113 protein-coding genes and 4 tRNA genes (1 of these 117 cut by a window edge) are annotated in these 112,648 nt (G+C 66.6%); 58 read left to right on the top strand and 59 right to left on the bottom strand.

Annotation, left to right across the window (positions count from 1 at the left end; all coding sequences use genetic code 11):
* Positions 1–53 precede the first annotated feature (53 nt).
* The gene (ppgK, locus tag RQG82_RS00005; protein WP_311257106.1) at positions 54–815 is read right to left on the bottom strand and encodes a polyphosphate--glucose phosphotransferase; all 762 of its coding nucleotides are present in this window, start codon (positions 813–815) and stop codon (positions 54–56) included.
* Between the two features lie 70 nt (positions 816–885).
* Between ppgK and RQG82_RS00010 the strand changes: the two genes are divergently transcribed.
* From RQG82_RS00010 to RQG82_RS00025, 4 genes are all read left to right on the top strand, one after another.
* Positions 886–1,101 (top strand): SPOR domain-containing protein, encoded by a 216-nt coding sequence (locus RQG82_RS00010; RefSeq protein WP_311257107.1) that lies wholly within the window; start codon positions 886–888, stop codon positions 1,099–1,101.
* A 2-nt stretch (positions 1,102–1,103) separates the two neighbouring features.
* Positions 1,104–2,441, top strand: coding sequence for a type I glutamate--ammonia ligase (glnA, locus tag RQG82_RS00015; RefSeq protein WP_042541155.1), 1,338 nt, complete (start codon positions 1,104–1,106; stop codon positions 2,439–2,441).
* Between the two features lie 9 nt (positions 2,442–2,450).
* Positions 2,451–5,426 (top strand): bifunctional [glutamine synthetase] adenylyltransferase/[glutamine synthetase]-adenylyl-L-tyrosine phosphorylase, encoded by a 2,976-nt coding sequence (locus RQG82_RS00020; protein WP_311257108.1) that lies wholly within the window; start codon positions 2,451–2,453, stop codon positions 5,424–5,426.
* Between the two features lie 70 nt (positions 5,427–5,496).
* Complete coding sequence (locus RQG82_RS00025) at positions 5,497–6,426, top strand: diacylglycerol kinase family protein (RefSeq protein ID WP_311257109.1); 930 nt, start codon at positions 5,497–5,499, stop codon at positions 6,424–6,426.
* Here RQG82_RS00025 and RQG82_RS00030 read toward each other — a convergent pair.
* Entirely contained in the window at positions 6,413–7,567 is a 1,155-nt protein-coding gene (locus RQG82_RS00030; RefSeq protein ID WP_311257110.1) for an AI-2E family transporter, read from the bottom strand. The genes RQG82_RS00025 and RQG82_RS00030 overlap by 14 nt on opposite strands.
* Before the next feature lie 132 nt (positions 7,568–7,699).
* On the opposite strand from RQG82_RS00030, the gene RQG82_RS00035 reads away from it, so the two are divergent.
* The gene (locus RQG82_RS00035) at positions 7,700–8,200 is read left to right on the top strand and encodes a GNAT family N-acetyltransferase (protein ID WP_311257111.1); all 501 of its coding nucleotides are present in this window, start codon (positions 7,700–7,702) and stop codon (positions 8,198–8,200) included.
* Positions 8,201–8,207: 7 nt separating this feature from the next.
* Here RQG82_RS00035 and RQG82_RS00040 read toward each other — a convergent pair whose 3' ends face one another.
* Both RQG82_RS00040 and RQG82_RS20105 read right to left on the bottom strand, forming a co-directional pair.
* Entirely contained in the window at positions 8,208–8,435 is a 228-nt protein-coding gene (locus RQG82_RS00040; RefSeq protein WP_311257112.1) for a hypothetical protein, read from the bottom strand.
* Between the two features lie 166 nt (positions 8,436–8,601).
* Positions 8,602–8,814: a DUF2283 domain-containing protein gene (locus RQG82_RS20105; RefSeq protein ID WP_396653527.1), complete on the bottom strand. Its 213-nt coding sequence runs from the start codon at positions 8,812–8,814 to the stop codon at positions 8,602–8,604.
* Positions 8,815–9,691: 877 nt separating this feature from the next.
* Between RQG82_RS20105 and RQG82_RS00045 the strand changes: the two genes are divergently transcribed.
* Entirely contained in the window at positions 9,692–10,537 is an 846-nt protein-coding gene (locus tag RQG82_RS00045) for a hypothetical protein (protein ID WP_311257113.1), read from the top strand.
* 95 nt (positions 10,538–10,632) lie between these two features.
* Here RQG82_RS00045 and glnA (RQG82_RS00050) read toward each other — a convergent pair whose 3' ends face one another.
* A complete protein-coding gene (gene glnA / locus RQG82_RS00050) occupies positions 10,633–12,057 on the bottom strand; it encodes a type I glutamate--ammonia ligase (RefSeq protein WP_311257114.1) in 1,425 nt (474 codons plus the stop codon).
* 160 nt (positions 12,058–12,217) lie between these two features.
* Between glnA (RQG82_RS00050) and RQG82_RS00055 the strand changes: the two genes are divergently transcribed.
* Positions 12,218–12,604, top strand: coding sequence for an RDD family protein (locus tag RQG82_RS00055; protein WP_311257785.1), 387 nt, complete (start codon positions 12,218–12,220; stop codon positions 12,602–12,604).
* A gap of 6 nt (positions 12,605–12,610) precedes the next feature.
* On the opposite strand, the gene RQG82_RS00060 is transcribed toward RQG82_RS00055, so the two are convergent.
* Positions 12,611–13,090 carry an ATP-dependent zinc protease gene (locus tag RQG82_RS00060; RefSeq protein ID WP_311257115.1) on the bottom strand — a complete coding sequence of 160 codons (480 nt, stop codon included), beginning with the start codon at positions 13,088–13,090 and terminating at the stop codon, positions 12,611–12,613.
* Positions 13,091–13,116: 26 nt separating this feature from the next.
* Here RQG82_RS00060 and RQG82_RS00065 point away from each other — a divergent pair, with 26 nt between their 5' ends.
* A complete protein-coding gene (locus RQG82_RS00065) occupies positions 13,117–14,304 on the top strand; it encodes a RimK family alpha-L-glutamate ligase (RefSeq protein WP_311257116.1) in 1,188 nt (395 codons plus the stop codon).
* Positions 14,305–14,367: 63 nt separating this feature from the next.
* On the opposite strand, the gene RQG82_RS00070 is transcribed toward RQG82_RS00065, so the two are convergent.
* A complete protein-coding gene (locus RQG82_RS00070) occupies positions 14,368–15,078 on the bottom strand; it encodes a DUF4191 family protein (RefSeq protein WP_311257117.1) in 711 nt (236 codons plus the stop codon).
* A 161-nt stretch (positions 15,079–15,239) separates the two neighbouring features.
* Here RQG82_RS00070 and RQG82_RS00075 point away from each other — a divergent pair, with 161 nt between their 5' ends.
* Positions 15,240–16,754 (top strand): hypothetical protein, encoded by a 1,515-nt coding sequence (locus RQG82_RS00075; RefSeq protein ID WP_311257118.1) that lies wholly within the window; start codon positions 15,240–15,242, stop codon positions 16,752–16,754.
* An 8-nt stretch (positions 16,755–16,762) separates the two neighbouring features.
* Here RQG82_RS00075 and sucB read toward each other — a convergent pair whose 3' ends face one another.
* The 3 genes from sucB to RQG82_RS00090 all read right to left on the bottom strand — a co-directional run bounded on the left by sucB (position 16,763) and on the right by RQG82_RS00090 (position 21,475).
* Positions 16,763–18,556 (bottom strand): 2-oxoglutarate dehydrogenase, E2 component, dihydrolipoamide succinyltransferase, encoded by a 1,794-nt coding sequence (gene sucB / locus RQG82_RS00080; protein ID WP_311257119.1) that lies wholly within the window; start codon positions 18,554–18,556, stop codon positions 16,763–16,765.
* Positions 18,557–18,623: 67 nt separating this feature from the next.
* Positions 18,624–19,997, bottom strand: a complete 1,374-nt coding sequence (lpdA, locus tag RQG82_RS00085; protein ID WP_311257120.1) for a dihydrolipoyl dehydrogenase — start codon at positions 19,995–19,997, stop codon at positions 18,624–18,626.
* A gap of 2 nt (positions 19,998–19,999) precedes the next feature.
* Positions 20,000–21,475, bottom strand: coding sequence for a leucyl aminopeptidase (locus RQG82_RS00090; RefSeq protein WP_311257121.1), 1,476 nt, complete (start codon positions 21,473–21,475; stop codon positions 20,000–20,002).
* A 103-nt stretch (positions 21,476–21,578) separates the two neighbouring features.
* On the opposite strand from RQG82_RS00090, the gene RQG82_RS00095 reads away from it, so the two are divergent.
* The 3 genes from RQG82_RS00095 (at position 21,579) to RQG82_RS00105 (ending at position 24,612) form a co-directional block, all read left to right on the top strand.
* A complete protein-coding gene (locus tag RQG82_RS00095) occupies positions 21,579–22,520 on the top strand; it encodes a PAC2 family protein (protein ID WP_311257122.1) in 942 nt (313 codons plus the stop codon).
* Positions 22,521–22,687: 167 nt separating this feature from the next.
* Entirely contained in the window at positions 22,688–23,920 is a 1,233-nt protein-coding gene (locus RQG82_RS00100; protein ID WP_042540194.1) for an RNA polymerase sigma factor, read from the top strand.
* The gene (locus tag RQG82_RS00105; RefSeq protein ID WP_311257786.1) at positions 23,920–24,612 is read left to right on the top strand and encodes a coenzyme F420-0:L-glutamate ligase; all 693 of its coding nucleotides are present in this window, start codon (positions 23,920–23,922) and stop codon (positions 24,610–24,612) included. The genes RQG82_RS00100 and RQG82_RS00105 overlap by 1 nt, the downstream gene beginning before the upstream one ends.
* Positions 24,613–24,689: 77 nt before the next feature.
* Here the strand turns inward: RQG82_RS00105 and RQG82_RS00110 are convergent, their stop codons facing one another.
* Positions 24,690–25,706 (bottom strand): sugar-transfer associated ATP-grasp domain-containing protein, encoded by a 1,017-nt coding sequence (locus RQG82_RS00110; protein WP_311257123.1) that lies wholly within the window; start codon positions 25,704–25,706, stop codon positions 24,690–24,692.
* 79 nt (positions 25,707–25,785) lie between these two features.
* On the opposite strand from RQG82_RS00110, the gene RQG82_RS00115 reads away from it, so the two are divergent.
* Together RQG82_RS00115 and RQG82_RS00120 are read left to right on the top strand one after the other, a co-directional pair.
* On the top strand, positions 25,786–26,493 hold the full coding sequence (locus RQG82_RS00115; RefSeq protein WP_311257124.1) for an alanine racemase C-terminal domain-containing protein: 708 nt from the start codon (positions 25,786–25,788) through the stop codon (positions 26,491–26,493).
* Complete coding sequence (locus tag RQG82_RS00120; protein ID WP_311257125.1) at positions 26,490–27,530, top strand: alanine racemase; 1,041 nt, start codon at positions 26,490–26,492, stop codon at positions 27,528–27,530. Before RQG82_RS00115 ends, RQG82_RS00120 begins: the two co-directional genes overlap by 4 nt.
* Positions 27,531–27,584: 54 nt before the next feature.
* On the opposite strand, the gene RQG82_RS00125 is transcribed toward RQG82_RS00120, so the two are convergent.
* Positions 27,585–27,797, bottom strand: coding sequence for a hypothetical protein (locus tag RQG82_RS00125; protein ID WP_042540282.1), 213 nt, complete (start codon positions 27,795–27,797; stop codon positions 27,585–27,587).
* A 181-nt stretch (positions 27,798–27,978) separates the two neighbouring features.
* Between RQG82_RS00125 and RQG82_RS00130 the strand changes: the two genes are divergently transcribed.
* On the top strand, positions 27,979–30,081 hold the full coding sequence (locus RQG82_RS00130; protein ID WP_396653528.1) for a type IIA DNA topoisomerase subunit B: 2,103 nt from the start codon (positions 27,979–27,981) through the stop codon (positions 30,079–30,081).
* Between the two features lie 3 nt (positions 30,082–30,084).
* On the opposite strand, the gene RQG82_RS00135 is transcribed toward RQG82_RS00130, so the two are convergent.
* Entirely contained in the window at positions 30,085–31,302 is a 1,218-nt protein-coding gene (locus RQG82_RS00135; protein ID WP_311257126.1) for a glycosyltransferase, read from the bottom strand.
* 32 nt (positions 31,303–31,334) lie between these two features.
* Here RQG82_RS00135 and RQG82_RS00140 point away from each other — a divergent pair, with 32 nt between their 5' ends.
* Genes RQG82_RS00140 through RQG82_RS00155 form a run of 4 tightly spaced genes read left to right on the top strand, consistent with a single transcriptional unit; the run spans position 31,335 to position 35,339 of the window.
* Complete coding sequence (locus RQG82_RS00140) at positions 31,335–32,324, top strand: NAD(P)-dependent oxidoreductase (RefSeq protein ID WP_311257127.1); 990 nt, start codon at positions 31,335–31,337, stop codon at positions 32,322–32,324.
* Positions 32,321–33,118, top strand: coding sequence for an MBL fold metallo-hydrolase (locus RQG82_RS00145; protein ID WP_311257128.1), 798 nt, complete (start codon positions 32,321–32,323; stop codon positions 33,116–33,118). Before RQG82_RS00140 ends, RQG82_RS00145 begins: the two co-directional genes overlap by 4 nt.
* Positions 33,118–34,410 (top strand): F390 synthetase-related protein, encoded by a 1,293-nt coding sequence (locus RQG82_RS00150; RefSeq protein WP_311257129.1) that lies wholly within the window; start codon positions 33,118–33,120, stop codon positions 34,408–34,410. The genes RQG82_RS00145 and RQG82_RS00150 overlap by 1 nt, the downstream gene beginning before the upstream one ends.
* The gene (locus tag RQG82_RS00155) at positions 34,404–35,339 is read left to right on the top strand and encodes a 3-oxoacyl-ACP synthase III family protein (protein WP_311257130.1); all 936 of its coding nucleotides are present in this window, start codon (positions 34,404–34,406) and stop codon (positions 35,337–35,339) included. The genes RQG82_RS00150 and RQG82_RS00155 overlap by 7 nt, the downstream gene beginning before the upstream one ends.
* A 59-nt stretch (positions 35,340–35,398) precedes the next feature.
* Here RQG82_RS00155 and RQG82_RS00160 read toward each other — a convergent pair whose 3' ends face one another.
* The gene (locus RQG82_RS00160; RefSeq protein WP_311257131.1) at positions 35,399–37,840 is read right to left on the bottom strand and encodes a DNA topoisomerase IV subunit A; all 2,442 of its coding nucleotides are present in this window, start codon (positions 37,838–37,840) and stop codon (positions 35,399–35,401) included.
* A 59-nt stretch (positions 37,841–37,899) separates the two neighbouring features.
* Between RQG82_RS00160 and RQG82_RS00165 the strand changes: the two genes are divergently transcribed.
* Positions 37,900–39,021 carry an alkaline phosphatase family protein gene (locus RQG82_RS00165; protein WP_311257132.1) on the top strand — a complete coding sequence of 374 codons (1,122 nt, stop codon included), beginning with the start codon at positions 37,900–37,902 and terminating at the stop codon, positions 39,019–39,021.
* Positions 39,022–39,050: 29 nt separating this feature from the next.
* Here RQG82_RS00165 and sepH read toward each other — a convergent pair whose 3' ends face one another.
* Entirely contained in the window at positions 39,051–40,085 is a 1,035-nt protein-coding gene (gene sepH, locus RQG82_RS00170; protein WP_311257133.1) for a septation protein SepH, read from the bottom strand.
* 196 nt (positions 40,086–40,281) lie between these two features.
* Here sepH and RQG82_RS00175 point away from each other — a divergent pair, with 196 nt between their 5' ends.
* Entirely contained in the window at positions 40,282–40,575 is a 294-nt protein-coding gene (locus tag RQG82_RS00175) for a DUF4193 domain-containing protein (RefSeq protein ID WP_042540214.1), read from the top strand.
* A gap of 69 nt (positions 40,576–40,644) precedes the next feature.
* Here RQG82_RS00175 and RQG82_RS00180 read toward each other — a convergent pair whose 3' ends face one another.
* Positions 40,645–41,109 (bottom strand): DUF3093 family protein, encoded by a 465-nt coding sequence (locus tag RQG82_RS00180; protein ID WP_311257134.1) that lies wholly within the window; start codon positions 41,107–41,109, stop codon positions 40,645–40,647.
* A 12-nt stretch (positions 41,110–41,121) separates the two neighbouring features.
* On the opposite strand from RQG82_RS00180, the gene dut reads away from it, so the two are divergent.
* The 5 genes from dut to dxs all read left to right on the top strand — a co-directional run bounded on the left by dut (position 41,122) and on the right by dxs (position 48,009).
* Positions 41,122–41,595: a dUTP diphosphatase gene (gene dut, locus RQG82_RS00185; protein WP_311257135.1), complete on the top strand. Its 474-nt coding sequence runs from the start codon at positions 41,122–41,124 to the stop codon at positions 41,593–41,595.
* Positions 41,588–42,175 carry a DUF3710 domain-containing protein gene (locus RQG82_RS00190; RefSeq protein ID WP_311257136.1) on the top strand — a complete coding sequence of 196 codons (588 nt, stop codon included), beginning with the start codon at positions 41,588–41,590 and terminating at the stop codon, positions 42,173–42,175. The genes dut and RQG82_RS00190 overlap by 8 nt, the downstream gene beginning before the upstream one ends.
* Positions 42,172–42,906: a DUF3159 domain-containing protein gene (locus RQG82_RS00195; RefSeq protein WP_311257137.1), complete on the top strand. Its 735-nt coding sequence runs from the start codon at positions 42,172–42,174 to the stop codon at positions 42,904–42,906. The genes RQG82_RS00190 and RQG82_RS00195 overlap by 4 nt, the downstream gene beginning before the upstream one ends.
* 153 nt (positions 42,907–43,059) lie before the next feature.
* Positions 43,060–45,897 (top strand): aconitate hydratase, encoded by a 2,838-nt coding sequence (locus RQG82_RS00200; protein WP_311257138.1) that lies wholly within the window; start codon positions 43,060–43,062, stop codon positions 45,895–45,897.
* A 171-nt stretch (positions 45,898–46,068) separates the two neighbouring features.
* The gene (dxs, locus tag RQG82_RS00205) at positions 46,069–48,009 is read left to right on the top strand and encodes a 1-deoxy-D-xylulose-5-phosphate synthase (RefSeq protein WP_311257139.1); all 1,941 of its coding nucleotides are present in this window, start codon (positions 46,069–46,071) and stop codon (positions 48,007–48,009) included.
* Between the two features lie 55 nt (positions 48,010–48,064).
* Here the strand turns inward: dxs and RQG82_RS00210 are convergent, their stop codons facing one another.
* From RQG82_RS00210 to RQG82_RS00220, 3 genes are all read right to left on the bottom strand, one after another.
* Positions 48,065–48,760, bottom strand: a complete 696-nt coding sequence (locus tag RQG82_RS00210) for an SPFH domain-containing protein (protein ID WP_311257140.1) — start codon at positions 48,758–48,760, stop codon at positions 48,065–48,067.
* A gap of 141 nt (positions 48,761–48,901) precedes the next feature.
* Positions 48,902–50,353, bottom strand: a complete 1,452-nt coding sequence (locus tag RQG82_RS00215; protein WP_311257141.1) for a glycerol-3-phosphate dehydrogenase/oxidase — start codon at positions 50,351–50,353, stop codon at positions 48,902–48,904.
* Positions 50,350–50,958: a helix-turn-helix domain-containing protein gene (locus tag RQG82_RS00220; RefSeq protein WP_311257142.1), complete on the bottom strand. Its 609-nt coding sequence runs from the start codon at positions 50,956–50,958 to the stop codon at positions 50,350–50,352. Before RQG82_RS00220 ends, RQG82_RS00215 begins: the two co-directional genes overlap by 4 nt.
* A gap of 20 nt (positions 50,959–50,978) precedes the next feature.
* On the opposite strand from RQG82_RS00220, the gene RQG82_RS00225 reads away from it, so the two are divergent.
* Genes RQG82_RS00225 through RQG82_RS00235 form a run of 3 tightly spaced genes read left to right on the top strand, consistent with a single transcriptional unit; the run spans position 50,979 to position 55,163 of the window.
* Positions 50,979–52,601, top strand: coding sequence for an FAD-binding oxidoreductase (locus RQG82_RS00225; protein ID WP_311257143.1), 1,623 nt, complete (start codon positions 50,979–50,981; stop codon positions 52,599–52,601).
* Between the two features lies 1 nt (position 52,602).
* Positions 52,603–53,514, top strand: a complete 912-nt coding sequence (locus tag RQG82_RS00230; RefSeq protein ID WP_311257144.1) for a YegS/Rv2252/BmrU family lipid kinase — start codon at positions 52,603–52,605, stop codon at positions 53,512–53,514.
* On the top strand, positions 53,511–55,163 hold the full coding sequence (locus RQG82_RS00235; RefSeq protein WP_311257145.1) for a GMC family oxidoreductase: 1,653 nt from the start codon (positions 53,511–53,513) through the stop codon (positions 55,161–55,163). The genes RQG82_RS00230 and RQG82_RS00235 overlap by 4 nt, the downstream gene beginning before the upstream one ends.
* 47 nt (positions 55,164–55,210) lie before the next feature.
* On the opposite strand, the gene RQG82_RS00240 is transcribed toward RQG82_RS00235, so the two are convergent.
* From RQG82_RS00240 to RQG82_RS00255, 4 genes are all read right to left on the bottom strand, one after another.
* Positions 55,211–57,370, bottom strand: a complete 2,160-nt coding sequence (locus tag RQG82_RS00240; RefSeq protein WP_311257146.1) for a 3-hydroxyacyl-CoA dehydrogenase NAD-binding domain-containing protein — start codon at positions 57,368–57,370, stop codon at positions 55,211–55,213.
* 5 nt (positions 57,371–57,375) lie between these two features.
* The gene (locus tag RQG82_RS00245; protein ID WP_311257147.1) at positions 57,376–58,581 is read right to left on the bottom strand and encodes a thiolase family protein; all 1,206 of its coding nucleotides are present in this window, start codon (positions 58,579–58,581) and stop codon (positions 57,376–57,378) included.
* A 73-nt stretch (positions 58,582–58,654) separates the two neighbouring features.
* Positions 58,655–59,848, bottom strand: coding sequence for an HRDC domain-containing protein (locus RQG82_RS00250; protein WP_311257148.1), 1,194 nt, complete (start codon positions 59,846–59,848; stop codon positions 58,655–58,657).
* A complete protein-coding gene (locus RQG82_RS00255; protein WP_311257149.1) occupies positions 59,841–60,422 on the bottom strand; it encodes a DUF3000 domain-containing protein in 582 nt (193 codons plus the stop codon). The genes RQG82_RS00250 and RQG82_RS00255 overlap by 8 nt, the downstream gene beginning before the upstream one ends.
* A 25-nt stretch (positions 60,423–60,447) precedes the next feature.
* Here RQG82_RS00255 and RQG82_RS00260 point away from each other — a divergent pair, with 25 nt between their 5' ends.
* The gene (locus RQG82_RS00260; RefSeq protein WP_311257150.1) at positions 60,448–61,602 is read left to right on the top strand and encodes an alpha/beta fold hydrolase; all 1,155 of its coding nucleotides are present in this window, start codon (positions 60,448–60,450) and stop codon (positions 61,600–61,602) included.
* Here the strand turns inward: RQG82_RS00260 and RQG82_RS00265 are convergent.
* Both RQG82_RS00265 and RQG82_RS00270 read right to left on the bottom strand, forming a co-directional pair.
* Positions 61,586–62,017, bottom strand: a complete 432-nt coding sequence (locus tag RQG82_RS00265) for a SufE family protein (RefSeq protein WP_311257151.1) — start codon at positions 62,015–62,017, stop codon at positions 61,586–61,588. The genes RQG82_RS00260 and RQG82_RS00265 overlap by 17 nt on opposite strands.
* A 19-nt stretch (positions 62,018–62,036) precedes the next feature.
* Positions 62,037–62,930 (bottom strand): sulfurtransferase, encoded by an 894-nt coding sequence (locus tag RQG82_RS00270; protein ID WP_311257152.1) that lies wholly within the window; start codon positions 62,928–62,930, stop codon positions 62,037–62,039.
* A gap of 146 nt (positions 62,931–63,076) precedes the next feature.
* Here RQG82_RS00270 and zapE point away from each other — a divergent pair, with 146 nt between their 5' ends.
* From zapE to RQG82_RS00285, 3 genes are all read left to right on the top strand, one after another.
* Positions 63,077–64,129, top strand: coding sequence for a cell division protein ZapE (gene zapE, locus RQG82_RS00275; protein WP_311257153.1), 1,053 nt, complete (start codon positions 63,077–63,079; stop codon positions 64,127–64,129).
* Between the two features lie 115 nt (positions 64,130–64,244).
* Complete coding sequence (locus RQG82_RS00280; protein WP_290160611.1) at positions 64,245–65,483, top strand: ammonium transporter; 1,239 nt, start codon at positions 64,245–64,247, stop codon at positions 65,481–65,483.
* A gap of 20 nt (positions 65,484–65,503) precedes the next feature.
* Positions 65,504–66,082, top strand: a complete 579-nt coding sequence (locus RQG82_RS00285; protein WP_311257154.1) for a type II toxin-antitoxin system PemK/MazF family toxin — start codon at positions 65,504–65,506, stop codon at positions 66,080–66,082.
* Here RQG82_RS00285 and RQG82_RS00290 read toward each other — a convergent pair.
* Positions 66,028–66,726, bottom strand: coding sequence for a Pr6Pr family membrane protein (locus RQG82_RS00290; RefSeq protein WP_311257155.1), 699 nt, complete (start codon positions 66,724–66,726; stop codon positions 66,028–66,030). The genes RQG82_RS00285 and RQG82_RS00290 overlap by 55 nt on opposite strands.
* 96 nt (positions 66,727–66,822) lie before the next feature.
* Between RQG82_RS00290 and RQG82_RS00295 the strand changes: the two genes are divergently transcribed.
* Positions 66,823–67,206 carry an SPW repeat protein gene (locus RQG82_RS00295; protein WP_311257156.1) on the top strand — a complete coding sequence of 128 codons (384 nt, stop codon included), beginning with the start codon at positions 66,823–66,825 and terminating at the stop codon, positions 67,204–67,206.
* 49 nt (positions 67,207–67,255) lie between these two features.
* Here the strand turns inward: RQG82_RS00295 and RQG82_RS00300 are convergent, their stop codons facing one another.
* Positions 67,256–67,678 (bottom strand): GIY-YIG nuclease family protein, encoded by a 423-nt coding sequence (locus RQG82_RS00300; RefSeq protein WP_311257157.1) that lies wholly within the window; start codon positions 67,676–67,678, stop codon positions 67,256–67,258.
* Between the two features lie 29 nt (positions 67,679–67,707).
* Positions 67,708–68,160, bottom strand: a complete 453-nt coding sequence (locus RQG82_RS00305) for a hypothetical protein (RefSeq protein WP_311257158.1) — start codon at positions 68,158–68,160, stop codon at positions 67,708–67,710.
* Between the two features lie 132 nt (positions 68,161–68,292).
* Here RQG82_RS00305 and RQG82_RS00310 point away from each other — a divergent pair, with 132 nt between their 5' ends.
* A complete protein-coding gene (locus tag RQG82_RS00310) occupies positions 68,293–68,748 on the top strand; it encodes a sigma-70 family RNA polymerase sigma factor (RefSeq protein WP_311257159.1) in 456 nt (151 codons plus the stop codon).
* 86 nt (positions 68,749–68,834) lie between these two features.
* On the top strand, positions 68,835–69,218 hold the full coding sequence (locus RQG82_RS00315) for a nuclear transport factor 2 family protein (protein WP_311257160.1): 384 nt from the start codon (positions 68,835–68,837) through the stop codon (positions 69,216–69,218).
* 49 nt (positions 69,219–69,267) lie between these two features.
* Here the strand turns inward: RQG82_RS00315 and RQG82_RS00320 are convergent, their stop codons facing one another.
* From RQG82_RS00320 to RQG82_RS00350, 7 genes are all read right to left on the bottom strand, one after another.
* Positions 69,268–70,071: an ABC transporter ATP-binding protein gene (locus RQG82_RS00320; RefSeq protein ID WP_311257161.1), complete on the bottom strand. Its 804-nt coding sequence runs from the start codon at positions 70,069–70,071 to the stop codon at positions 69,268–69,270.
* Positions 70,068–71,135 carry an iron chelate uptake ABC transporter family permease subunit gene (locus RQG82_RS00325; RefSeq protein WP_311257162.1) on the bottom strand — a complete coding sequence of 356 codons (1,068 nt, stop codon included), beginning with the start codon at positions 71,133–71,135 and terminating at the stop codon, positions 70,068–70,070. Before RQG82_RS00325 ends, RQG82_RS00320 begins: the two co-directional genes overlap by 4 nt.
* On the bottom strand, positions 71,132–72,160 hold the full coding sequence (locus tag RQG82_RS00330; protein ID WP_311257163.1) for an iron chelate uptake ABC transporter family permease subunit: 1,029 nt from the start codon (positions 72,158–72,160) through the stop codon (positions 71,132–71,134). The genes RQG82_RS00325 and RQG82_RS00330 overlap by 4 nt, the downstream gene beginning before the upstream one ends.
* Positions 72,161–72,170: 10 nt before the next feature.
* The gene (locus RQG82_RS00335; RefSeq protein WP_311257164.1) at positions 72,171–73,061 is read right to left on the bottom strand and encodes a siderophore-interacting protein; all 891 of its coding nucleotides are present in this window, start codon (positions 73,059–73,061) and stop codon (positions 72,171–72,173) included.
* Complete coding sequence (locus tag RQG82_RS00340) at positions 73,058–74,023, bottom strand: ABC transporter substrate-binding protein (protein ID WP_311257165.1); 966 nt, start codon at positions 74,021–74,023, stop codon at positions 73,058–73,060. The genes RQG82_RS00335 and RQG82_RS00340 overlap by 4 nt, the downstream gene beginning before the upstream one ends.
* A 110-nt stretch (positions 74,024–74,133) precedes the next feature.
* Positions 74,134–74,922, bottom strand: a complete 789-nt coding sequence (locus tag RQG82_RS00345) for an AraC family transcriptional regulator (RefSeq protein WP_311257166.1) — start codon at positions 74,920–74,922, stop codon at positions 74,134–74,136.
* 133 nt (positions 74,923–75,055) lie between these two features.
* Positions 75,056–75,131, bottom strand: a tRNA-Val gene (locus RQG82_RS00350).
* 152 nt (positions 75,132–75,283) lie between these two features.
* Here RQG82_RS00350 and RQG82_RS00355 point away from each other — a divergent pair.
* The 4 genes from RQG82_RS00355 to RQG82_RS00370 all read left to right on the top strand — a co-directional run bounded on the left by RQG82_RS00355 (position 75,284) and on the right by RQG82_RS00370 (position 76,609).
* Positions 75,284–75,356: transfer RNA gene (locus RQG82_RS00355), tRNA-Gly, on the top strand.
* 53 nt (positions 75,357–75,409) lie between these two features.
* Positions 75,410–75,480, top strand: a tRNA-Cys gene (locus tag RQG82_RS00360).
* A 23-nt stretch (positions 75,481–75,503) separates the two neighbouring features.
* A tRNA-Val gene (locus RQG82_RS00365) sits at positions 75,504–75,575 on the top strand.
* A gap of 161 nt (positions 75,576–75,736) precedes the next feature.
* Positions 75,737–76,609, top strand: coding sequence for a hypothetical protein (locus tag RQG82_RS00370; RefSeq protein ID WP_311257167.1), 873 nt, complete (start codon positions 75,737–75,739; stop codon positions 76,607–76,609).
* 57 nt (positions 76,610–76,666) lie between these two features.
* Here RQG82_RS00370 and RQG82_RS00375 read toward each other — a convergent pair whose 3' ends face one another.
* Positions 76,667–77,323: a hypothetical protein gene (locus RQG82_RS00375; RefSeq protein ID WP_311257168.1), complete on the bottom strand. Its 657-nt coding sequence runs from the start codon at positions 77,321–77,323 to the stop codon at positions 76,667–76,669.
* Positions 77,324–78,451: 1,128 nt separating this feature from the next.
* Between RQG82_RS00375 and RQG82_RS00380 the strand changes: the two genes are divergently transcribed.
* From RQG82_RS00380 to RQG82_RS00390, 3 genes are all read left to right on the top strand, one after another.
* A complete protein-coding gene (locus RQG82_RS00380; RefSeq protein ID WP_311257169.1) occupies positions 78,452–79,129 on the top strand; it encodes a DUF6766 family protein in 678 nt (225 codons plus the stop codon).
* Between the two features lie 146 nt (positions 79,130–79,275).
* On the top strand, positions 79,276–79,608 hold the full coding sequence (locus RQG82_RS00385; protein WP_311257170.1) for an ATP-dependent DNA ligase: 333 nt from the start codon (positions 79,276–79,278) through the stop codon (positions 79,606–79,608).
* Positions 79,608–79,883, top strand: a complete 276-nt coding sequence (locus RQG82_RS00390) for a hypothetical protein (RefSeq protein ID WP_311257171.1) — start codon at positions 79,608–79,610, stop codon at positions 79,881–79,883. Before RQG82_RS00385 ends, RQG82_RS00390 begins: the two co-directional genes overlap by 1 nt.
* A gap of 13 nt (positions 79,884–79,896) precedes the next feature.
* Here the strand turns inward: RQG82_RS00390 and RQG82_RS00395 are convergent, their stop codons facing one another.
* From RQG82_RS00395 to RQG82_RS00425, 7 genes are all read right to left on the bottom strand, one after another.
* Positions 79,897–80,214 carry a hypothetical protein gene (locus tag RQG82_RS00395; RefSeq protein ID WP_311257172.1) on the bottom strand — a complete coding sequence of 106 codons (318 nt, stop codon included), beginning with the start codon at positions 80,212–80,214 and terminating at the stop codon, positions 79,897–79,899.
* 228 nt (positions 80,215–80,442) lie between these two features.
* Complete coding sequence (locus RQG82_RS00400; RefSeq protein ID WP_311257173.1) at positions 80,443–80,967, bottom strand: hypothetical protein; 525 nt, start codon at positions 80,965–80,967, stop codon at positions 80,443–80,445.
* A gap of 191 nt (positions 80,968–81,158) precedes the next feature.
* The gene (locus RQG82_RS00405) at positions 81,159–81,440 is read right to left on the bottom strand and encodes a hypothetical protein (RefSeq protein WP_311257174.1); all 282 of its coding nucleotides are present in this window, start codon (positions 81,438–81,440) and stop codon (positions 81,159–81,161) included.
* A gap of 82 nt (positions 81,441–81,522) precedes the next feature.
* The gene (locus tag RQG82_RS00410) at positions 81,523–83,799 is read right to left on the bottom strand and encodes a tape measure protein (protein WP_311257175.1); all 2,277 of its coding nucleotides are present in this window, start codon (positions 83,797–83,799) and stop codon (positions 81,523–81,525) included.
* 340 nt (positions 83,800–84,139) lie between these two features.
* Positions 84,140–84,301, bottom strand: a complete 162-nt coding sequence (locus tag RQG82_RS00415) for a hypothetical protein (protein WP_311257176.1) — start codon at positions 84,299–84,301, stop codon at positions 84,140–84,142.
* A gap of 96 nt (positions 84,302–84,397) precedes the next feature.
* Complete coding sequence (locus RQG82_RS00420; RefSeq protein ID WP_311257177.1) at positions 84,398–84,691, bottom strand: hypothetical protein; 294 nt, start codon at positions 84,689–84,691, stop codon at positions 84,398–84,400.
* Positions 84,692–84,829: 138 nt separating this feature from the next.
* Positions 84,830–85,168 carry a terminase gene (locus tag RQG82_RS00425; RefSeq protein ID WP_311257178.1) on the bottom strand — a complete coding sequence of 113 codons (339 nt, stop codon included), beginning with the start codon at positions 85,166–85,168 and terminating at the stop codon, positions 84,830–84,832.
* A 179-nt stretch (positions 85,169–85,347) separates the two neighbouring features.
* Here RQG82_RS00425 and RQG82_RS00430 point away from each other — a divergent pair, with 179 nt between their 5' ends.
* The gene (locus tag RQG82_RS00430) at positions 85,348–85,779 is read left to right on the top strand and encodes a hypothetical protein (RefSeq protein WP_311257179.1); all 432 of its coding nucleotides are present in this window, start codon (positions 85,348–85,350) and stop codon (positions 85,777–85,779) included.
* A gap of 34 nt (positions 85,780–85,813) precedes the next feature.
* Here RQG82_RS00430 and RQG82_RS00435 read toward each other — a convergent pair whose 3' ends face one another.
* The 13 genes from RQG82_RS00435 to RQG82_RS00485 all read right to left on the bottom strand — a co-directional run bounded on the left by RQG82_RS00435 (position 85,814) and on the right by RQG82_RS00485 (position 94,624).
* The gene (locus RQG82_RS00435) at positions 85,814–86,380 is read right to left on the bottom strand and encodes a hypothetical protein (RefSeq protein WP_311257180.1); all 567 of its coding nucleotides are present in this window, start codon (positions 86,378–86,380) and stop codon (positions 85,814–85,816) included.
* Positions 86,381–86,392: 12 nt separating this feature from the next.
* Positions 86,393–86,614: a hypothetical protein gene (locus RQG82_RS00440; RefSeq protein ID WP_311257181.1), complete on the bottom strand. Its 222-nt coding sequence runs from the start codon at positions 86,612–86,614 to the stop codon at positions 86,393–86,395.
* On the bottom strand, positions 86,611–86,736 hold the full coding sequence (locus RQG82_RS00445) for a hypothetical protein (protein ID WP_311257182.1): 126 nt from the start codon (positions 86,734–86,736) through the stop codon (positions 86,611–86,613). Before RQG82_RS00445 ends, RQG82_RS00440 begins: the two co-directional genes overlap by 4 nt.
* Positions 86,737–86,889: 153 nt before the next feature.
* On the bottom strand, positions 86,890–87,939 hold the full coding sequence (locus RQG82_RS00450; RefSeq protein ID WP_311257183.1) for an AAA family ATPase: 1,050 nt from the start codon (positions 87,937–87,939) through the stop codon (positions 86,890–86,892).
* Positions 87,923–88,360 (bottom strand): hypothetical protein, encoded by a 438-nt coding sequence (locus RQG82_RS00455; protein ID WP_311257184.1) that lies wholly within the window; start codon positions 88,358–88,360, stop codon positions 87,923–87,925. The genes RQG82_RS00450 and RQG82_RS00455 overlap by 17 nt, the downstream gene beginning before the upstream one ends.
* Entirely contained in the window at positions 88,357–88,542 is a 186-nt protein-coding gene (locus RQG82_RS00460) for a helix-turn-helix domain-containing protein (protein WP_311257185.1), read from the bottom strand. Before RQG82_RS00460 ends, RQG82_RS00455 begins: the two co-directional genes overlap by 4 nt.
* Before the next feature lie 484 nt (positions 88,543–89,026).
* A complete protein-coding gene (locus RQG82_RS20110) occupies positions 89,027–89,488 on the bottom strand; it encodes an ImmA/IrrE family metallo-endopeptidase (protein ID WP_396653530.1) in 462 nt (153 codons plus the stop codon).
* Positions 89,436–89,777 carry a DUF3039 domain-containing protein gene (locus tag RQG82_RS20115; protein ID WP_396653531.1) on the bottom strand — a complete coding sequence of 114 codons (342 nt, stop codon included), beginning with the start codon at positions 89,775–89,777 and terminating at the stop codon, positions 89,436–89,438. The genes RQG82_RS20110 and RQG82_RS20115 overlap by 53 nt, the downstream gene beginning before the upstream one ends.
* Entirely contained in the window at positions 89,774–90,934 is a 1,161-nt protein-coding gene (locus RQG82_RS00465; protein ID WP_311257186.1) for a site-specific integrase, read from the bottom strand. Before RQG82_RS00465 ends, RQG82_RS20115 begins: the two co-directional genes overlap by 4 nt.
* A 249-nt stretch (positions 90,935–91,183) precedes the next feature.
* Positions 91,184–91,573: a hypothetical protein gene (locus RQG82_RS00470; RefSeq protein WP_311257187.1), complete on the bottom strand. Its 390-nt coding sequence runs from the start codon at positions 91,571–91,573 to the stop codon at positions 91,184–91,186.
* 218 nt (positions 91,574–91,791) lie between these two features.
* Entirely contained in the window at positions 91,792–93,141 is a 1,350-nt protein-coding gene (locus RQG82_RS00475) for a deoxyribodipyrimidine photo-lyase (RefSeq protein WP_311257188.1), read from the bottom strand.
* 50 nt (positions 93,142–93,191) lie between these two features.
* The gene (locus RQG82_RS00480; RefSeq protein WP_311257189.1) at positions 93,192–93,611 is read right to left on the bottom strand and encodes a hypothetical protein; all 420 of its coding nucleotides are present in this window, start codon (positions 93,609–93,611) and stop codon (positions 93,192–93,194) included.
* 62 nt (positions 93,612–93,673) lie between these two features.
* Positions 93,674–94,624 (bottom strand): alpha/beta hydrolase, encoded by a 951-nt coding sequence (locus RQG82_RS00485; RefSeq protein ID WP_311257190.1) that lies wholly within the window; start codon positions 94,622–94,624, stop codon positions 93,674–93,676.
* A gap of 177 nt (positions 94,625–94,801) precedes the next feature.
* Between RQG82_RS00485 and RQG82_RS00490 the strand changes: the two genes are divergently transcribed.
* From RQG82_RS00490 to RQG82_RS00510, 5 genes are read left to right on the top strand one after another with little or no spacing between them, the layout of a single operon-like run.
* Positions 94,802–95,959: a histidine kinase gene (locus RQG82_RS00490; RefSeq protein WP_311257191.1), complete on the top strand. Its 1,158-nt coding sequence runs from the start codon at positions 94,802–94,804 to the stop codon at positions 95,957–95,959.
* Positions 95,956–96,627 carry a response regulator transcription factor gene (locus RQG82_RS00495; protein ID WP_311257788.1) on the top strand — a complete coding sequence of 224 codons (672 nt, stop codon included), beginning with the start codon at positions 95,956–95,958 and terminating at the stop codon, positions 96,625–96,627. The genes RQG82_RS00490 and RQG82_RS00495 overlap by 4 nt, the downstream gene beginning before the upstream one ends.
* A 44-nt stretch (positions 96,628–96,671) precedes the next feature.
* Positions 96,672–97,031, top strand: a complete 360-nt coding sequence (locus tag RQG82_RS00500; protein ID WP_311257192.1) for a YnfA family protein — start codon at positions 96,672–96,674, stop codon at positions 97,029–97,031.
* A gap of 45 nt (positions 97,032–97,076) precedes the next feature.
* Positions 97,077–99,077 carry a threonine--tRNA ligase gene (thrS, locus tag RQG82_RS00505; RefSeq protein ID WP_311257193.1) on the top strand — a complete coding sequence of 667 codons (2,001 nt, stop codon included), beginning with the start codon at positions 97,077–97,079 and terminating at the stop codon, positions 99,075–99,077.
* The gene (locus RQG82_RS00510; protein ID WP_311257194.1) at positions 99,074–99,622 is read left to right on the top strand and encodes an HIT domain-containing protein; all 549 of its coding nucleotides are present in this window, start codon (positions 99,074–99,076) and stop codon (positions 99,620–99,622) included. The genes thrS and RQG82_RS00510 overlap by 4 nt, the downstream gene beginning before the upstream one ends.
* Before the next feature lie 6 nt (positions 99,623–99,628).
* Here RQG82_RS00510 and pdxY read toward each other — a convergent pair whose 3' ends face one another.
* Complete coding sequence (gene pdxY / locus RQG82_RS00515) at positions 99,629–100,480, bottom strand: pyridoxal kinase PdxY (protein WP_311257195.1); 852 nt, start codon at positions 100,478–100,480, stop codon at positions 99,629–99,631.
* Positions 100,481–100,526: 46 nt separating this feature from the next.
* Entirely contained in the window at positions 100,527–101,834 is a 1,308-nt protein-coding gene (locus RQG82_RS00520) for an aminotransferase class I/II-fold pyridoxal phosphate-dependent enzyme (protein ID WP_311257196.1), read from the bottom strand.
* Between the two features lie 112 nt (positions 101,835–101,946).
* On the opposite strand from RQG82_RS00520, the gene pdxS reads away from it, so the two are divergent.
* The 5 genes from pdxS (at position 101,947) to RQG82_RS00545 (ending at position 108,978) form a co-directional block, all read left to right on the top strand.
* Entirely contained in the window at positions 101,947–102,840 is an 894-nt protein-coding gene (pdxS, locus tag RQG82_RS00525; RefSeq protein ID WP_311257197.1) for a pyridoxal 5'-phosphate synthase lyase subunit PdxS, read from the top strand.
* Entirely contained in the window at positions 102,830–103,432 is a 603-nt protein-coding gene (gene pdxT, locus RQG82_RS00530) for a pyridoxal 5'-phosphate synthase glutaminase subunit PdxT (protein WP_311257198.1), read from the top strand. Before pdxS ends, pdxT begins: the two co-directional genes overlap by 11 nt.
* 74 nt (positions 103,433–103,506) lie before the next feature.
* A complete protein-coding gene (locus RQG82_RS00535) occupies positions 103,507–104,970 on the top strand; it encodes a DUF3375 domain-containing protein (RefSeq protein ID WP_311257199.1) in 1,464 nt (487 codons plus the stop codon).
* Entirely contained in the window at positions 104,963–105,622 is a 660-nt protein-coding gene (locus tag RQG82_RS00540; RefSeq protein ID WP_311257200.1) for a DUF4194 domain-containing protein, read from the top strand. Before RQG82_RS00535 ends, RQG82_RS00540 begins: the two co-directional genes overlap by 8 nt.
* Entirely contained in the window at positions 105,619–108,978 is a 3,360-nt protein-coding gene (locus RQG82_RS00545) for an SbcC/MukB-like Walker B domain-containing protein (protein ID WP_311257789.1), read from the top strand. Before RQG82_RS00540 ends, RQG82_RS00545 begins: the two co-directional genes overlap by 4 nt.
* Positions 108,979–108,994: 16 nt before the next feature.
* On the opposite strand, the gene RQG82_RS00550 is transcribed toward RQG82_RS00545, so the two are convergent.
* Positions 108,995–110,374, bottom strand: coding sequence for an aminotransferase class V-fold PLP-dependent enzyme (locus RQG82_RS00550; protein ID WP_311257201.1), 1,380 nt, complete (start codon positions 110,372–110,374; stop codon positions 108,995–108,997).
* A gap of 157 nt (positions 110,375–110,531) precedes the next feature.
* Between RQG82_RS00550 and RQG82_RS00555 the strand changes: the two genes are divergently transcribed.
* The 4 genes in view from RQG82_RS00555 to ruvB are tightly spaced (at most 45 nt apart) and all read left to right on the top strand, a layout consistent with a single transcriptional unit that may run on beyond the window.
* Positions 110,532–111,293, top strand: coding sequence for a YebC/PmpR family DNA-binding transcriptional regulator (locus RQG82_RS00555; protein ID WP_311257790.1), 762 nt, complete (start codon positions 110,532–110,534; stop codon positions 111,291–111,293).
* Positions 111,294–111,338: 45 nt separating this feature from the next.
* Positions 111,339–111,923: a crossover junction endodeoxyribonuclease RuvC gene (ruvC, locus tag RQG82_RS00560; protein WP_311257202.1), complete on the top strand. Its 585-nt coding sequence runs from the start codon at positions 111,339–111,341 to the stop codon at positions 111,921–111,923.
* Between the two features lie 9 nt (positions 111,924–111,932).
* Complete coding sequence (gene ruvA / locus RQG82_RS00565) at positions 111,933–112,538, top strand: Holliday junction branch migration protein RuvA (RefSeq protein WP_311257203.1); 606 nt, start codon at positions 111,933–111,935, stop codon at positions 112,536–112,538.
* Positions 112,531–112,648, top strand: the beginning of a protein-coding gene (gene ruvB / locus RQG82_RS00570; protein WP_311257204.1) for a Holliday junction branch migration DNA helicase RuvB. It continues 908 nt past the right edge of the window; 118 of the gene's 1,026 nt are visible here — the first part of the coding sequence; it begins with the start codon at positions 112,531–112,533; its stop codon lies beyond the right edge, outside the window. The genes ruvA and ruvB overlap by 8 nt, the downstream gene beginning before the upstream one ends.

Raw genomic sequence — 112,648 nt, forward strand, 5'->3', positions numbered from 1 at the left:
CCGAGGCCCCGCCGGACCGGGGGGGCCTTCTGCTCTCGATGGTCGCGGAGGGGTCAGTCGCCGGCGAGGGAGGCCGCGCCGATGATGCCCGAGTTGTTGCGGTGGATCGCCGGGACGATCGGGGTCTTGAGGTCGAGCAGCGGGAGGAAGTCTCCGGCGTTCTTCGACACGCCGCCGCCGACCACGAACAGGTCGGGGCTGAAGAGGAACTCGATGTGCGAGTAGAACTTCTGCAGTCGCTCGGCCCACTCGGGCCAGCTGAGACCCTCACGCTCGCGCGCGGAGGTCGCGGCATAGGTCTCGACGGACTCGTACTCGCCGAAGTTCAGGTGACCGAGCTCGGTGTTCGGCAGCAGCACGCCGTCGTAGAGGAAGGCCGATCCGATGCCGGTGCCGAGTGTGGTGAGCAGCGTGAAGCCACGCACGTCGCGGGCCGCACCGTGGCGGGCTTCGGCGACTCCGGCAGCGTCGGCGTCGTTCACGAACACGATGTTGCGTCCGAGACCGTCGCGGAAGAACTTCTCCGCGTCGAAGTCGATCCACTCCTTCGAGACGTTGGCGGCCGAGAGGGTCTTGCCGCGCTTGACGATCGCGGGGAACGCGACGCCGAGCGGCAGTGCCGTGTCCTGCACGTCGAGGGTCTTCACGTCGAGGGTCTTCAACACGGTCCGCACCGCCTCGAGGACATCCTGGGGGGATGCGCCCTTGGGAGTGGGCACGCGCACCCTGTCCGAGGCCATGATGCCGTGCTCCAGGTCGACGAGACCTGCCTTGATACCCGTGCCGCCGATGTCGACGCCGATCGCTTTTGCCATGGTCGATAGCTTAGCGACCGACGTCAGCGCCGATAGGATCGATGACACCACGTGAAGAAGGGGATCGGCCATGTCGAACGGCGATAAGAAGTACTGGTACAACCTGGAGACCGGTCAGGTGGAGTTCGGCATGATCTCCGCATCGGCCGACCGCGTCGGCCCCTTCGACACCGAGGCCGAGGCATCTCGGGCTCCCGAGAAGCTCAAAGAGCGCTCGCGCGCCTGGGCCGACGAGGAAGCCGCCGAGAGCGGCTGGGACGCCGGCACCGGCAAGGGCGCTGAGTGACCGTGGACAAGCAGAGAGATTTCGTCCTCCGGACGATCGAAGAGCGCGGCGTCAAGTTCGTCCGCCTGTGGTTCACCGATGTCATCGGCACGCTCAAGTCCGTCGCCATCGCGCCGGCCGAGGTCGAGGGCGCGTTCGCCGAGGGGATCGGGTTCGACGGCTCTGCCATCGAGGGCCTGACCCGCAGCTACGAGTCCGACCTTCTCGCACAGCCCGACCCCACCACGTTCCAGACCCTGCCGTGGCGCGGCGAGATCGACCCCACCGCGCGCATGTTCTGCGACATCACCACGCCCGACGGCCGGCCGGCCGTGTCCGACCCGCGGCACGTGCTCAAGCGCACGCTCGCGAAGGCCGCCGATGCCGGGTTCACCTTCTACACGCATCCCGAGATCGAGTTCTACCTGCTCAAGTCGTCGTCGTTCGGTCCTGAGGGCCCGGTGCCGGTGGACTCTGCGGGCTACTTCGACAACGTCCCCGGCGGCACGGCTCACGACTTCCGCCGCCGGTCGGTGCGGATGCTCGAAGACCTCGGCATCTCGGTTGAGTTCAGCCACCACGAGGGCGGGCCGGGGCAGAACGAGATCGATCTCCGCTACGCGGACGCGCTGACGATGGCCGACAACGTGATGACGTTCCGTACGGTCATCAAAGAGGTCGCGATCGAGCAGGGCGTCTACGCGACGTTCATGCCGAAGCCCCTGAGCGGCCACCCCGGAAGCGGCATGCACACGCACATGTCGCTCTTCGAGGGGGAGCGCAACGCGTTCTACGAAGAGGGCGCCAAATACCAGCTGTCCAAGACCGGTCGCCACTTCATCGCCGGACTCCTGCGGCACGCCAACGAGATGGCGGCGGTGACCAATCAGTTCGTCAACTCGTACAAGCGTCTCTGGGGAGGCGACGAGGCTCCGAGCTTCGTCACGTGGGGCCACAACAACCGCTCCGCGCTCGTTCGGGTGCCGATGTACAAGCCCAACAAGGGCGGATCGTCGCGCGTCGAATACCGCGCGCTCGACTCTGCAGCGAACCCCTACCTCGCCTACGCGCTCATGCTCGCAGCGGGTCTCAAGGGCATCGAAGAGGAGTACGAGCTGCCGCCGGAGGCCGAAGACAACGTGTGGTCGCTCAGCGATGCCGAGCGTCGTGCACTGGGATACTCAGCGCTGCCTGCGAGCCTCGACCATGCACTCGAATACATGGAGAGCTCCGAGCTGGTGGCCGAGACCCTCGGTGAGTCGGTCTTCAACTACGTGCTTCTGAACAAGCGCAAGGAGTGGGAGGCCTACCGTGGCCAGGTCACGCCGCTGGAGCTGAAGAACAACCTCGAGCTGCTCTGAGCGTCGCCCATGGCCCGTTCGGACGACTCCGTCTCTCTCTCCGCGCTGGCCAGGCTCGGGTTCGCCGAGCTCAGCGAGGCGGCGGCGAATCTCACCGAGCTCGCGACGCTGATCGGCGTCGAACGGTCTCTTCTGCTCAGTGAGGCCGATGCTGCTGATCCCGATGCGGCGGTCGAGGGGATGCTGCGCGTGGCGCGACGCGATGCCGCACCGATCGCGGCTCTGTTCGCCGACGAGCGGGCTCGCAGACGCGCGTGGAGGGTGTTCGGGGCGTCTCAGGGCTTCGCCGACTTCTTCCTGAGGCATCCGACCGAGGTGTCGGTGCTGGCCGATCGATCGACGGGGCTGCCGTCGGCAGACGAGCTGCGTGAGCGCATGCTCGACGCGGTCGGTGCGCGAGACGGCTTCGCCGAGTCGGGCGACGACAGCGCGGTGGTCACGCTGCGCGTGGCCTACCGACGCAACCTCGCACTGATCGCCGCGGTCGATCTGACCGCGCACAACCCGGTGCGGATCGTCGCCGACGTCGCCGCGGCGCTGGCTGATATCGCCGGTGCTGCACTGGAGGCGTCGCTGGCAATCGCCCGTCGGCGGCTGGTCGACTCGATGAGCCGCGACCAGGTCGCTGCCACTCAGCTCGCGATCATCGGCATGGGCAAAGCGGGCGCACGCGAGCTGAACTACGTCAGCGACGTCGACGTGATCTTCGTCGGGGGAACAGCAGACGAAGACGTCGTCTCGGAATCTCGGGCGATCGACATCGCGACGCGCCTCGCGAGGGAGACGATGCGCGGACTGAGCGGCATCGAGGTCGAACCGCCGCTCTGGGAGGTCGACGCGGCGCTCCGTCCAGAGGGCAAGCAGGGCGCGCTGGTGCGATCGCTCGGCTCGCACCTGGCTTACTACGACCGCTGGGCCAAGAGCTGGGAGTTCCAGGCGCTGCTGAAGGCACGACCTCTGGCGGGCGATCCTCAGCTCGGCGCCGAGTACATCGCCGCGGTGCAGCCCAAGGTCTTCTCCAGCGCCGCACGGGAGAACTTCGTCGACAGCGTGCAGCGCATGCGCGAGCGGGTCATGGAGCACATCGACCCCGAGGATGCGCCGTACCAGCTCAAACTGGGCTCTGGCGGCCTGCGTGACATCGAGTTCACCGTGCAGCTCCTGCAGCTCGTGCACGGCCTCACCGACCCGCGTCTGCGCACGCACGGCACGCTGGAGAGCCTCGACGCGCTCGTCGCGGGCGGCTACATCGGGCGGGCCGAGGCTGCGTCGTTCGCGGACGACTACTGCGTGCTGCGGCTGATGGAGCACAGGCTGCAGCTCAGGGAGCTCAGCCGCACCCATCTGATGCCCCGGACGCCCGCCGGCCTTCGGGTGCTGGCTCGCAGCACGGGCCTCGGCGAATCCGGAGAGGCGATCTGGGCTCGATGGGAGAGCGTCCGGCGCGAGGTGCGCGACATCCACACCCGGCTGTTCTACCGTCCCCTTCTGAGCGCCGTGGCGTCACTGCCCGAAGAGGAACGCACACTCTCGACCGCGCAGGCGCACGACCGGCTCATGGCGATCGGCTTCCGCGATCCGGCAGGTGCTCTGCGGCACATCGGCGCTCTCACGACGGGGTTGAGCCGCAAAACGACCATCCAGCGGCATCTCATGCCGGTAATGGTGCGGTGGTTCGCCGACGGCAGCGATCCGGACTATGCCCTGATCGCTTTCCGTCGCATCAGCGAGCGACTCGGCGACACCCCCTGGTTCCTGCGGATGCTGCGGGATTCGTCCGGTGCCGCTGAGAGCCTCACGAGGCTGCTGTCGTCGTCACGCTATGTCGGCGAGCTCATGGAATGGATCCCCGAGTCCGTCGCCTGGCTCGACAGCAGCGAGCTGCTGCGTCCCCGCAGCGGTGCCGCGCTCGACGAGGAGGCCAGGGCCATCCAGACGCGCCACAAGAACGTGGGTGATGCACTGCAGGCCGTCCGAGCGCTCCGGCGTCGGGAACTTCTGCGCACGGCGATGGGCGGCGTCCTCGACGTGCTCTCGATCGAGCAGATCGCGACGTCGCTGACCGAGATCACCGACGCGACGATCCAGGCGGCGCTGCGCGCGGTTCGACGTGAGATCGTGCCCGCCGACGATGAGGCGCTCGACTTCGCGGTGATCGGCATGGGGCGTTTCGGGGGAGCGGAGCTGGGTTTCGGCTCTGACGCCGACATCCTCTACGTTTACGACGCGAACGGCGTCGATCCTCAGCGTGCGCAGTCGCTCGCCACGAGGATCGTCGCAGGACTCCGGGAGCACCTGACCGATCATCGGGTGCCGCTCGACCTCGATGCCGACCTCCGACCGGAGGGACGTAACGGCCCTGTGGTGCGGTCGATCGAGGCGTATGCCGAGTACTACCGACGCTGGTCGCTGTCGTGGGAGGCGCAGGCGCTGCTCCGGGCACGAGGGGTCGCGGGCAGCACCACTCTCATCGCGAAGTTCACCGCCCTCGCCGACAGCATCCGGTATCCCGCAGAGGTCGATCTGCAGGGCACCCGCGAGATCAAGCGGATCAAGGCTCGTGTCGAGGGGGAGCGGCTGCCGCAGGGGGTGGATCCGCGTCGTCATCTGAAGCTCGGACCTGGCACGCTCAGCGATGTCGAGTGGCTGGTGCAGCTTCTGCAGCTGCAGCACGCCCACGACGTGCCCGAACTGCAGACCACGTCTACGCTCACTGCCCTCGGGGCTGCCGTCGACGCGGGATTCGTGCCCGCCGATGCCGCCGATCTCCTCCGCGCCGCGTGGTTGCTGTCGAGCCGTCTGCGCTCCGCGATCACCCTGTACACGGGCAAGACGAGCGACGTGCTGCCGACGGATCCGCGCGACCTCGACGCGATCGGCCGGCTGCTCGGATACCCCGACCGCTCAGCGAGCGTGCTCGACGATGACTACCTCGGCGTGACCCGGCGTGCGCGCAGGGCCTTCGAGCAGCTCTTCTACGGGTAGGCGCACACACGTCGCGTCAAGGGCATGCGCGTCATTTGCCTTTTCAGCGCCGGTCGCACAGGCTGAGCGCATGACGATCTCGAAGCTCGGTATTATCTGGAACCCGTCGAAGGTTGACGGGGATTCGCTGCGCGAAGCCGTTGCCGCGACCTTCGTCTCCGACGGAGTCGAGACGCCCGTCGCGTGGTGGGAGACCAGCATCGAGGACCCGGGCCGCGGCATGGCCGCAGAGGCCGTGGCCGCAGACTGCGACCTGGTGATCGCCGTCGGTGGAGACGGTACGGTGCGGGCGGTCGCGGAATCGTTGGCGGGCACGGATTCCGCGCTCGGCATCGTGCCGCAGGGCACCGGCAACCTGCTCGCTCGCAATCTCGAGATCCCCTTGAACGACATCCCCGCCGCACTGGAGCGGGTCCGCGACGGCGAGCCGCAGCGGATCGACGTGGGCTGGGTCGACCACGACGGCACCGAGCATGCGTTCGTGGTGATGGTCGGCTTCGGCATCGACGCTCAGATGCTGGTGGAGACCGACGAGGACCTGAAGAACCGTGCCGGATGGATCGCATACGTGGAGGCGATGGGGCGTGCCCTGGCCGGCACCGAAATGACCGACATCACCCTCACGCTCGATGATCAGGAGCCGCAGGGCCTTCGCGGTCACACGATGCTGATCGGCAACTGCGGCATGGTGCAGGGCGGCATCCGCCTCCTGCCGGACGCCGTGCTCGATGACGGGCTGCTCGACATGCTGCTCGTGAGCGCCGATGGGCCGCTGCAGTGGCTCGACACCGTCCGCGCCTTCGTCTGGGAGAACGGCATCCGCCGCATGATGGGCAATGTCGATACCGCCGTGAGTACGGACTCGACGACCCACATTTCAGCCGAACGCATCCGGGTCGAGCTCGCGTCGCCGCAGACGTTCGAGATCGATGGCGAAGAGGTCGGAGCGGTCTCCGACTTCACTGTGCGGGTTCAGCCCTCCGCGCTCACCGTTCGCTGAGCGTTCCCGGCGGGACGACCTTGCTGTCCTGCGTCGGGAAGACGACCTTCTGAACGATGATGATGATGCTGGCGGCGACCGGGATCGCGACGAGAGCGCCGAGGATGCCACCGAGCGCGCCGCCGGCGATGGCCGCGATCACGACGAGGGAACCGGGAACGGCGACCGCCTTGTTCATGATTCGCGGTGACAGGACATATGCCTCGATCTGCATGTAGACGAGGTAGTAGCCGAACGCGATGAGTGCGGTGACCGGGCTGACGATGAGGCAGATCAGCGCGTTGATGATCGATGCGCTGAGGGTTCCGACGAGCGGGATCATCGATCCGATGAAGGCGATCAGCGCGAGCAGGGCCGGCACGGGCGCGCCGATGATGCTCAGCACGATCAGGCTCAGGACGCCGTTGATCAGCGCGAGGCTCGCCTGTCCCATCACGTAGCGACCGACTGCGCCGGAGACGTCCTCGAGGAGTCCTCCGAAGGTGTCCCGCTGGTACATCGGGACGAAGCGCACCGCTACGCGCTTCATGCTGCGCAGTGAGGCCATGAAGTACAGGGTCAGGATGAGCACGATCGTGACGCCGGTGAAGCCTCCGGCGATGCCCGCGCCGACCGCGAAGACTCCTCCGCTGATGTTCAGGATGTTGCCCGGATCCTGCACGAAGCTCAGCACGCCCTGCGCCGCGTCATCGAAGGTTGAGCCGAACTGCTCGCTCACGTCCTTGAACCACGCGCTGGCCATGAAGTCCTCGACCATCTGCGGGCCGTCATTGATCAGGTTGGTCACCTGTTCGATGAGGAGCGGCACGATGGCCAGGATGATCCCGGCGAAGACGAGGACCACGGCGGAGACGACGATCGCGACCGCGGCGGGGCGCGGGAGCTTGCGCTCGATGAACGCGACGATCGGGTCGAGGCCGAGCGCGAGGAAGATCGCGACCCCGATGTAGACCAGCACCGTCGCGAGCTGATTGATGATCCCGCCGAGCATCAGTGCGACGAGCACGCCCAGCGCGCCGAGCAGGCCGAACGTGAAGGGGTTGATCCGGGCGATGGCCGCGGCGGCGGTCTTGGGCTGCGCCGGGGGAGTCTCCGAAGTATGGACCTTCTTCGGCTGCAGACTGTCGTTCTTGCGGCGCATGATGGCCCCTCACTGTGTTCATTCGGACCCCTCAGTTGACCAGTCGTGGCTGTCGAAAGCAAGCGCGACACGGACGCGCCGATTGTGGTGTATAGCGGGGCGAATGTCGGATGCCCGTGCGATCGTTCACGCATGGATGCGCTCATACTCAGACCCTGGTCGGCGGGCGATCTCGAGCTGCTGCGTCTGGCGAACACGCCGGAGATGACGGCTCACCTCAACGGCGTCGAGAGCGAGCAGCAGCTGCTCGATCGCAATGCCCGCTACCTGCGGCTGTGGGAGGCGGGAGAGGCCAGGATGTTCGTGATCCAGGACGACGATCGACGTTCGCTGGGTTCCATCGGGTTCTGGAACGTCGAGTGGCGCGACGAGCCTGCGCTCGAGGCGGGGTGGTTCGTGGTCCCTGACGCGCAGGGGAAAGGCGTGGCTTCCCTAGCCCTCGGGCTGCTGATCGACGATGCGAGAGAGCACCGTGGTGGACGCAGGTTCCTGACGGCATTCCCGTCGACGCAGAACGCGGGGTCAAACGGCGTATGCCGTCGAAACGGGTTCGAGATGGTCGGCACCGTCACCGATACGTTCCGCGGTGCGGACCTGACGATGAACGAGTGGGTGCTGGATCTCGCCGACTGAGTGCGCGCTACTCAGGCTTCTCGCCCTTCTCGCCCTTCCACGACGATTCGAACCCTGCGCTGAACGCGACGCCCAACGCCAGTCCCAACGCAACCCCGACGCCGACGTTGTCGAACAGCAGCGTGCCTGCCCCCGCACCGATCGGAAGACCGATCGCCATACCGAGGGCGATGCCGACACCCGGCTTCTTCATCGAGTTCTCGGGTGATTCGGAGTTCTCGTCGGATTCGGTCATGTGAAGGACGATACGTAAACGGAGGAGCACCCGCATCCCCCGCAAGACGGACATGGCGCAGTTCGTGGCGAAGCAGGAAGACGAGATCGCCCCCGAGCCAGAGCTCGGGCGCGTTCTCGAAGCTTTTGCGGATCAGACGCCGAAGCGGTCGGGTGGTCGCCGGCGTCTAAGACTCGTGATCGGTAGCGGGTGGCTCCAGAAGAGTCGCCTCGCTTAAAGCTGCAGGGCGCAGAAGAGTCTTGGCTGCAAGTACTTCGATACCGATGAGTCTTCCCTCTCGGTCAAAGTCGAGAATGATCTCGCCTCGACCGTCAGGCTTGGCGATCTCCGCGATCTGGCGATCTGACTCCCCGGGTTTGGGGTCGTAACGAATATTCATCTTCCCCCTCCACTTCCGCCGCCGCCCGAGCGAGTAACCGTGATGATCGCACCGCCTTGTCTGTCTACTTCAACGACGCGCCGTCCACCGATGGCCGCGCCCATCTCGAGACCTGCCCTGCGCCAGAGCTTGATCGTGCGCATGGAGCGCCGCACGCGCTTAGTTGCTTGGCGATAGTCGAGCTCGCTCACTCTCGTTCCTCCGGATCCGCATCAGGGGCAGCGTACGTCGCCCCGCAGACTCTGCAGACGGCCTCTCCTCTGTCACTCACTACCCACGTGACGACCACGGCGGTCTCGCCGCACACGGAGCACGGACGTCGACGACCGGCCCGTTCGGCCGGAGTGATCCTGTAGAGCTGCGTGAGCTTGCGGACGAGGCAGCTTCTGGTCGTGGCTACGCGCCGAGCTACGTCCATGCTTCGCATTCGCTGGGTTCCATCGGGTTCTGGAACGTCGAGTGGCGTGGCGAGCCGGCGTTGGAGACGGGGTGGTTCGTCCTTCCGGAGGCGCAGGGGGAGAGGCGTGGCATCGAGCTCTCGGGCTGCTGCTCGACGATGCGCGGCAGCACTGCGCCGAGCGGCAGTTCCTGACAGCACTCCCGCCCGTCGAGAACGCGGGCTCGAACGAGGTCTGTCGACGCGCGGGATTCGAGATGGTCGGCACTGTCACCCCTGGAGTTGCGTGGTGCGCCCCTGACGATGAACGAGCCGGTGTTGGACCTCACCGACTGAGTGCGCGGGCGGTCCCATACTCCTCTCGTCCGACCCGCTTGACGCGACTTGGTCCGGAGAGGACCATTGGCCTTCACAGCCAAGATGTTCGGGTGGACAAGGGTCTGGGGGCCTCGTCGCTTGGCGCCTCAGCGAGGAGCGATCATGGGTGGCAAGCACACCACGGATGTGGTCAACAGCGTCATGGACGACGAGATCATCGATCGGATACCGATTCCGAAATCGGAGGAAGCGCGCGAGAAGCTGGGATTCGAGGACACCGTCGCGTGGCTTCGCGACGACGCGAAGACCCAGTCCCCTGCCAGCCTGCTCGGACGTGTCTATTACAAGTTCGATGGTGACGAGGAACTCCGAAGCCACGCGTACAGCATGGAGCTCGAAATCGATCCCGAGTCCGTTCTCAAGAAGCCAGTCACACGCCAAGAACTCCTCGTCAATCATGAGACTGCCGCCGACGCAGGGTTCCTCTCGTTCGTGTCGGCGAAGGTGGGCGCGACAGAGATGCTCGAGATGAGGGTCGTCGACAACGCCGCTGCATCGGCGAAGGTGGTCGGGCAGCAATGGATGGGCGAACTCGACGAGTGGTTCAGGCGCCAGAAGGAGCAGCCGATCGCGGGCGGGCGGAAGAAGCTCCTGTTCTGCGCCGTTGTCACCGGGGTGGTGCAGAAGTACGTCTCCACGAAGCGTTTCAGCGAGTTCGAAGCGTCAGGCAAAGGCGGTGGATACGGTGTGAATGTGGGAGGGCGGCTTTACGTGAGTTCGTCAGGATTCGAGCTGGACATCGTGCATGGCCTGTCGTTGCAGGACCTACTTCCGTTCATCCAGTCCGCCGACGATGTGGACGAGCACGCAGTCGAACAGGCGAGGAAGGCAGCGGAAGGCAGTACGGATCTCGACGACGATCTGAAGGACTTCGGCGTCACCCCAGGCCCGATCATCTCCAGGAAGTTCGAGGAAGAGGTCCTGGCCGCGCCCCGTTTCGAATTCTGACATCGGACGATCGCAGGAGGTTCTCCCGCACAACACGAAAGAGCCCTCCACCGGGTGACCGGGGAGGGCTCTCTCGTGCGTGTCGTTCGTGCGGATCAGACGCCGAAGTACAGCTCGTACTCGAACGGGTGGGGGCGCTGAGCCATCGGGAGGATCTCGTTCTCGTACTTGTACGAGATCCAGGTCTCGATGAGCTCCTCGGTGAACACGCCGCCCTCGAGGAGGAACTGGTGGTCCGCCTTCAGAGCGTCGAGCGAGTCCAGCAGGGAGTTCGGGACCTGGGGGATGTTCTTGGCCTCCTCGGGGGGAAGCTCGTAGAGGTCCTTGTCGACGGGCTCGTGCGGCTCGATGCGGTTCTTGATGCCGTCGAGTCCTGCCATGAGCTGCGCCGCGAACGCGAGGTACGGGTTGCCCGACGCGTCGGGAGCGCGGAACTCGATGCGCTTGGCCTTCGGGTTGGAGCCCGTGATCGGGATGCGGATGGCAGCCGAGCGGTTTCCTGCCGAGTAGACCAGGTTGACCGGAGCCTCGAAGCCCTTGACCAGACGGTGGTAGCTGTTCAGAGTCGGGTTCGTGAACGCGAGCACAGCCGGAGCGTGTGCGAGAAGTCCGCCGATGTACCAGCGGGCGACGTCGCTGAGCTGGCCGTAGCCTGCCTCGTCGTAGAACAGCGGCTTGCCGTCGTTCCAGAGCGACTGGTGCGTGTGCATGCCCGAGCCGTTGTCGCCGTAGAGCGGCTTCGGCATGAAGGTGGCGACTTTGCCCCACTCTTCGGCGGTGTTCTTGACGATGTACTTGAACTTCAGGATGTCGTCCGCCGAGTGCACCATGGTGTCGAAGCGGTAGTTGATCTCCTGCTGGCCGGCGGTGCCGACCTCGTGGTGCGAGCGCTCGAGGATGAACCCGGCGTCGATCAGCTTCAGGGTGATGTCGTCGCGCAGGTCAGCGGTCTTGTCGACCGGGCTGACGGGGAAGTAGCCACCCTTGTACGGGGTCTTGTTGGCGAGGTTTCCGCCCTCTTCCTCACGACCGGTGTTCCATGCGGCCTCTTCGGAGTCGACCTTGTAGAAGCTCTCGCCGGCGGTGACCGAGTAGCGCACGTCGTCGAAGATGTAGAACTCGGCCTCGGGGGCGAAGAACGCGGTGTCGGCGATGCCGGTCGAGGCGAGGTACTTCTCGGCCTTCTTGGCGACCTGGCGCGGGTCCTTCGAGTAGATCTCTCCCGTGCGCGGGTTGTAGATGTCGAAGATCATCACGAGGGTGCTCGCCTCGCGGAAGGGGTCCATGTACGCCGTGGTGACATCGGGGATCAGCTGCATGTCGGACTCGTGGATGCTGGCGAAGCCGCGGATCGAGGAGCCGTCGAACAGCTGCCCGTCCACGAAGAAGTCCTCGTCGACAGTGGCCGCAGGGATGTTGAAGTGCTGCTGCACACCAGGGAGATCAGTGAATCGGATGTCAAGGAACTTGACGTCGTTCTCCTTGATGAAGGTCAGCACCTCGGACGAATCTTTGAACATGTACGACTCCTGGATTGCGGATCGATGGCTTCACGGCCATTGTGCACAGTACGTGCGGGGCGTTACCCCACGGTATCCGCTTTGTTTCCGGCATGTTACGCGCCGGTAGGCTGGTTACGTGACGGATGCTGTGAACACGTACCCCGGAGAACGACTCGGAATGCCGCAGACGGGGACGGGCAGCATCGCCCGCCCTGGACGGCGGATCGGGGCTCTCCTCATCGACTACGTCGCTGCGACGATCATCGCCACCGGCTTCCTCGGGTACGACCAGTTCGCACTGCCCGCAGAGGCCGGCCTGACGATGTTCGCGCCGATGGGCGTATTCGCCCTGCTGCAGATCCTCTTCATCCCGACCGCGGGCGGCAGCCCGGGGCACCGCATCCTCGGCATGCGCGTCGTGCGCCTCGGCGGGGGTTGGGTGGGGGTGTGGCGACCGATCGTGCGCACGCTGCTCATCGTCGTCGTCATCCCTGCGGTCATCTGGGATGCCGACCAGCGCGGTATTCACGACAAGCTGACGGGACTCGTTCTCATCCGCGCCTGACGCGGCTCACTCCTTGCCGCGATTGCGTCGTCGCGCTTCGCGCGGTGCGCGACCTCCGAGGAACGAGCGTGCGGGGTCTACGACGTAGCCCTGTCGCAGCGCCTCGCGTCCGATGAGCATCCGGAATCCCATCTCATCTCGGTTGCTCAGCGTCACCTCGGCCAGCACCTCTCGGTCGTGCAGACGAATGAGCATCTCGACGACGAGTCGCTGCTGTGCATGGCCGGAAGAGCTGCGAATGGCACGGCGATCATGCACCGGGGATTCGACGATCACGGCATCCTCTTGGCTGTCCTGCCAAGGCTTCACCCGGAAGCGAACCCACGACACGCCGTCGCGCTCGAACTCCTGGATCTGAAATGCGTGCAGCGAAGAGGTCCGAGCGCCCGTGTCGATCTTGGCTTTGAGCCAGTCCACTCCGAGATCGGGCAGGCTCACCCATTCTCGCCACCCGATAAGGGTGTTTGAATGGGATGACTTACTCACCCCACCATCCTGGCAGGAAATCCTCCGTGAAGATCGCAGTGCTCTCTCGCGCGCCGCAGGCGTACTCCACCCAAAGGCTGCGCGCCGCCGCGCTCCAGCGGGGTCACAACGTCAAGGTGCTGAACACGCTCCGCTTCGCGATCGATCTCACGGCCGACGAGCCCGACCTGCATTACCGCGGTCGTCAGCTCAGCGACTACGACGCGATCCTGCCCCGTATCGGCAACTCGATCACCTACTTCGGCACTGCCGTCGTGCGCCAGTTCGAGCAGATGGACGTGTACACGCCGAATACGGCGAACGGGATCTCGAGTGCGCGCGACAAGCTCCGCGCGAACCAGATCCTCTCGCGGCACAACATCGCGATGCCGCCGACGGCCTTCGTGCGCAATCGGGCCGACGTGCGGCCGGCCATCGAAAGGGTTGGCGGTGCTCCCGTCGTCATCAAGCTCCTCGAGGGCACGCAGGGGATCGGCGTCATCCTCGCGCCCCAGGTGAAGGTGGCCGAGGCGATCATCGAGACCCTCCACTCGACCAACCAGAACGTGCTCATCCAGAAGTTCATCTCCGAGAGCCGTGGTCGGGACATCCGCGCACTCGTGGTGGGCGACCGGGTGGTGGCGGCGATGCGACGATCGGCAGCCGGAGACGAGTTCCGCTCCAACGTGCATCGCGGCGGCTCTGTCGAAGCGGTGGAGCTCGACCCCATCTACGAACGCGCGGCTGTTCGCTCGGCCCAGATCATGGGCCTGCGCGTCGCCGGAGTCGACATGCTCGAGGGCGACGAGGGCCCGCTGGTCATGGAGGTCAACTCCTCGCCAGGGCTGCAGGGAATCGAGACGGCCACCAAGCTCGACGTCGCCGGGGCGATCATCGACTACATCGCAGGGCAGGTGGCGTTCCCCGAGATCGATGTGCGCCAGCGCCTGACGGTCTCGACGGGCTACGGCGTCGCCGAGCTGATGGTGCACGGCGCTGTCGACCTCGTCGGCAAGACGCTCGGCGAGGCCGGGCTCTGGGAGCGCGACATCACCGTGCTCACGCTGCACCGCGGGGTCTCCGTCATCCCGAACCCACGCAAGCACGTCGTGCTCGAGGCAGAGGATCGGCTCTTCTGCTTCGGCAAGCTCGACGAGATGCGATCCATGGTGCCCGAGCGCCGACGTCGCCGCGCCAAGGTCCGCCGCCTCCCGCGTCAGCCGCTCTCGGAGTGAAACCAAGAAGCGCGGCCGCCTCTCGAGAGAGGTGGCCGCGCTTCTTCGTATATGGGCGTCAGGTCAACGCGGGCGCTGCGCCCTGACCTTGGTCGGGTCGATGCCCTTGGGGATCGGCAGCGAGGAGATCGACTGCGACACCGACTCGATGCGTCGGATGACGGCGCCCATGGTGGCCTTGTCGATGACCTTCGGAAGCTTCTTGATCGTCTTGGCGAGATCGGCGATCGCGACGTCGTCATCGCCGTGGCCGACGTAGAGCACGGTGACGGGCACGCCGTGGGCGACGCGGGCGGCCTTGCTGCGCTCGTCGTTGACGAGACGGCTCAGGCGTCCGCGTGAGCCCTCTCCGACGACGACGACACCGCCGCGTCCGACCGTGCGGTAGACGGCGTCCTGGGTCTTCGGGTTGATCCCCACCGGGGTCTCGGAACCCTGCCAGTTGCGCCCGAGGCTGGTGCTGAGCACGTGGCCTGTGGCACCGGGCATTCCGTCGATCTTCTGGTACATCGCCGAGGTGGACAGACGCGTCATCAGGAACATCGCGCCGAGCAGACCGAGCATCAGACCCGAGATGCCCCAGAGGATGAGCGTCCACACCTGGAACGGGGGGATCAGGTAGCCGACGATGACGCCGAGGAGCACACCGATGACCAGCAGCGCGATCTGAGCCCAAGGCAGCCAGGGGTAGATCTCCCTCGTGAACTTGAAGAGGGACTTGATCTGGGAGAAGAATCCCGGACGCTTCTCGGGCGCGGACGTGCGGTTTGCCATGTGCATAAGAATACCGACTCCGGAGCACGCTCATGGCGTCGTTCGCGTCAGGCGGATTCCGGGTCCTCATCTTCCTCTGCACCGGTCACCGATCCTCACGGATGCGTCCACATCGCGGTTCCCTTCCACACCCGATCCGTGCGATGCGCTGACATGGGCTGATGGCAGACACAGAAGCGCGACCGCGAGAGGCGGTGCTCGTCCCCGGTGCGCATCGCGTGATCAGGAGGATCGACGCGGGTGAAGGACCGTATGCGGGAACGCTGGTCACCCGAGGCGGGTCGGTGGCGGTGCAGGTCGACTCGTCGTCGATCAGCGGGTGGGTGGGGTGGGAGCACGCCGGCGACGATCATGTCGCAGGGCCGCTCGACGTCGTGAGGCGATCCGACGGGCATGACGTACTTCTGCCGTGGTGCACCGAGCGGGTCTCCTCGTTCATCGGACGTCGGGCCGCAGCCGACGCAGCGCTCGCCTCCGGAGAGATGACCACTCTTGTGGCCAGCATCCTGCGCGGCATGGGCGAGCTTGCGAGAGCGGCGGATCACGAAGCGACCGGCGAGTGGTGGCTCACCGACGACGGGCGACCGACGTTCGTGTTCGGTTCCGGCGAGACTGCGCGAGCGGCGGCGGCCGCTCTCGTGGCTCGGCTGCGGAAGGACTGCGCCGACCGCTCGCTCGCTCGTCTGCTCGCCGCGATCGAGGAGGGGCTGGGTGCAGACACCGCAAGACCGGGGATGCCGGCCCGGCAGCTCGAGCGGTGGGAGGCGGAGCTGTTCGACACGGCGGCTTCGAAACCGCTGAGGCGAGATGTGCATGCGCCCGAACTCGCAAGGGACGCGGATGCGGCGAGGCACGCGGTCGTCGCACGGCCCGACCAGCGGCGCCAGCTGAGAAGCCGCGCGTCGCTGCCGCGGCAGAGCAGCGGAGTCGGGGCGCTGTCGTCGCGCATCGTCGTTGCGATCGGGCATCGCGTCAGCGCGTGGCGAGCAGCGGTCGCCCTCGGGCTCGAGCACCGACCCTGGCGCCGTGCTGACGGAGGGTCCGTCCGTCGTGGCGAGCTCGCAGACGTGGGCACCGCAGCGAGCGGACGCACTCCCGTGAGACGCGGTCGGCGAACGATCGTCGCCGCGGTGGCGGCTGCCGTGGTGCTCGTAGGCGGACTGCTCTGGCCCGGCGGAGCGACGGGAGAGCCGGACGGCGGCGGCGCCAAGGCCGTCCCGAAGAGCACTCCGCGCGCGACGGAGGTCGACCGCGTCCCGTCCGCTTCGTCGCCGACGTCTTCTCCGTCAGCTCCAGCGCCGGATGCGGCGCCGTCACCTGTGCCGTCGGCGGAGGGATCGCCGAGCGACGGATCCGACCCGGTGGATCCCGTCGAGGCGGCGCGGATGCTGATCAGCGCGATCGGCATCTGCGGCGAGCACGACGACAAGGTCTGCGACGGTGCTGTCGCTCAAGGCTCTGTCGGTGTCGTGGATGCGCTGGGCGGCGACAGCGAGGGGGCGTTGCAGCTCGAACCGGTGGATGAGTATGGAGATGTCGCGGTGATCCGGGTGTCCTCGTCAGAGGGCGGCGATGCTGCGGCGCCGGGAGGCGGGGAGCGGATGGTCGTGCTCGTCCGGATCGCAGAGAAATGGCTGGTCCGCGACGTGTACGACGTCGCGGACCAGCCAGGATGATGCTGTGGTCAGGCTCCGAGCTGAGCGGCGAACTGCGCCGACTCGAGGCGGGCCTTCACTGCGCCGAGGAAGCGGGCGGCGTCAGCTCCGTCGATGATGCGGTGGTCGTACGAGAGCGCGAGGTACACGTACGAGCGCACGGCGATGGCGTCCGAGCCGCCGACCTTGACCAGACCGGGGCGCTTGACCACCGTTCCGGTGCCGAGGATGGCCGACTGGGGGAGGAACACGACCGGAGTGTCGAACAGTGCACCACGCGAACCGGTGTTGGTCAGCGTGAACGTGCCACCGGCGAGCTCATCGGGCTTCAGCTTGTTGTCCCGCGTGCGAGCCGCGAGGTCGGCGATCTCATGCGCGATCTCGGCGATGTTCTTCGAAGCCGCGTCGCGCAGCACCGGAGTGAGCAGGCCGCGCTCGGTGTCCACGGCGATGGACACGTTCTCGGACGCAGGGTAGACGATCTGCTCGCCGTCGACCGTGGCGTTCACGATCGGGAAGGCGCGCAGCGCCTCCGCGGTGGCCAGGGCGAAGAACGGCAGGAACGACAGCTTGTCGCCCGTCTTCTCGAGGAACGAGGCCTTGACGCTGTCGCGGTACTCCGCAAGAGCGGTCACATCGACCTCGACGACCGTCGTGAGCTGAGCCGTCTGCTGCATCGACTCGACCGCACGCTTGGCGAGAACCTTGCGCAGGCGCGACATCGGCTGGGTGGTGCCGCGCAGCGGCGAGACCTCGAGCGGAGCGGGGGCAGCAGGAGCGGGAGCAGCAGCAGCGGCCGGTGCCGACGATGCGCTCTCGGCGGCCTTGAGGACGTCTTCCTTGCGGATGCGTCCTCCGACACCGGTGCCGGTGACGCTGGCGAGGTCGACGCCCTGCTGCGATGCCAGACGGCGCACGAGCGGGGTCACGTACAGGTTGTCGCTCTCGGTCGGGAGCGACAGCTTCTGCTCGGCCGGAGCCGAAGCGGCCGCGGCACCGCCGGTGGCCTGCTCCGGAGCCGCCTGTGCGGGGGCCGCCACGGGCGCCTCAGCGGCAGGCCGCTCTGCGGGCTTGTCGACGGGTGCCTCCGAGACGGATTCCTTCGCCTCAGGCGCTTCCGCAGGAGCCGGGGCAGCGGGCGCCTCGGCTGCGGCAGGCGCGGGTGCCTCTGCCGGTGCGGCCGCGGGGGCTGCTCCGGAGCCGACGCGGGCGAGCACAGCGCCCACCTCGACGGTCTCGTCTTCGGCTGCCACGATCTCCTGCAGCACGCCGGCGACGGGTGACGGGATCTCGGTGTCGACCTTGTCGGTCGAGATCTCGAGAAGAGCCTCGTCGACCTCGACGGTGTCGCCGATCTGCTTGAGCCAGCGCGTCACGGTGCCTTCGGTGACGCTCTCGCCGAGTTCGGGGAGAACGATGTCGGTGGCGTCGCCTGCGGGTGCGGCTGCGGGAGCCGCCTCGGCGGCGGCGGGCGCGGCAGCTTCGGGCTGTGCGGGAGCCTCGGCCTGCGGCGCGGCCGGCTCGACCGTCTCTTCTGCGGCGGGAGCAGCGGCCGCAGGAGCGTCCTCCGCCGGAGCAGCTGCGCTGCCGTCGCCGATGCGCGCGAGCAGCGCGCCGACCTCGATGGTCTCGTCCTCGGCGACGAGGATCTCCTCGATCACACCGGTGACAGGCGAGGGGATCTCGGTGTCGACCTTGTCGGTCGAGATCTCGAGCAGGCCCTCATCCGCCTGAACTGTGTCTCCCACCTGCTTGAGCCAGCGGGTGACGGTGCCCTCTGTGACGCTCTCGCCGAGAGGGGGGAGGACGACGGATGTGCTCATGACTGAGTCTCCTTCAGGAAGTTAAATGACGCGTGTCTAGCTTAGTGAACTGTTCACCGGTTGGTGTTCAGAGGGCGTGCAGCGGCTTTCCGGCCAGGGCGAGGAAGGCTTCTCCGAGTGCCTCGCTCTGCGTGGGATGCGCGTGGATCAGCGGAGCGATGTCCTCGGGGTGGGCTTCCCACGCGACGGCCAGCTGGCCCTCGGTGATGAGCTCGCCCACACGGTCGCCGAGCAGGTGGACGCCGATGACGGGGCCGTCTTTGAGCCGGACGACCTTCACGAGCCCGCCGGTGCCGATGATCTCGCTCTTGCCGTTCCCGGCGAGGTTGTACTCGTAGGCCACCACGGCATCGGCGCCGTGCTCGACGACGGCCGCTTCCTCCGTGACGCCGACGGAGGCGACCTCGGGGCTCGAGTAGGTGACCTTCGGGATCTGGATATCGGGGACGTTCGCGGGTGTGAGCCCGGCGATGCGTTCTGCGACCGCGATGCCCTGCTGGAATCCGCGGTGCGCGAGCTGCAGGCCGGGCGTGATGTCGCCGACGGCCCAGAGCCCGGGAACGCCGGTTCGGAGATCATCATCGACCGTGACGAAGCCGCGGTCGAGCGTGACCCCCGCCTCTTCGAAGCCGAGGTCGGCCGTGACGGGTCCGCGACCGACGGCGACGAGCAGGTAGTCCGCAGTGAACTCCTTGCCGTCTTCGAGCGTGACGGTGACCGAGCTGTCATCCTGAGCCGCGCTCTGGAAGCGGACGCCGAGGGAGTACTGGATTCCGCGGCGCCGGAATGCTCGCTCGAGACCCTTGCTCATCGCGATGTCCTCGTTCGGGACGAGATGCGGCAGCGCCTCGATGATCGTGACCTCGGTGCCGAACGAGCGCCACACGCTGGCGAACTCGACGCCGATGACGCCACCGCCGAGAACCAGCACGCGCTCGGGGATCACATCGAGCGACAGCGCCTGCTCGCTGGTGAGGATCCGGCCGCCGATCTCGAGTCCGGGAAGAGTCCGGCTGTACGAGCCTGTGGCGAGGACCACGTCTGTGCCGACGTACACGTCGTCGCCCACGCTCACCGAGCGGTCAGGGTTGAGGCGGCCGAAGCCCGCGACGGTGGTGATGCCTCGCGCCTTCACCAGGCCCTCGAGGCCCTTGTACTTCTTCGCGACGATTCCCTCGCGGTAAGCGCGGACACCAGCGGGATCGATGCCCTCCAGAGTCGCCGAGATGCCGACGTGCGCGGCATCTCGCACGTGCTCCGCGACCTCTGCCGCGTGCAGCAGAGCCTTCGTCGGGATGCAGCCGCGGTGCAGGCACGTGCCGCCGACCTTGTCCTTCTCGATGAGCGCGACGGATTTGCCGAGCTCGCTCGCACGCAGAGCCGCGGCGTATCCGCCGCTGCCTCCGCCCAGGACGACGATGTCGAAGGTGTGCGTGGTCATGGTCATGCCTCCTTGTGGGATGCTTCGGCGAACGCGATGATCGATCGGACCATCGCTCCTGTGGGGCCCTTGTCGGTGAAGCCGTACGGCGCACCGTTGTGCTCGCCGGAGCCGGCGATGTCGAGATGCACCCAGGGAATGCGGGGTGCATCCTTCTCGTCGGAGACTCGGCCGACGAAGCGGCGCAGGAAGAGCCCTGCGTACGAGGCCCCGCCCATGCGATCGCTCATGTTGGCGTTCTGCATGTCGGCGATGGGGGAGTCGAGTGAGTCCTCCATGTAAGCCGGGAGCGGCATGTGCCACGCCAGTTCGTCGGCGGCGTCGGTCGCGGCGAGGAACTCGGCGACCGCGTCGTCGTCACCGAACACGCCGGTGTGACGGTGGCCCAGGGCCATCACGATCGCGCCGGTGAGAGTCGCGACGTCGATGATGACGTCGGGGTTCTCGCGGCTGGCGGCCACGAGGCCGTCGGCCATGACCAGGCGGCCCTCGGCATCCGTGTTCGGAACCTCGACGGTCGTGCCGTCGAGGATGCGGATGACGTCGCCCGGACGCAGAGCCCGGCCCGACGGCATGTTGTCGGTGATGCAGAGCCAGGCGGTGACGTGCACGGGCAGGCCGAGGGCGGCGATCGCGCGCAGCGCGGCGACACTCGTCGCGGCGCCCGCCATGTCGAACTTCATGCCGACCATCGAGGCGGCCGGCTTGAGCGAGAGTCCGCCGGTGTCGAACGTGATGCCCTTGCCGACGAGGGCGATGTGGCGTGAGGCGTTCGCAGGTGCGTAGTCGAGTCGCACGAGGCGGGGCGGCCTGTCGGAGCCCTGACCGACGCCGAGGATGCCGCCGAAGCCCTGCTCGGCGAGGGCGTTCTCGACGAGGATCTCGACGGTGACGTCTGCGAGGCCTTCGACGCTGTCTGCCGCGCTCTGAGCGAGCTGGGCCGGGCTCTGCCATTCGGCGGGCACGAACACGAGGTCCTTGATCAGGGCCACTGCCTCACCGACGGCGATCGACCTCGAGAGAGCGGTGTCGTCGAGGTCTGCATGCAGCACGACCGACGACGCGCGGCTCTTGCCCGGGTCCTTGCGGTAGCCGTCGAAGCGGTAGCCGCCGAGCACTGCGCCGTCTGCCGCGGCGGCCGCGAAGCCTTCGAGGCCGGGGGCCAAGGCCACGGACACCGTCTCGAAGCCGGTCAACGAGCGGAGCGCGGCGCCCACGGCGTTGCGCACGCCCTGGGCGTCCGGCGTGCGCCCGACACCGACGACGGCGAACGGCAGCGTCGTGACCTCGGGTGCGTAAGCCCGGGTGAAGGCTGACGCCGAACCTGTGAAGCCGATGCCCTGCAGCGATTCGGCGAGTCCGGGGTAGCCGTTCAACGACTCCGTCGAGTCCGAGATCTCGGGGATGACGAGCACTGCGGCGTCTGCAGCGCTTCCGGGGAACTGATCTGAGGTGCGCGAGAGCGCGGGAAGCGTCATGACTCCATCCTAGGTTGGTCCCGCGTCCGGTCGCCGAGCGGGTGTTCGCTCTCAGCTTGAAGGTCACCGCCCGGCCGTCCGACGCTGCTCGTAGCATTGACTCATGCCCTTCTCCGGAGAGATCCATGAACGTGTAGCGAACGCGCCGGTCGTGCCGCGCGGACTGCCCCTTGTCCTGCTCCTCACCGGATTCACCGACGCGGGCAACGCGGTCTCGGGGCTCATCGAGCACCTCCGAGAGACGACATCTCCTCAGCCGATCGTGGTCTTCGACAATGACGTGCTGCTCGACTACCGCGCGCGTCGCCCGGTGATCTCCTTCGATCAGGACCACCTGACCGAGTTCCGCCCCGCACGGCTCGAACTGTCGCTCGCGACGGATGCCCTGGGTCAGAGGTTCCTCCTCCTCGCCGGTTACGAGCCGGACTTCGCATGGAACGAGTTCGCGCGCACCGTGCTCGAACTCGCCGACGAGTTCGAGGTGTCAGGGCTTAACTGGGTGCACTCGATCGCGATGCCTGTTCCGCACACCCGCCCCATCGGCACGACGGTGAGCGGCAACAGACGCGAGCTCACGGTCGCGCACTCTGTCTGGCGTCCGCGCACCCAGGTGCCGGCGACCGCAGGTCACCTCCTCGAGTTCCGCTTCGCCGAGCACGGCGATCGCGTCGTCGGCTTCGTGCTGCTGGTGCCGCACTATCTCGCCGAGACCGAGAACCCCGACGCCGTGATCGCGGCGGCAGAGAAGCTGATGGCGGCGACCGGCCTGGTGATCCTGCTCGACGAGGTGCAGGAGCGTCGCGAGGACTACCTCACCCGGGTCGACGATCAGGTGCTCGGCAACGACGAGCTGCAGCAGATGGTGCAGGGACTCGAGCGCCGTTACGACGCCTACATGGCCGGTCGCGACCCCGAGGACGGGTCGTACGACGAGGGCGGCTTCAACGAGCGCGACCTGCCGAGCGCTGACGAGCTGGCCGCAGAGCTCGAGCGCTATCTCGCCTCACGCCCCAGCGGCGACGAGGACAAGCCGGGGCGCGGCTGACATCTCAGGCGCGAACTTCGACGGATTGCACCTGCATGCCCACACGTGTGCGATACTAGGACTCTGACCCGTTGTCAATCGATCTTTCCGGAGATTGGACTTGACAAGGGTCTTACTAGTGTCCGAAATGCTCCGGGGCCTTCGAGCGGCCCCGTGAAAGGCGAAACGTGACTCCTGCCACGACGAAGAAGACCCGGACGAAGAAGACCGCCGACGCTCCCGAGGTCGACGCTCCCGTCGAGGAGGCGGCTGAGAAGCCGGCCCCCAAGACGGCAGCGCAGCGGGCCGCCGCTAAGCGCGCGCCCGCGAAGAAGAAGAAGGCCGAAGACATCGTCGAAGACGACGAGACTCCTCCCGCCGCAGAGCCCGACGAGGACGACGAGGACTCGAAGCCCAAGTTCACCGAGCCTCTGCCGACCGGTGCCATCGTCATCTCGTCGAACGACGACGAAGACGTGCCCGTCTACTCGACGCAGATCACCGGCGCGACCGCCGACCCTGTCAAGGACTACCTGAAGCAGATCGGAAAGGTCGCCCTGCTGAACGCGGCCGAAGAGGTCGAGCTCGCGATGCGCATCGAGGCCGGCCTGTTCGCCGAGGAGAAGCTCTCCACGATGACGGCCGCCGAGAAGGCCAGCCAGCTCGGACTCGACCTGCAGTGGGTCGCCCGTGACGGCCAGCGCGCGAAGAGCCACCTGCTCGGTGCGAACCTGCGTCTCGTCGTCTCTCTCGCCAAGCGCTACACCGGTCGCGGCATGCAGTTCCTGGATCTGATCCAGGAGGGCAACCTCGGTCTGATCCGCGCGGTCGAGAAGTTCGACTACACCAAGGGCTTCAAGTTCTCGACGTATGCCACCTGGTGGATCCGTCAGGCGATCACCCGCGCCATGGCCGACCAGGCCCGCACCATCCGCATCCCGGTGCACATGGTCGAGGTCATCAACAAGCTGGCCCGTGTGCAGCGCCAGATGCTGCAGGACCTGGGTCGCGAACCCACGCCTGAAGAGCTCAGCCGGGAGCTGGACATGACGCCCGAGAAGGTCGTCGAGGTCCAGAAGTACGGTCGCGAGCCGATCTCCCTGCACACTCCGCTCGGTGAAGACGGCGACAGCGAGTTCGGTGACCTCATCGAGGACACCGAGGCCGTGGTCCCGGCCGACGCCGTGGGCTTCACGATGCTGCAGCGTCAGCTCGAGCAGCTGCTCGACTCGCTGTCCGAGCGCGAGGCCGGAGTCATCCGGATGCGCTTCGGACTCGGCGACGGACAGCCCAAGACACTCGACCAGATCGGTGACACGTTCGGCGTGACGCGTGAGCGCATCCGCCAGATCGAGTCGAAGACGATGGCGAAGCTGCGCCACCCGAGCCGCTCGCAGTCGCTGCGGGACTACCTCGAGTGATGCAGGCGAACGAGGGCAAAGCGCTCGAGGCGAGCGTCGACGGCAAGAGCTACGCGCGCATCCCGCTGCGGACGCGCGTCGTCATGCCGAATGACGACCTCGATTCGGTCGTCATGGAGTATGCGAAGGATGCGGTGCAGCCGGGCGACCTGCTGTTCGTGACCGAAAAGATCGTCGCGATCACGCAGGGCCGGTCTTACCGGCTCGACGAGATCTCGCCGCGGCCTCTCGCGCGCTTCCTCTCGCGATACGTCGTGCGCACCTCCTACGGCATCGGCCTCGGAATGCCCGAGACCATGGAGATGGCGCTGCGCGAGTGCGGCACCCTGAGGATCCTGTTCGCGGCCGGCGTCTCGGTCATCACCAAGGCCTTCGGCCGCCGTGGCGACTTCTATCGCATCGCCGGCGACAAGGCGCGCGCGATCGACGGTCCGACGAAGAACACGATCCCGCCGTACAACCAGGCGGTCGTGCTCGGCCCGAAGAACCCGCGCGAGGTCGCCGCGCGTCTGAAGAAGATGCTCGGCGGAGACCTCGAGGTGGCTGTCGTCGACATCAACGACATCGGCGGCAACATCCTCGGTTCGACGCTCGACAAGTCGGGCGAGCGTCGGCTCGTCCAGATCCTCGGCGACAATCCGCTCGGACAGGCGACGCAGTCGACGCCCATGGGCATCGTCCGCGAGGTCTGACCGCGCCGCGACTCACCCGTCACAGCAAGAAGGCCCGGATGCTCAGCATCCGGGCCTTCTTCGTGTCTGTCGCGCGGTCAGAAGCCGATCGCGGCCTGGTAGTGCGGCTTGTGTCCGGTGCGGATCCCGGTGACGCTCGGCTTGTTCTCGTAGACGCCGGCGCCCCAGTTGCCCTCGACCAGAACAGGACCGTCGGGGGTGACGACGACATCCCAGCCGACGTACTGGACCTGCGGCACGACGCGAGCCACCTGATCCACGAACTCGCGGACCTCATCCATCATGGGCAGCTGGAAGTCGGCGATCGGGAAGCCGGAGTCCGGGTGCGTGACGTGCACGTGACCGTGCGAGTCGTATCCGGAGCCCACCGAGTGACCGCTCTCGTCGAGCATCGTGTAGAAGCCGCCGAAGCTCATCTGGTCGCTCACCGCGCCGCGTCCGAACTTCTGAGCCATCGCGAGGATGTGCGTCTTCTCGCCATCGAAGAAGGCGGTGATGCGCGTGGTGTTGACGGTGCCGGGGCAGACGGCAGCGAGGTCGGCGTGCTGGCGGATGACCTCTTCGACGAGAACCTGCTTCTTCGAGAGGAGCTCGGCGTGGAACGCGTCCCAATCGGTGACATCGGCGGCGTGATAGCGGTGCACGCCGGTGCCTGCCTGCCCGTGCGTCTCTTTGACGACGATCGTGCCCTGGCGCTCGGTGAAGTCACGCAGCTCGTCGGCGTTGCCCTCGGTGATGAGCATCCACTCGCGCTTGAGGAAGGCGTCGAAGACGGCGTTGAACTCCGCCTTGTCGTGGAAGAGGTGACGATAGTCCGGGTGGTCGTACTTCTGCGAGATCTCGTTCGACACCGGGTGGGTCATGAACGTGTCGCGCTCCGCCTTGGTGAGGATCGCGAAGTCGTAGTCGATGTAGTCCTGGAACCCGACGTTGTGACGCCCGGCAGACCACAGCATGTCGACGACCACGAGCGGCACGGCCTTGCCATGCTGAGATGACGCCTCTTTCGCCCGCTCGATGACCGAGGCGACGTCGATGCGGCGGGCACGCGCCAGCAGATAGCGGACGCGGGGCACGGGGGAAAAGCGTGACATGGATCTCCAAGGTCGGGGTCCCCTCCAGTCTACGGTGGGGGCGCAGGGCATCCTGAGAAGGCGGAGCTAGGCTGGAAACGTGTGTGAGAAGACATCGAGCTCCCGCCCGCGCGCGATGATCTCGCGGTCGGCGCTGGCGGCCGCATCCGCTGCCGCCGTCGCCGCCGGGGGTCGCGTGGCCGACCTTCGCCGAGATGCCTGGGGGCACGGAGTGCTCGCTGTCGCACACGCCGTCGTCGCGGCCGGCGCGACCGCCGTGCGGGTCGACTTCGCCGCGGAGGCGGAGGCGCTGGCGCTCGAGGGCATCGACGCGGTGACCGACGGCGCACCCGACATCGACCCGTTCCTGCTCTACGGACTGCCCGACCCCGACGGAACGCTGCGCACGAGGCCCGTGATGCGTCTGGTCGGCAGAGTGCTCTCGACCAAGCCGCTCACAGCCGGAGACGCGGTCTCGTACGGCTACACGCATCGAGCGACGCGCGATACGACTGCCGCACTGGTGACCGGCGGATACGCGCAGGGGATCGTCCGCGCTCTGGGCAATGCCGCCCACGTCGAGATCGACGGCGTGCAGCGTCCGATCATCGGGCGTGTCGCGATGGACGTCTGCGTGATCGATCTGCAGGGGTCAGACGCCGTCGCCCCCGGAGCAGACGCGACCTATTTCGGAGGGGGCGGTCCTGCCGCTCCCGGCCTGGCGAGGTGGGGTGAGGTGACAGGACTCACGATCGCCGAACTCGTCACCGTCGCGGGCTCCCATGCGGAACGGGGGTGGGAGGCATGAGTCGACCCGAGCTGCGCGTCGACACCGACCGGTTCCGGTCGAACATCAGCGCCGTGCGTGATCGCATCGCTCCGTCGGCGCTGATGATCGTGCTCAAGGACGACGCCTACGGTCACGGTCTTCGCTGGGCCGTGGAGGCCGCGAAGGCGATGGGCATCGAGTGGTACGGCGCGTACGACGTCCGCAGCGGCGTCGAGACCCGGCGCGTGCTGGGTGACGCCGGACGGATCTTCGCCTGGGCCACCTCGACTGATGACGAGGTCGACGAAGCACTGCGTGCACGCATCGACCTGGGCGTCGGATCAGCGGAGTACCTGGCGCGCATCACGGCCATGGCGGCGCGACGCGGAGTGCGGGCGCGGATCCACCTGAAGATCGACACCGGACTGCACCGCAACGGTCTGCTTCCGGCTGAGTGGGACCGCACCATCGCCGATGTGCGCGCGGGTGAGGCTACAGGGCACCTGCAGCTCGTGGGCATCTGGAGCCATCTCGCCGAGGCGAGCGATCACGAGGACGACGAAGCGCAGAATCTGTTCCTCGACGCCGTGCGCGTGGCGGAGCAGTCGGGCTCGACACCCGAGGCGCTGCACCTGACGGCATCCGCCGCGTCCTGGTGGCGCCCCGAGCTTCGCGGTTCGGTGTCGCGGATCGGAGCGTTCTGCTACGGCGTCCGCTCGGCCGATGGCCCGGAGCTCGCGGGGGTGACACCGGTCGCGGAACTCACGGCGACGGTCGTCGACACCGTCGACGGGAACGCCGTGGTGGGCATCGGCGCTTTCGATGGCATTCCGTCGACCTTGGCAGGGGCCGGAGTCGGCACCCCCGCTGGAGCTCGCGAGCTTCTGCGCATCGACGCGACGACCTCGATGGTCGAGGGGTGGCCGGGAATGCGGCTCGGCGACTCGGTATGGGTGTTCGGCGCGGGGGAGCATGGTGAGTCGAGCGCGACGACCCTCGCCGAGCGCATCGACACCGTCGGTGAGGAGATCCTCACCAGGCTCACCGCTCGCGTCCGACGGGTCAGCACGCCTTAACGAATGCGGAGCCCGTCATATGACGGGCTCCGAGGCGGATCAGACCGCAGCTGATCAGTCGATCAGGCGAGCGGTCTCGTCGTGCCAGCTCGTTGCGATGCTGCGGAGCTTCTCTTCGTACTTGCGTCCGTGGTGGGCGCAGAAGAGGAGTTCGGAGCCGTTGACCTCGGCGGCGATGTAGGCCTGAGCGCCACACGAATCACAGCGATCCATAGCGGTCAGGCGGAACTCGACGGCGGAGGTCTCACGTTCGGTCGTTGCGTTCATCACGGTGCCTCCTTGAGTGTCGGGTTCGCTGGTTGGGCGTGTTCAATACAACCACGCTGACGCTGTATGCATGCCCGGTTTGCGGCGTGTTTCGCTCAGCGCGTACGCTCAGGCTCCTAGTAAGGGGTCGCGGGGAGTGTCTGCGGCTTCAGCCGGGGCATCGCGAATAGACTCGGAGATTGTGACCGCCGAGTATTCCGCCCATCATCTCCAGGTGCTCGAAGGGCTCGAGGCCGTCCGCAAGCGTCCCGGTATGTACATCGGTTCGAACGGATCCCCGGGCCTGATGCACTGCCTCTGGGAGATCATCGATAACGCCGTCGACGAGGCCGTCGCGGGCAACGGCTCGAAGATCGACATCATCCTGCACGACGACGGCAGTGTCGAGGTGCACGACACCGGCCGAGGGATCCCCGTCGATGTCGAGCCGCGCACCGGCTTGACCGGCGTCGAGGTGGTCTTCACGAAGCTGCATGCCGGCGGAAAGTTCGGCGGCGGGTCGTACGCGGCATCCGGCGGTCTGCACGGTGTCGGAGCCTCTGTGGTCAACGCCCTCTCCGAGCGCCTCGACGTCGAGGTCGACCGCGGCGGCAAGACCTACGCCATGTCGTTCCATCGCGGCGAGCCAGGACTCTTCGCCGACAAGGGCGAGAAGCGGCCGGACGCCCCGTTCACGCCGTTCCGGGACAAGAGCGAGCTGCGGGTGGTCGGCAAGGCACCTCGCGGCACGAGCGGCACCCGAATCCGCTACTGGGCGGACCATCAGATCTTCACCAAGGACGCCGCATTCCAGCTCACGGAGCTGGTGACGCGGGCGCGCCAGACCGCCTTCCTCGTGCCGGGGCTGGAGCTGGTGATCCGCGATGAGCGCGCGGCCAACGGCTCGGAGGTCGAGGGGCAGCCCATCGAGACCTCCTACCGCTACGACGGCGGCATCTCGGAGTTCGTCGAGTACCTCGCGAACGATGCACCCGTCACCGACACCTGGCGCATTCAGGGCGAGGGCACATTCAAGGAGACCGTTCCGGTTCTGCAGGCCGACGGTCACATGATCGCGACCGAGGTCGAACGAGTCTGCGCTGTCGACATCGCGATGCGGTGGGGAACGGGCTACGACACGACGACCCGTTCGTTCGTCAACATCATCTCCACGCCCAAGGGCGGCACCCACAACCAGGGCTTCGAGCAGGAGCTGCTCAAGGTTCTCAGGGCTCAGGTCGAGCAGAACGCCCGGCGGCTGAAGGTCGGCAGCAACGACAAGCTCGAGAAGGACGACGTGCTCGCGGGGCTGACCGCGGTGCTCACGGTGAACGTGCCAGAGCCGCAGTTCGAAGGGCAGACCAAAGAGGTGCTCGGCACCCCGGCCGTGCGCCAGATCGTCGCCCAGGTGCTGCGCAAGGACCTCGCTGCCCGGTTCAGCTCGACCAAGCGCGACGACAAGAGCCAGGCGACGCAGCTGCTCGACAAGGTCGTCGCCGAGATGAAGGCTCGGGTCTCTGCGCGAGCTCACAAAGAGACCCAGCGGCGCAAGAACGCCCTCGAGTCGTCGACGCTTCCGACCAAGCTGGTCGACTGCCGCACCAACGAGGTCGAGCGCAGCGAGCTGTTCATCGTCGAGGGCGACTCCGCTCTCGGCACCGCGAAGAACGCCCGCAACAGCGAGTTCCAGGCGCTGCTGCCGATCCGCGGCAAGATCCTCAACGTGCAGAAGGCGTCGGTGGGCGACATGCTCTCCAACGCCGAGTGCGCCTCGATCATCCAGGTGATCGGCGCGGGCTCCGGGCGCAGCTTCGACATCGACGCCGCTCGGTACGGCAAGGTGATCCTGATGAGCGACGCGGATGTCGACGGCGCGCACATCCGCACGCTGCTGCTCACGCTGTTCTACCGGTACATGCGTCCGCTCATCGAGCACGGTCGCGTGTTCGCCGCTGTGCCTCCGCTGCACCGTGTGATCGTGATGAACCCGGGTTCCAAGCCCAACGAGACGATCTACACCTACAGCGAGCAGGAGATGCACGCGCTGCTCGCGAAACTCCGCAAGTCGGGCAAGCGCTGGCATGAGCCGATCCAGCGTTACAAGGGACTCGGCGAGATGGACGCGGAGCAGCTCGCCACCACCACCATGGATCGTGGCGGACGCCTGCTGCGCCGCGTGCGCATGGAGGATGCCGAGGCCGCCGGCCGCGTCTTCGAGCTGCTGATGGGCAACGAGGTCGCACCCCGTCGCGAGTTCATCATCGAATCGTCCGACCGGCTCTCGCGCGAATCCATCGACGCCTGAGCGTCAGCGCTTCATGGCCAGGGCGGCTCGATAGACGTCCAGCAGTGCGTCTCGGTGGGTGTCCTGAGCGACTCGCTCACGATGAGCGATCGCGGCCGCGCTCATCAGCGTGAGCCGCGCAGGATCGTCGCGCAACTCTCGGATCGCGGCCGCCAGACCCTCGGCATCCGGGGTTCGGGTGACGACCCCGCCGCCGTCGGGCAGCATCTCGGCGAGATCCGGATCCGTGACGATCACCGGCAGGCCCGAGGCGATCCCCTCGAGGATCACCATCGGCTGATTGTCGAAGTCGAGAGAACTCGACACCAGCACGTGAGCGTCCCGCATCCCCTCGAGCACGCGCGATTGGGCGACGCCGCCGTGCACGGTGAGCCGGCCCGCAACCATGCCGGCTGATGCCGCGGCGACACGACGTCTGGCCACGCCGTCTCCGAACATCTCGGCTCGGATGCCGGAGACCTGTCTCACCGCATCGACGAAGACCTCAGGGCGTTTCTCGGGCGAGAGTCTGCCGCACCACACCACCCGAAGAGGCTCTGCGGGGTCGAGGGTGCGCGGCGGGGGAGCGCCGACTTCGTCGAGCACCGTCGCCTCCAGTCCGTTCGAGAGCACGGTGAGAGGCGTTCGCACACCCTGAGCCGAGAGCTTCGCCGCGAAGTGCGCCGAGGGCACGATGACCTGATCGGCGTGATTCGCCTGGCTGACCATCAGTCGCCACATGCTCCGTGCCGCACGCGTCTGCGCATACGGCGCGCTGCTGGCGACCGCCGCACCTTCGTGGCTCATGCGGCGGCGGTGCATGGTCGCGAGCAGTGCTGTCGTGATCGAGGGCAACGGCAGCACGGAGCGGGTGTAGACGTCGATGCGCCCGTGCATGGTCTGCACGACCGGCAGGCCGAGAGTTTTCGCGGCTTCGAAACCTCCCAGCGCTGCGAACATCTCGGTGTGCACGTGGACGATGTCGACCCCGCGCGAGCGCAGATCCTCGGTGAGCGCCGCCGCCACGGCGGAGGGGGTCCACGCGAACGGGTAGCCATCCGGTGCGAAGCCTCGAGCGGTCGGGAGGCGCACGACATGCGGGTCATCGCTGGACTCGGCCAGGGGCGCGAACACGAAGACCTCGTGTCCGGCGTGCGCGAGCGCCTCTCTGTGCGCCTTGATGACGGTCTGCACGCCGCCGAGCGTGGGCAGGTAGTAGTCGGTGACCATGGCGATGCGCACTCGACCACAATAGGACGACTATCGTGATGAGCATGTCCGGAGCCCGTGTGCTGGTGACGGGGGCGAGCGGGTTCCTCGGCGGCTACGTCGTGCCCGAGCTGCAGAGACACGGATACGAGGTCTTCGCCGCCGGTCGCAACGAGCAGGCACTGGAGCGGGTCGCCGACCAAGGTCACCGCGTGCCCGGCGATCTGGCGTCGCTCCGCACACGGGACCTCCCCGTGGACGCCGTGATCCATTGCGCCGCACTGTCGGCTCCCTGGGGGCGCTGGAGGGACTTCCGCGAGGCGAACGTCGACGGCACCGATCACGTCGTCGAGTTCGCCCGTCGCAATCGTGTGCGCCGGGTGGTGCATGTGTCGTCTCCCAGCGTGTACGCCGCACCTCGGGACCGCATCGGCATCCGCGAACCCGACGTCGATCGCTCCAATCGACTGAACGGCTACATCCGCTCGAAGATCGCCGCCGAGGATCTGCTGCTCGACGCGTTGGACAGCGGCACGATCGCAGAGCTCGTCATCGTGCGTCCGCGCGGCCTGATCGGCCTGGGCGACCCGAGCCTCGTGCCCCGACTCCTCGACGTTCACGCGCGCATCGGCGTGCCGGTCTTCGACGGCGGCGAGAACCTCATCGACGTCACGGCCGTCGAGAACGTCGCCTCGGCGCTGCGCCTCGCGCTGACCCGAGGAGATGCCGCGGGCGGGGTGTACAACATCACCAACGACGACCCGCGTCGCTTCCGCGAGCTGCTCACGATCCTTCTCGAGCGGATGGGGGAGACCCCGCGGTTCCGCCCGATGAACCGGCGGGTGGCCTGGGCCATGGCAACTGTGCTGGAGGGCGTCTGCTCGGTGCTGCCGTGGCGGCCCGAGCCGCCGCTCACCCGCTACACGCTCAGCACGATCGCGTACTCGCAGACACTCGACATCACGCGTGCGAAGACGGAGCTCGGATACCGCCCCGAGGTGTCGCTCGATGACGCACTCGCCGGCGTGGCCGCGCACCTGAGAGAGAACGCGTGACAGGCCGCCTCCGCCACTACGTCTGCGGCAGCACCTCGCATGACGTCGGCGCGATGTTCCGCGGTGCACCGCACGGTGTGCGCGAGTTCCCCTCCGGCGTGTTCCTGTACGACGCAGCGGACGGACGGCGCGTGCTCTTCGACACCGGCTATGCGACGGGAGAGTGGCACACCGGCTGGCGCGGTGCCGTCTACCGACGCCTCCTTCCTCCGACCGTCCGGGACGTCGACGATGTGGCCGCCCGCCTCCGCGCAGACGGCGTCGACCCGGCATCCGTCACGCATGTCGTGCTGTCCCACCTGCATCCGGACCACGTCGGCGGAGTCCGTCGATTCCCTCATGCCACGTTCGTGCTGAGCGCGGGGCACCAGCGCACGCTGTCGGCTCCGCCTCTGCGGGCGGGGGTGCTCACCGGGCTGTTCCCGACGTGGTTCTCGGATGTCGAGCGGATCGTGATCGCCGAGGATGCCTTCTCCGCCGTCGAGGTCGGCGGCATCGCTCTGCGCGCTCACGATCTTCTCGGCGACGGCTCGTACCTCGTGGTCGATCTGCCCGGCCATGCCGACGGACACCTCGGCGCGCTGATCGAGCGCCGCGTCCTGCTCGCGGGTGATGCGGCGTGGGGGAGCGACCTCATCCACGCCTCCGGGAATCTGAAGGCCCTGCCCCGGGCCGTCCAGCACGATGCGGATCGATACGCCGCCACGGCACGGAGCCTCGGCGAGCTCGCAGCAGCCGGCATCCGCGTGATCTGCAGCCATGATCCGCTTGAGGCGAAGGAGCTGTTGAGCTGATGTCGAAGCTCAGCATCCTGCGCGAGTTCGCCGCGGTGCGGTGGCTGCGGCCATTGCGCACTCGGGCTGCGATCGAGCGGCGTCAGAGGCGCCTGCTGCGTTCGCACCTGAGATTCCTGCGACGACGGTCGCCCTACTTCCGCGACCTTCTCGCGACGCGCTCGTTCTCGGAACTGCCGCTCATGGACAAGAGCATCATGATGAGTCGCTTCGACGAGATCAACACCGTCGGGGTGGGCAAGGACGAGGCACTCGCGCTGGCGATCGCGAACGAGCGCTCTCGCGACTTCGATGCGGACCTGGGCTCGAACTCAGTCGGCCTCTCGAGCGGCACCAGCGGCCACCGCGGCCTCTTCGTGGTCGGCAGCGCCGAACGCGATGCCTGGGTGGGAACCGTGCTCGCCCGCACTCTCCCTCGCGGCACGCTCTTCGGACATCGGATCGCGCTGTTCCTCCGAGCGGACAACAGTCTGTACGAGTCGGTCGGATCGCGGGCGGTCTCGTTCCGCTACTTCGACGTCTACGCCGACATGGACGACAACATCGCCCGGCTGCGGGAGTACCGACCGACCATCCTCGTCGCTCCGCCGTCGGTGCTGAGACTGATCGCACGTGCGGCCGACGCCGGTGCGTTCGACGTCGTGCCGCAGCGGGTGTACTCGGTGGCCGAGGTGCTCGAGATCGCCGACGAAAAGCGCATCACGGCCTCACTCGGTCAGCCTTTTCTGCACCAGCTGTATCAGTGCACCGAGGGATTCCTCGCGCACACCTGCGAGCACGGTGTGATCCATCTGAACGAAGACAACATCCTGGTCGAGCGCGAGGCACTGGATGCTGAGAGGTTCACGCCGATCGTGACGGACCTGCGCCGCCGCGCGCAGCCGATCGTGCGGTATCGGCTCGGCGACGTCCTCCGCCAGCGGACTCGACCGTGTCCCTGCGGCAGCGCGCTCACGGCGATCGAGCGCATCGAGGGACGGGAGGGCGACACGCTGGTCTTCCGGTCGCTCGACGGCCGCAGCATCCCCGTCTTCGCCGATGTGATCACTCGCGCCCTGCTCTATGCCGACGGCTTCGACGACTACCGCATCACCCAGATCGGCGAGTCGCGACTGCAGATCGGGCTCGACACCCGCGACGATCGATCGCGGCGTCTCGTCGAAGACGAGGTGCATGCGCTGGCCGACCGGCTCGGATGCGAGCGGCCCGACGTCACGTTCGTCGACTATGTGAGCGACGGGTCCGTGAAGCTGCGACGCGTGGTGCAGGAATGGGGGGACCGGAGATGGTGAAGAACTGCGAGATCGTGGGATGGGGGACGTCTCTGCCGTCGCGCGTCGTCCGATTCGGCGACGAGACGCGGTACCGCATCGACGACGACGTGTCTCACCTCGACATGCTGGCCGAGGCGTGCGAGCGGGCGCTCGTGCACGCGGGCATCACGGCGGACGGCGTCGACCTCGTCCTGGGTGCGTCGGCCGCCGGGATCCAGCCGATTCCGTGCACGGCCGCACTCGTGCTGGAGAAGCTCACGCTCACCGGGCACGCTGCGGCCTTCGACGTGAACTCGACCTGCACGAGCTTCATCACGGCTCTGGACATCGCCTCGCGTTATCTCGATGCCGGCGATCATGAGACGATCCTCGTCTTCGCGGGCGACGTCGGCACGCGGTTCCTGAATCCGGAGCAGCGGGAGAGCTTCGAGCTGTTCAGCGATGCCGGCGCGGCCGTCGTGCTGCGCCGTTCCGCCGACCCCGACAGGGGAGTCATCGCCAGCGCTCAGCGCACCTGGCCCGCGTACGCGCACGACACGGAGATCAGGGGAGGGCTGTCGGGATCGCCCGCGCAGGCCTATGCAGCGGGAGACCCCGCCGACTACCTCTTCGACATGAACGGGCGCCGAGCGCTGCTGGGGATGATGCGCGTGCTCCCCGAGTTCTTCGAGTCGTTTCATCGAGGATCGGGAATCTCGCACGACGATGTGGCGCTCTGGGTTCCCCACCAGGCGTCTGCGGCGCTCGGACCGATGCTCGACCGCCTCGGGATCCCCGCCGACCGTCGGATCGACGAAGTGCGAGAGTTCGGCAACATGGTCTCGTCGTCCGTGCCGTTCATGCTCGCCCGCGCACTCGAGAGCGGCCGTGTCGGAGCGGGCGACACCGTGATCCTGTGCGGCACGGCTGCCGGACTCACCGCCAACATCCTCGCCCTCCGACTCTGAGTCGACCGTCGGCCCTCACACCAGGTGCCGCCGAGGGGCGGTCGGACCGTCGCGAGCGCTCAGACCAGAGTGCGACCGATGCTCCCGATCACGCCGTCGATCGGCTGACCCGATGCATCGCGTCGGGCGCCGGCCTCGGGGAGCTTGCGCACCGCACCCGTCGGATCGACCGCCTGTGCGGGGCTCGGCCCGACCCAGGCGACCGTGAGACGGTCCTCGCCCTTCAGGAACGAGTGCGCGCGCACTCCGCCGGTCGCTCGACCCTTCGAGGGGTACTCGGCGAAGGGCGTCACCTTGGCGCGGCCCGGTTCGGTGCCGGGCAGGCTGCTGTCGGATCCCGAGACTGTGGCGACGACGGCATCGGCATCCGGCGTGACCGCGCCGAAGAACAGCACCGATGAACCGGCGCCGAGCTTGATTCCCGCCATACCGCCTGCGGGCGCGCCCTGCGGGCGGACAGTCGAGGCGGAGAACCGCAGCAGCTGGGCGTCGGTCGTCACGAACACGAGATCGGCGTCGTCCTGAGCTTCCACGGCCCCGACGACGGTGTCACCGGGCTTCATGCCGATGACCTCCAGATCGGGACGCACGGGCAGCGTCGACGGCACGATGCGCTTGACCGTTCCCTGCGCCGTGCCCAGGGCGATCGGGACGTCGCTGTCGAAGCGCACGAAACCGAGGATCCGCTCTCCGCGGATGGTGATGCCGAGATAGTCGCGCAGCGGAGCACCCGCCGCGAGCTGCACGGACGACGACGGCACGGACGGCAGATCCACAGGGGAGAAACGCAGCACGCGCCCCTCAGTGGTCAGCGCGCCGATCTCTGCGCGAACCGTCGTGTCGACCGTCGTCAGGATCGCGTCGTGCTTGCTTCGCCGCGCCGGAAGCGTCAGCTCCTGGCCCTCGGCGAGATCCACCCGCACGGCACGACCTGTCGTCGACAGCACGAGCACGGTCGGAGCGTCGGCGATCTGCAGGTCGACCGCGCCCTTCGCGGCACGCGGCTTCGGGGGTGCGGCGTTCATCAGCAGTGTGCGGCGAGGAGTGCCGTATGCATCAGCCGCGGCATCCAGCTCCTCGGCGACGACTGCTCGCAGCAGCACGTCGCTTCCGAGCAGCTCGCGCAGCCTGGCGATCTCGGCGAGCAACGCGTCGCGCTCGGTCTCGAGCTCGATGCGCGAGAACTTCGTCAGGCGCCGCAGACGCAGCTCGAGGATGTACTCGGCCTGCAGCTCGCTGAGGTCGAACACCGAGCGCAGTCGTGCGCGCGCCTGCTCGGAGTCGTCGGACGAGCGGATGACCTGGATGACCTCGTCGATGTCGAGGATCGCGATGAGCAGGCCCTCGACGAGGTGCAGGCGCTCTTCTCGGCGTGCGAGGCGGTATCGACTGCGACGGGTGATGACCTCGAGTCGGTGCGCGACATAGACGCGCAGCATCTCCTTGAGCCCGAGTGTGCGCGGCTGCCCGTCGACCAGGGCGACGTTGTTGATGCTGAAGGAGTCTTCGAGCGGGGTGAGTCGATAGAGCTGCTCGAGCACGGCGTTGGGGTCGAAGCCGGTCTTGATGCCGATCGCGACGCGCAGCCCGTGGTTGCGGTCGGTGAGATCGGTGACGTCGCTGATGCCCTGCAGCTTCTTCGACTGCACGGCATCGCGGATCTTCTCGATCAGTCGCTCGGGGCCGACCATGTAGGGCAGCTCCGACACGATGATGCCGGTGCGCCGAGGCCCGAGGGGCTCGACCGACACCTTGCCGCGCACCTTCAAGGCGCCGCGTCCGGTGGCGTACGCGTCTTTGACGCCGTCGAGACCCATCAGGATGCCGCCCGAGGGGAAGTCGGGGCCGGGCACGAACTCCATGAGCTCTTCGGTCGTGGCGTCGGGGTTCTCGAGAAGGTGGGTGGCGGCGGCGACGACCTCGATCAGGTTGTGCGGTGCCATGTTGGTCGCCATACCGACGGCGATGCCGCTCGCGCCGTTGACCAGGAGGTTCGGGAAGGCCGCAGGGAGCACGGAGGGCTGCTGGAACTGACCGTCGTAGTTCGGGATGAAGTCGACGACGTCCTCGTCGAGGTTCTCTGTGAGAGCCATCGCGGGGGAGGCCAGCCGCGCCTCGGTGTATCGGGCGGCTGCGGGCCCGTCGTCGAGCGAACCGAAGTTGCCGTGGCCGTCGATCAGCGGCACACGCAGAGCCCATTCCTGGGCGAGGCGCACGAGGGCGTCGTAGATCGCCGAGTCGCCGTGCGGGTGCAGCTTTCCCATGACCTCGCCCACGACGCGGGCGCTCTTGACATGACCGCGGTCGGGGCGCAGCCCCATCTCGGCCATCTGATAAAGGATGCGACGCTGCACGGGCTTCAGTCCGTCACGAGCGTCAGGCAGAGCCCGCGAGTAGATCACCGAATAGGCGTACTCGAGGAATGAACCCTGCATCTCTGTTTCGAGATCGATGTCCTGGATTCGCTCGGGGGCGAGCTCGGCAGGCGGGGTCTTCGGCATGGGCATCCTGAATGGTGCAAGGCTGAGGGCGTACGGGAGCCTGTGTCAGACTGGCTCGGATGTCCCTCATTCTACCGTCCGAGTCGCTCGCAGCCCGCAGCGTCGTCGGGGTGGCGGACGACGTGTTCGCCGCTCTGCGCGGCGAATCCGCGAGCCTGCCGCGAGCCGAATCCGTCGTACTCGTGCTCATCGACGGGCTCGGCGCCATCAGCCTGCGCGCCCATGCCGGTCATGCCAGAGCGCTCACGTCGGGGATGGCGAAGAAGGACGTCGCCCACTCGGTCTTCCCATCGACCACCGCTGCGGCCCTGACGAGCATCCTCACCGGGGTGTGGCCGGGGCAGCATGGCCTGGTCGGCTATCGGGTTCTCGATCCCGCGCGGGGCATCCTGGTCAACCAGCTCACCGGCTGGGAGTCGGAAGGACTGGATCCGGCGACCTGGCAGGCCGCCCCGACCGTCTTCGAGCGTGCCCGCGCGGAGGGGCGTCCGACCTATGCGGTGGGCGTCGCGGCCTACGCGGCGAGCGGGTTCACCCGAGCCACGCTGCGCGGAGCCGACTTCGTCGCCGCCCAGACACCCGAAGAGCGTGTCCAGGTGGCCTACGACCTCGCCGAGCGCCACCCGGGCTCGCTGATCTACTGCTACCTTCCCGAGGCCGACAAGGCCGGGCACAGATACGGCCTCGACTCGGTGCAATGGGTGTCGGCGCTCGAAGAGATCGACGCCGCGCTCTCGCGACGTGTGCCGCCGGGCGTGGGAGTCCTCGTGACGTCGGATCACGGCATGCTCGACGTGCCGGCACACCGGCAGATCGTGCTCGAGGCCGAGCATCTCGTCGGGGTGCGGCACATCGGCGGAGAACCGAGGATGCTGCACGTCTACGTCGAACCGGATGCCGACGTGACGGTCGTCGCCGAGCGGTGGAGTCGCGATCTCGACGGCCTCGCCGACGTAGGCACTCGCGAGCAGGCGATCGCATCCGGGTTCTTCGGCCCTGAGGTGACCCAGGCCGCGTCGTCGCGGATCGGCGACGTGCTCGTCGTGGCCAAGGGCAATGGGGCTGTCTACGACGGCACTGCAGCAGATCAGCGCAGCCGAGGGATGATCGGTCAGCACGGTGGTCTGACCCCGGAAGAGCGTCAGGTTCCGCTGCTCAGGTTGGGTGCCTTCGCCCGCTGAACGTCGGCACACGCGCCCCTGGGGACGCCCTATTCGTCGGTGCGTGCTCCGAACACGATCTCGTCCCACGACGGCATCGCATTGCGGCGCTTGCGGCGTCCGTTGCCCTCGTTCGACGGCTCGGGGGTGACCTCAGGCTCGTCTTCGCTGGGCTGGACGTTCTCGAAGGCATCGAACAGCGCGATCGGGTTCTGATCCGTGTCGCCGTCCTCTGCATGGTCGAGGATCGGTGCGGTCTCGCGCTGACCGCGCCGACGTCGCAGCGCCTCGAGCAGGTCGGCGGTCTCGGGGCTCGTCGTCGCCGACTCCGGTGCGCGCTTGATGGCGGCATCCTGCACCGCGGCTGTCGAGCGCTCGGGGGCGATGATGTCGTCGACATCGGCCTCGGGAGCCGGGAGCAGTCGGGGGCCGAACGCGCCGGAGTCGAAGCGGCTGTCGTCCTTGTAGGGCGACGCCTGCCGTTCGGCCTCGACAGCGCGCAGACGCGGGATCAGGCCGTCGGGCAGTGAGCCCTGGCGTGAGAGCTGGGTGGCGTCAGCGTTGAGGGGCGCCAATGCACTGCGTCGGGGATCGAAGCTCCAGCGAGCGTCGTGCTCGACCTCGTTGGCGGTGAACTCGAGCTTGATGATCCAGCCGGTGTCGTCCTTCCAGCTCGCCCAGCGCTCGGCTGAGGCCTCGACCTCTGCGAGCTTGACGCGGATCGCGGTGCCGAAAGTGGGCTGAGCGTCGGGCTCGACGTCGCTGCCGATCAGCACCGGCACGGCGAGGGCCTGACCGATGACGTGCTCGCGCTCGGCGAGGACGGGTCCTTCGAAGCGGATGACGTCGTCGACGCTGATGCCGAGCAGTGCGGCGACCTCGGGTGCCGTGAGGCCGGCGCGGATCTGAGCCTGGATGTCGCGCGGACTCGCGGCGAGTCGCTGAGTCGTCGGCTCGCTCTGTCGCGTCGCGCGCCGGATCTCGCGGTGCAGGACGTCGTCGATGGGCAGCGCGAACCGCTCGCCCGACTCGGTCGCGAGTACGAGCAGTCCTGCTTCTGTGCCGACGATGGTGACGTTTTCCATGCGAATGCCCCTCTGATGGGTGTGCGTTCATGGTGTCACGCGGGGCCGCTCACAACCGGGAATACTCTGGGCGTGCCGTGAGTTTGGTCTGTCGCAGCCGCGGGCATTTGCTTATTCCTCCGCGGTCATGCAAACTATGGCCGCCGATTACCCCGACGGCGCACCACCCACTCGCATGAAAGTGGAGATTCACCACATGGCAACCGACTACGACGCTCCCCGCAAGAGTGAAGACGACTCCGAGTCGATCGAAGCCCTCAAGGAGCGTGTGCCGGACAAGCTCTCCGGCTCGTCGGGAGACGAAGACGCGGACAACCCGTCCAGCTTCGATCTTCCTGGAGCCGATCTTTCCGACCTTGAACTTGATGTCGTCGTGCTGCCCGCGCAGCAAGACGAGTTCACCTGCATGAACTGCTTCCTCGTGAAGCACCGTTCGCAGCTCGATCACGAGGGGGCTTCCGGCCCCATCTGCAAGGAGTGCGCCGCCTGAGCGCACCAGAGAACAAGATCTCACGCGCCCCCGACCTCACGGTCAGGGGCGCGTCGTCTTGTGGTCCGGTCAGCGCTGGGCTGCGACGATCGCCGCGGCCAGCCGATCGGGAGTGCGGGTCGAGATGGTCCAGGCGTCCACAGGGTCATCAGGGTCGTCGTTCGGAACGACCACGACGCCGTCGACCCCACCGCGGATGAGATGCCAGCCTCGTGCCGGCAGGCCGGGGCCCCGCGCCTGACGAGCCTCTTCGGCGCTCAGTGCTCTGGGCGCGCCGAGGTGCCGGACCTCTATGTGCGCTCGGCCGGCGCGAAGCACGTCGCCGTCGACCGACACGACCGGGGCGAGGGCGATGAAGGCGACCACCAGCACAGCCGAGACGGCGGCTCCGACGATCAGGGCGACGGTCGAGCCGATGGGCACGAAGATGAGCGCCACCATAGGGCCCGCCAGAGCGACCGTCACCAGCAGCCACAGGCTGGGGGACAGTCTCTCGCGGTAGCGGGTCCGCGCGTCAGGAGCGATGTTCTGCATTAGCCTCGGGGGGTGACTGAATCCGTTGATGTCCCCATTATCGCCTCTGTCGTGCCCGGCTACGCCCACCCCGGCGATGCCGGAGCCGATCTGGTGGCGGCCGAGGCCGTTCATCTGGCCCCGGGGGAGCGGGCGCTCGTCGCGACCGGTGTGCGCATCGCGCTGCCCGAGGGATACGCGGCGTTCGTCGTTCCCCGCAGCGGCCTCGCGGCCAAGCACGGGATCTCGATCGTGAACTCGCCGGGGACGGTGGATGCCGGATACCGCGGTGAGATCAAGGTGAGTCTGATCAACACCGACATCCACACGGCGTACGATGTGGCGGTCGGCGATCGCATCGCGCAGCTGATCGTGATGCCCGTGACGCGTGCCACCTTCATCCCGGTCGAGGAGCTGCCAGACAGCGTCCGCGGCGAGGGTGGCTTCGGCTCGACCGGCTACCAGGCAGGACTCCATTCATCTTCGGCAGGACAGATCAATGACTGACAACAACGCGACTCCTTCGAAGTCGGCACCGGGCGACCGAGCGACGCAGGGCCCCTTCGACGACTCCGAGGCGAACCCGGTGCGTCCGTACATCGACCTCGGCGGCATCAAGATCCTTCCGCGCGAGGGACTGAACCTCCGCCTCGAGGTCGAGGAGCAGTCCAAGCGCATCGTCGCCGTCGGGCTCGACTACGCCGACTCCTCCCTCCAGGTGCAGCCGTTCGCCGCACCCCGGTCCGGTGGACTGTGGGACGAGACCCGCGTGCAGCTGCGCGATCAGGTCCGCACCCAGGGTGGGCGGGTCGAGGAGCGCGAGGGGCCGCTCGGCAAAGAGCTGCTCGCCGAGGTCCCCGCGGCTGCCAATGAGGGCTCCGAGCTGCGGCTCGCCCGGTTCATCGGCATCGACGGTCCTCGGTGGTTCCTCCGTGGCGTCATCGGCGGAGCTGCGGCATCGGATCTCGAGGCCGCAGCCAAGGTCGAGGACCTCTTCCGGTCGATCGTCGTGGTCCGCGGTGGAGCTCCGATGCCTCCGCGCGACCTGATCCCCCTGAAGATGCCCGCGACTCCCGGCTCCGCGTGACCAGCCCGGCGCCCGAGCCCGAGCGCGAGCAGAGCGCATCCGACATCGTCGGGGCCGCCCTCGGCGGTGCTGCTCGCCGCGCCGGTCTCGACCCGTCCGAGAGCGACGCGACGCACAAGGTCGTGTGGTCCGCGATGGGCGGATGGCGCGGCATCCTGGAATCGGTGCTGCCCAGCCTCGCGTTCGTCATCCTCTTCACGATCCGTCCTGAACCCCTGATCCTGCCTCTGGGAGTGTCGGTGGGACTCGCAGCGGTGTTCACCATCGTCAGACTGCTGCAGAAGTCCCCGCCCTCGGCTGCCATCGGTGGCCTCGTCGCCGCGGCGGCTGCCGCCGCGCTCGCGCTCTGGACGGGGCGAGGCGAGGACAACTTCGTCCCTGGACTCATCACCAACGCCGTCTACGGCACCGGCATGCTCGTGTCGGCCCTGATCGGCTGGTCGCTGATCGGTCTCGCCGTCGGCTTCCTGATGGGGGAGGGCACCGCCTGGAGGCGCGACCGTCGCAAGCGTCGCGCATTCCTGTGGCTCGGCATCGCCTGGGCTGCGCTGTTCTTCGCACGTCTCGCGGTGCAGCTGCCGCTGTACCTGGCCGGGGATGTCACAGCTCTCGGCACACTGAAGCTCATCATGGGGTTGCCACTGTTCGCGCCGCTGATCGCCGTCACCTGGCTCGTCGTGCGCGCCCTGTATCCGCGAACCCCGGATGCCGGAACAGCGGAGCGGTCGTGATAGATTTATCTTGACATCAAGATAAATTGCAGGCTTTCGCCCGGAGGCCGAGCAGAGCAGACTGGTTAGGTCTGCCTTGCTAGCCGCAGGGGCTCGCTGGCGAGCAAGATGGAGGCGCCTGTCGCTCCCATCCGAATAGAAGGAGACGGAATCGTGTCCACGGTGAACAGCTTCGGTGCCAAGAGCACCCTGACAGTCGGCAGCACCGACTACGAGATCTTCCGCATCGACACGGTGCCCGGTTTCGACAAGCTCCCTTTCAGTCTCAAGGTCCTCCTCGAGAACCTGCTTCGCACCGAGGACGGCGCGAACGTGACGAAGGCGCAGATCGAGGCTCTGGGTTCGTGGGATGCCGCGGCAGACCCGAGCACCGAGATCCAGTTCACGCCGGCCCGCGTGGTCATGCAGGACTTCACCGGTGTTCCCTGCATCGTCGACCTCGCCACCATGCGTGAGGCCGTCACGGCACTGGGTGGCGACGCGAACAAGATCAACCCGCTCTCGCCTGCCGAGATGGTCATCGACCACTCGGTGATCGCTGACCTCTTCGGCTCGGAGAACGCTCTCGAGCGCAACGTCGAGATCGAGTACGAGCGCAACGGCGAGCGCTATCAGTTCCTGCGCTGGGGCCAGACGGCCTTCAGCGACTTCAAGGTCGTCCCCCCGGGGACCGGCATCGTGCACCAGGTGAACATCGAGCACCTGGCAAAGGTCATCTACGACCGCGACGTCGACGGCGTGCTGCGTGCATACCCCGACACCTGCGTGGGCACCGACTCGCACACCACCATGGTCAACGGCCTGGGCGTGCTCGGCTGGGGCGTCGGCGGCATCGAGGCCGAGGCCGCGATGCTCGGCCAGCCCGTGTCGATGCTCATCCCGCGCGTCGTCGGCTTCAAGCTCTCGGGCGAGATCCCGGCAGGTGTCACGGCGACCGACGTCGTCCTCACGATCACCGACCTGCTGCGCAAGCACGGCGTCGTCGGCAAGTTCGTGGAGTTCTACGGCGAGGGCGTCGCCTCCGTGCCGCTCGCGAACCGCGCCACCATCGGCAACATGTCGCCCGAGTTCGGTTCGACCGCGGCGATCTTCCCGATCGACGACGTCACCCTCGACTACCTGCGCCTGACCGGTCGCAGCGAAGAGGCCGTCGCGCTGGTCGAGGCCTACGCCAAGGAGCAGAAGCTCTGGCACGACGCCTCGCAGGAGCCCGTCTTCAGCGAGTACCTCGAGCTCGACCTCGGCACTGTCGTGCCGTCGATCGCCGGCCCGAAGCGCCCGCAGGACCGCATCCTCCTCTCGGAGGCCAAGTCGCAGTTCGAGCAGGACATCCTCGCGTACGCCTCGGCATCGACCTCGGACTCCGTCGTCGATCTCGAGTCGAAGCACTCCTTCCCGGCATCCGACCCCGGTTCGGTCCCCGGCGAGGAGGAGCCCACCACGACTCGCCCCGTGCACATCAACAGCGGCGCTCCGGCGCACGCGTCGAAGCCCGTGCCGGTCACCACTCCGTCCGGCGAGAAGTACATCCTCGACAACGGCGCGGTCACCCTCGCGGCGATCACCTCGTGCACCAACACCTCGAACCCCTCGGTGATGATCGCCGCAGGTCTGGTCGCCCGCAAGGCGCTCGAGAAGGGGCTCAAGCAGAAGCCGTGGGTCAAGACCACCCTCGGCCCTGGCTCCAAGGTCGTCACCGACTACTACGAGAAGTCCGGTCTCGACAAGGACCTCGAGGGCCTCGGCTTCTACACCGTCGGCTACGGCTGCACCATCTGCATCGGCAACTCGGGCCCGCTGATCGAAGAGGTCTCCGCGGCCATCAACGATCACGACCTCGCCGTGACCGCGGTGCTCTCGGGAAACCGCAACTTCGAGGGACGCATCAGCCCCGACGTGAAGATGAACTACCTCGCCAGCCCGCCGCTGGTGATCGCCTACGCGCTGGCAGGGTCGATGCACTTCGACTTCGAGAACGACGCGCTCGGCAAGGGAACCGATGGCGAAGACGTCTTCCTGAGGGACATCTGGCCGACCCCGGCCGAGGTCCAGGAACTCGTCGACTCGTCTATCTCGCGTGAGCAGTTCATCAAGCAGTACTCGACCGTCTTCGACGGTGACGAGCGCTGGCGCAGCCTGCCCACCCCGGACGACGACATCTTCCAGTGGGACGAGAACTCGACGTACGTGCGCAAGGCGCCGTACTTCGACGGCATGACGATGGAGCTCACCCCGGTGCGCGACATCGAGGGCGCACGGGTCATGGCGACCCTGGGTGACTCGGTCACGACCGACCACATCTCGCCCGCCGGCAACATCAAGCCCGGCACTCCTGCGGCGCAGTACCTCACCGAGCACGGCGTCGACCGCAAGGACTTCAACTCCTTCGGATCGCGTCGTGGCAACCACGAGGTCATGATCCGCGGAACGTTCGCGAACATCCGCCTGAAGAACGTCATGGTCTCGGCCGTCAACGACGGCCAGGTCGTCGAGGGTGGCTTCACCCGTGACTTCACGAAGCCCGGCGGACCGCAGTCGTACATCTACGACGCGAGCATGAACTACCAGGAGCAGGGCACGCCCCTCGTCATCTTCGGTGGCAAGGAGTACGGCTCGGGTTCGTCGCGCGACTGGGCGGCCAAGGGCACGAGCCTGCTCGGCGTCAAGGCCGTCATCACCGAGAGCTTCGAGCGCATCCACCGCTCGAACCTGATCGGCATGGGCGTCGTCCCGCTGCAGTTCCCCGCCGGTGAGAGCTGGGAGTCGCTGGGTCTCGACGGCACCGAGGTCGTCTCGATCACGGGTCTCGAAGAGCTCAACAACGGTGTGACGCCGAAGACGGTCCGCGTGACTGCGACGCCGACCGAGAATTCGCCCGAGGGCAAGCAGGTCGTGGAGTTCGACGCGGTCGTCCGCATCGACACCCCCGGTGAGGCGGACTACTACCGCAACGGCGGAATCCTGCAGTACGTGCTGCGCTCGCTGGTCTGATCACAGCGAAGAGAGGGGCCCGGTTCTTCGGAACCGGGCCCTTTCGCGTGTGCGGGGGTTCGTGTCAAGGGGCGAGGCGTTCTCCGAGCTTTCACGGATGGCCGCGGTAGGATCGATCAGGCTTTCGAACCGGAATCGAATGCCGCCAATGGTGCCTAAGAGGAGGTGCAGATGCCCATTCTTCCGAGCATCTCAGGACCCCGTGATCTCGACTCCCTCTCTGAGGAGCAGCTCATCGAACTCGCCGGCGAGGTCCGCGAGTTCCTCGTCGAGAACGTCTCTCGTACCGGCGGCCATCTGGGCCCCAATCTCGGAGTCGTCGAGCTGACGATCGCTCTGCACCGGACCTTCTCGTCGCCCGACGATCCCTTCATCTTCGACACCGGCCACCAGTCCTACGTGCACAAGCTGCTCACGGGGCGCCAGGACTTCTCGTCTCTCCGCGTCCGCGGTGGACTCGCGGGCTATCCCCAGCGTGGCGAGAGCGTGCACGACGTGGTCGAGTCCTCCCACGCCTCGAGCTCTCTCAGCTGGGCCGACGGTGTGTCGCGTGCACTGACCGCGACCGGTCGCGGCGATCGTCACGTGGTCGCGGTGGTCGGCGACGGCGCGCTGACGGGCGGCATGACGTGGGAGGCGCTCAACAACATCTCCGACGACAACGACCGCAACCTGGTGATCGTCGTCAACGACAACGGGCGGTCCTACGCTCCGACTATCGGCGGGATGTCGCGGTACCTGAACCGGGTGCGAACCGCCGCGGCCTACAAGGAGCTGCACCACAAGTCGGATCGGCTCTTTCGAGCGTTCGGGCCCGTCGGCCGGGCGGTCTTCCGAGGCGTGCGAGGCGGCACCCACGGATTCCTGTCGCGATTCACGAACAACGAGGCGCTGTACTCCAATCTCGACATCAAGTACCTCGGCCCCGTCGACGGCCACGACCTTCCGGCGCTCCTCGAGACCCTCGAGCTCGCGAAGTCCTATGGCGCACCGGTCATCGTGCACGCCATCACCGAGAAGGGGCGCGGATACCAGCCCGCCCGCGACGACGAGGCCGATCAGTTCCACGCCGTCGGGCGCATCGATCCGACCACGGGCGAGACGCTCTCGTCGGGCGGCACCGGCTGGACCGACGTCTTCTCCGACGCCCTGGTCTCGGTCGGCGAGCGTCGCGACGACGTCATCGCCATGACGGCCGCGATGCTGCGTCCCACCGGACTTGCTCCGTTCGCCGAGCGCTTCCCCGACCGCGTGTACGACGTGGGCATCGCTGAGCAGCATGCTGTGGCCTCTGCCGCAGGTCTCGCGTTCGGCGGGCTGCACCCGGTCGTGGCCCTGTACGCGACCTTCATGGGGCGCGCGTTCGACCAGGTGCTCATGGACGTCGCGCTGCATCGCGCCGGTGTCACCTTCGTTCTCGATCGTGCGGGTGTCACCGGACCCGACGGCCCCAGTCACCACGGCATGTGGGACCTCGCGATGCTGCAGATCGTCCCGCACATCCGCATCGCGGCGCCGCGAGACGGTGCGCGCCTGACGGAGGCTCTCGACGAGGCCGTCCTCGTCGACGACGCCCCCACGGTCATCCGCTTCCCCAAGGGCGACGTCTCGCCCGAGCTGCCCGCGATCGAGCGCCTGCACGACGGCGTCGACGTGCTGGCGCGAGGAGAGTCGGAGGACGTCCTGCTGGTGGCCATCGGACCGTTCGCGGCTCTCGCGATGGATGTCGCCGAGCGGCTTCGAGCGCAGGGCATCGGCGCGACGGTGATCGACCCGCGATGGGCGATCCCCGTGCAGCCCTCGATCGTGAGCATGGCCGCGCGGCATCGCCTCGTGATCACCATCGAAGACGGCATCCGAGTCGGTGGTATCGGCACTCGCGTTCGTCAGGTGCTTCGCGAGGCCGGCATCGACACGGCCGTCGACGAGCTCGGGCTGCCCGATGAATTCATCGATCACGCGTCGCGGGACCAGATCCTTGCGGACGCCGGCCTCACCGCGTCGAAGATCGCGCAGGACGTCGTCTCTCAGGTGCTCGGAACGCGAATCCCCGTCGCACGGGATGCCGGCGCGAGCGGGACGATCGACCTGCCGCTCCACGAGCGCAGCTGAGCGCCGTCTCGGGCCGCACGTCGGCCCCTGACCGGGGACGCAGCGAACCGGACGATCAGTTCAGTGCGTGGAGGGCGGCGACCGCCTGGGCTCCGCGATCGGAGTCGCGGAGCGCGGTCGAGAGCAGGTAGCCGTCGGTCAGGGCATCGCCGGTGACCATGACGCGCACCAGCTCGACTCCGCACGCGCGGCGCACGTCTTCGGCGCTGGCCGCGATCACGCGGGTGTTGATCTCGTCATTGTGCGGCAGCTCCGCGCCGTCGAGCCCTCTGATGACGTCTCGCAGCGCCGCGCCTACGATGTTCGAGGCGCGTTCGTTGACGTTGACGACGTCGAGCTCGAAGACCCGCAGATCTCGTCCGGTCGGGATCGGACGCCACTCGAACGACGCATGCACGCGGTGCTGATGGCCGTTCGCTCCCGTCATCTCTCGCGCGGGCAGATCGGTGGCGCGGCAGCGCACATCGATGAGCCGGTACCAGTAGAAGAGCGGGAAAGCGCCGTGGGATCCCGGGTCGAGCACGACGACCTCGCCGACCGCTCCGCCGCGGGTCGTGGGACGACGCTGCGGGCGGTTGCGGATGATCGGTTTGCCGTTGCGCGTGCGGATCGCCGCCCACCCCTCGTCGACCGTGACGATGAAGATCTTCAACAGCGCCGGCACGACAAGCAGGATCGTGAGGATCGCCGTGCCGGTCCTGAAGAGGCCCGACATTCCCTTGCCGCCCAGCATCGAGAGGAGCATGTCCATGCCACCACTGTGCCTCCTCGAGCGCACGCGGATCGCCATCTTCGAGGTGCACGCGAAGGTGTTCATGCGCTGTTCCGCGCTCGTTACCCGGCCTGCCGCAAGGTGGATACGGTGCGCGCGGGCTGCGGCGGCGGGGCCTCGTCAGGAGAGCGCGGAGAGTATCTCGGCGACCGCGGATTCGATGGATGCCCGCTGTCGTTCCCGATCCTTGTCGACGAGTCCGACACGCGTGCGTCGATCGAGCACGTCGTCGGCGGTCATCGCGCCCTCGGCGCGTACAGCGAACTCGATGATGGCGCGCGACACGCCTTCGCGGTCCACGCTGTCGCCGGGGGGAACGGCGGCGGCCGTGTCGGTGAGCCGCAGCGACGCCGTGCGGCTGGGCCCCGCGTCGAGTCCTGCCGTCTCCACGGCCAGATCGACCGCGTCCTCCGCCATCCGCCGGTAGGTGGTCAGCTTACCGCCGAGCACGTTGACGAAGCCCTTCTCGGAGACGGCGACGAGATGACGACGGGAGATGTCCGCCGTCGAGGTCGCGCCGGTGTCTACCAGGGGGCGCAGCCCTGCGAATGAGCCCCGGACCTGACCTCTGGTGATGGGCGCGGACAGCACCCGGTTGAGGTTCGCGAGCAGGAACTCGATGTCGCCCTCCGTCGCCACAGGCACGCGTGGCACGGGCCCGGGAGCGTCCTCGTCGGTGAGCCCGACTATCACCCGTCCGTGCTGCTGAGGCAAAGCGAACACGTAGCGGCTGATCGAACCCTCGTGCGGAATCGTCAGCGCGGCCGAGGGGTCGCCGAGATCGGCGGCATCGAGCACGATGTGGGTCCCACGGCTGGGTCGCACCGTGATCGACTCGTCGAGGCTGCCGGCCCAGACGCCGCTGGCATTGATGACCGCCCGCGCGCGGACATCCAGGCGCTCGCCCGTCAGCACGTCCTGCGCTGTCGCGCCGTCGCGGCGCAGCTCGAGCGCGCGCAGCCGTGTGAGGATGCGAGCCCCGTGACTCGCCGCGGTCCTGGCGACCGTCACGACCAGGCGAGCGTCGTCTACGAGCTGACCGTCGTACGAGAGCATCCCGCCCCGCAGCCCCGCGTGGGAGAGCGAAGGAACGAGGCGCTGAGCCGTTCGAGCCGAGACGAGGCGAGGCGGCGGCAGGAACCGGCGCGGCGTGTGGGCTCGTATGCGCAGCAGATCTCCCATCGCCATCCCGATCGTCCCGGCTGCGCGCTGGCGCGCCGTCACCCCGGTCGTGAAGGGCAGGAGTTGGCCGAGCGGACGGATGAGGTGAGGTGCGATCCGCGTCATCAGCAGGTGGCGCTCGACAGCGCTCTCCTTGGCGGTGGCCACATCTCCGGTGGCGAGGTAGCGAAGTCCGCCATGCACGAGCTTCGAGCTGAACCGACTGGTGCCGAACGCGAGGTCCTCGGCCTCGAGAAGAGTGACGCTCAGACCCCGGGCGGCTGCATCGAGCGCTACGCCGACGCCCGTGATGCCGCCGCCGATCACGAGGACATCGACCGTCTCGTCGCTGGCTCGACGGAGTTCTGCGGCCCGACGCGCGACGTTGAGGTCGGGGGAGTGAGAGGTCATGGCCGGAGCAGCCCGTCGAGTGCGGCTCGCAACTCGCGCTCCCACGAATCCTCGGAGAGGAGCTCCGAGACCGTCCCGTGCGAGAGCACCGCAGACTGGGCGATGAGCAGCAGCATGACGGCGATCTCATCCGAATCACCCGGGCGAACTGATCCGCCACGCTGCGCAGCGCCGATCGCCGCGGCCAGCCAGCCCAGGATCAGCCGCTGGCTCGATCCCACCCGCTGCAGTGTGTATCGGGTGAATGCTTCGGGCTCTTCCGCGAGAAGTCGCCCGTACACCGCATCGGCGCGGAAGAGCGCGGAGAAGCGCAGGACGTCGTCGACGAGCTCGTGTCGTGTGGATGCATGAGTCGGGAACTGCTCGAGGATCACTGCGACTCTGCGCAGCAGCGCCGCGCGCACGACATCGTCGGCATCGCTCCAACTGCGGTAGATGGTGGGCCGGCTGTGACCGGCACGCCGAGCGAGCTCTGCGATCGTCACGCCGTGCACACCTCGGCGGCTGATCAGCTCATCTGCGGCGTCGAGGATGCGCGATTGGGTGGGGTCCCAGAGGGGCGCTCGGTGGCCCGAAGCGTCGGCAACTGCTTGACGTTCTTCCATGATGTGTCACACTGTAACGCATGAGTCGAGAGAACGGCAGGGTCGCCGTGCGGTCGGAGATGCGCTGGAACGGGTGGGGCGATCCCGCTCGGGCATCGGAACTGCCGCGCGCGGTGCGGATGCTTCTGCCGCTGCTGCTCGGACGCCTGCAGAAGCCCGCGCAGGCGGCCGACCTCGCCGAGGTGCAACTCGAGCCGTCGTCACTTCTCGAGGACGATCTGCAGGAGTTCGCGGCAGTGGTCGGGGCCGAGCACGTCGACACGGCGGACGAGTCGCGGATCCGCCATGCGGGTGGTCGCTCGACACCGGATCTGCTCAGACGACGGAGGCGGGAACAGGCCTCTCCGGATGCCGTCGTGTTGCCAGGGAGCCACGACGAGGTCGTGGCGCTGCTGCGCGTGTGCGCCGACCGGGGGATCGCGGTGGTCCCGTTCGGCGGCGGCACGAGCGTGGTCGGTGCTCTCGATCCCGAGCGAGGCGCGCATCGCGCGGTCATCAGCCTGGATCTGCGGCGGCTCTCGGGCCTCATCCGTCTCGATGAGGTGAGCGGCGAGGCCGTCATCGCCGCCGGGACCACCGGTCCGGAGGCTGAGACGCTGCTGGCCGCTCGTGGCTTCGAGCTCGGTCATTACCCGCAGAGCTTCCGGTACGCCACGATCGGCGGGTTCGCCGCTGCGCGCTCCTCGGGGCAGAATTCGGCAGGGCATGGACGATTCGACTCCATGGTCACCGGGCTCAGTGTCGCGACCCCGACCGGCGACATCGAGCTCGGTCGATCACCCGGCTCCGCTGCGGGGCCCGATCTCATCAGGGTCTTCCTCGGTTCGGAGGGCATCTTCGGGGTGATCACCGAGGTGCGTGTCCGCGTCCATCCTGTGCCACGAGAACGCGTCCTCGAGGCGTGGAGCTTCGCAGACTTCTCGCACGGCGTCGAGGGGCTGCGGCACGTGGCACAGAACGGCGGCGGCCCCACCGTCATCCGTCTCTCCGACGAGGCCGAGACTGCCGTCAGCCTCGCCCAGGTGGGCCGGATCGGGAAGGCCCTCGCGAAAGGTGCGAGCATCGTCACCGTGTACGAGGGCGACGGCATCGCCGAGCGTCGAGCGCGCACCTCCGGGATGCTGAGGGCTGCGGGCGGAGTGTCATCCGGAGAGGGCGGTGCGGAGGGATGGCTCGACGGCCGCTTCGACGGCCCCTATCTGCGCGATTCCCTGCTCGATGCGGGGGTGTTCTGCGAAACGTTGGAGACTGCGACGACCTGGTCGAACCTGCATCACCTCAGAGCCGAGATCACGGTCGCTCTTCGCGGAGGATTCGCGGATGCGGGCGCCAGATCATATGTGATGTGCCACGTCTCGCACGTGTATCCCACCGGAGCCTCGCTGTACTTCACGGTGCTCGCGAATCTCCGATCCGACCGTCTGGAGGCGTGGGCGGCGATCAAGCGACGCGTGAACGATTCGATCATCTCGGCGGGTGGCACCATCAGCCATCACCATGCCGTCGGTCGTGATCATGCCCCATGGCTCGAGCAGGAGATAGGTGAGACAGGGGTGCGGATCCTGGCGGCCATCAAGCGCGAGCTGGACCCGACGTGGATCCTCAACCCGGGGGCGGTCATCACGTCGGAACGGTCAGGCTGACGTGGCTGAGCACATCGCGGTGCTGTCGAACCCGTTCGCCGGCAAGGGGCGCGGAGCCCACGAGGCCGACGCCGCGCTCGCCCATCTGCGCGCCCGAGGCGTGGCCGTGCGGGTGTACACGGGAGAGTCGGCTGCGTCCAGTCGGATCCTGGTGGCACAGGCGCTGAATGCGGGCCCGCGGATGCTCGTCGTCGTCGGAGGCGACGGCACGCTCTCGGGCATTCTCGACCCGGTGTGCGAGGCCGGCATCCCCGTCGTCCTGGTGCCGGCAGGCACGGGGAACGACCTCGCTCGAGCCCTGGGTCTGCCCCGCCGCGACCCGGTCGCCGCGGTCGAGCTCGCACTGACCGGCGTGCCGCGCGCGATCGACGTCGGCGAGGTCCGCGCCGCGGGGCGCATCGACTCCTTCCTGACGATCGCCGCCCTCGGATTCGACGCGAAGGTCAGCGATCGCACCAACCGGCTGCGCTGGCCGCACGGCGTGCTGCGCTACTACCTCGCGCTGGTCGTCGAGCTCGTGCGTCTCCGGCCGATGGAATTCACGGTGTCGGTCGACGGTGAGGCGCCCGTCGAGGCGCCGGGAACGCTCGTCGCGGTGGGCAACACCGAGAGCTACGGAGGGGGCATGCCTCTGTGCGTCGGCGCCGCTGCCGACGACGGGCTGCTCGATATCGTGCAGGTCGCGCCGCTGACACGGCTCCGGTTGCTGCGCCTGTTTCCCTTGCTCCTGCGCGGAGCACATCTGACGAGACCTGAGGTGACCCGACGTCAGGCTCGTTCCGTGACGGTGAGCGCCCCGGGACTCGTCGTCTACGCCGACGGAGAGCGGATCGCCGAGAACGAGTGCACCATCGGAATCCGCCGGTCGGCTCTGACGATCCTCGTGCCCGCAGCTCCGGGGATTCAGCGATGAACGAAGCCTCGCCCGACCCGCGACGCAGTGCCGCCTTCGACGAGGAGGTCGTCATCATCGGCTCGGGATTCGGCGGCTCGGTGGCGGCATTGCGGCTGGCGGAGAAGGGTTATCGCGTCCGCGTGTACGAGGCGGGTCGTCGCTTCGAGGACCAGGACTTCCCGAAGACCAACTGGAACGTCCGCCGCTATCTGTGGGCGCCGAGGCTCGGATGCTTCGGCATCCAGCGCATCCATCGCCTGCCGCACGTGATGATCCTCGCCGGAGCAGGGGTGGGCGGGGGCTCTCTCAACTACGCCAACACCCTGTATCAGCCCAGCGGTGCGTTCTTCGACGATCCGCAATGGAGTGCTCTCGCGGACTGGGAGTCCGACCTCGCGCCGCACTATGCGACGGCGAAGCGGATGCTCGGGGTGGTCGAGCGGTATCCGCACACCGGCCCGGTCGAGCGCATCATGGCAGGGGCAGCCGACGACCTCGGCGTGGGCAGCACATTCCGGCACGCACCGGTCGGGGTCTGGTTCGGAAAGCCTGGAGAGCGCACGCCCGACCCCTTCTTCGGTGGGGAAGGCCCGGACCGCACAGGCTGCACGCTCTGCGGAAACTGCATGGTCGGATGCCGCGTCGGCGCCAAGAACACTCTGATGAAGAACTATCTCGCCCTGGCGGAGAAGCGCGGCGTCGTCATCGAGTCGTTGCGCACCGTCACCGAGGTGCGCGAACTCCCCGGTGGCGGCTTCGCGGTGACGACGGAGCGAAGCGGGGCATGGTTCCGCAGCGAGCGCCGCACCGTCAGCGCACGCCAGGTGGTGCTGGCTGCGGGGACCTGGGGCACGCAGCAGCTGCTGCATCGGATGAAACATGCCGGGGCCCTTCCTCGGGTGTCCGATGCTGTCGGCCGCCTCACCAGGACCAACTCGGAGGCTCTCGACGGTGCAGTCGCCGTCGAGGTCCCGGCGTCCCTCGAACTCGCGCGCGGAGTCGCGATCACGACATCTTTCCACATCGATGCGAACACGCACGTCGAGAATGTGCGGTACGGGCCGGGATCGAACCTCATGGGAGCGCTCGCGTCGGTCATGGTGCCCGGCGACCGCCGACTCGGACGACGACTGGCGAGCCTGATGAGCCAGTTCTTGCGCGCGCCGATCCGTCAGCTGCGTCTGGGCTCGCTTCGACGCTGGAGCGAGCGCGGCATCATCGCGCTCGTGATGCAGACGGTCGACAACTCACTCTCGCTCTCGCTTCGGCGGCGGTTCGGGCGACTGGTGATGACCAGTGCGCAAGGCCACGGCCAACCGAACCCCAGTCACCTGCCGCAGGCGCATCGCGCGGCCGCGGCGATCGCCGCGCGGGTCGAGAAAGAAGGCGGAGTCCCGGCCGCGGCCCGAGGTTCGTGGCCCGAGGTCTTCGGCATCCCGCTGACCGCTCACTTCCTCGGAGGCGCCGTGATCTCGGCGACCCCCGAGACCGGCGTGGTCGATCTCTACCATCGGGTGTGGGGCCATCCGGGGCTGCACGTGGTCGACGGAGCCGCGGTGCCGGCGAACCCCGGGGTGAACCCGTCGTTGACGATCACCGCGCTCGCTGAGCGAGCGCTGTCGCACTGGCCCCGCTCCGGTGAGGCCGACCAGCGCCCGACGCTGTAGACACGACGGAGGGGGCCGCCTCATGGCGACCCCCTCGGGTGTTCAGATCAGCGGTTCTCGATGCCGCGGATCTGCGGGGTGTGGAAATCTCCGCCGAACGCCCGCTGCGAAGCGCCCTCCCGGTCGAGGTACGGCGATGCGCCGCCATCGATGAACGGCCAGCCGGCACCGAGGATGAGGCACAGATCTATGTCCTCGACCTCGGGCACGACGCCCTCGTCGAGCATCAGCTTGATCTCGCTCGCGAGGCCGTCCTGCACGCGCTGCAGGATCGTCTCCGCCGATGCCGGTGTCTTGCCGACGGCCGGCTTCAGCAGCTTCTCGGCCGGCTTCGTCCAGCCGGTGACGCGACCACCCTTGTCCTTCTCGACGACCGCATCGAGCTCTGCGAGAGCGTGGAAGTTCTCGTTGGCATAGAAGCGGTCGGGGAATGCGTGCGCCATCGTGTCCTGCACGTGAGCTGCGACCTTCCATCCGACCAGGTCGATCAGCTGGAACGGACCCATCGGCAGGCCGAGCGGTGCGAAGGCCTTCTCGACATCCGTGATCGGCGTGCCCTCGTAGACCGCTCGCGTGGCTTCTCCCATGACCTTCGCCAGCAGACGATTCACCACGAATCCGGGTGCGTCAGCCGTGAGCACCGCGTTCTTGCCGAGGTTCTTGGCGACGACGAAAGCGGTCGACAGAGCGGCCTCGGAGGTGCCGGGCGTCTTCACGATCTCGATCAGCGGCATCACCGCGACCGGGTTGAAGAAGTGGAATCCGACGAGGCGCTCGGGGTGAGCGAGCTTCGCGCCGATCTCCTCGACGGACAGTGACGAGGTGTTGGTCGCGAGGATCGCGTCTTCTGCGATGACCTTCTCGATCTCGCCGAACACCTGCTGCTTGACGCCGACCTCTTCGAACACGGCCTCGATGACGAAGTCGCAGTCGGCGTAGAGGCTCTTGTCGGTGGTGCCGGTCACGAGCGCGCGGAGCTTGTTGGCGGAGTCCGCGTCGAGGCGACCCTTCGCCTCGAGCTTGCCGATCTCCTCGTGGATGTAGGCGACGCCCTTGTCGACGCGCGCCTGATCGAGGTCGGTGATCAGCACGGGCACCTGCAGCTTGCGCACGAACAGCAGCGCGAACTGGCTGGCCATCAGGCCGGCGCCGATGATGCCGACCTTGGTGACCTTCTTGGCCAGCGCCTTGTCGGGGGCACCGACCGGGCGCTTCGCGCGCTTCTGCACGAGATCGAAGGCATACATCGAAGCGGCGAACTGATCACCCGTGACGAGATCGGCCAGGGCCTCGTCTTCTCGGGCGAAACCCTCGGCCTTCGTTCCGCTCTTCGCCTTGTCGAGCAGGTCGAGAGCGGCGTACGGAGACCTCGGCACGGTGCCGATCTTCGACTCGAGCATGCCTCTGGCCATCTTGATGGCGATCGGCCACTTGGTGAGTCGCTCGATCTTGCCGGGCTCGTTCTTGCGCTCGACCTTCTTGCCTCCGAGCACTGCGTCCGCCCAGGCGAGCGAGTTCTCGAGGTAGTTGGCCGCGGGGAAGATCGCATCGACGATTCCCAGATCGAACGCCTGCTGCGGCTTCAGCATCCGGTTCTGCTTGAGCGGGTTCGAGATGACGACCTCGAGGGCGTTCTCGATTCCGATCAGGTTGGGCAGGAGGTACGCGCCACCCCATCCGGGGATGATCCCGAGGAACACCTCGGGGAGCGCGATCGCCGCGGCGGACGCGTCGACCGTGCGGTAGCTGGAGTTCAGCGCTATCTCGAGACCACCACCGAGCGCGAGGCCGTTCACGAAGGCGAACGACGGGACTCCGAGCTCACCGAGCTTGCCGAGCACCTTGTGACCGAGCTGGGCGATCAGTCGCGCGTTGTCACGCGAGCCGACCTTGCTGATGTCGGAGAGGTCGGCGCCCGCGGCGAGGATGTACTGCTTGCCGGTGATGCCGACCGCCTGGATCTCGCCGGCCGCCGCACGTGCGGCGAGTCCGTCGAGTGTCTCGCCGAGGGCGGTGAGGGTGGCAGGCCCCAGGGTGTTCGGGCGGTTGTGGTCGCGTCCGTTGTCGAGGGTGATCAGCGCGAGCACCTTGCCCGATGCGAGACGGATGTCGCGCACGGGGGAGTGCGTGATCACCTCGCCGTCGGTGAGAGCCTGGATGGGGGAGAAATCGACGTTCGCGTACTGCTCGGAAATCGAGTTGGCCATCGGGCTTACTTCCTCTTCTTGCCGTCGTAGTGCGGGTTCTCCCAGATGACGGAGCCGCCCTGTCCGAGACCGACGCACATGGCCGTCAGGCCGTAACGCACGTCGGGGCGCTCGGCGAACTGCGCCGCGAGCTGGATCATCAGACGCACACCGGATGCCGCGAGCGGGTGACCGAGTGCGATGGCGCCGCCCCACTGGTTGACGCGGGCGTCGTCGTCGGCGATGCCGAAGTGGTCGAGCAGCGAGATGACCTGAATCGCGAAGGCCTCGTTCAGCTCGAACAGCCCGATGTCGGCGATCGTCAGTCCGGCCTTCTTCAGGGCCTTCTCGGTCGAGGGAATCGGCCCGATTCCCATGATCTCCGGCTGAACGCCGGCGAAGGCGAACGAGACCATGCGCATCTTCGGCGCGAGGCCGAACTCCTTCACGGCTCCGCCGCCCGCGAGCAGCGACATCGTCGCGCCGTCGGTCAGCGGCGACGAGGTTCCCGCCGTCACCCGACCGTGAGGACGGAAGGGCGTCTTGAGAGCCGCGAGGTCGTCCATCGTGGTCTGTGGACGACGACCCTCGTCCTCAGTGGCGAGCCCCCAGGCACCGTCGGCGCCCTTGGTCGCGACCGACACGAGATCGGGCTGGATCTTTCCGGCGTCGTACGCAGCCTGCACCTTGTGCTGGCTGAGCATGCCGAACCGGTCGGAGCGCTCCTTGGTGAGGTGCGGGAAGCGGTCGAAGATGCGCTCGGCCGTGACACCCATGTTCAGGGCGCCGGGGTCGACCATGCGCTCCGAGACGAAGCGAGGGTTGGGGTCGGCGTTGCCGCCGATGGGGTGGTGGCCCATGTGCTCGACACCGCCGGCGAGAGCGAAGTCGTACATGCCGACGCCGATCGACGCGCCCATGGTCGTGACGCTGGTCATCGCGCCGGCGCACATGCGCTCGACGGCAAGCCCCGGCACCGTCTGCGGAAGCCCCGCGAGGATCGCCACGGAGCGGCCGAGGGTCAGTCCCTGGTCTCCGGTCTGGCTGGTCGCGGCGATGGCGACGTCGTCGATGCGGTCAGCGGGGACCGCTGCGTTCCGCTCCATGAGGCCGATGGTCGCCTTGACGGCGAGGTCATCAGCGCGGGTGTTCCAGTACATGCCTTTTTCGCCGGCGCGCCCGAAGGGGGTGCGCACTCCATCGACGAAGAAGACGTCCGATATTTCGGCCACTCTGCCTCCAAGTTTGTGCGGTGGCCTCAGTCTATGGAGGGCCGGAAACGGGGAGGAATCGGTTGGATCGAACCTACGAAGCGTCCGACGGGGGCTCGTCGGGGGTTTGCGCGGCTTCTACAAAGGCGTCGGCGATCTTCTGTGCAGTCTGTGCAATCTGCCAGGGACGGGCACCGAGCTCCGCGAGTGCTTCGCCTATGGCTTCAGGCGTCGTTCCCGGTACATCCCAGGCCACCCGGCGAAGGTGATCGGGGGTCAACAGGTTCTCTGTGGGCATTCCGAGCTCTTCAGCCGTGGCCTCGACGACGGGCCGAGCGGCCTTGAGGCGCGCATCCGCCTCAGGGTTGCGGTCGGACCACGCCCGCGGCGGCGGCAGCGTTTCGCTCGGAACCCGTTCGCGCGGCAGCTCCTCGGTCGCGCGGCCGTCGACCATCGCCTGCCACCAGCGGTCGAGCTGCGTGCGGCTCGCTCGACCCTGGAAGTCCTTGATGCCCGCGAGCGCCTGCTTGCTCTGCGGGTTGGCGAGCACCGCAGCGATCAGTGAGCGATCCGGCACCAGACGCCCCGGAGAGACATCCTGATCCTGTGCGAAGGCTTCGCGAGCCTGCCACAGCGAGCGCGCGACTGCCAGGTTTCGTGAACCTCGCACCTGGTGGAGCCCGCTCAGGCGACGCCAGGGGTCTTCGCGCGGAGGCTTGGGAAGCCGCGTGAGCGTGGCGGCGAACTCCTCTGCGGCATACGCGGTCTTGCCCTGCTCCTCGAGCTCAGCCTCCAGCGCCTCGTAGACGTCGATGAGATGCAGCACATCGAGCGCCGCGTACTCGAGCCAGGCCGCGGGGAGCGGTCTGGTCGACCAGTCAGCGGCGGAGTGTTCCTTCTTGAGGGTGATGCCGAGCGTGTTCTCCACGACGGCGGCGAGACCGACACGGTCATGACCCAGTAGACGCGATGCGAGCTCGGTGTCGAAGATCTCTCGAGGCAGCAGATCGAGTTCGCGGAGTGAAGGGAGGTCCTGGCTGGCAGCATGGAAGACCCAGAGCACATCGCCGATCGCCTCTTGCAGCGGGCTGAAGTCGCCGAGCGCCGGCGGATCGAAGAGGAAGACGCCCGCGTCGCGGCGGAACACCTGCACGAGATACGCCCGCTGCGAATAGCGGAATCCGGATGCCCTCTCGACGTCGACGGCGACAGGACCTGTGCCTGCGGCCAAAGCGGCGCATGCCGCATGGAACTCCGAGACGTCGGAGATCACGGAGTATTCAGTCACGTGCTGCCTTTCGCGCGCCGATAACGGCGATGCCCTCGGAACCCGGCGGAAGACCCGCCAGCATCCCGACCAGTTCGACCCAGGCCTCGACATGGGGTGTGAAGGGGCCCTCGGGTGTCCAGGACGCCCTCAACTCTATCTGTGCGCCGTCTCCTTCGACCGCGAGGCCGCCGAAGCCCTTCGACAGGGTCTTGGTCGATGTGCCGGATGCGGAGTGATAGCCGGCGCCCCGGGAGTCGAGCGCGTCGACGAGCCACGACCACGTGACGTCAGCGAGCAGGGGATCGGTGCCGATCTCCGTCTCCAGCGGCGCCTGGGCGAAGATCACGATCCGCCAGTCCCCATCCCACGCTGCCGGGTTGTCGGGATCATGTAGAAGAACGAAGCGCCCGGTGCCGTATGCGGACTCTCCGCCGTCGTCCGGGCGGACGTCGGCGGCAAGCGCGAGGGCGTGCGGAGCGAGGCCCTGCGGTGTGGGTATCTCGCGGATGGTGATGTCTGCGCGGAAGGCGATATCGCGCAGTTCGGCCACGGCGGCGTCGAAGATCGTCCCGGCATCGGGGTGTGCGGTCACGGCAACAGGCTAGAGTCAGGAAGCGATGAAGAGTCTCAGGCACGCCGTTGCGCTCCTTGTCCCTGCACTGTTCGCTCTCGGGACGGCGCTGGCCCTGCTCGTCTTCAGCGTGGCCCGCCGGGTCGTGATTCCGAAGAAACGGCCGGCCGACGCCGAGATCCTCGCTGTCGACACCGGCGCGCAGACGATCGAGCTCTCCCGAACACGAGACACCGAGCTGCCGGGGCGATACGGTCTCTTCACCTCGGGCACCTACGGGTACGTCAAGCTCGGTGCGGTGCTCAGCGCCGACGCGACGACTGTGCGGCGCAAGCTGCTCACGCAGATCGAGCCCGGCGCCCGCGTCGACAGGAGCGCGGCGTTCAGCGGCTGGTACTACTCCACACCCAGCGAGCTCCACCTGCCGTGGCAGAACGTGCTCATCGGGTCGCCTGCGGGGCCGTGCCCGGCCTGGCTCTTCCCCGCCGATTCGTCGACATGGGTGATCCAGGTGCACGGCCGCGGGGTCACCCGTGCCGAGTGCCTTCGCGCAGTTCCGGTGCTGCATGCGGCGGGCTTCCCGAATCTCGTCGTGTCGTATCGGAACGACGGCGAGGCTCCGCGCAGCAGAAGCGGTGCCTACGCGCTGGGGGCCGCCGAGTGGCGCGACGTCGACGCCGCGGTGTCTTTCGCCCTGCGCCATGGCGCTGAGCGGGTGATCCTGATGGGCTGGTCGATGGGGGGTGCCGTCGCGATGCAGACCGCCCTGAACTCGGGTAACCGCGACCGCATCGTCGGACTGATTCTCGAGTCACCCGTGATCGACTGGCGCAGCGTGCTGCGCTTCCAGGCGAGGGAGGCGGGAATGCGCGCGCCGCTGCCTGACCTGGCGATGACGGCGCTGTCCGTTCCGTTCACCGCGCGGCTCAGCGGGGCGGAGAACGCGATCCCGTTCGACAGCCTCGACATGGTGGCGCGAGCCGACGAACTGACGCTGCCCATTCTCATCCTGCACAGCGATGACGACGGATTCGTACCCGCCGACGCGTCGCACGCGCTCCAACATGCCCGCCCGGATCTCGTGACGATGCCGGCGTTCTCCGGCGCGCGGCACACCAAGATCTGGAACTACGACCAGATCGGGTGGAGCGACGCCATCACCGGATGGCTCGCCGCCCAGGGCTTCAGCGCTTCTGCCTGACCTGCTTCTTGGCGCGCATGAGCATTCCCGTCATGCCGCCGATGCGCAGGGGCGACACGGCTCTGGTGAGCCCGATCGACTGCGGGTAGTCGTCGGGGATCGCCAGGACCTCGTCGGCGGTGAGGCCGGTGATGCCCTGCACGAGGATGCTCGCGAATCCACGCGTGGTCGGAGCCTCGGGCGGAGCCGTCGCGTGCATCGTGACCACGTCGTCGTTCACCTCGACGTAGATGTAGACGGGGGACTGGCACTCCGCGACGCGCTCGCACATCTCCGGGTGGTCTGCGACCTCCTCGGAGACCTCGGGCAGCTCGTCCGAATACTCCAGCAGGAGCAGCAGGCGATCCGCCTCGGGGGTCTCGAGGAATCCGTCGCGGATCTCGGCGAGGGTGTCAGGAACTTCGCTCATGCTCATCCCTGCCATCTTTCCACGATCAGAGGGATCCGGGCTCCGATCCGGTGACGATCGGGACGCGTACCGCGCTGCCCCACTCGGTCCACGAGCCGTCGTAATTGCGGACGTTCTCGAACCCGAGCAGGTGCTTGAGGACGAACCAGGTGTGGCTGGATCGCTCACCGATGCGGCAGTAGGCGACGACCTCGTCGCCGTCTGCGAGACCGGCGCCGTCGCGATAGATCGCATCGAGCTCGGTGCGTGATTTGAAGCCGCCGTCCTCTGCGACCGCCTTCGCCCACGGCACGCTCTGAGCCGTCGGGATGTGACCTGCGCGCAGAGCGCCCTCGTCGGGGTATGCCGGCGCGGTGGTGCGCTCACCGCTGTACTCCTCGGGGGAGCGCACGTCGATCAGGGGGCTGCCGATGTGGGCGAGAACATCTTCTTTGTATGCGCGGATCACGGAATCATCGCGCTCGACGACGGGGTACTCCGTCGGCGTGATCTGCGGGGCGTCGCGGGTGATCTCACGGCCCTCAGCGATCCAGCGGTCGCGACCGCCGTCGAGCAGCCGCACGTCCTCGTGGCCGAACAGCGAGAAGACCCAGAGCGCATAGGCGGCCCACCAGTTGTTCTTGTCGCCGTAGATCACGACCGTGTCGTCGCGGGAGATCCCCTTGCTGCTGAGCAGCTTCGCGAACCCCTCGCCGTCGACGTAGTCGCGAACGACCGGGTCGTTGAGCTCGGTGTGCCAGTCGACCTTCACGGCGCCCGGGATGTGACCGGTCTCGTAGAGCAGCACGTCTTCGTCGGATTCGACGACGACCAGTCCGGGTGTGCCGAGGCGCTCGGCCAGCCACTCGGTGGTCACGAGCCGGCCGGGCTCGGCATACTCGGCGAACTTTGACGAAGTGGTGTCGAACTCGATGGCCACAGGGATCTCCTCAGACGGTGAGCGGCGATGATGCAGGGGGTGACGGCGTAATGTGGAGCCGATACTTCGACGATAGATCCACGCCGAGCGCCCTGCACCCGATTCGTAAGACTTCGACACAGGTGCGCCCCCGATACAGGACAGTGATGACCGACACGCCCACCCGCACGGGCATCGTGCACCTGACAGATCGACAGCCGACCGTCACCGGTCCCGAGATGCTGGCCAGCCTCGTGCCGCCGCCGCAGTTCGACGGCGCCACGTTCGAGAGCTATCGCGCTGATGAGGCGTACCCGTCTCAGGAGGAGGCGAAGGAGACGCTGATGCGCTTCGCCGGGCGCGGAGGGGCGCCGGCCAAACGCGGTGGCTTCTTCAGCCGCGCGAAGAAGGAGCCCCAGGTCAAGCCCGGCGTGTACCTCGACGGCGGGTTCGGCGTCGGAAAGACGCATCTCCTTGCATCGATCTATCACGCGATGCCGGCACGCAGGAAGTACTTCGGCTCTTTCATCGAGTACACGGCCCTGGTCGGCGCACTGGGATACAAGAACACCGTCGACCTGCTCAAGGGCGCCGATCTGCTGTGCATCGACGAGTTCGAGCTCGACGATCCGGGCGACACCATGGTGATGACGCGCCTCATCGGCGAACTCGTGCCGACCGGAACCAAGCTCGCTGCGACCTCGAACACTCCGCCCAACGCACTGGGCGAAGGGCGCTTCGCCGCACAGGACTTCCTCCGTGAGATCCATGCGATGTCAGACAGCTTCCAGACGATCCGCATCGATGGCGTCGACTTCCGTCAGCGCGCGCTCGACGGGCACGCCGTGGTCAGCGATGACGATGCGTACGGCCGGGCGATCGAGGAAGGTGCCGGTCGGGGCACCGCATCCGACGACTCGTTCGCGGATGTGATCCGCCACCTGGCCCGAGTGCACCCCTCGCGCTACCTCCGGATCATCACCGGACTCGATCTCGTGGGCCTCCGAGACGTGCGGGTGCTGACGGACCAGTCAGAGGCTCTGCGCTTCGTCGCGTTCGTCGACCGTGTGTACGACGCGCAGATCCCGATCGTCGCCACCGGTGTGAGCCTCGATCAGGTGTTCGCAGAAGAGATGCTGAGCGGCGGATACCGCAAGAAGTACCTGCGTGCTGTCTCCAGACTCAATGCACTTACACACGCGGATCGCAGTGTCGTGTAACGCGATGTTCACACACGCGGCGTCTCTGTAACGCCGCCGCAACAAACCTCACGCATTCCGGAAATCGGGCGGCCTCACACTGAAGCTCTCAGTTTCCCGAATGTGAGGTTTGACTATGGATGCTCCAGGCAACATCTCCTGGGCGATCACCGCGACCGCCCTCGTACTGCTCATGACGCCCGGCGTCGCCTTCTTCTACGGCGGTCTCGTCAAGGCCAAGAGCGTCGTCAGCATGATGATGATGAGCTTCGGCTCGATCGGCCTCGTCGCCGTTCTGTGGATCCTCTTCGGATTCTCGATGAGCGCCGTCGACAGCCCCACCGCCTTCGCCGGCAACCCGTTCGCAGACATCGGCCTCTCGAGCCTCGCGGCCGGCGAAGGATCGAACGTCGCACTTCTCGGAGTCGCCTACGGTGCGACCTTCGCGATCATCACCGTCGCGCTCATCTCGGGCGCCATCGCCGACCGCGCGAAGTTCGGCAGCTGGCTGATCTTCGCCGGCGTCTTCGCCACGGTCGGCTACTTCCCGGTCGCGGCATGGGTCTGGGGCGGCGGTTGGATCATGAACCTCGGCACCACGCTCTTCGGTGAAGACAGCGGCATCGGTGTGATCGACTACGCCGGTGGTACCGCTGTGCACATCAACGCGGGTGCTGCTGCACTCGCCCTCGCGATCGTCCTCGGCAAGCGCATCGGCTTCCAGAAGGGCATCCTCAAGCCGCACAACGTTCCGCTGACCCTCCTGGGTGCCGCGCTGCTGTGGTTCGGCTGGTTCGGCTTCAACGCCGGTGCCGAGTGGCTCGCAGAGGACATGGGCGGCGTCGGACTCATCGGTCTGAACACCCTCGGCGCCACCGCAGCCGCGATCCTCGGCTGGATCCTCATCGAGAAGATCAAGGACGGAAAGCCCACCTCGGTGGGTGCAGCGTCCGGTGCCGTCGCCGGTCTCGTCGCCATCACCCCCGCCTGCGCGAACCTCACTCCCGGTTGGTCGCTGCTGCTCGGTGCCGTCGCCGGTATCGTCTGCGCACTCGCGGTGGAGATGAAGTTCCGTCTCGGCTTCGATGACTCGCTCGACGTCGTCGGCATCCACCTCGTCGGTGGCCTGATCGGAACGCTCTACCTCGGTTTCTTCGCGACCGGAACCGGTCTCTTCGTCGGTGGCGACGCACGTCAGCTCGCCGTCCAGGCGATCGCAGCCCTCGGTGTGCTGATCTACTCCTTCGTCGTCGCCTTCATCATCGGCTTCGCGATCGAGAAGACGATCGGATTCCGCGTCACCAGCGAAGACGAGATCGCCGGTGTCGACCAGGTCGTGCACGGCGAAGAAGGATACGCGCTGGCCGACGCCTGAACTGCCGTTAGGGTGACCGTGTGAGCAACTCGAACGGCATCCTGGCAAGACTCGCGGAGATCCTCTTCACAGCACTGGGATCTGACCGGGCGTCTCGGACGAACAATCGTCCGAGACGCCCGGTCTCGCGTGTGCGCACCTCCGACGAGGTGCGCTCCGCTGCATCCGGAACAGGAAGTTCGCCGAGGGCAACCGAGACGGTGCGCATCGACCCCGACCGGATCGAGCAGCTCCGCATCAGCTACGCGCCTGATCGGGACGGTGCGCCGGACGCGGGCGAGATCATCTGGACCTGGGTGCCGTACGAGGAGAACGACGGCAGGGGCAAAGACCGACCGGTGCTCGTGATCGGTCGCGAATCCGCGGATCGCGTCTATGCGGTGCGGATGACGAGCAAAGCGCACGACGGCGAGCGCGACTACCTGTCGATCGGTTCCGGAGAGTGGGACTCGCAAGGACGCGAGTCGTGGGTCGACATCGAGCTGCTGTACAGCGTTCACGAGAGCGGTCTGCGGCGCGAGGCGGCTGTGCTCGACCGTTCTCGCTACGGTCGCGTCGCGTCCGCGCTGGCGCGACGATACGGCTGGGCGAGCGCCTGAGAACCTGATTCCTCCGAGCGTCCGGGTGTCCCGAGGCCGCGCACCCTGCTCAGTGCCCACACCAGCGAGCCGGATGCGAGCATAGCCGCGAAGAGTCCTGCGACGTGCAGCGTCAGAGACAAGACGCCCCGCTCCGGCAGCAGGAATCCGTACGGCACCCAGCCGTCCGTGATGCCCCTGACCAAGACGACGCCCAGCCATATGGCCGGGTACGGGAGCACGAGCCAGAGGCGCCGCCACGGCATCGGAGCGCGATCGCCGATGAGCACCCAGTCCAGCACCAGCAGCACGGGGAACAGGGTGTGGAGCGCGACACTCACCCAGGCCGGTGCGCTACCGGTTCCCGGGACCAGCACGTTGTATACGACGCCCACGATGATCATGCATGCGACGGCCACCGCGCGGGCGCTGGCGAGCGGCGCAGTCACCGAGCGACGGCGAAGCGACAGCAGCCCCGTCGCGATCAGGACACCGGAGGTCAGCAGACTCGTCAGATTCGTGAAGTAGCCGAAGTAGTCGATCAGGCTCGCTCCATGACGAGGAATTCCGATCACATACGTGAACACCAGGATCCCGATCACGCCTCCGCCCGTGAGCACACGGAGCATTCCTATCACGGGGGAGGCAGGCGGCGATGATGTCATCCGTTCAGGGTACGAGGGGGACTCCTGCAATCCGTTCGGCGCACCGCTGCGAACCATCTGTGAGTCGCAGCACGCGACGACATCACAGGAGGAATCATGCGTTTCATCCCCACCAAGGTCCACGGAATTCTCGACTACGTCGTCGGCGTGGTACTGATCGCTTCTCCGTGGCTGTTCGGTTTCGCGAGCGTCGGCGGCCCCGCCGTCATCATCCCGATCGTGCTCGGCATCGGGCTCATCGTCTACAGCCTGTTCACGAAATACGAATGGGGCCCCTTCGGCGTCATTCCGATGCCCGTGCACCTCGTCTTCGACATCGTCGCGAGCCTGTTCCTTGCGCTGTCGCCCTGGATCTTCGGCTTCTCGACCGAGGCGCCCAACGTGTGGGTCCCGCACGTGGTCGTGGGTGTCGCCGTGATTCTCGTCGTGCTGTTCTCGCAGCCCCAGCCCGCGAGCGTCAAGGCCACCGCGCGAGCCTGATCATCTGAACTCTGAAGCCCCGCACGGAACGTCGGCCCCGTGCGGGGCTTCAGTTCTGCAGCGCCGAGCTCATCCATCGCGCGTACAGCTGCCATGGCTCGCCCGCAGAGCGCAGCCCCGCGATGTGCGAGGACAGAGTCGGGGTGAGCGTGAACCACTCGCCTCCCTCGCGGGCTTCCGCGAACTCCCGATGCCTTTGCTGCTCGACATCCCGACCGCCACGCTCGAAGGCCAGAAGCTCTTCGTGACGGATGCTGGAGAGGCGCTGTCGAGGGCGACGACTGGTTCCGATCTTCACTCGGCGGTCGTAGCGGATGTAGTAGACGACCTCGATCACTGGTCGGGGCAGACCCGGATCCGGCGAGTCCCCGTATCGCCATCCGCACCACGCGCACATCAGAGCCGCGGCCACGCGCACGGCATCCGCGTGGCCGCACAGCGAGCAGGGGCTGGGAAGTCGGGTGGCCGGCACGGTCGGCACGTTACAGGCAGCCACCGACGTCAGCCCTCGCCACGACGCCGCTTGAGTCCGCGGGGCACCCAGTTCCACCAGGTGAAGTGGTGGTCGCCCTGCTCGATGTCGAACACCTGTCCGCACACGGTGCACTCGCCGACGTACGTCATCGACCACCCGGGCTCGCTCGTCGAGAGGATCCTGATGCGGCCGTGCGTCTCCTCCTTGCGCGGATCGTGCGTGAGCAGGCCGGGGTAGACAGCGCACCAGCACTTCCCGTCTCGATACTGTGCGAGTTTGACGAGCGCGTGTTCGAGGTTGGCATTGTTCGAATAGACCACCCCGCCCAGGTCGAGTCTCGTCGCCTCACGCGTGAGCTGAGGGAGCGCTGCGACCAGAGGGTCGAGGGTCTCGGGATCCCGAGAGTGGATCGTCTCCCACACCGCGTGCATCACGCGGCTGCGGTCGTGCGAGAGGAAGTCGTCCAGCAGGGTCGTCACCCCGTCAGGCTAACAACCGACGCCGCTGTCGATGTGGCGCACTCGGCTAGCATGAGGCCGACCGTCCGAGCTCGGGAAGGGACCTGACTGAACGCCGAAGCCATCGCAGTCGCCTCCGCACGGCTCGACAGCATGCTGCGCACCGAGCCCGATCGACTTCGCAGACGCAGCATCTCGCTCGGCGTGCCGCTCGCGGATGCCGACGATGCCGCCCAGAACGCGGCACTCCGCGCCTGGCGCTCGCTCTCGGCCCTCCGCTCTGCCGATGCAGGGCCGATGTGCGCCTGGCTCGACACGATCGTGAGAACCACGGCCATCGACATGAACCGTGCCCGCAAGGACGACCTCGGTGAGGTCATGTGCGAGCGGCTCGCATCTGCTCAGGACGTCGAGGCCGAGGCGGAGCTGCGTGACCGGCTAGAGGCCGCATTCCGAGCGATCGACAGGCTCCCGCAAGATCTCCGCCAGCCTCTCCTCCTGAGCGTCGTCGACGGCATGACGGCGCAGGAGATCGCGCAGAGACTCTCGATCACCCCAGCGGCGGCCCGCCAGCGGGTCTCCCGTGCGCGGCGGGCGCTACGCGCCTGATCCGCGTGTCTGTCACATCCGTCACTTCTGAACGTCCTTCTCGATGGGCCGTGATCTCGGTCCGCAAGACGACGAAGGAAGACACCATGTCCACGATCCCGGTCACCTCGCTCGACCAGCTCAACATCGCTTTCGCCGAGCGCTTCAACGCTCGCGACCTCGAGGGCCTGCTCGCCCTGAACCTGCCGAACGCCGTGTTCGCCCCGGCTCCCGGCCACCCCGTCGAAGGAGAGGCGTCGATCCGAGGTGCGCTCGAGCAGTTCCTCGCGCTCGGCCTGCCGATCACGATGAACGTCCGCCACGTCTTCCAGGCGGGCTCGGTCGGCCTGGCCATCGCCGACTGGACCCTCGAAGGCACCGGCCCCGACGGCTCGGAGGTGAAGCTCGGCGGCAGCACTGCCGATGTCGCCGTGCACGACGACGAGCACGGCTGGCGCTACGCGATCGACAACCCCTTCGGCACCGCCTGACCCCGTTCTCGGGCGACGGGTGCCTCGCGTGAGCCCCGTCGCCCACCCTTCAACGGGGAACGACGAGCGGAGTGCCCGTGTGCGGATCGGGGATGATGGTGCAGTCCAGACCGAACACCTCTCTGACACGGTCAGAGGTGACGATCGTCGCAGGGTCGCCGGATGCGACGACGCGGCCGTCGCGCATCATGATCATGTGGTCGGCGAATCGCGCCGCCTGGTTGAGATCGTGCAGCACGGCGACGATCGTGCGCCCCTCCGTGTGCAGCTCGTGGAACAGGCGCAGCAGGTCGTACTGGTGTGCGATGTCGAGAAAGGTCGTCGGCTCGTCGAGCAGCATGGTGGGCGCCTCCTGTGCGAGCAGCATCGCCACCCACACGCGTTGCCGCTGCCCACCGGAGAGCTCGTCGACAAGTCGTCCGGCGAGCTCTGTCGTGCCCGTGGCGGCGAGGGCCGCAGCCACGGCAGACTGGTCGCGGTGAGACCACTGGCGCAGGATTGTCTGGTGCGGGTGCCTGCCTCGTGCCACCAGGTCGGAGACTCGGATGCCGTCGGGAGCGATCGATGTCTGCGGCAGCAGACCGAGACGCCGGGCGATCTCTTTGGTGGGGAGCTCCATGATTGCGCGACCGTCGAGCAGCACCTGCCCCGTCCGGGGTTTCAGCAGGCGGGCGAAGGCGCGGAGCAATGTCGACTTGCCGCAGGCGTTAGGCCCCACGATGACCGTGAACGAGCCAGTGGGGATCTCGACTCCGAGGTGCTCTGAGACGATGCGGCCGTCGTAGCCGATCGTCAGGTCGTCGGCGCGCAGCCGCGCAGTGTCGGTGTCAGTGTCTATGTCGGTGATGGTCATCGTCGTCTCGCTTCCTGGATGAGCAGCCAGACCAGATACACACCGCCGAGGCACACCGTGACGATGCCGACGGGGATCTGGGTGGGCGCGAACAGGCGTTGCGCCAGGACATCGCTGGAGACCAGCAGAAGCGCTCCGACGGCTGCGGATGCCGTGAGGGTCACGCTCGCGGAGCCGGTCAGACGTCGCGCGACCTGCGGTGCGGCCAGCGAGATGAAGGCGATCGGACCCGCCATCGCCGTGACCGCGGCGGTGAGGCACACGCCCAGGATGATGAGCAGCAGACGGGTGCGGCCGGTGCGGACGCCGAGCGCGGACGCCGTGTCGTCGCCCAGTTCGAGCAGGTGCATCCGATCCGCGAGCATCGCCACGGCGACACCGATGGGAACGATCACGCACGCGGCGATCACGACCTGCTCGGCGGTGATGACGTTGAGGGATCCGGCGCCCCACGCGCTGGCCAGCATCGCGATCCGGAGATCCGCGTTGAGGATGATCCAGGTGTTGACGGATGCCAGCATCGAGGCGACTCCGATGCCGACGATGATGAGCCGGAAGCCCGTGAACCCTCGTCGGAACGCGAGGAGGTAGACCAGCAGAGCCGTCGTGGCGCCGCCGACGAGGGCTGCAGCGGCTGTCGAGGCGACGCTGATGCCCATCGTCGTGATCACGATCAGCGCGCCGGTGTAGGCGCCTGCGTCGAACCCGATGACATCGGGGCTGCCCAGCGGATTCCGGGTGAGCGACTGGAAGATCGCACCGCCGATGCCCAGGGCGACGCCGAACACCAGTGCTGCGACGACACGGGGCAGTCGCCATTCGATGATCACGAGTTCGGCGCGCGGCTCGCCGAAGCCGAGCAGCGTCAGCAGCACCTCGCCGGGGGAGAAGGCGACGTCGCCGAGAGTCAGGGCGAAGACGCCTACGGCAGCGGCGGCCAGGAGAGCGGAGACGGTGACGATCGTGGCGCGCACACCGATCCGTCGGGAGAACACGGGGGTGTGCGGTGTGAGGATACGTCGACCGGCGTCGACCGCGACGGGCGGGATCAGAAGACCGGTCACAGCCCGCTCACCTTCCGCCGGCGCACGAGCGCGATGAGGACAGGCGCACCGATCAGCGCCGTCATCACCGAGACCGGAAGCTCTCCGGTGCGGAGCACCGATCGCCCGACCACGTCAGCGGTGAGCAGCAGCAGCGGGGCGGCGAACAGGGTTCCGAGGAGTATCCACCCCTGATGCGGGCCGACGAACCAGCGCACGGCGTGCGGAACCATCAGACCGACGAAGGCGATCGGGCCGGCTGCGGCGGTGGCCGCACCGCACAGCAGGGTCACAGCGACGATCGAGAGCACCCGGGTGAGCACGATCCGCGAGCCGAGGGCGGCCGCCAGGTCGTCGCCGAGAGCGAGTGCGTTGAGCGAGGGCGCGAGGCAGAACGCGAGCGCGAGACCGACGAGCAGAAACGGGATCACGGTGTAGACGTCGGGAGTGAGAGCGGTCAGTGATCCGGCGTTCCAGGTGCGGATCGCATCGAAGGCCCGGGGGTTCAGCAGACCGATCGCCGCCACGAGACCGCCCATCACGGCGCCGAGGGCGACGCCTGCGAGGGTCATCCGCATCGGATCGGGTGCGGTGCGGCCCGCGGATCCGATCAGGTAGATGAGGACGGTCGCGACGATGGCTCCGGCGAACGAGAACCAGATGTATCCGCTGGCGGCACTGAGTCCGAAGAACGCGACCCCGATCGTGACGCCGAGGCTGGCGCCCGCGTTCACGCCGAGGATGCCGGGGTCGGCGAGCGGGTTACGCGTGAACCCCTGGATCAGTGCACCGGCGATGCCGAGCGCGGCGCCCACGGCGAGCCCGATGAGCGTGCGAGGGACGCGCATGCCCTGGACGATCGCGCCGGAGTCGCCCGCACCCGTGGTGAGCCCTCTCCAGACCTCGTCGACGCCGATGCGCTGCGAACCGAAGAAGATGCTGGCGATGCAGACGACCCCCAGTGCGATGGCGAGGAGGACGATCACCAGGCCCCGGCGGGTGGCCGAGACCTGGGTCGTCTGCTCCTCTGTGAGAACGTCGGTCATGAGTCGGTGGTCACAGACCCAGCTTCTCGAGCTCGGCCTCGTACGCTTCCTCGATGTCCTCCGCGGGGCGAGTGTCGTCGTCCCACATCGCCATCAGGCGCGCATGGGTGCCCTCGTCGAGCGAGTCGTAACGTTCGCGCCACGCCTCGGCGTTCTCCGTCCAGTACCCGATCACCTTGTAGGCAGACGCCGGCAGCTTGAGTTCGTGGCGCAGGTGCTTGCGGACTCCGCGGGTCGCCTTCGTCTCGCCGGCGACCCAGACATAGCCGGGGCCGCTCGGAAGCTCGGATGCCCGGAGGATCTCCTCGATGCGCGTGGGGGCGTGGCCGTTGCCGCCGTGCACCCAGTGCAGTTCGACGCCGTCGGCCGCGCTGATCTCGAGTTCGTCCTCGGGGGATGAGACCTCGAGGACGACTCGGGTGCGGATGCCGGCCGGAGCGTTCTCAGCGAGGCGTGCGGCCGCGGGAAGACCGGTCGCATCGGCGATCAACAGCTGCCACTCGATCTCGGCCGGCGGATCGTAGAGCCCCTTCGGGGTGTTCACCCCCACGACGTCACCCGGTCGGGCGTTCAGCGCCCAGGCGGCCGCGACACCGCCGTCGTGCACGACGAAGTCGATGGTCAGCTCGTCGGCCTCGGCATCCCACTTCCGCACCGTGTAGGTGCGCATCGGAGCGGGGTCGACGCCGTCGGCGAAGTCCCAGTAGCCGTCCTCCGTCGGGAAGGGGAGATTCGGCTCGCGCTGTCCTCCAGCGGGGAAGAAGACGCGGAAGTACTCGTCTCCGATCCCGGTCGAGACGAATCCGTCGAGCCCGTCGCCGCCGAACACGATGCGAACCATGCCGGGACTCAGACGCCGGACGCGCTCGACGACGATCCGGTGGATCAGATTGACGGTCATCCGAGAAGCGCCTTCTCGACCACGGTGAGGAACGCGTCCATGCCACTGGGGGAGCCGTAGATCATCTCGTAGTTGTACGGGTGATAGGCACCGCCCGCGACGAACGGCAGGTCCTGCCAGAGCTGATTCTGCTGCAGCGAGGCATCGTCCTCGATCCAGACGGTGCCGTCTTCGTTCGCCCCCGTGAAGACGACGTCCACGCCGTCGAGCTGACCGACCTGCTCTGGGCTGAGCTTCGCGACGTCGTCGCTCGCGGGGAGACCCTCTTCGGTGGCGTTCATGAGCTCGTGCATCTCGAGGCCGAGGTCGGCGAACACGAGGCAGGGCACGCCGTAGCAGGATGTCGTGACGTGGCCTTCGAAGTAGCCCACGTCGGCGACGACGGGGTGGATGTCCGCCGCATCGAGGCGTGCCCTGATGTCGGCGACGCGCTCTTCGTACTGGTCGACCCAGGCCTGCCACTGATCCTGTCGGTCGAGGTCCTCGGCAGCCTGAGCCACCACATCGCGCCAGTCACCGCCGTCGAACGCGTTGTACGTGTAGGTGGGCGCGATCTTCTGCAGCTTGCCGTCGAGGTCCTCCTCATAGCCGAGGCCGTTGAGGATGAAGTCCGGCTCCGCCTCGAGCACGGCCTCGAGGTTGAACTCGGGGTAGTTGCCGAAGGTCTCAAGCCCCTCGAGCTCCTCCTGGGGGAAGAAGTCGGGGAACGATGTGAAGTCGTCGCGGATCGGCTGCGTGTCGGCGAGCTCGAATCCGAGGGTGATGAGGATGTCGAGGTCGGTCGTGTAGAAGCCGAGCGCGGACTGCGGCTCGGCGGGGATCTCGATGTCGACGCCTGCGGGCGTGGTCAGCTCGACGGTCTCGCCGTCTGGGGAGGAGTCGGCCGCGGTCGCGCCGGCGCACGAGGTGAGCAGAAGGCCTGTCACGGCCAGCGCGACGAGAGAGAGGGGTGTGGAGCGCATGGATCGTCTTCCAGGTGTGGATTCGGGAGGGCGCCGAAGAAGTTAGCTAAGGCTTGGCTTACCTAGTATGAATCGACCCTGTGTCGCACAGGTGCCAGTCGGTGTCGCGCTCAGGCCGACTTCTTCACGGAATAGCTCCGCACCGACGCGAACTCGCCCGGCGTTCGTCCGAGTTCGCGTCGAAACGCCTGGACGAACGCGCTCGGTGTCGCATAGCCGGATCGTCGGCTGACGTAGGCGACAGTGTGGTCAGCGGCGAGCCATTCGATGGCGCGGCGCATGCGCGCGCGAGTGCGCCAGGTGGAGAAACTCATGCCGGTCTCGGCTGCGAACAGGCGCGACAGGTTGCGGGCGCTGGCGCCCACGTGGCGACCCCAGTCCTCGAGCGAACGATCGTCGGAGGGATCGGAGAGCAGCGCCTCGGCGACGAGTCGCGTCCTGGCGTCGCGGGGCAGGGGGAGGTCGACCGTCGACACCTCGACGGGCTCGAGGAGGCTCACGGCCAGCTCTTCAGCGTGCAGGCGCGGGGAAGCCGAAAGATATGGCGGGGCTTCGAGCCGATCGAGCACCGCACGCACCACTTCGGGCATCGCCACGGCGGTCGTCCTGGTCGCGATGGGAGGGACATCGGCGGTGATGAACGTGCACCGGAAGGCCGTTCCTGCGGCTGCGACCACGCGATGGGTCACACCGGCGGGGATCCAGAGGCCGAGCGATCCGGGGATCGCGAAGTAGCCGTCATCGGTCTCGGCGGTCAGGCCTCCGCGTGCTCCCCAGAGCAGCTCGTGCCGGTCTTCGTGAGAATGGGCGCCCCACTCGATGTGGTCCGACAGCGCGAAGGAGCTCGTGTCGATGCGCCAGGTGACGGACTCTTCAGGGGGCTGTGCGATCAGCGACATCGTCTCCCCGTCTGTCGTCCCGCGGCGTGGTTAGGAGACCCTAACCTACCATGTGGTCACGCTGTGCTTGCGTCGCGCGAGGGCGCGGCTGGGGGTACGGAAAAACCCCGCGACACCTGAGTGTGCAGGGTTGTGGTGGGCGATACCGGACTCGAACCGATGACCTCTTCCGTGTGAAGGAAGCGCGCTACCAACTGCGCCAATCGCCCATACCTATGGGGTACGTCAACCGATACTACCCGACGGTCGGAGGCGAAGTTGACCACCCTGGGAGACACGCGCGAGATTCGGTTTCGGTTTGGACAGTCGCCGATCATCGGCTAATGTTTCATAAGTGCCCGGGACAACAACCGGGAACAACGCGGATGTAGCGCAGTTGGTAGCGCACAACCTTGCCAAGGTTGGGGTCGCGAGTTCGAGTCTCGTCATCCGCTCAAGTGCAGGGGCCTTCTTCGGAAGGCCTTCCGCACGTGGGGTCAATCCACACGGTGGCGTGGCCGAGCGGCTAGGCACCGGCCTGCAAAGCCGTTTACACGGGTTCGAATCCCGTCGCCACCTCAGTAACTGAATAGCCCACATGGGCGCGATTGGCGCAGCGGTAGCGCGCTTCCCTGACACGGAAGAGGTCACTGGTTCGATCCCAGTATCGCGCACAGAGAAACCCCCGGTTTTCCGGGGGTTTTTTGTTGCGTGTGGGAGCTTGGGCAACACCTGGGCAATAGGTTCCGGCAATAGTGCGCCCCGAAAATATCTTGGTTACAACTTGATCTCAGCAGCGGGATCGTCGTGAAGCCCGCTCGGACAAGGGGTGACCATGAAAGCTCAGACAGCGACCGTTGCGCACGGTCCAGCGGGGGAGACCGCCGAGTATGTCTTTGTGACGCCAGAGCTGGCGATCGAATGGCTGGCGGTGAACATCGACCGCAACCGGAACATGCGTAAGAGCCGAATCAACGGGTACGTACGTGACATCCAGGGTGACCGCTGGGTGATCACCGGAGAGGCGATCAAGTTCGACACTGCGGGCCATCTGATCGATGGTCAGAACCGGTGTCAGGCGATCCTCGCCGCGGGTAAGGGAGCCTGGGTGCTCGTTGTCCGCGGGATCAGCGAGGACGCGCTAGTGGTCCTCGACTCGGGCTCGGCGCGCAACACGGGGGACATGCTCGTGATCACCGGTTTGGCAGACCGTGCGGATGCGAAGGATGTTGGTGCCATCGCGCGTCTATACTCTGCGTTCAAAGCCGGAGACGTCAAGCACGCAGCGTCTCATATCGGCGGGAGCTCGGGGCTGACGAAGTCGGAGATGGCAGACGCGGTTCTGGCGATCCCGAACATCGAGTTCGCAGCCCGTCACGCCCGTGGGATGTACCGCTACCTTCGATTGCCAGTGAGTGCGCTGGGGGTTGCCTACCTGGAGTTCTCTCACCTCGATGTCGACGACACGGCTGAGTTCTTCAATCGCATCCGGGATGGTATCCAGAACGGCCCCGGCGACCCTTTCCTGACGCTCACACGTCGGGTCTCAAACGACCTTCAGTCAGGCGCCTCGCGGCGCATCCTCCCGGGGCAGGCTCTCTTCTACCTGTTCCGCACGTGGAACGCCTTCCGTGATCGCGAATCTCTCGTGAAACTCCAGGTGGGCTCACCACAGGCTGGATTCACTCCGATCCCGGTGCTGAAATGACCTACTCATGGCTACGTGCAGTGTCGCTGAGCATAGATTTCAGAAGAGTGACGCGCGCTAGCTGGCAGGCAATGCTTGGATGATCTGGGCGCTAGTCAATGCGATCTGCGGGACGGAAGCGATCAACCCGGCAGTAGCGGGAACTCCGTACTTCTGCCACGCATCCTTCCATCGTGTGGGGGATTCGCTTGTCTCTTCGGCCGCACGAAGCAGGCCAAACAGCCTGAGTAGGGCGTCCCTCAGAATGAAGTCACCGGTGATCTCGTAGTCGTCCACGGCGATCTTGACGCCGGCGGCTGCGCGCACAATGAACAGTCGGAGCTGTGGGTCGAGAGTCTCGTCTTCGGAAACGAGGTCGCGGACGGCGTCCAGCAGACCTCGAAGGGTCTGTTCCCGGTCCGCGGACATCGGAGAATCTAGTTCGGTGCGTTCGATCGCGAGATCAAGCAGCGAGAGGTCTCTATCGTCCAACCGGATGCCAGGCCCGCCAACAGCACTCATCATGCCGAGTTCTTGATCGCAGTACTGGTTGAGCACTTCACGAATACGCGGCACGAGGTCAAGAAACGCTTGAACGCGACCGCCGACCGTTGCGAGCGCATGTAGCTGATCCTCGAGTTCGCAGGTGGCAAGGTAGAGCGGGCGGAACGCGCGTCCGTTCTGACCCTTCTGGGCAACAAAAAAATCGTGCAAGTACTGTGCGGCTCCGGTCATAAGCAAACTCTAGGGCTAGCAGTAGCTGCGGTGGACGTGCCAGCCATCCTCGCCTTTATAGACGTCGAAAACGAGTGATAGGCCATCTTCGTTTGTTCCTTGGAATCGCCACCCGTACAGGCCCGTGTGCGGCTCGAGAGGCGCAGTCCACACCGAGTGCCGGAGTCTCGTGGGAGTGTCGGTGACGCGCCATCGTCGGCCCGCGTAGACCATCCTCGCGGGGATGTCGTTGACCAGCCATAGGGTTGTTGGGTGTTCGACGGTCATTGTGCTCATGGGTTAAGAACCTAGAACACATGTTCGAATCTTGCTAGCCTGGAGTTAGGCCGGAGGAAGGATGCCGGCATGGGGACAAGCAAGCGACTGGCGCCGTTCTACGACATGCAGGCGCAGCACCAGGCGGTCCTGACTGCGGCGAAACGCGGAGCACTGCAGTCGCTCACGGATCGAGAGCTCGGGTTGCGTGAGACGCCCGTGACCGTATACCCGCACGCGGCCCAACGTCGGGTCCGTGCATGGGTTCGCTTCGGTCCAGAACCGATCTGTGTTGATGCCAAGGTCATGCGGTCGACACCCCTCGCCGCGGGCATCGAGTTCCGAGCGGGCGATCAGACATTCCGCTGTTGGGTTTGGGGTAACGCTGTCATCGTTGACGATTAGCGTGTTTGGCAACAGCTCGGGCTGCGATTCGGGATGGCGATTCGTGAAGACGCTGCCTGTGACCATACTAATTTGGACTTGAGCCGGCGGAGTCCCCAGCGAAGCCGGCGAGGTGTCCCGACGTGTTCCCCAGTGATAGTCGGGACACCGTTTCCTCTCTCCCCGGCGTCCAGCCCCCGCATGGCCTCGGAGCCTCTTCTCCAGGCTGCTTGTACCCGCCGTCGTGATCTCGCGATGCCCGCGGGCGAGGTTTGGAAATGGCGGCAAGTCAACCCCTTCCAGCGGGCGTCCCCATCGCCCTACGGTCAACAATCACGGGATGCAACTTCGGCCCGTGGGTTCGAGGAGGTAGGTCAGATGAAAGACAAGGAATCGACGTCGCCGCGTGGCGTCTTTTGGACGTGGATCGGCGTCATCGGCGGCGGGCTCGCGGTCATGATCATCCTGCCTCTCTCGGGGAGGTGAGTCATGCGTAGGCGTCTCCGAGACAACGGGCTCAGCATTGCGTTCCTCACGATCTTCCTGCTCACACTCGCCGGTCAATCACTCGTAGGCCTGGCCTACACGAACGAACAGCTGGAGCAGCATCAACAACCTGCCATGGGATACCTGGACTTCATCACCTCGTCTGACTTCCTCGTCGACGTTGCGGAGAACTGGCAGTCCGAGTTCCTGCAGTTCTTCCTCTTCATCCTCGCAACGATCTGGCTCGTACAACGCGGCTCACCAGAATCGAAGAAACCCGGAGACGAGGGCATTGGCGGTGAGGCAGATCAACTCATCGGCAGGCACGCGCGGAGCGACTCTCCGTCGTGGGCGCGTCTCCGCGGCATCCGCCTGTGGGTCTACTCGAACTCTCTCTTGCTGGTCATGGGCGCGATCTTCCTACTCTCCTGGTTCGCACAATCTCTCGCCGGCCGCATTGTCGCAAGCGAGGAGAACACAGAACACGGCTACCCACCGGTCACCTGGCTCGAGTACGTCGTCTCGCCCGAGTTCTGGAACCGCACCCTTCAGAACTGGCAATCCGAGTTCCTCGCGGTCGGCGCAATGGTGGTGTTCAGCATCTACCTTCGCCAGCGCGGATCGAGCGAATCCAAGCCCGTCGGAGCACCCCACTCCGAGAGCAGCATCGAATCCGAATAGCCTCCGAGAGCCAACATCGCAAGGGGTTAGAGCGCAGGCTCTCGAAGTCGTAACTTCCTGATCACATCTTCTGCCCGAGGGGTAACGCAGCGGACGGGCTGATCGGGCGAACCCCACAGATCCGAAGACACGGAAGGACCACACCGATGGGCACTTTCATCTACGAAGGCGGACCCAAGACGGAGATCGAAGATCGTGCCCTCGCACACGTGCAACTCGTGATCTCGGCGAAGCTGCGCCGGGGAGAACCATTCGCGTTCACGTGGGCAGAAGACATGAGCGTCGGCGGTGGGCGGACCACTATGTGGGTCCACCCGGGAAGCTCGCTGGTGTTCAAATTCCGCAGCAACCGGCAACCCGACATCAACCGAGCATGGGTGGACGCACTCGCGTTCACCGCCAACGCACCCTCAGGGCTTTACCTCGTCCCCGAACCCGCATCAGCCGCCAGCGAGGGCGCTAACGGAGCCACTGCCTGATGACCGGGGAGACAGAGCACACCTCGGCACGGATCGAGATCGACGAGCGTAGTTACGTCCTAGACGCGGATCAAGACCTGGACGATGTCATGTCCGTGATTGCCACGGCAGCTGGCGGACAGCCCTCGTTCGTCACAATCCGCAGCATCGGTCAAACGATCAACGTCCTCATTCAGCCCACGACGCAAGTGATTCTCTATCGACAGCACCGCTCTCAGCTCGAAACCGCGGCCGCGCTCGATCTGCCGCGCACAGACTTGGAATTGATGCCGTAACGGAGCGCGGCTCTTACTCCGTCTCGCGAGTTTCGATCATCTCGTCGATGAGCATGATGCCGCCAGTCGAGTTCGCAGAATGCATGAGCTGTTCGATCCACTTCACGTTGATCTCAGGAGCCTCGGGCTCGTCAAAGGTGAACCGCAACGGGATCGACGGGTGAATCCAGATCGTCGAGCGGCCCACAGGGTCGCCCTCGGGATGCTTCCACGACAGCGTGAAGCTCTCGTTCCTGCGCAACTTCGTCGCGATGACGATCTTCAGGTGTGCGAGAGCACGGTCCTCGATATGAACGGCATCGTGTGACGCGCCGTAATGCAAAGTCGCCATACGAACAACGATAGCGATTCGGGAATGCGGCCACAGGTCATTGACGTCGGCGCTCGCGCGTAGACTCGACTCCGCTCGAGAGAGCATCCCGGCCTGAGCTGATTTTGGGTGACGGTCAGGTGTCCGCCTCAACCGGCCTGCGGGCCTCACCGCGTGCGAATATCAGAGGCCCCGTCTCAGCCGAAGCCAAGACGGGGCACTGACGGATCTCAAGATGCGTGAGCAGTCCTACGCGAGGATCAGCTGACTCAGAAGCTGACGCATCTGCTCAGCCTCCTTGTGGGACACGCGAAACCCGATCGCTGTAGAAGACGATGTCACGGTCACAACCGTGTTGATCATCCCGTCTCGCTTCGTCGTCACGCCCGAGATTGCCTTCATCGGGATCATCTCGGTCCCTGCCTTGCCATTCTTCACACCGGTAGCGAGCATCGAGAGACCCGCGGTGAACACGCCCGCTGTAACCTTCGCCCCAGACACCCCACGCGCCATCAGCCACTCAATCCGGTCAGAGAAGATTGCCACGTCCGCATTCTTGCCGTTGATATGCGATTTGAACTTCATCAGCGCGCCGTCTGCTGCAAACGTCGCGGTGGCGGGCTCTGCGACAGCCGTCACTGAGCTTGGAGGTGCGGGCGGTGCTGGCATCGCGGGCGGGGCTACGGGACGGTGCTGGCCAGTCCACTGTGTGCCGTCCCAGTAGGTCTCCCACTGGTCACCGTTCTCATACCAACCTGGTGCGGTCGAAGTCATCGTCGATCCTCTCGCGGCGCTCGTCGCGCTCGTCGTGTTCGCTGCTGGAAGCGTACTGCCCGCCATGGGTGGCGAAGCAAGTAGACGTCCCCCAGTCGAGTAGAGGCTTAGGCCCATACAGTGTCGACGTGACGCGGAGAACGCGAAGGTCGAGATGGCGTCGGACTCGACGATCCGTCTTACCAACTGGATCAATAGTTGCTGAACGGAGACCCGTCTTCAGATGGGAGGTCGGCGGCGGCGATCAACCGGGCCTTCTCCCGCTGGTCGAAGATGTAGAGCGCCCACGCCTCGCTTTCGCCGGCGTTCATGAAGGACTTCAGCATCCCCGCAAGGTGCACCGCGATGTGGACCGGATCAACTCCTGCCGCAGCAATCCGGTCAGCCGCCGCCTGATGTTCGCGCTCGTCCTCAACTTCAAGCGCGCAAAGCACGTCGAGCGAATGAAACGTGACTTTGTCTTCGTAGCTCATATGACCTCTCGTCTTCTACCTTGCGCGGGCCTCATCAGTGTCGCACCGATGAGGGCCCGCGCAAGGTCAGGAGTTTTTCGCGTCAGGGCCGCACACCACCGCGCGACCACGCCTTAGCCGAATGTTCGTAAACTCCGACGCGAGAGTCAGCGACGTCCCCGACCTTCGCGAGCAGGTACTCGCCAGTGAACGGGTTCTGCACGAAAGTCGGACCCGACGTCGATTCGCCTGCAACACCAAGAACCCCGGTCATGTTCGAGAAGTTGATGTCCGGTTTGAAGGATTCCGCGCCGCGAGCGAACTGTGCGATCAAGGACTCGCCCCCATCGAACACGTCCGTCCAACCTGAGCCGGCAAACGTACCGCGCTCGGCAGGCGAATGCGGGAAGAAGCCCGCCGCCCAGTCAAGGACACCGTTGACGGCGTCTCCGACTGAGCCAATCATCGAGCTGATGCCGTCGATGAACCCTTGGATGAGATCCTGACCGGACTCGAGAAGCCATGTGCCGATGCCCGAGAAGAGTCCCATGACGCGGTTAGGGATCGACCCGAGGAACGCGACCGCCCCGTCCCATGCCGCCGTGACACCGGAGGTGATCTTGGTCCAGATCCCGTCGAAGAACGATGTGAGACCCAACCAAGCTCCCATGAAGACGCCGACGAGCCATGCCACGACGCCGCTCATCTGTGCGACGAGACCGTTCCACACTGCGGCGAGGATCTGACCGACGCCCCGCACTGCGGCGACGATCGCATCCCACACGCCCGCGAACAGCGTTTGCAGGCCCGTCCATGCTGCATCCCAGTTTCCCGTGAAGACACCGACGACGAAGTCGATCAGACCACCAAGGGCCTGCACCACTCCCTCCACCACGGGAAGAAGCGCGGTCAAAAAGACGCCCGCGAGTTCTGCAACCGACCCGGCGATCAGAGTGAACAGCTCGGCGACAGGGGGAAGGATCGCGGCCACGAGTTCCCCAAGTGGGCCGAGCAACGTCAGAACCGCCGTAACGATTTGCATCAGCGGCTCAAACAACGGCGACAGCGCCTCGAACACCTGGCCGAGCGTCTCAACCAGCATCCCGATGGTGGGCGTGATCGCGACTATGGCCTCAGCGAGACCGCCACTAAGCACCTGCAGGAGTTCCGACAGCATCGGCCCGAATCCCGACAGCGACCCCTCAGCACTCCCAAACGCGGTCGTCAACGCCCCACCCACTTCAGTCGCGAGACCGGACAGCGACTCACGGAGCGGCTCAGACTCGATCAGCAGGCCAGCGAGAAGACCGACGATCGCGCCCACAGGTCCGCTGACCACGGGGAGGAATCGACCGATCACCGGCAGCAAGCTGAGTAGCGGTGCCATTGCCCCGGCAAGCGTCGTGAAGACGGGCGTGAGACCGGACAGTCCTCCGAAGACGTCACCGAAGCCTGCGAATTTCTCTGAGACTCCATCGAGAAGACCGAGTAGTTGGTCGGCGAACTTGAAGTCGACGCCATCCGCCGCAAACTGCAGTCCCTCGACGGCGGGCGTCAGACGAGACGCGATGCCATCAGACAACACGATGACCTCGTTAAAGAAGTCACGGGCGAGCCCCAATGTCGGTCCAGCGAACATGGCACCGAGTCGGCTCAGCGACGCCCCCACATTCGCAAGCGCGCCACGCGTAGTCTCACCGGAAGCGAGCGCCGCGCCACCAATGTTCTCCTCGATGGCCTTACGGAAAGTGGCCGCATCAACCTCACCGCGAGACACCATCTTCTGTAGCTCGTCGGCAGAAACTCCGTACTCCTTCTGAAGCCACTGCATGATCGGGATACCACGCTCAGTAAGCCGATTCAGGTTCTCCATCCCTGCGTAACCCTTAGAGGTCACCTGGTTGATGATGTCGCCCATCTCGCCCATAGAAGTGCCAGCGATCGTCGCCGCATCGGCCGTGAGACGCAGGTAGCGTTCCAGCTCCTGGCCCGGCTTGATGCCCGCAGCGACCGCAGACGCAGCAGTCGTAGCCGCCGCGTCCAGACCGAACGCCGTTCCCTTCACCGAAGCGAGAGCATCCTTCATAATCGCTTCAACAGACTGAGTATCGTGACCCAGCCCCTTCAACTTCGCCGTCGCATCCTCAATATTCAGAGCACGCGAGATACCCCCACCGATAGCGAGAGCCCCCACCGTGCCGGCCAGCAGGCCGACCCCACCAACGACCTTCCCCACACCGCTCGCAAGTGATGCGAAGAAGCCCTTCGAACGTTTCTCCGCACCACCGAACGCTTGTGCAGCTTCTTTATCTACGGCCTTCGAGAACCCAGTCCCAGAAGGGAGCAGGCTCACATAGGCCACACCAATTTCTTGTGCCATGCGGCACCCCCAAACGGCCCAGCTGGGCCTTCAGAGGGATAGGCGACATCTCCCTGTTGAGTTAGAAAGGGCTCCCGGTCGTGTAACCGGGCGCCCTTAGTTCTTCTTGCTTCGCTACTCCCGCGTTTCCCGCAGGAAGGTCCGCAGCACGCCCTCCAAGCCGAGGCGCACACGCTTATCCCGGGCAGTCACAGCATCCATGTACTGCGCCATGACGCCCGGGATTAGTGTGAGGACACGGGCGAACTGGGCAGGAGGAACCTGCGACCGCAACACCTCATCCCGGTCATCCGGGGCAGCGAGCAGGATCAGGGCGGAAACTCTCCGCGCAACATCCGTGTCATCCATTGCTATCCCCGCTCATACGACGCGCCAAACGGTCAATCGGGTGTTCAGGTTTCGTCGGCTTCAGCAATGACTTAACGAACACGAACAGCAGACCGAGGATCACGATCGACACAGCGATCGCACCGATCCACGACACGATTTCCCAAGGATTCATAGCTTCCTCTTCTCCTAAAAACGATGGGGCGGGAGACCCTCCCGCCCCCTGTCGCGGCCCTCCCTACAGGTACAGGGCCTTCTCACACACAGCGATTTACAGATCCCCGTGTCGGATCTCCCACTCCGGATCAAACGGTGCAGCCGGAATCGGGTGCGCCTCGTTCTCCTCGACGTGACGCGCGTAATCGCCACCCGGCCACCCGTACTCAAGCGCGTACACCTCACGCCGCTCGACCCAAGCGGTGCGCTTATCCATCCACCGCTCGAACGCCTTCTTCCTGAGCGGGTACGGCATCATCACGTCATCGATCGGCGCCGGCTGCAGCGCCGATGCGGCGAGCGACTCAGCGGTGATCGGATCTCGCTCAACCAGCTTCTTCCGGCGCACCGCCGCCCACCCCCGTCCGTGAATGGCCATCCCGACGCACGGGAGGCCAGGGCAATCCCTGTGCTCGACGGCTAGCAGCCACCGCTCGCAAGAGAATGTCGACCGGTGTCTCGGCGGGGCTCAGAACCCGCTTGCGCTTCACGACGCGCTCCTCAGCGCATAGACGCCCCGTGCGGGGCGGCTCGACGGGAGGTCATCTTCTTCGAGACCCGGAACCTTCAACGTCGCCAACAGCCGTGCAAGGGCGAGCTGTTGCTGTCGAACCTCGACAATCGCAGGATGGAGCCGGTCACCCTGGGACGAACGAATCATCACGCCGTCCTTGATCACTTGTTCCCGCAAGAGCTCGATCGTGTCTCGGACGCGACAAGCCTGCTCGAGCTGCGTGCGCTCATGCTCCGCTAGATCGAACTGCTGATCGATCGACTTCCAAAGCTTCTGACCTGGCGTACCCAGGCCACTCGGCATGCGTGCCATGAATCACCTACTTTCTGATGTCAAAACCCCCGTCAAGAGGCCCATCGTTTGGACCTTGGGGGAGATATCGGCCCTGTACCTATGGGAGGGCCGTTGATGGGGAGGGGAGGAGGGGGTGGCCGGTGCCTCTCTGGCATGCTGGCGGTGTGATGAGTATTGAGGCGCGATACGTACGCCAAGTGCGCGACTTTGAGTCTCCCTTCAACGTTCATGACCCTGGTTTCAATCGCGACTGGTGGTCTGATCCGTTCTTTCGCTCGAAGCGCGCTGACTATCGTCCGTACTCATTTGTCGACGAGGAGGGCAATGAGGTTGCGCGGGTTCTTCTCCGGGCCGATGCTGGCTTCTCAGACCCGGAGGGTGCGGGTGTCTCGCTGCCCCTGTCAGCGGTTGCCATCGACTTCATCGAGGTGCACGCCGAGTGGCGTTGGCCCCGGCGTGGGGTCGGGATGCACGTAGTCCGGTTGGTGGAGGATCTGTTCCCCTCCCGGACCTTGTATGCGTTCTCGGAGGAGGCGGACAGTTTCTGGGCTGCAACTGGTTGGGTGCATATTCCGCGTCTCGACGACAGCGCTGGGTATCGACCCCTGTTTGTGTTGGATCGCGGGTAGGACCAACGCCGTTCGCAGTCCTACCCGCGAGGTCTTATCCGCGGAAGCGGGGGGCGTCTCCTACTGAGTAGGTTGCCGCGCGGACGAACCCTTCCCTGATGTCGTTCGTGTACCGGTGGAGTGCAGCAGCATCGCGGATCGCTTCTCCGGCGGTCGGGTACGCCTCAGCCGCCTTGTCGACCACATCGGTCCAACCCGACTCGTTCGCTTTGCGGATGACGGCGTGGGCGAGAGAGCGATCGTCGGAATGGATAGCTCGCTCGATGGTTCGCATCGCTTCCTTGTCGTCCTCGAGGCGGTCGGCTCGTTCCTCTGCATCGCGCATTGCAACGAGGTCACCACCGCTAGTTCCGATCCTGGCGACGAGTGACCGCTGCAGCGACTCGGCCTTCGTGGCGATCGCGGTCTCTTCCTGCTTCTGGATTTTCGCGACTGACTCGGTGACGAGTCGGTGTGCGTCGGCGAGTACTTCCTGCTTGCCGAGTGGGGTGAGTGTTGCGTCAGCCTTGAGCTTGTTCTGGAGGTCTCGGTACTGGGTGATCTCGGCGATCGCCTTGTTGCGGTAGCCGTCGATTTCGGTCTGGAGTGCGTCGAGTGCCATGGTGTTTCTCCTTCAGTGCTGGTTCTGTTCGGTGGCCGCATCGGCGATCTGGTGTGCGATGCGGATTGCGTCGGATGTCGGTATGACGAGGCGCGGCATGCGGTCGATGGTGACTGCGATTCCGGGTTCCTTCACGCCATTGGGTGAGGTCAGGGTCGCTTTCCTGGCGATGGCGTTGGCGCCGTCTTGGATGTTCCGGGCGTAGTGATCAGGCCCGGAAACGAACTGGCTCATGTGGTCTCCTTCGGTTCGGTGAAGTTGGTGGCTGGCTTCCAGTGCCCTGACGTGCGGAGCTGCTGGTAGTAGGCGGCGATCTCGCGGGCGAACCCTGTGGGGTTGTCCCATGCGTTCGACATCGCGTGAAAGTTGGCCGGCTTAGGTGCTCTTGCGCCCATTGCGTATCCTTTCGGTCAGCCAGGGGCAGGTGTCGTCGTGAATCACCTGCAGAATCGTGAGTCCGGGCGCGATGTCGACGAGGTGCCGCGCCGCGTTGCAGTCGGGGCACAGGATCATTCGTGAGTCTCGCTGTCGTGAGAAGTGTCCGTTGTGTCCGAGTGTCCGATTGGTAGTTCGTCTGTTTCGGACACTCGGACACTTCGGACAGGTCCGTAGAGACCGCGGGCAAGGCGTTCGGCTCGACCTGACTCGACTGCTCGCCGCAGATAACGACCAACGTCGTCCGGATCGACGTGTGTGAGTGTCGCGATATCTTTCGGCTTCACACCGTCTGGGAACCGGGCTAGAGCTTCAATGATCTCTCCCATTCGGTCGCCTACACCCGAGGTCGCCTTAGCGGTCTGCGCTGCTTCAGCGGCATCCTTGAGGCTTCCGCCTCCGAGCACCCAAGTTCCGACGCCCTCAAGCGAGATTCGGTATTCTCCTTCGGCCGCGTCACGCGAGGTCACCCGCAGCGTGGCGTCTTTCGAGAGACGTTCACGTGAGAGGACGACGATTGTGTCTGCCGACCCCGCGAGCCCCTGAGTACCAGAGACGGCGTCGAGAAAGTCAACGCTTTCCGCTTTTCTCGTGTGGTGGACGACCACGATCGCAGCGCCCGGGGCGCTGTCCGCGATCGCTTTGAGCATGCCTCCTACCCTGTAGTCGCGTTCGTAGGAGGATTCGCCGCTGATCGCAGGTGGCATCGCCTTTCCGAGCGTGTCGAGGATGACCACTGGTTCGTGATCGCTCCACTTGTCGACGAATGCCTGGAGTGTGTCGAAGATGTCGTTGCGTCCGATCTTTGTGATGAATGTGAGAGTGTCTTCGATTCGTTCCGGAGCTAGGGCTTTCACGCGGGACTGGAGCCGGCGAGGACCGTCCTCGAGAGCCGCGTACAGAACCGGTCGGGGCCTACCCGTGGGGATGCATCCAAGCGCGGGTGTGCCGGCGGACACTGCGAGCCCTAGTCCGAGGACGAGCCAGGACTTACCGAACTTCGGGGGAGCGACGAGCAAGCAGAATCCCTCAGGAATGACACCATCCACGACGTATCGGACGGGTGGAAAGTACTGGCCCATGAGCCAATCGGCGGTGAAAGAATCGTCAAGCAGCGTGGTCACAGGTGGTCCCCAGATCTTCAGTTGTCTCGAGCCGCACGGGCTCACGGAGGGTGTCGAGGTTGGCGAGGTAGATCCGCCAGGCTTCGTCAAGCACGTCGTCTACGTCGGGCCTATTGGCCAGATCCGCAGCTTGGTCGAGGCGGTCGATCAGAAACTGCTTCCGCTCGGGATCGGCGAAGGCACGGAGCCACATCCTGTCCGCATCCAACTTCAGTTGCTCGACTTCAGTGTCGCGGGACCGCTGTCCCTGTTCGAACGCAAGATTCCAGAGGGTGTTTACGGCCTGCGGTAGCTGCCAAAGGCGGATTGAACCGTCGATCAAGCCCCATGCCCACCCGTCGATCGCTTCGGAGGCACCGCGGCTGATCGTTACCCGCGGCAGCTCGGCGCCGGTCGGCGGGGGAGGAGCGCTGGCAGTCACGCTGCGTTCCAGGACATCGAGCGCCCGGACTGTTCGAGGCTTGTCATGTCCACGCGGACGAGGCGCGGGCCAAACTTCTTCGCGCGAATGGTTCCGTCAGCGATCCGACGTCGGATTGTCTTGCTGCTTACTCCGAGATAGCGGGCAGCGTCTTCCATGGTGCCCCAATTGGATTCGTTCATCAGCCGCTCCTTAACGACAAAAGGCGTGACCGAAGTCACGCCTTGATGGCAGAGTCCTCCCCAGGACGGGGAAGCTCCTCTTTCTTGGAACGCCCCGTCTGGGGCATGGGTTGTGTGTTCAGTTGTGGGTGGCTAGGTCATCCACAAGCGGACAGCCGGGGCCAAATAGAAGAGCCCCGACCATTGGTGGTCAGGGCTGAGGCGTTGAAGAGAAGCCCCGGGATATCCCTGGGGCTTTGAAACGGGTACAAAAAAGGTGACGATACCGATCTGGGCACACGCCACCGAAGCGAGACCTACTCTATCACGAATCTTCGGGCGCGAGTGATTAGATCTCAGATATGAAGAAGGTGACGGTCTGTAGAGACACGTCACCTAGGCGAGACCAACTGTACCACGATTCGACTGAGCAATCAAAAAGGTGGCGATGTCTAGAGACACGCCACCTGAACTAAGTTCATCGTAGCATGTCCGAGTAGTGAATTTAACCCTTTTCGTGGTAAAGATTCGGCGCAGCGAACGGCGAGTATGCCGCCCTGAGTAGGCGTGACGTCACCCTAAGCTCCTTGCGAATCGCGGGAACGTCGGAGCCGTGCCGTTTCACCGCGGAGGTGAGCATCGCAGGGGAGATGAGATTGAGCGCGGCGTACCGGTCTGCCGCCCATTCGTTCTCAGGCGGATCGTCCCTATGCCCCAAGACTGCGTGTCCAACTTCGTGGGCAAGCACACATCGTTGCGCCCATGGCTTGAGGTGGTCGGCCAACAGTATCTCGCCGTAGTCCGGAAACCAGAGCCCATGAGATTTGCGCAGCCGGCGGACGTGCACGGGGATGCCGAGCCTTCTGGCGTGCTCCCACGGGTCATAAGGTGGATGCTCAGACACGCGAACCCCTCTACTCCGGCAAGGAACGGTAGATCTGCTCGCACGCAGGGCAGATAGGTGCATTCAGACTCACGCACGTACCGTCACTCCGGCTACCGACAACGTCCTTCACGCCACACAACGCTGTCGCCTCTGCGCCGTCGACGATGCTCGCGAGTATCTCGGCCTTTGGCACGTAGTGGTTGATCTCTCGGACTTCCGTGGCTACCTCGAGCCTCTTTACTATGTTTTCCTCGAGCACGGAACTGATGCTTGGATCGGTCACTTCGACTCCAACTGGTTGACCATGCCCTCGTCGAGTAGCCGGCGGGGCTTCTTGCTCGTGCAGGTCGGATGACCCGCACGCCTTCATGCGAGTTCGCTCATGCGCCTCGCGAGTTCTTCGTCACGTCCAGCGGTGTGCTGGTATCGCATGGCTGCTGCGACGGTGGAGTGACCTAGGCGCGACTGCAGCTCTTTGAGTGTGGCGCCGGCTAGTGCCGCTCGGGTTGCGCCGTAGTGACGGAGTGCATGCCACGGCATGTCCTGACGCCCCGCCGCAATTCGAGCCGGGTTCCAGTGTTTCCAGAAAGCTGACTGAGCTAGGTGGCCGCTTCCGTCCGCGGAGGGGAACAGCAATGAGTCGGCGGACCTGCCCACGAACTCATTCAGATGAGTGGTCACGATGTCATTCACATGAGGGGGGAGCACGATGGCACGCACACCGGCCTCAGACTTCGTTGGCCCGACGATGAAGCCTTGCCCGGTAACGTGCGTAACGCCGCGGGAGACCTTGACCACGATCGACTGCGAACCCGCATCGCTGACGATCTCGACGTCTCTGCGGCGGAGTTCTGTCAGTTCGCCGTAACGTACGCCGGTCCAAGCGGCCAGGACTGCCGCGGCTTTGAAACGAGGCGTGATGGCGTTGAGAATCGCCTGCAGTTCTGATGGAGTCGGGGGCTCGGTCTTCTTGCCGGTCGATGCGGAGGCGGCGCCCCGAATCTGGCAGGGGTTGACCTTGATTCGTCCGTCCGCGACCGCAGTGGTGAGGATTGATTTCAACAGCTCATATGCGCGAGCGGCCTGTGTCTTGGTTCCTGCCGCGATCAGGGCGGAGTACCAGGATCGAATCTGGTCTGGGGTAATCGAGGTCAGCCGGGAATCTGCGAACGGGCGAAGCGGCCCCGCGAGGAGGCGTCGATACTCTGCGGCCGTTCTGGGGCGAAGGTGATCGCCGTGGCGGTTGGTGCGGGTGCTTATCCAGTCCTCGGCGTAGGTGCCGAACGTGAGAGCTTTGCCCTTGCCGGATATCTCGGCTCGAGCGGTGTCGAACTCCGACCACGTGCCGTCGAGGATTCGCGCCTGTTGAACCGCGAGCCAACCCCTCGCATCAGTGATGCCGTCGAAAGTCTGCGGTGCGTTGTGCCGCTCGCCGTCCGGGCCAACGTAGGAAGCCTGGTAGCGGCCTGATGAGCGCTGCCGGATCGCACCGAACGATTCTCGCCGCTTGCGCTTCTTGGGAACCATGATCAGCCTTCCTGGGCAACAACGGGCAATATCTTCTGTCTTTTCGTGTCCGCTTGCGTGTCCCAGTGACCTTAACATGATCTCGTCAAATCCGCACCAGCATAGCTATCTCGCCAGTCGTAGCGTCGAAGTTCCCAGTAGCCCGCATACAGTTTCGATCCCAGTATCGCGCACAGAGAAACCCCCGGTTTTCCGGGGGTTTTTTGTTTGTGTGGGGACTCTCGAAGCGTGAGCCGGCGGAGAGGTCGCCTAATCGGCGGTGATGAGCGTCGGGTCAGGATCCTCCAGCCCGCTCCGCAGCTCAACCCGTGTCCATGCCACGGGAGCATCTCTGAATACCGGTTCAAGAGCGTCCCACATCGATTCCGCGTCATCTCCGACGAAATACAGCTCGTAGCCGTACGCGCCGACATCGTTGCCGTCGATCCACCCGGCGTTCGCCTCTGCGAGGGCCTCGTCGGCCTTCATCTCGGTTTCCAGAAGAGCGTCCATGAGATTGCCGTCGAACTTCTCGGGGCGGTCCTCGAATATCACGACCACCCACGCATGGGTGTTTCCAGTCGCGTCGATTGGAGGCGCAGCGTCCCACGGCTCAGAGTCGCCGGTTCGGGGGTCCGCGGTGCATCCGGCGAAGAGCATCAGAGGGATCGTGAGAACGAGCGCGGTCTGAGCACAAGCGGAGAGGCGTCGACGTGGCACCTCGCAATCATGTCAGTCGACCAAGCGGTGCGGAAAGAACTGGTTTGTCTGCATGGCAGCTGCCGGGGTCGAGGGACAACCGCTCGCCCTTTCCGAGACGCATGCTCCCTGAGTGCTCTCGGGGCGTCGACCTCCCCGACGAGCCGCCTACACCGCGATCAGGAGGTCGGCTGTGACGATCGCTTGACGACGTCGTACGCCGCGAGCGCAGCCTTGCGGGTGGCGGCGAGATCGACGATCGGCTCTGACGGAGCATCCGATGCCCATTGGGAGATGTAGAGACCGTGCGGGTCGAACTTCTTCGCCTGCAGCTCGGGGTTGAAGACGCGGAAGTACGGCGCGGCGTCAGCGCCCGATCCTGCCACCCACTGCCAGTTGAACGGGTTGCTCGCGCCGTCGGCGTCGACGAGCGTGTCCCAGAACCACTCCTCGCCACGACGCCAGTCGATCAGGAGGTTCTTCACGAGGAACGAGGCCGTGACCATCCGCACGCGATTGTGCATGAAACCGGTGTGCCAGAGTTCGCGCATGCCGGCATCCACGAGAGGCACGCCGGTGTCGCCATGCTGCCACGCGTCGAGCTGCGCGGGATCGAGTGGCGGCCAGGGGAACGCGTCGAACTGACGGCGCAGATTCACGGTCGCCAGGTCCGGGGAATGGAACGTCGTGTGCCAGGCGAACTCGCGCCAGCCGAGTTCCGAGAGGAACCCGGCCGCGCCGTGGGCGTCGACCGCCTCATGCCAGACGGTGAACGGGCTGAGCTCACCCCAGCGCAGCCGTGGCGAGAGCAGAGAAGTGGCGCCTGCCGACGGCTCGTCGCGGGCACGGTCGTACGACCCGATGTCCTCGTGGAGGAAGGCGTGCAGCCGAGCGCGTGCTGCGGGCTCGCCAGGCTCCCAGGTCTCGCGCAGTCCGCCGGCCCAGTCAGGGCGGGTGGGCAGCAGGTTCCAGTCGTCGAGGTCGTCGGACGCCGGCGGGCTGTCGACTCCGTCGAGGCTGCGCGGTGCGGGGAGCGGCGCGCGGGGCGTGGGGAGCGCGAGGCAGGCGCGCCAGAAGGGTGTGAACACCGAGAAGTGGGTGCCGCCCCCCGTCTTCACCGTCCACGGCTCATGCAGCAGTGAGGCTTGGAAGGACGTCACCTCGAGTCCGTCGGCGCGCAGAGAGGACTTGAGGGCTGAATCCACCTCTCGTTCGGCTCCGCCATAGCGCCGATTCCAGAACACCGCCGTGGCCGCGGTTTCGGCGACCGTCTCGCGCACGACCCGCTCGGCGGGACCGCGCCGGAGGACCAGCGATGCGCCCAGCTCGCGCACTCGTTCGCTCAGCGACGCGAGGGAATGGTGGAGCCACCAGCGGGCAGCGCCGCCGAGGGGGCGGATGCCGGGGGACTCCTCGTCGAGGACGAAGAGCACGACAAGGGGTTCGTCGCGTTCGATGGCGGCTCTCAGCGCGGGGTTGTCGGCGAGCCGGAGGTCGTCGCGGAGCCAGACGAGCGAAGGAGAAGCCATGGCTCCATTGTCGCCCGCCACCGGTGCGCTCGGCCCGGCGGCGCGCCCGATCAGCGGCTGCGGCGCCGCAGCCGGCGTGCCGGTGTCGAGGGCTCGCTGGTCGACCAGAGCGCCCAGAGCACGAGCAGCGGCTGGAGGAACAGCCGTCCGAACCGGCGAGCTTCGGTGTCGAGCCCCGGTGTCGAGCGATGCGTGTGCCACTGATGCACGTTCCCGGGGAACACGGCGACGAAGAACGCGGCGGTCGCGAATCCGATCCGGCGTCTCTCCTTCGGAAGGGCCAGCAGCCCGACCGCGAGAGCGACTTCGGCGGCTCCCGAGGCGATCACGATCGCATCCTTGTCGAGGCGGGTGGCCTTCGTGGCCCAGTCCGGCACGACGACCCGGAAGCCACGGGTGCTCACGAAATGGACGATGCCGATCGCCCCGAGGGCGAGTGCGAGGATCCAACGCGCCAGTGCTCTGATCATCTGCTCACGCTACCCCGACGGCCTCGGAGGGTCTGCGGTTCGCCGGAGCGCGTCGCGCAGGGTCACTCGAGACCGAGCGTGCGGGCAGCCTCCCACTCGCGAAACCCGTCGGCGATCTCGGGAGTGTGCGTGTGATGCAGATAGTGCTCACCGTCGATCGGGATGACGGTTCCGTCGTCCACGTCGGCAGCCTGGCGCTCGTGGAGGTCGAGCCAGTTCGGGGTGGCGGCGTTGTCGGCGACCACGAACAGCAGGAGCGGGAGTCCGTGGGGAAAACCCGTGCCCGCGGCATCCGCGAAGTTGGTCCTGATGTGCGTCATCTCGTCGAGATAGGTGGGGGAGAGTGAGTTCCGATTGCTGAGGAGCAGCATCTGCTCACGTGCGTCGTCCTCGTAGTCGAGGCCGTCCAGGTCATCGCCTGTCAGGCTCGTGATGAGTCGAACCAGTCCCAGGCTCTTCGCCGCGCCCATGAGGCCGGTGGGGAACTCCGTGTCCATGTTCGGCTGCCCCGGCACGCTCGTGTCGATGCCGACGAACGCCGTCACCTCATCCGCGTATCGGTCGGCATACTCGATGGCGTAGAGCCCGGCGATCGAATGACCCATCAGCACGTACTCGTCGGCGTCGAGCACCTGGAGTGCCTCGTGGATCTCGCCGACGATGTTCTCGGTCGTCCGCTCGGTGTCGGTGCCGTCGCTCAGGCCGTAGCCGAACGGTTCGACGACGATCACCCGGTGATCCTGCGCGAGATCCGAGACCAGCGGCTCGAAGTCGAGCACGGGCGAGGCCGTGCCGAAGCCCGGAAGCAGCACGATGTCCGTCGCGCCCTCTCCCGCGATGAGGACGTTCATCTCTCGCCCGTCGACCACGACCGTCTGACCGTAGGGTTCGATCCGGTCCTGCTCGGTGGCTGTGGCGACCGCGTTCACAATCGTCGTGGTCGTGAGGCCGACCGCGAGAACGGCGCCGATCGCCGATAGGACGACAAGGGTTCTCTTGATGGATCTGCGCACGGTGGCCTTCCCGGCGAACGCGGAGATCGGGAGGAGCGCGCGCCTGCTATCCAGCCTGAAGAACACGGGGCGCCCGCGCGTCAACCCTCGGATGACTTCCGCATACCGCGTTCGCGGTATGCGGAAGTCATCCGTCGGGAGGATCCGGGCATCTTGAAGAAAGGAAATACTGGATGCATGCCGACCATCCGTGAACCCCGTGACGGGGTTCGGCTGAATGATGTCGGCATCGTCGCACTCATCGTGGTATTCGCGGTGCTGCCGTTCCCCGACGAGACATTCCGCGCTCAAGGTCTGCTGCTCGTGCCGGCGCTCGTCCCCGCTGCGGCCATGCCCTTCCGTCGTCGTTGGCCGCTCGTGGTGCTGGCGATCAGTCTGCTCTGCGCCGTCGTCTCTGCGGCCGCGGGCACGATCTCTCCGAGCGCGCTCCTCGCCGCAGCATTCGCCTGCTACTCCGTGATCGATCGACGAGGCCGCGGCATCGGACTGATCGCGGTCGGAGTCTCAGCCATCGTGGTCTTCCTCTCGAACGGCTGGGCCCTGGCGGGGGATCTCCTCGACTCGACCGCGCTGCAGTTCGTGCTGCTCGTCGTCCTCGGCGGGGCACTCGGCGACGCCGCCCGATCACGTCGAGAGTTCGCCGCGGCGATGATCGAGCGTGCGGAGCGCGCCGAGCGTAATCGCGATGACGAGGCGCGCAGACGCGTCGCCGAGGAGCGGGTGCGCATCGCCCGGGACCTTCACGATGTCGTGGCCCACCAGATCGCGGTGATCAGCCTGAATGCCGGTGTCGCCTCCTCGGCACTCGACAGCAGGCCGGAGCGTGCCAGGGAGGCACTCACCACGGTGCGCAGCGCATCTCGCACCGTGCTCAGCGATATCGGCGGCCTCATGTCGCTGCTTCGCTCCGATGCTCCCGAAGAACACGACGAACTCCGGCCGCAGAGCGGGTTGGCGCAGCTGGACACCATGGTCGAGGGGTTCCGACGCGGCGGGCTCCGCGTCGATCTGCGTAGGCAGGACGACGCGTTCGCTCTGTCGCCTGCGAGCGACCACGTCGCGTACCTCGTGCTGCAGGAGGCGCTCACCAACGCCCACAAGCACGGCCTCGGGCGCACCGCCACGGTGGCGCTGCGCATCGAGAGCGCTGCCCTGCACCTGACGATCGTGAACCCGACCAACACCGTCTCAGCTGCGTCGCCCACCCCCGGCAACGGCCTCCGCGGCATCCAGGAGCGGCTCGGAGCGGTGCGAGGAGCCGCGCACTACGGCAGCGACCGAGGTGTCTTCTCGCTCGAGGCGTGGATCCCGGTCGAGAGCGTCGCTACCGCATGACCGTCTCGGTGCTCGTGGTCGACGACCAGCCGCTCGTGCGACACGCTGTGCGGGACATCCTCATCGACGGCGGCCTCGTGGTCGCCGGGGAGGCATCGAACGGACTCGACGCGGTGCGTCTGACGAAGACGGCCGCACCCGACGTCGTGCTGATGGACATCAGGATGCCGGAAATGGACGGAATCGCAGCCACCGCGCTCATCTGCGCCCAGAACGATTCGGCCGCTCAGCCGCGAGTGCTGATCCTGACCACCTTCGAAGAGGACGAGAACGTCGTCGCCGCGCTTCGCGCGGGTGCCAGCGGCTTCATCGGCAAAGGTGCGGAACCCGACGAGATCGTCCGAGCGGTGCGCACCGTCCATCGCGGAGAAGCCCTGCTGTCCTCGACGGCCACGCGCGCACTGATCGAGCGTTCGATCCGACGCGGTGGATCAGACCCCGCCGTCCGGTGGACCACCGCCCTCGCTCTCTTGACTCCGCGAGAGCTCGAGGTGCTCGTACTCGTCGCCGAGGGGCTCGCCAACGCGGAGATCGCCGCGGGGCTGACGATCTCGCCGCACACCGCCAAGACCCATGTGAACCGGATCATGTCGAAGGTCGGCGCCCGCGACAGGGCGCAGCTCGTGATCCTGGCCTACGAGACCGGGCTCGTCGTCGCCGGCGCCTGATCTGCGCCGTCAGGTTGCGACAGCTCTGCGCCACACTGGGAACCATGACCGTCCTGCGCATCAGCATCCTGTTCGTGCTCGCCGCTGTCGCCGAGATCGGCGGGGCCTGGCTGGTCTGGCAGGCCGTCAAAGAGAACAGGGGCTGGGTGTTCGCGGTACTCGGGGTCATGGCCCTCGGCGCCTACGGGTTCATCGCGGCGCTGCAGCCCGATGCCAACTTCGGTCGGGTGCTCGCGTCGTACGGCGGCGTCTTCATCGCGGGTTCGCTGGCGTGGGGAATCATCGTCGACGGCTTCAAGCCGACGCTCTGGGACTGGGTCGGCTCGTCCATCGCGCTGGTCGGAGCCGCGATCATCATCCTCGCCCCGACGGCGGCGGACACCGCGTCCGAGACCGCGCTGTAGCGGTCAATCGCCCCCGGGCATGCGAGTAGCCTAGATCCAGACCAGATGGAGTGTGCAGTGCCTGAAAATGCTCAGCCGAAAGACGGCTTCGCCCTGTTCTCTGACCGTTCAGTCGTCGCGATGCGCGTCAACGGAACTCTCAAGGACCTCGCCGCGACAGTGACGGATGCCGACGAGGTCGAGCCGGTCACGATCGACAGCCCCGACGGGCTGAACATCCTGCGCCACTCGGCTGCGCACGTGCTCGCGCAGGCGGTGCAGCGGATCAACCCGCAGGCGAACCTCGGCATCGGCCCGCCCATCACCGACGGCTTCTACTACGACTTCGGCGTCGAGACGCCGTTCACCCCCGAAGACATCAAGGCCATCACGAAAGAGATGCAGCGCATCGTCCGTGAGGGCCAGCGCTTCGTGCGCCGAGTCGTCACCGACGACGAGGCACGAGCCGAGCTCGCCGATGAGCCGTTCAAGCTCGAGCTCATCGGCCTCAAGGGCGGCAAGGAGGCCGCCGAGGGCGCCTCGGTCGAGGTCGGCGAGGGCGAACTCACGATCTACGACAACACGACCCGCGACGGCGAGGTCGTCTGGAAGGACCTCTGCCGCGGGCCGCACCTGCCCAACACCCGCATGATCGGGAACGGCTGGGACCTCACCCGCATCGCCGCCGCCTACTGGCGCGGCAGCGAGAAGAACCCCCAGCTGCAGCGCATCTACGGCACGGCCTGGCCGTCGAAGGACGAGCTGCGCGCATACCAGCACCGCCTCGAGGAAGCAGCGAAGCGCGACCACCGCCGCCTCGGCAAGGAACTCGACCTGTTCTCGTTCCCCGAGGAGATCGGCTCCGGCCTCTCGGTCTGGCACCCGCGCGGCGGTATCGTCCGCGGCGAGATGGAGCAGCACGCGCGCAAGCGCCACATCGAGGGCGGCTACACCTATGTGTACACGCCACACATCTCGAAGGAAGACCTCTTTCTCACGTCGAACCACCTCGTCACGTACAAGGAAGGCATGTACCCGCCGATCGTCATGGACGAGGAGCGCGACGACGAGGGCAACATCACCAAGCAGGGCCAGGACTACTACCTGAAGCCGATGAACTGCCCGATGCACATCCTCATCTACAAGGAGCGTGCACGCAGCTACCGCGACCTGCCGCTGCGCTTCGCCGAGAACGGCACCGTATACCGCAACGAGCTCTCCGGCGCGCTGCACGGTCTCACCCGCGTGCGCGGCTTCACTCAGGACGACTCGCACCTCTTCGTCACGCCAGACCAGCTCGAGGGCGAGGTCGCGAAGGTCCTCGAATTCATCCTGTCGATGCTCCGCGACTTCGGTCTCACCGATTTCGAGCTCGAGCTGTCGATGAAGGACGACGAGAAGTCGAAGTGGATCGGCTCGGAGGAGTTCTGGGATTCGTCGACGGATGCTCTCCGACGCGTCGCCGTGGCATCCGGTCTGAAGCTCACCGAGGTTCCCGGCGAGGCGGCGTTCTACGGTCCGAAGATCGACCTGAAGACGCGCGACGCGATCGGCCGCACCTGGCAGCTGTCGACCGTGCAGGTCGACCCCAATCTTCCTGAGCGCTTCGAGCTCGAGTACATGGATAAGGACGGCCAGAAGAAGCGGCCGATCATGATCCACCGCGCTCTGTTCGGGTCGATCGAGCGCTTCTTCGCGATCCTGCTCGAGCACTACGCCGGTGACTTCCCGGTGTGGCTCTCGCCGGTGCAGGTCGTCGGCATCCCCGTCGCAGACGAGTTCGCCGATTACCTCGGCGATGTCATCACCACGCTGCGCGATTCTGGCGTGCGCGCAGAGCTCGACACCTCCGACGACCGGATGCAGAAGAAGATCCGCACGCACACGACCGGCAAGGTTCCGCTGCTGCTGATCGCGGGGGAGAAGGACCGCGATGCCGGCACCGTCTCGTTCCGCTACCGCGACGGCACGCAGGAGAACGGGGTGCCGATCACCGACGCCGTCTCACGCATCCGTGCCGCGATCGATGCGCACACGCTCGTGCAGACAGCAGGGGACCTGGCGTGACGACGCCCTCGGAACCGTGGGAGGACGCCGGCGAATTCGCCGGCGTCCCCGACGAGTTCCAGCGCCTGTGGACGCCGCACCGCATGGCGTACATCCAGGCAGGGCCGGAGCCGTTGCGCGAGGAGTGCCCGTTCTGCGAGGCTCCGAAGTTCCCGGATGCCGAGCGATTGATCGTCGCGCGGGGTGAGACGGCCTACGTGCTGCTCAACCTGTTCCCCTACAACTCGGGACATCTTCTCGTCTGCCCATATCGCCACATCGCGACCTACGACCAGGCGACGCCTGAAGAGGTCGCCGAGATCGGTGCGCTGACTCAGATCGGCATGCGCGTACTCCGGGAGGTGTCGCGCTGCGACGGCTTCAACCTCGGGATGAACCAGGGCGCCGTCGCGGGCGCCGGCGTCGACGGCCACCTGCACCAGCACATCGTGCCGCGGTGGACGTCGGACGCCAACTTCTTCCCGATCATCGCGAAGACCAAGGCGCTTCCTCAGCTGCTCGGCGAGGTGCGCGAGGCCGTCGCGAACGCGTGGCCGAAGGCCTGAAGCCGGTCAGCGCACCTCGCGCGCGGTGAACTGCATACGCGGGTTCGCGTAGAACTCCTGCGCTTCGACGAGCTGCAGTTCGCGCGCACCGGACTCGAGGGTCGCCGCGAGCAGATCGAACACGCTGGATGCCGTGCGCTCGAGTGCCGTCTTGGCGTCGCCCGTCTCGACGTAGTGCGCGGTGAAGAGGGCCGCGGTCACATCACCCGAGCCATTGGCCTTCATCGGCAGACGAGGCGTCTGCACGATCCAGGCACCGGTCGGGTCGGCGACGAGCATCTCGATCGTGCCCTCTTCGCGGTCGGGGCGCTCGACGCTCGTGACGAGCACCGTGCGCGGCCCCATGGCCATCGCCAGGTCGACCGAGGCCAGAGTGGACTCGAGCGTGTCGGGCTCGGTGTCGGTGAGGAAGCCGAGCTCGAACTGGTTCGGGGTGATGATGTCGGCGACCGGCACGACCTTCTCGCGCAGGAGAATCGGGATGGCGGGTGCGACGAAGCATCCGGACTTCGCGTTGCCCATGACCGGGTCGCACGCGTAGACGGCGTCAGGGTTGGCCGCCTTGACACGTGCGACGGCGTCGATGATCACGTCGCCGATGCCCTCGCCGCCCTGATAGCCGCTGAGCACCGCATCGATCTCGCCGAAGACGCCGCGCTCCTCGATGCCCGTGATGACCTCGCGCACGTCGTTCGGGTCGATCAGCGGGCCGCGCCAGGCGCCGTAGCCCGTGTGGTTCGAGAAGTTCACCGTGTAGACCGGGAGAACCTCGACGCCGATGCGCTGCAGCGGGAAGACTGCGGCTGAGTTTCCGACATGGCCGTACGCGACGGCGGACTGGATGGAGAGGATCTTCATTCTCCGATCCTTTCAGTGAGGGCGGGAAGGCTCCCGCGGCGGGTGATCATCGCACGGCCGCGACGAGGTCGGCGACGAGCGTCTCCGCGTCGCCGTCTGACAGGTCGTGCACGGTGAGGCGCAGGTGGTGTGAGGGCTCGGCCCGCTCGTCGAGGGCGAAATCGTCTCCCGTGCGCGCCAGCCAGCCGCGCCGCATCAGTCGTTCGGCGACGACCTTCGCCGGTTTCGGAAGCTGCACCCACAGGCTCAGTCCGTCGGTGGCGGGGGAGTCGAGCCCCTGCTCGCGCAGACGGATGGCGAACGCGGTGTTCCTCGCGGCGTAGTGCTCGCGGGCCTCGGCGATCCGTGAGACGACCGAGTCGTCGGTGAGCTGGGTCAGCGTGAGGCGCTGCAGCAGGTGGCTGACCCACGTGGTGCCCGGGCTGAGCCGCATCGCGAGGCGCTCGGCCGTGGTCGCGTCCGTCGCGGCGATCGCGAGGCACATGTCGGGTCCGAGGAACTTCGAGACCGAGCGCACGAGGGCGAACCGTCGGTGCTCCGGTCCGATGAGCGATTCGTACGGCTGATGGGACAGCATCGAGAAGTGGTCGTCCTCGATGATCAGCACATACGGGTGGTCGGCGAGCACGGCGCGCAGCTCGGCAGCGCGGGTGGCGGTGAGGCTCGCGCCGGTCGGATTCTGGGCGCGCGGGGTGCAGATCACGGCGCGGATGCCGGCATCCAACGCGTCGCGGAGTCCCTGAACCGTCATGCCCTCGTCGTCGACGGGCACGGGCACGGCACGGTACCCGCCGAGACGCACCGTGTGGATGCTGGCCAGGAAGCAGGGGTCTTCGAGCGCGACGGCGTCGTCGCGCATCAACGCCTGGGCGAGAAGGCGCTCCACTGCGTCGACCGCTCCGCTGGTGACGGTGATGCGGAAGTCGAGGTGTCCGATGTCGTTCGCGATCCACTGCTGCGCCCACTGCTCGAGCCCGCGGTCGATCACGGGTTCTCCATAGAGCACGGGTCGCCCGGCGACCGTGGCGAGAGCCTGTGACGGATCGGGGATCAGGCGGGGGTCGGGGTTGCCCGTGCCGACGTCGCGCAGCACCGTGTCGGATGCGTAGCCCTCCTGGGCGACGGCCTCGAGACCTGTGATGACGGTGCCAGCGCGACCGCGCGAGATGACGATTCCCGCCTGGGCGAGCTGCCGGTATGCGGCGACGGCGGTGTTGCGGTTGACGCCGAGCGTCGCCGCGAGCTCGCGAACAGGCGGAAGAGGGCTGCCTGCGCGCAGGACGCCGCGGTCGCGCAGCCCGCGCACGCTGTCGGCGATGTCCGCTGCGGTCGTTCCGGTGATCTGGTCGCTCATGGGTCCTCATCTCTGATTCTAGGTCGTTCCGGACAGTGCTACTGTTTGGCCTAGATCAAACGAGACATCGTTCGACACACATGCACATCGTGCTTCCCCGACAGGAGCTCTCATGACCGAACAGACCACCACCGGATCCTCGCGCGTCAAGCGCGGTCTCGCCGAGATGCTCAAGGGCGGGGTGATCATGGACGTCGTCACCGCCGACCAGGCGAAGATCGCAGAGGACGCCGGGGCCGTCGCCGTGATGGCCCTCGAGCGGGTTCCCGCCGACATCCGCGCCCAGGGCGGCGTGTCGCGCATGAGCGATCCAGACATGATCGACAACATCATCGCCTCGGTCTCGATTCCCGTGATGGCCAAGGCCCGCATCGGTCACTTCGTCGAGGCGCAGGTGCTGCAGGAGCTCGGCGTCGACTACATCGACGAGTCCGAGGTGCTGTCGCCTGCCGACTACGTGAACCACATCGACAAGCAGAGCTTCGCCGTGCCGTTCGTCTGCGGCGCGACCAACCTCGGCGAGGCACTGCGTCGTATCAACGAGGGCGCGGCGATGATCCGCTCCAAGGGCGAGGCCGGCACCGGCGATGTCTCTGAGGCGATGAAGCACATCCGCAAGATCCGTGGCGAGATCGCCGCGCTCACGGCGCTGCCCAAGGACGAGCTGTTCGTCGCCGCGAAGGAGCTGCAGGCGCCGTACGAGCTCGTCGCCGAGATCGCCGAGACCGGCAAGCTGCCCGTCGTGCTGTTCGTCGCCGGTGGCGTGGCCACGCCTGCGGATGCCGCCATGATGATGCAGCTGGGCGCAGACGGCGTCTTCGTCGGCTCCGGCATCTTCAAGTCGGGTAACCCCGTCGAGCGCGCGAAGGCCATCGTCAAGGCGACCACCTTCTTCGATGACGCGAAGATCATCGCCGAGGTCTCGCGCGGTCTCGGTGAGGCGATGGTGGGCATCAACGTCTCCGACCTCCCCGCTCCGCACCGCCTGGCCGAGCGTGGCTGGTAGACCCACAGTCGGGGTTCTGGCCCTGCAGGGCGATGTGCGCGAGCACGCCGCCCTGCTGGCCGGACTCGGTGCCGACGTCGTGCTCGTACGCCGCCCCGAAGAGCTCGCCGCCGTGAGCGGACTCGTGATACCCGGCGGAGAGTCGAGCGTCATCGACAAGCTCTCGCGCACCTTCGGGATGCAGGAGCCGATCCGTGCCGCGATCGGCGCCGGGCTACCGGTGTATGGAACGTGCGCGGGGCTGATCCTCCTCGCAGACGAGGTGCTCGACGGCATCGACGGGCAGCAGTCGTTCGGTGGCATGGACATCGCCGTGCGCCGCAATGCCTTCGGGCGTCAGACGGAGTCCTTTGAGATGTCGCTCGACGTTCCGGTCCTCGGTGAGCCTGCCGTGCACGCGACCTTCATCCGCGCTCCGATCGTCGATCGGGTGGGTCCCGACGTCGACGTGCTCGCCACGCTGCCTGACGGCGGGGTCGTCGCGGTGCAGCACGGGTCGCTTCTCGGCACCAGCTTCCACCCTGAGGTCGACGGCGAGACGCGCTTCCACGAGATGTTCCTCGAGCGTGTCCGCGAGCGCAGCGGTCGATGACATCGATCCAGCACGACCCGCCATGCACCGGAGCATGACGATCTGAGGTCCCCGGTCGGACTAGTCTCTTTCGAGTGACTGGATCCAGGGCTGAGGCCGCGTATGCGCGCGCCGTCACCGCATTCAGCACCCCGACCCTCGATCTGCTTCACGGTCGGTTCGCGCCGTTCGTGGTGGCGTCGCTCACGCTGCTGTTCCACGCCGACCGGGCGTCGGTCGCGGTAGCGGATGCGCACGCTGAGATGGCCGAGGTGCTCGACGAGCTCCGCGCGGCGGGGTACGACGAGGATGACAGGCGGCTGCCGTCCGGGAGCGGACGCGACGTATGTCGCAACTGGGTGCGGCTCGGCTGGCTGATCCAGCAGATCGACGACGACGTCGAGGTCTATCGCCTGTCTGCGCACGCCGTCGCCGCGCTCGAGATATCCGGCCGCACCGGCGGAGGGCGCACGAGAGTGTCGAACTCCCGCGTGCGCACACTGCTCGAGGCAGTGGAGCATCTCTCGGTGAGTGCCGAGGTCGACCCGGTTCGTCGCCTCTCCCGGCTTCAGGCGGAGCGCGACATCATCGACGCTGAGATCGCGCGCATCCAGGAATCCGGACACGCGGAGCCTGCGGAGGACGAAGAACTCCTCGAGGAAGCGGAGAACGTCCTTCATCTGGCACGCGAGCTCCCCGCCGATTTCACCCGAGTGGCTGAGTCCCTCCGGTCCATGCAGCGCGATGTCGTCGCCCACCTTCGCAGGGACGAACGGCCGACGAGCGAAGTGCTGCGCGAGTACCTCCAGCGCGCCCAGGCTGTGATGCAGTCGACTCCGGAGGGGCGGGCCTTCGCAGGCGCACTGCGCCTGATCGGCGATCCGGATCGCATCGACGCTCTCACAGAGCAGCTCCGTGGACTCCTCGCTCAGCCCTTCGCACGCATGCTCGACAGCACGCAGCGTGCCGAGCTCGATGCGATAGGCCGACGCGTCGAACTGGGCGTCGAAGAGGTGCTCGCCGCGCAACGCCGGGCATCGCACGTCATCACCGGGCAGGTGAAGACGCATGACCCGCTTCGTGATCGCCAGATCGACGACCTTCTGCGCGACGTCATCGCCGGGCTCCACGCCTGGTCGGGTCCTGCGGCTGTCGTCGATCCGGTGCGCAGCATGCCGCTGATCGATCTCGGGCATCTCCGTCAGACGACCAGCGACATCCGTCCACCCCGTGCCCCGGCGCCCCTCACCGATGCGGACGACGTCGACTTCCTCGATCACGACACGCGTGCCTGGGGTGGTCCGAGGTATGCCGAGCTCGAGGAGTACGTCGCCGGTCTCGGCGCGCAGTTCGATCTCGCCGAGGCGTTCCGGGCGGTGCCTGACGCGGCTCGACGTCCCGTCGATCTCCTCGGCCTGCTCGAGATCGCGCACCGCAACGGCCTCGCGGACGGCGACGGGATCTCGACGGTGGAAGCGCTGAGGCCCGACGGGACGACTCGCCGCTTCGCCTTCGGCGCCGTGATCGCCCGCAGCACGAAAGAGGATGCAGATGAGTGACGATGACCTCACGACGGCCGTCGCTGACGAGGGGTTCATCGCTCCCACGGCGATGGAGGACGACCTCGAGGCGCACTTCCCGGGCGACCGCGGCACGCTCGACCCCGAGATCAGGCGTGTGCTCGTACACCTTCTGCAGCGCCGCTTCATCTCGATGGAGCGCAACCGACGCGAGTGGACGCTGCTGATCGAGCATCAGCACGTCATCGAGTCGCGGCTCAATGACATCTACCTGCGGCTGATCATCGATCACGCCCGAGGATTCGCGTACAAGCAGCAGTTGCGCTCCGACGAAGTCGAGATGCCCGTTCTGCTGAAGGACTCGCCGTACTCGCGGGCCGAGACGCTCGTGCTGGTGCACCTGCGAACCGTCTACCAGCGCGAGTCCGCATCCGGGGAGGGATCCGTGCGGATCGACATCGAGGACGTCGAGCAGACCGTCCTCAGCTACTTCGCCGATGCCGACGGCGGAACAGCGAAGCAGCAGAGGGCGATCCGCAGCGCGCTGGACAGGCTGGACAGAGAGGGCATCGTGCAGGAGGAGACCAGCGGGCGGTATCGGATCACCGCGCTCGTCGAGGTGGTGCTCAGTGCTGAGACGCTGAAGGAGCTGCGGGATTGGCTGCGAGCCCAGGCGGTGGTGGCACGATGACGATGCTCGACACGCTGTTCGGGATGATACCCGCGAGCTCTCGCGGCCAGCAGTGGGTGGCTGAGGAGCTGCAGCTCATCAACTGGGGCGGATACGACGGCGGGCCGCACCGGGTGCGGTTCTCACCGGATGCGACCCTGCTGTGCGGCGGATCGGGCTCGGGCAAGTCGACGCTCATGGACGGCTATATCGCCCTGATGATGCCGCACACCACGCCGTTCAACGGTGCCTCCAACGGCGGTGTCACGGGGCGCCCGCGCGGCGATGAGCAGCGCAACATCCTGTCGTACGGGCGCGGCAAGATCGACGAGTCCCGAACGGAAGAGGGCACGAAGCTCCGGGTGCTGCGGGGTGACGGCGAGGACACGTGGAGCGCGGTCGCGATGACCTGGTTGGATCACGACGGCTCGCGCTTCACGGCAGTACGCGGGTGGTACATCCCTGCGGACGCCCGAACGCTCGAGGACTCGACGAGGTTGCGAGCCACGGTCGACAGCGGATTCGACCTCGCGCAGCTCGAGCGTGCCGCCGCTCACCGCCTCAGCGACACATCGGTGCGAGCGGTCGGACTGGACCCCGTCGCGACCGATCGCGAGTTCTCGGCACGGCTGCACGCCGTGCTCGGCATCGGCGCCGCGGGTTCCGGGGCGAAGGCGATCAGTCTTCTCGCCCGGATCCAGGCCGGTCAGCAGATCACCACGGTGGACGACCTGTACAAGAAGCTCGTGCTCGAAGAGCCCGAGACGATGGCGACCGCGGACGCGGTGGTCGCTCACTTCGACGAGCTGGAGAGCACTCGCACCCGGATGCTGGTCGCCAAGCAGCAGGTGGCGGCTCTCGAGCCGATCCGCGGGATCTCGCAGCGCATCGAGGCGGCATCGGAGCGGATGCGGGTCGTGGACGAGGTCGGAGTCTTCTCCGAGCCGACCTCGCTCGCGGCTCTGTGGAGCGCCGAGCGTCGTCTCGACCTGCTGCGCGAGGTGGAGACGGAACTGCGCGACCGGACCCAGGCGCTCCAGCTGGTCGTGCGCGAGAAGAACGCCCTCATCACCGCCGCGGAGGCCGAGCGCGAGGGGCTTCTCGACGTCGTGCGGCAGTCCGGGGGCGATCGCCTTGAGACTGCCCAGCGCGAACTGCGCGGCGTCGAGCGCCGCCTCGAAGACGTCCGGCGCGAGCGAGCCCGGTTCGACGCCGTCGCCAGCGAACTCGGCATCGAGGTGCACGATGCGGCCGCGTTCGAGAGCTTGCTCACCCGTATCGGTCGGGAACTCCCGCAGGCCGGGATCCGAGGTGCCCGCGCCGCGTTCGCCGATGCCGAGTCCGCCCGTAGAGCGGTGGAGACCGAACTCGCACAGGTGCGTGCCGAGCGGGACCGCACTCGAGACCTGCGGGGGAGCCTCCCCGCACATCTGCACGAATCGAGAGCCCTGCTCGCTCAGGCCGCCGGGCTCGCCCCGACGGATCTGCCGTTCGTCGGCGAGCTGATCGAGGTGCGCACCGAGTTCGAGCCCTGGCGGGAAGCGTTCAACCTGGCGCTCGGCGGGTTCGCACGCACGCTGCTCATCGACGTCTCGAACCTCGCACGATTCCGCGCCGCCATCGACTCGGTGCGCACCGCGGAGCGGATCAGTTACGAGGGAGTGCACACCGGTCTCGCCGAGTCTCGGACGGCCGACCCCCGGACGCTCCCCGGTCGTCTCGATCACCGGTCGACGCCGTTCACCGGCTGGCTTCAGCAGCGACTCCGCGAGCGGTTCGAGTACGTCTGCGTCGATTCCTCGGCCGAACTCGCCGAGCATTCTCGTGCGTTGACGATCACAGGACAGGTGTCGCAGGGCGACCGGGGGTCCCACGGCGGGCATGGCCGCTCGAACCTGCTCGGATTCTCGAACGCACGCCGCCTGCGTGAACTCGACGAGCAGGTCGCCGAGCTCGAGATCCGACGGGATGAGGCGTCGTCGGCGGCTGCCGAAACGGAGGCGGGTCTGGACCGGATCGAGGCCAGGGCGAAGGCGCACGCGAAGATCGAGGACCTCACCTGGGAGCAGATCGACGTCGAGGCCGTCGCGGCGGAGCGCGCGCGATGGCTCGCGGTCGAGGCGGAGGTCACCGACGAGAACCCGAAGATCGCCGAGCTGCGTTCGAAGGCTGAAGAGCTGAGAAAGAGGGCGAGCCGCCTGCGGGACGAGAGCTCCCGTCTCGGGGGCGACCTGACGCTCGCCCAGGACCGTTGGGTGGAAGTCACAGACCAGGTCGACGACTGTCAGCGGATCGTCGATGCGGCCGAGGCGGCGGAGATCGCACTCGAGGAGCGACACCGTTCCTTCCTCGACGCGCGTTTCCTCGGTGCGGAGGCGGCCGTCAGCGTCACCGCGTCAGAACGGCTCGCCCACCTCGACTCCGCATTGCGCACCGCGTCGACCAGGCTGCTGGAGGACCGCACGTCGGCGGCCACGGCGCACGCCGATCAGCGCGAGCAGATGCGGCGCCTGATGACCGGGTTCCTCGAGCGCTGGGACACCCTCACGATCCTGCCCGACCCCGACGAGTCGGTCGCCGAGTTCGAGGGGATCCTCGATGCGCTGGAGACCAACGGCCTGCACGAGCTGGAGTCCGAGTGGCGGGACAGCCTTCTCAAGCTCTCCGGAAACGACCTGACGAGTCTCGACTCGACGCTCGGCCGCTCGCTGCGAGAGATCAAGAATCGCATCGACCCGATCAACAGGATCATGGAGGAGCTGCCGTTCTACGACGACGAGCATCGCCTGCAGATCACGCCGCGCGAGAATCAGTCCGAAGCGCGCAGGCGGTTCCGCAAGGAGCTGCGCGAGGTGCGCGGCCTCATCGAAGCTGCGGAGACGGACGCTGACCGCGAGAGCGTGTACCGGAGGATGAGTCGTCTCATCGGTCGGATGCGGCGGACGGCGCCGGACTTCGCCGAGCTCATCGATGTGCGCAACCATGTGCGGGTGAGTGCGGAGCGGATCCACGCCACGACGCGGGAGCACGTCGCGCTCTACGACCACATCGGTGAGAAATCGGGTGGAGAGTCGCAGGAGCTCGTCGCGTTCATCGTGGGTGCCGCGCTGCGATACCAACTCGGCGACGCGGGCGCGGAGCGTCCCCGGTACGCGCCTGTCTTCATGGATGAGGCCCTGATCAAGGCGGACGCGCATTTCACGAAGCGTGCGATCGGCGCGTGGCGGGGTCTCGGCTTCCAGCTCGTGATCGGTGCGCCGAACGACAAATACAGTGCGATCGAACCGCACGTCGACGTGGAGTACGACATCCTGAAGGACACCCGGGGTCGTTCGTGGGCACGGCCGAAGGTGGGGCTGCCGACGCAGGGCGAGTGATCGAGGGCGGGTCCGTTCAGCCCGACACGAGGGCGCGGATCGCGCCGACGGTGCGGTCGATGTCGTCTCGGGTCGTCGCCCAGGACGACATCGAGCAGCGCAGGGCGGCGCGACCGCGCCACGTGGCGCCCGTCAGCGCGGCTGTGCCCTCGGCGAGCACGGCGTCGCCGAGGGCCCGCGTCGACTCGTCGGAGTCGAGCCCGAACATGACCTGGGTGTAGTCGACGTCATTGAGAATGCGGATGCCGTCGATCGAGGCGAGTCCGGATGCCATCGCCACGGCGTTCTCGTGCAGTGCGTCGATGAGGCGCGCGATTCCGCGGCGCCCCAGGCTGCGCATCGCCGCCCAGGCGGGCACGCCTCGGGCCCGTCTGGAGAGCTCGGGAGTGACATCCCACGGGTCGAGGCTCGTGAAGACGAGATAGTCGCCGCCGGTGCGGAATGCGGCGATCGAATCAGCAGGGTCCCGGACGATCGCCATTCCGCAGTCATACGGCGCATTGAGGGTCTTGTGGGCGTCCGTCGCCCACGAGTCAGCCAGACCCATTCCCGCAGTCAGTGGTCGAAGCGCGGGCGACGCCGCGGCCCACAGCCCGAAGGCACCGTCGACATGCACCCACGCACCGTGTTCATGCGCGATCGGGATGAGCGCAGCGAATTCGTCGAACGCGCCGGTGTGCACCTCGCCGGCCTGAAGGCACACGATGAGCGGACCGGTGGTCCGGTCGAGCACCTGCGCCAGGGCTTCGGGTCTCATGCGCCCCTGGTCATCCGATTCGACCGCGACCAGTTCCGCTGTTCCTATCCCGAGGAATCGAGCTGCCCGATCGATCGAGCCGTGACGATCGGCACCGACGACGAATCTGACGGCGGGTGCCAGTCGAAGCCCTTTCTCCGTCAGATTCCAACCGGCTCGTGCCAGAACGGCGTTGCGCGCTGTAGCCAGGCACGTGAAGTTCGCCATCTGGCCGCCCGTGACGAAACCGACGCTGGCGGTCTCAGGCAGTGCGAACAGCTCGAGCATCCACTGTCCGGCGATGCGCTCCATCGCGACCGTTGCGGGAGTGAGCGTCGCCGACCCCGAGTTCTGGTCCCAGGTCGACACCAGCCAGTCTGCGGCGAGAGCGGCGGGGTGGGTCCCGCCGATCACGAACCCGAAGAAGCGCCCTCCGGGAATCGCGACGAGACCCTGATCAGCCCGCCGCGCCATCTCCTCGATCACGCTCGCGGCATCCGTGCCCTCCTCGGGCAGCGGACCTCCGAACGCCGCCATCATCTCGTCGAGGCTCGCCCGCGGCCATACCGGTCGTTCGTCCAGTGATCCGAGGAAGTCGACTGCTGCGCGATGTGCGGCCTCGAGGCCGCGGGTCCTGTCATCGACGGCTCTTTCGTCCATGGGTCAGGACTACACCCGCGCTGCCCGTCATGCCAGGGGTCATCGACTGTCCGCCGCACGCACCGCGCGATTCGCACGCCACAGCGTACGGGCGTGGTTCGATAGAATGGACGACGCCCTGGGCAGCGCCCACGGCGGATACGACGAGCGGAGAATTATGTCCGGGCATTCCAAGTGGGCCACCACGAAGCACAAGAAGGCCATCATCGACTCCAGGCGCGCGAAGTCCTGGGCCAAGCTCATCAAGAACATCGAGGTCGCCGCGAAGCTCGGCGGAGCCGACCTGCAGGGCAACCCGACTCTCTTCGACGCGATTCAGAAGGCGAAGAAGACGTCGGTCCCGAAGGACAACATCGACCGCGCGGTGAAGCGCGGAGCGGGCATCGGTGGCGAGGCTGTCGAGTACACCTCGATCATGTACGAAGGCTATGGCCCCAACGGCGTCGCGATGATGATCGAGTGTCTGACCGACAACAAGAACCGCGCAGCGGCCGAGGTACGCACCGCGCTCAGCCGGAACGGCGGAACTCTCGCCGACCCCGGCAGCGTCGCCTACAACTTCAGCCGCAAGGGCGTCATCGTGGTCGGTTCCGAGGGAACCACCGAAGATGACGTGATGATGGCCGCCCTCGAGGCGGGCGCCGAAGAGATCGAGCCGCACGCCGCGGGCTTCGAGATCATCACGGAGGCCACGGATCTCGTCACCGTCCGCAGCGCCCTTCAGGACGCGGGCATCGACTACGAGTCGGCCGATGTCGAGTTCGTTCCGAACCTCAAGGTCGAGATCGACGCCGATACGGCCCGCAAGATCTTCCGCCTCATCGACGCCCTCGAAGACAGCGAGGACGTCCAGAACATCTTCACGAACTTCGATCTCACGGCCGAGGTGCAGGCTGAGCTCGAGAACGACGACGCGTAGGCGCGGCGTCGCCCCGGGATCCGGGGCGACGCATAGCCTGGGGGAGTGACCTCCTCCTCGCTTCGCGTGCTCGGCATCGACCCCGGTCTCACCCGGTGCGGTGTCGGTGTGGTCGACGTCGATCGCGCCCGTCGGGGCACGCTCGTGCACGTCGGGGTCATCCGCTCTGCGCCCGATCTGCCGATCGGCGAGAGGCTCGCACTGGTCGCCGCCGGCATCCGCGAGGTGATCGAGACCCATCGACCAGACGCCGTCGCGGTCGAGCGGGTGTTCGCGCAGCAGAACACCCACACCGTGATGGGCACGGCGCAGGCGAGCGGCGTGGCGCTGCTGCTCGCAGCCGAAGCCGGTCTTCCTGCGGCGACGCACACTCCGAGCGAGGTGAAAGCGGCCGTGACCGGCTACGGCTCGGCCGACAAGCGCCAGGTGCAGGCGATGATCGCGCGCATCCTCCGCCTGGATGCTCCTCCGCAACCGCCCGATGCCGCCGACGCTCTGGCGATCGCGCTCTGTCACGCATGGCGACGAGGAGCAGCCGGGGCGCCAGGACAGGAGTCTCTGACGCCGGCGCAGAAGGCGTGGGCGGACGCGGAGCGTGTCGCTCGAACATATCTACGATCCGGTGCGTAGGCTGATCGGATGATCTCCTCGCTGCACGGCGCTGTTCTCCACTCGACCGCCGATCAGGTCATCATCGACGTCGGTGGCGTCGGATTCTCTGTCGCTGTTCCCGCCGATGTGGCGCACACCGCGACCGTCGGCGAGAAGCTGCTGCTGCACACGAGCCTGATCGTCCGCGAAGACTCCCTGTCGTTGTTCGGCTTCGCCGATCGCAGCGAGCTGGAGGTCTTCGGTCTGCTCATCAGCGTCACGGGCGTCGGGCCGAAGTCGGCGCTCGGTGTGCTCTCGCACCTCACCGTCGATCAGATCGCCGACGCCGTGACGGCCGAAGACGATGCGCCGTTCCGGCGCGTGTCGGGCATCGGACCGAAGACGGCCAAGCTCATCGTCCTGCAGCTCGCAGGCAAGGTGCACCCCGTCGGCATCGGATCGAAGCCGGCGAAGGCCGGTCCGGTCGATGTCGTCGATCAGGTCACCGCCGCGCTGGTGGGCCTCGGATGGTCCGAGAAGGTCGCCGCCGAGGCAGCCGCGCAGACGGCCGCCGAGGCTTCGGAGGCAGAGCGAGCGGCCGTGGCGCCGCTGCTGCGCCGCACTCTGGCTCTCCTGGGGCCGGCGCGTGTCTGACGTCCGCGACGCCGCCGAGCCCTCAGACGACACCGAGCTCGCCATCGAGGGCGCTCTGCGCCCCACGAGCCTGGGCGAGTTCGTCGGTCAGCAGAAGGTGCGCGGGCAGC

This window comes from Microbacterium sp. WCS2018Hpa-9 (genome assembly GCF_031843745.1).
Taxonomy (GTDB): domain Bacteria; phylum Actinomycetota; class Actinomycetes; order Actinomycetales; family Microbacteriaceae; genus Microbacterium.

Coding starts and splice junctions, on each gene's coding strand:
- ppgK (WP_311257106.1), bottom strand. CDS start 815: ATGGCAAAAGCGATCGGCGTCGACATCGGCGGCACGGGTATCAAGGCA.
- RQG82_RS00010 (WP_311257107.1), top strand. CDS start 886: ATGTCGAACGGCGATAAGAAGTACTGGTACAACCTGGAGACCGGTCAG.
- RQG82_RS00020 (WP_311257108.1), top strand. CDS start 2,451: ATGGCCCGTTCGGACGACTCCGTCTCTCTCTCCGCGCTGGCCAGGCTC.
- RQG82_RS00025 (WP_311257109.1), top strand. CDS start 5,497: ATGACGATCTCGAAGCTCGGTATTATCTGGAACCCGTCGAAGGTTGAC.
- RQG82_RS00030 (WP_311257110.1), bottom strand. CDS start 7,567: ATGCGCCGCAAGAACGACAGTCTGCAGCCGAAGAAGGTCCATACTTCG.
- RQG82_RS00035 (WP_311257111.1), top strand. CDS start 7,700: ATGGATGCGCTCATACTCAGACCCTGGTCGGCGGGCGATCTCGAGCTG.
- RQG82_RS00040 (WP_311257112.1), bottom strand. CDS start 8,435: ATGACCGAATCCGACGAGAACTCCGAATCACCCGAGAACTCGATGAAG.
- RQG82_RS20105 (WP_396653527.1), bottom strand. CDS start 8,814: ATGAATATTCGTTACGACCCCAAACCCGGGGAGTCAGATCGCCAGATC.
- RQG82_RS00045 (WP_311257113.1), top strand. CDS start 9,692: ATGGGTGGCAAGCACACCACGGATGTGGTCAACAGCGTCATGGACGAC.
- glnA (WP_311257114.1), bottom strand. CDS start 12,057: ATGTTCAAAGATTCGTCCGAGGTGCTGACCTTCATCAAGGAGAACGAC.
- RQG82_RS00055 (WP_311257785.1), top strand. CDS start 12,218: ATGCCGCAGACGGGGACGGGCAGCATCGCCCGCCCTGGACGGCGGATC.
- RQG82_RS00070 (WP_311257117.1), bottom strand. CDS start 15,078: ATGGCAAACCGCACGTCCGCGCCCGAGAAGCGTCCGGGATTCTTCTCC.
- RQG82_RS00075 (WP_311257118.1), top strand. CDS start 15,240: ATGGCAGACACAGAAGCGCGACCGCGAGAGGCGGTGCTCGTCCCCGGT.
- sucB (WP_311257119.1), bottom strand. CDS start 18,556: ATGAGCACATCCGTCGTCCTCCCCCCTCTCGGCGAGAGCGTCACAGAG.
- lpdA (WP_311257120.1), bottom strand. CDS start 19,997: ATGACCACGCACACCTTCGACATCGTCGTCCTGGGCGGAGGCAGCGGC.
- RQG82_RS00090 (WP_311257121.1), bottom strand. CDS start 21,475: ATGACGCTTCCCGCGCTCTCGCGCACCTCAGATCAGTTCCCCGGAAGC.
- RQG82_RS00095 (WP_311257122.1), top strand. CDS start 21,579: ATGCCCTTCTCCGGAGAGATCCATGAACGTGTAGCGAACGCGCCGGTC.
- RQG82_RS00105 (WP_311257786.1), top strand. CDS start 23,920: ATGCAGGCGAACGAGGGCAAAGCGCTCGAGGCGAGCGTCGACGGCAAG.
- RQG82_RS00110 (WP_311257123.1), bottom strand. CDS start 25,706: ATGTCACGCTTTTCCCCCGTGCCCCGCGTCCGCTATCTGCTGGCGCGT.
- RQG82_RS00120 (WP_311257125.1), top strand. CDS start 26,490: ATGAGTCGACCCGAGCTGCGCGTCGACACCGACCGGTTCCGGTCGAAC.
- RQG82_RS00125 (WP_042540282.1), bottom strand. CDS start 27,797: ATGAACGCAACGACCGAACGTGAGACCTCCGCCGTCGAGTTCCGCCTG.
- RQG82_RS00140 (WP_311257127.1), top strand. CDS start 31,335: ATGTCCGGAGCCCGTGTGCTGGTGACGGGGGCGAGCGGGTTCCTCGGC.
- RQG82_RS00150 (WP_311257129.1), top strand. CDS start 33,118: ATGTCGAAGCTCAGCATCCTGCGCGAGTTCGCCGCGGTGCGGTGGCTG.
- RQG82_RS00155 (WP_311257130.1), top strand. CDS start 34,404: ATGGTGAAGAACTGCGAGATCGTGGGATGGGGGACGTCTCTGCCGTCG.
- RQG82_RS00160 (WP_311257131.1), bottom strand. CDS start 37,840: ATGCCGAAGACCCCGCCTGCCGAGCTCGCCCCCGAGCGAATCCAGGAC.
- RQG82_RS00165 (WP_311257132.1), top strand. CDS start 37,900: ATGTCCCTCATTCTACCGTCCGAGTCGCTCGCAGCCCGCAGCGTCGTC.
- sepH (WP_311257133.1), bottom strand. CDS start 40,085: ATGGAAAACGTCACCATCGTCGGCACAGAAGCAGGACTGCTCGTACTC.
- RQG82_RS00175 (WP_042540214.1), top strand. CDS start 40,282: ATGGCAACCGACTACGACGCTCCCCGCAAGAGTGAAGACGACTCCGAG.
- RQG82_RS00180 (WP_311257134.1), bottom strand. CDS start 41,109: ATGCAGAACATCGCTCCTGACGCGCGGACCCGCTACCGCGAGAGACTG.
- RQG82_RS00190 (WP_311257136.1), top strand. CDS start 41,588: ATGACTGACAACAACGCGACTCCTTCGAAGTCGGCACCGGGCGACCGA.
- dxs (WP_311257139.1), top strand. CDS start 46,069: ATGCCCATTCTTCCGAGCATCTCAGGACCCCGTGATCTCGACTCCCTC.
- RQG82_RS00210 (WP_311257140.1), bottom strand. CDS start 48,760: ATGGACATGCTCCTCTCGATGCTGGGCGGCAAGGGAATGTCGGGCCTC.
- RQG82_RS00215 (WP_311257141.1), bottom strand. CDS start 50,353: ATGACCTCTCACTCCCCCGACCTCAACGTCGCGCGTCGGGCCGCAGAA.
- RQG82_RS00220 (WP_311257142.1), bottom strand. CDS start 50,958: ATGGAAGAACGTCAAGCAGTTGCCGACGCTTCGGGCCACCGAGCGCCC.
- RQG82_RS00225 (WP_311257143.1), top strand. CDS start 50,979: ATGAGTCGAGAGAACGGCAGGGTCGCCGTGCGGTCGGAGATGCGCTGG.
- RQG82_RS00235 (WP_311257145.1), top strand. CDS start 53,511: ATGAACGAAGCCTCGCCCGACCCGCGACGCAGTGCCGCCTTCGACGAG.
- RQG82_RS00240 (WP_311257146.1), bottom strand. CDS start 57,370: ATGGCCAACTCGATTTCCGAGCAGTACGCGAACGTCGATTTCTCCCCC.
- RQG82_RS00260 (WP_311257150.1), top strand. CDS start 60,448: ATGAAGAGTCTCAGGCACGCCGTTGCGCTCCTTGTCCCTGCACTGTTC.
- RQG82_RS00265 (WP_311257151.1), bottom strand. CDS start 62,017: ATGAGCATGAGCGAAGTTCCTGACACCCTCGCCGAGATCCGCGACGGA.
- zapE (WP_311257153.1), top strand. CDS start 63,077: ATGACCGACACGCCCACCCGCACGGGCATCGTGCACCTGACAGATCGA.
- RQG82_RS00280 (WP_290160611.1), top strand. CDS start 64,245: ATGGATGCTCCAGGCAACATCTCCTGGGCGATCACCGCGACCGCCCTC.
- RQG82_RS00290 (WP_311257155.1), bottom strand. CDS start 66,726: ATGACATCATCGCCGCCTGCCTCCCCCGTGATAGGAATGCTCCGTGTG.
- RQG82_RS00295 (WP_311257156.1), top strand. CDS start 66,823: ATGCGTTTCATCCCCACCAAGGTCCACGGAATTCTCGACTACGTCGTC.
- RQG82_RS00310 (WP_311257159.1), top strand. CDS start 68,293: ATGCTGCGCACCGAGCCCGATCGACTTCGCAGACGCAGCATCTCGCTC.
- RQG82_RS00315 (WP_311257160.1), top strand. CDS start 68,835: ATGTCCACGATCCCGGTCACCTCGCTCGACCAGCTCAACATCGCTTTC.
- RQG82_RS00320 (WP_311257161.1), bottom strand. CDS start 70,071: ATGACCATCACCGACATAGACACTGACACCGACACTGCGCGGCTGCGC.
- RQG82_RS00330 (WP_311257163.1), bottom strand. CDS start 72,160: ATGACCGACGTTCTCACAGAGGAGCAGACGACCCAGGTCTCGGCCACC.
- RQG82_RS00335 (WP_311257164.1), bottom strand. CDS start 73,061: ATGACCGTCAATCTGATCCACCGGATCGTCGTCGAGCGCGTCCGGCGT.
- RQG82_RS00340 (WP_311257165.1), bottom strand. CDS start 74,023: ATGCGCTCCACACCCCTCTCTCTCGTCGCGCTGGCCGTGACAGGCCTT.
- RQG82_RS00345 (WP_311257166.1), bottom strand. CDS start 74,922: ATGTCGCTGATCGCACAGCCCCCTGAAGAGTCCGTCACCTGGCGCATC.
- RQG82_RS00370 (WP_311257167.1), top strand. CDS start 75,737: ATGAAAGCTCAGACAGCGACCGTTGCGCACGGTCCAGCGGGGGAGACC.
- RQG82_RS00375 (WP_311257168.1), bottom strand. CDS start 77,323: ATGACCGGAGCCGCACAGTACTTGCACGATTTTTTTGTTGCCCAGAAG.
- RQG82_RS00380 (WP_311257169.1), top strand. CDS start 78,452: ATGCGTAGGCGTCTCCGAGACAACGGGCTCAGCATTGCGTTCCTCACG.
- RQG82_RS00385 (WP_311257170.1), top strand. CDS start 79,276: ATGGGCACTTTCATCTACGAAGGCGGACCCAAGACGGAGATCGAAGAT.
- RQG82_RS00390 (WP_311257171.1), top strand. CDS start 79,608: ATGACCGGGGAGACAGAGCACACCTCGGCACGGATCGAGATCGACGAG.
- RQG82_RS00395 (WP_311257172.1), bottom strand. CDS start 80,214: ATGGCGACTTTGCATTACGGCGCGTCACACGATGCCGTTCATATCGAG.
- RQG82_RS00400 (WP_311257173.1), bottom strand. CDS start 80,967: ATGACTTCGACCGCACCAGGTTGGTATGAGAACGGTGACCAGTGGGAG.
- RQG82_RS00405 (WP_311257174.1), bottom strand. CDS start 81,440: ATGAGCTACGAAGACAAAGTCACGTTTCATTCGCTCGACGTGCTTTGC.
- RQG82_RS00410 (WP_311257175.1), bottom strand. CDS start 83,799: ATGGCACAAGAAATTGGTGTGGCCTATGTGAGCCTGCTCCCTTCTGGG.
- RQG82_RS00415 (WP_311257176.1), bottom strand. CDS start 84,301: ATGAATCCTTGGGAAATCGTGTCGTGGATCGGTGCGATCGCTGTGTCG.
- RQG82_RS00425 (WP_311257178.1), bottom strand. CDS start 85,168: ATGGCACGCATGCCGAGTGGCCTGGGTACGCCAGGTCAGAAGCTTTGG.
- RQG82_RS00435 (WP_311257180.1), bottom strand. CDS start 86,380: ATGGCACTCGACGCACTCCAGACCGAAATCGACGGCTACCGCAACAAG.
- RQG82_RS00440 (WP_311257181.1), bottom strand. CDS start 86,614: ATGAGCCAGTTCGTTTCCGGGCCTGATCACTACGCCCGGAACATCCAA.
- RQG82_RS00445 (WP_311257182.1), bottom strand. CDS start 86,736: ATGTCGAACGCATGGGACAACCCCACAGGGTTCGCCCGCGAGATCGCC.
- RQG82_RS00460 (WP_311257185.1), bottom strand. CDS start 88,542: ATGAACGAATCCAATTGGGGCACCATGGAAGACGCTGCCCGCTATCTC.
- RQG82_RS20110 (WP_396653530.1), bottom strand. CDS start 89,488: ATGCACCTATCTGCCCTGCGTGCGAGCAGATCTACCGTTCCTTGCCGG.
- RQG82_RS20115 (WP_396653531.1), bottom strand. CDS start 89,777: ATGAAGGCGTGCGGGTCATCCGACCTGCACGAGCAAGAAGCCCCGCCG.
- RQG82_RS00465 (WP_311257186.1), bottom strand. CDS start 90,934: ATGGTTCCCAAGAAGCGCAAGCGGCGAGAATCGTTCGGTGCGATCCGG.
- RQG82_RS00470 (WP_311257187.1), bottom strand. CDS start 91,573: ATGCTCTTCGCCGGATGCACCGCGGACCCCCGAACCGGCGACTCTGAG.
- RQG82_RS00475 (WP_311257188.1), bottom strand. CDS start 93,141: ATGGCTTCTCCTTCGCTCGTCTGGCTCCGCGACGACCTCCGGCTCGCC.
- RQG82_RS00480 (WP_311257189.1), bottom strand. CDS start 93,611: ATGATCAGAGCACTGGCGCGTTGGATCCTCGCACTCGCCCTCGGGGCG.
- RQG82_RS00490 (WP_311257191.1), top strand. CDS start 94,802: ATGCCGACCATCCGTGAACCCCGTGACGGGGTTCGGCTGAATGATGTC.
- RQG82_RS00495 (WP_311257788.1), top strand. CDS start 95,956: ATGACCGTCTCGGTGCTCGTGGTCGACGACCAGCCGCTCGTGCGACAC.
- RQG82_RS00500 (WP_311257192.1), top strand. CDS start 96,672: ATGACCGTCCTGCGCATCAGCATCCTGTTCGTGCTCGCCGCTGTCGCC.
- thrS (WP_311257193.1), top strand. CDS start 97,077: ATGGAGTGTGCAGTGCCTGAAAATGCTCAGCCGAAAGACGGCTTCGCC.
- pdxY (WP_311257195.1), bottom strand. CDS start 100,480: ATGAAGATCCTCTCCATCCAGTCCGCCGTCGCGTACGGCCATGTCGGA.
- RQG82_RS00520 (WP_311257196.1), bottom strand. CDS start 101,834: ATGAGCGACCAGATCACCGGAACGACCGCAGCGGACATCGCCGACAGC.
- pdxS (WP_311257197.1), top strand. CDS start 101,947: ATGACCGAACAGACCACCACCGGATCCTCGCGCGTCAAGCGCGGTCTC.
- RQG82_RS00540 (WP_311257200.1), top strand. CDS start 104,963: ATGAGTGACGATGACCTCACGACGGCCGTCGCTGACGAGGGGTTCATC.
- RQG82_RS00545 (WP_311257789.1), top strand. CDS start 105,619: ATGACGATGCTCGACACGCTGTTCGGGATGATACCCGCGAGCTCTCGC.
- RQG82_RS00550 (WP_311257201.1), bottom strand. CDS start 110,374: ATGGACGAAAGAGCCGTCGATGACAGGACCCGCGGCCTCGAGGCCGCA.
- RQG82_RS00555 (WP_311257790.1), top strand. CDS start 110,532: ATGTCCGGGCATTCCAAGTGGGCCACCACGAAGCACAAGAAGGCCATC.
- ruvA (WP_311257203.1), top strand. CDS start 111,933: ATGATCTCCTCGCTGCACGGCGCTGTTCTCCACTCGACCGCCGATCAG.